Below are 115343 nucleotides of genomic sequence, written 5' to 3' on the forward strand. Positions count from 1 at the left end.
CACAATATCCGTCGATGTCGTGATTATCGGCGCCGGGCCCGTGGGCTTGACGCTCGCGGCCGACCTCGCCAGACGAAACATCGAGGTTCGCATCGTCGATCGCGGATCCGGGCCCAGCCTCGCTTCCAAAGCTAAGACCATTCAGCCCCGGGCACTGGAGATCCTTGACGATCTCGGTGCGGTCGGTGATGTGCTTCGGATCGGCGTTATCGATCTTCCTATGAGATTCCATGACCCCTCGGGTGCAGTAGTCGACAAGCCGGCCATGTCTGTCAGGGCTAATGATGCGTTCTCGACTCCGTATCCTGATCCGATCTGGATTGCCCAGTTCGACGTCGACGCCGCACTCCGCCATCGTCTTGCCGATTTCGGGAAGCGTGTCGAATTCGGCACGGAAGCAACCTTCGTGAGCCAGGACGCCGACGGAGCCTTGGTGCATCTGAGCACCGCGGGCAATGTTGAAGAGGTGCGGACGCGCTTTGTCGTCGCGGCAGACGGGGGCAAGAGCAGCATCCGTAAGCAAATCGGCTTACCTCTTGAAGGTGTGACCTACGAGAACCAGCGCTGGTACCTTGGCGACGTTACCGTCCCGGGCTTGGACCGTGATGTCATGCACATATGGACCTCCGCTCAGGGCATGGTGGGGCTTACCCCGTTGCCCGGAACGAACCTGTGGCAATTCCAGAGTCCGATCCGCCCGGGCGAAGAGCCAGTTAAGCCGTCACTGGCGTCATATCAGGCGTTGTTCGACTCCCGGGTTGGGCACGGAAGAGTCACCCTGACCAGCGCAACCTGGCTGTCTACCTACCGTGTCAACGTCCGTATGGTCGAGTACTACCGCAGCGGCCGGGCGTTCCTGGCGGGAGACGCAGCTCACGTCCACTCGCCAGCCGGCGGGCAGGGCATGAACACTGGAATTCAGGACGCATACAACCTTGGCTGGAAACTCGCCGCCGTCTTGGGCGGCGCTGCCGACGAAATTCTCGATACCTACGGAGCCGAGCGCATCCCGGTCGCCCGTGCCGTCCTCGAGGATTCCACCCGGAAAATGCAAAAGACCCTGGGCGCGGTGACGGAGTCCGCCGAAAAGGGCCTTTCCCCGGCGCTCGGCAGCATCGCAGACGACGTCACTACAGGGCTCCCCATCGGATACCCCGGCAGCACCCTGACTATTCCCCTGCAGAAAGGAATGCGGGCTCCAGTCATGCCCGGGGACCGCGCACCCGACGTTCCTGGCCTGCAGGGCCGAGCCTTCGCGGGAAGTCTGTTTGATCTGCTTCGTGGCACCCACTGGACACTCCTTGCCTTCACCGACAGTGCGGATGTTCTCGGAGCCCACGACTCGGAGTTGGTTCATGTGCACACCATCGGGGCGGCGCTGATTGACACGGAAGGTAACGCCAAGCGCATTTATGGCCCTGCTGAGGATGAGATGATTCTGATTCGTCCCGACGGCTACGTTGCGGCCCGTCTGCCGATTGGGGAACGCGCGACCCTGCTCGAGTATCTCGCTCGATTTTCCTGAGCCTAGATGCTGTTACCTGCATGCCGCAGGATCTGCTGGAGGAGGCGATCCCGGACTATTTTGCGGTAAAAGAGCCAAGGAGCCGGGTTATCACGCGATGTAAAACGAGCGAGGCATGTTCTCCGCCCTCAAGATTTCAAACAGTCGATCGAGTCTGGGGTGGCATGGCAGGCTTGTTGCCGATGCACACCGAACCGTTGAATCCGGGGGTGGCTGGGCATTGTCATGCGCATCAGGGCGTGACTGCGTCATGAAACTATACAAACAGGTGGAGGGCATTGACGCCGGGCTACTTACGGTTAGGCACAGGAGATCTACTTCCGGCGAGGGGCATAAATGACCATCCCGTCACACCACGCCCCACGATTCCGCCCCACCCGGCGGCACAGCGTACCCTTGCACTGTGAAAACCTTCGAAGACCTCTTTGCCGAGCTGAGCCGGAAAGTTCAGGACCGCCCCGCCGGGTCACGCACCGTGGCCGAATTCGAGTCGGGCGTGCATGGCATCGGTAAGAAGGTTGTTGAGGAGGCCGCCGAAGTGTGGATGGCCGCCGAATACGAATCCGATGCCGAATGCGCCGAAGAAATCTCCCAGCTGCTCTACCACCTCCAGGTCCTGATGCTGGCCAAAGGCCTGACCCTGCAGGACGTCTACAAGCATCTCTAGCCGCGCGCTGACTTTCAGCGTGTGGCCCGCCGGTCGAACCTTTTCCCAAACGAACTTCCAGCGAAAGATGCTCCCATGCTCCGTGTAGCCGTACCCAACAAGGGTGCCCTGTCCGAATCCGCCTCCGCCATGCTCAACGAGGCGGGCTACCGCCAGCGCCGCGACACCCGCGAACTGGTCATGGTGGACCCCGACAACGAGGTCGAGTTCTTCTTCCTCCGCCCCCGCGACATCGCCGTCTACGTGGGTGCCGGAACGCTCGACGTCGGCATCACCGGCCGCGACCTGTTCCTCGACGCGCAGGTGGACGCCGAAGAACTGCTGAGCCTCGGCTTCGGCGCCTCCACGTTCCGCTTCGCCGGTCCGGTGGGAGACTTCTCCTCCATCGACCAGCTCGACGGCAAGCGTCTGGCCACCAGCTACGACGGCCTGCTGCGTTCCTACCTGTTCGAACGCGGCATCAACGCCTCCGTGGTCCGGCTCGACGGCGCCGTGGAATCCTCCGTGCGCCTCGGCGTCGCGGACGCGATTGCCGACGTCGTCGAAACCGGCACCACCCTGCGCGCAGCCGGAATGGAAATCTTCGGCGAACCGATCCTGAAGTCCGAGGCCGTGCTCATCGGCCGCCCCGGTGCCAACCCGGCCGGCGTCGACGTGCTCATCCGTCGCCTGCGCGGCGTGCTGGTGGCACGCCAGTACGTGATGATGGACTACGACATCCGCAAGGACCTCGTGGAGCAGGCCGCCGCCCTGACCCCGGGCCTGGAATCGCCCACCGTCTCCCCGCTGCAGAACAGCGACTGGGTAGCCGTACGCTCCATGATCAAGAAGTCCGAAACCAACCGGATCATGGACGAGCTCTACGACATCGGCGCCCGCGCCATCCTGGTCAGCAGCATCCACGCCTGCCGGATCTAGGGAAGGGACATGCCATGAGTGTTGCCATCCGTGTGATCCCGTGCCTGGACGTCGACGCCGGCCGCGTGGTCAAGGGGATCAACTTCGAGGGCCTGCGCGACGCCGGCGACCCGGTGGAACTCGCGCACCGGTACGACCGTGCCGGTGCCGACGAGCTGACCTTCCTGGACGTCACTGCGTCCTCGGGCAACCGCGACACCACGTTCGACGTCGTGGCCCGCACCGCCGAAGAGGTCTTCATTCCGCTGACCGTCGGCGGGGGAGTGCGTACCATCGCGGACGTGGACCGGCTGCTGCGCTACGGTGCGGACAAGGCCTCCATCAACACCGCCGCCGTCGCCCGCCCGGACGTGATCGACGAAATCACCCGGCACTTCGGTTCGCAGGTGCTGACCCTTTCCGTGGACGCCCGGCGCACGCCCGACGGCGCCACGCCGTCGGGCTTCGAGGTCACCACCCACGGCGGGCGCACCGGCACCGGAATCGATGCCGTGGCCTGGGCCAAGGAAGCCGCCGATCGCGGCGTGGGGGAGATCCTGCTGAACTCCATCGACGCCGACGGCACCCGGGAGGGCTTCGACATCGAGATGATTCGGGCCGTCCGCGCCGCCGTGGACGTTCCGCTGATTGCCTCCGGCGGGGCCGGCAAGCCGGAGCACTTCCCGGCCGCCGTGATTGCCGGGGCCGACGCCGTGCTGGCTGCCTCGGTGTTCCACTTCGGTCCGGATGACGCGATTCATCAGGTGAAGCAGGCCATCCGCGACGCCGGGTTCGAGGTCCGGTAGCTTTCGCCGCTACGAAACTATGCCGCACCCGGCGGGTGGTTTAGCGCGGGGAGCACGACGGAGTCGATGACCGAGACGAAAAAGTCCCGGTCAACCTGTTGGCGGGAGTTCAACCGCTGCGTGCTGAGAGCCGGAATGACCTCCGCCAGGATGGGGATAGCGGCGGCCCGATCGGCGGGAACGTCCCCTCTTTCCAGAGCGCGGTACAACAACCGCAGATACACCTCGATATAAGGTTCCGTGACCTCGGCGAGAACCAGGGCCGCGATCTTCTTCGACCTCCGTGAAGCGGAGGCGAGGCCAGTGAAGATTGCCAGCCGCCGGTCCGGACCCCCGAGCCACGAAGAATTGACCACTGCAAGTAAATCCGCTCTCAGGCTTCCCAAATCCGGTAGTAGATCCGACTCAGGGGGGCGGCCAACGGTGCGGACCACTGCCAAGACAAGGTCCTCTTTGGACATCCATCTCCGGTACAGGGTGGATTTCGGTTTACCAGAACGCAGGGAAACTTCATCCAATGTGACACGTTCATAATCCCGCTCGGAGAGAAGGTCGAGTGTGGCTGCCAGTATCAACGCATCGGTTGCGTGGTCGTACGGCCGTCCCTTCCGCTGACGGATCGTTCCGGACTGGTCCGCGGAAGCTGCTTCATAGGTGCTCATTCCCAGCAGCATATGCTCTGTGCAATTACGCTACTAGGCAGTATCGTATGTGTGACTGGGATATGGACAAGTGGTGGTCAATAAGGAGCAACGATGGAAATCCAAGATGCGGTTGTGGTCATTACCGGAGCGTCGTCAGGCATTGGCGCTGCGACAGCGCGTGCGGCATCACGGGCCGGAGCACGTTTGGTTCTAGCCGCACGCCGTGAAGGTCGCATCAGGGAGCTTGCCGATGAATTGGGCGGGGCAAGCGTTGCTGTCGGCTGTGACGTGACGGACCGCGAACAGATCGACCTGCTGGTGCAGACTGCGCTGGATCGGTTCGGACGGATTGACGTCCTCGTGAACAATGCTGGTCAGGGCATTCAGGCCAGAACGGAGTCGATCGAACTCGAAGACTTCCGGGCGGTACTGGAACTAAACCTCATAGCGCCACTGGCGTTAATGCAGGCTGTGCTGCCGATTATGCGACGTCGGCATGTTGGCAGGATCATCAACATCAGTTCAGGTACAACCTTCGCCGATGAACGGGGGACGGCCGGGTATGTTGCTTCCAAAATTGCCCTTGAGCGGCTGTCCGCTGTTGCCCGCAATGAACTCGACGGCACGGGGATTACCGTCTCTACGCTGATACCGTTCGCGACCCGCACCGAGTTCCTTACGTCGATCCGCGCAGGCCGCGCTGAGGCCGAGGCAATGACCGCCGGAGTCGAATTCGACGTTCCGGAAAACGTCGCCGACGCGATTCTTCAACTGGTCAAGAGCGGCGAAGCCCGAATGGACCTGGTGCCCGCATCTTATGGGGGGACACGCTGAGAAATGCGGGGATGCGTGCTCCGGGACGGGCGGCCCGCACTGGCGGTCCGAAGGGGCACAAGCCCCTAGGGGAACTAGGCGCGGGCCTGAACTAAGTTATCTCGCACATACTGAGTGGCTGCTTGCGAGTCTTGTGGCTTTCGCAGAAGGCAATTCTTTGGTGGCGCGAACCCCAGTCACAGCTTTGACGCCACGAATACCTGGGACGGCCCCGTGACCGTGGCCTCCACGGGCTCCCCCGCGTACAGAATCTTCGCTTCGGGTTCGATGTCCGCCGTGACCTCGTCCACCCTGATGCCCGCGGGCTTTATCGCGGCCAGCACTACGCTGAATGGACCCAAGCGGACGGGCTTGGGGTCATCGCCTACTACTACCCGCCGCAGGTCCATGTCCTCGCCCCAGAGTGGAATGCGCTGCTCGCCCTCGCTGGACTCGAGCACGGGAAGGGGAGAAGGCTGCGGCTGTCCTGCGCCCGTCAGGAGCTGCAGTTCGCAGAGGTCCACGTACCCGTTGGCCAGGCCGGCCTGCAGCGCATTGTCGGAAGTGCCCGTCACCAGCACTGCCTGGCCGGACAGATAGGTATGCAGGCACCCCGGGGGTATCACTGCTGCCTGCCCGGGATCCAGCTCGATCAGCTGCATGCAGATCGCCAGCAGGATGCCGCGGTCGTGGGGGAAAAGCTGCTGCAGCCGGAGTACTACGGCGACCGCCTGGGCCGCCGGCCCCTCGGCGTGCTGGCCCCGGTCCACGGCGTCGGCTGTTTCCCGCAGTGCAGCTGCGGTTTCGGAGGGCGTCATGCGGAGCACGGAATGGATAGCAGTCTCATGGCGGAAGGAAAGATAGGAGCGCAGCCAGGGCAGTTCCAGCCCGCAAGCGATGGCCTGAAGCTCTTCCGGGCTCCGTTCCCCGGCAAGCACGCGCAGGTGCGTGAGCGCCACGGCGACCTCACACTTCGGGTTGCGGTCCTTGTAGTTGCGGTTCCCGGCACCCAGCGGCACCCCCGGGCCTGTTCCCGGATGAAACCCGCCAGTGCCTGCTCCCAGTGCGGGTGCAGCATGATCGGCGGCGGAACATCGGCGCCCAGAACCCAGAGGCGGAAGGGAAACGGCGAGCCCGTACCGGCCTCCGGGTGGGGGACTGCGACCGGCCGGTCCGCGGCAAACCGCTCCAGCGTTTGGCGGTAGGTCGCGGGATCCCAGTCAATGAGCAGGCCGCGCGAGGACAGCGGCAAAAGGCGGCGAGCGGGTGCTACGGACCGTGAGTAGGAAGAATCAGTACGCACGAGGGTCACTTACATCACCAGGATGGGAGAAAGACGGACCTATTGGAACCGGAGGGCCTGCCGGGCACACCACCGGTTCATTTAATTGTAGGCCTTCCCGCCGAGGAGCTCGTGCGGTCCCGGCGGGAAGGCTCTCCGTGCTTGTAGCCGAGCTGGCACCCATCTCCAGGCAGGAATGACAGCTCCTAGGCCCTCGCCTGGACGAGGTTGGCGAAGGGGAGTCTGCCGTACACACGGACAAACTCCGCCTGGCAGTCCGCGAGGGTGGTGTTGAGTTCTTCGGGCGGCAGTTCCTTCCAGGCCACCAGAAGATCCTCTGCATCGGCCAGCTGCCAGATCAGCCGGCCGTCCCAGTGCCCCGGCGGCTTTCCCCTGCCGAAGTCCACGAATTCGGAGATCTGCCGGCGCAGACCGCGGTTGCCCTGGCTGCCGGCGCCGGCCTTGCCGAGAAACAGCACGTCCGCATCCGCCACCCACTCGGCGGCGAGCTCCTCCCGCGACAGGGTCGGCTTCTTCTTTTTGAACACCCCGGCCGTGCTTTCCTTGAGGAACCGCAGTTCGAACCCCTCGGGCCGCAGCACGGCGAAAATGCCCTGACGCTGCGGGATCCGGTTGATGTCCAGGCCGTCGATGGGCCGGAATCCGGTGAACCCGTTGGCCTTGAGTGATTTCTTGTTCAGAGTGATTTCCTGTTCAACGGGTTCGGGTTCCTTGAGGTGAAGTGGGGGGCGTCAGCCGGCAGAAGGAGATACTGCGCCCACCAATGATATCCGGCGTCCCGGCGGTCGCAGTCGGTAACTTTACCGTTCTCAGGCCACAATGGTCCGTGTCACTCCACGAAGGGATAAGCGTGCGCTCCACCGCCGGACCGGGCCTGCTGTTTGTGCTGGTCTGCGCCATGGGCGCCGGCCCGATGATGAACTACGGGCTCTCCGCCACAAGCACGCTGATCATGGCGGACCTGGGGATCAGCGAAGCGCAGTTCGGGGTACTGGCGGCCACCTGCTTCGCCGGAGCTGCGGTGTCCTCCATGTGGCTGGGCCGGTTGAGCGACCGGATCAGCGCCCGGTCCCAGCTGCTGATCATCTTCGGCGGCACCGGGCTGGCGCTCGGTTTCGCGGCCCTGTCCGGCAACTACCTGTGGTTGCTGGCCGCCGTCCTGCTTTCCGGCCCGGCGCAGGCCATCTCCAACCCAACGACGAACCGGATCATCATCCACGCGGTGGAACCCGGCAAACGGCCCGGCTGGATGGGCGTCAAGCAGTCCGGGGTGCAGGCGAGCCAGCTCTTCTCCAGCCTCTTTTTCCCGGCGGCGGCCCTGGTCGCCGGATGGCGCGGGGCCGCCGTCGGAGCCGTTCTGGTCCTGTTCCTGCTGCTGGCCTACGCCTGGTTTAGGCTTCCGCCCGAACCGCGCCGGGTCTCAACGACGGCACCCCGGCAACCCGCGGACCGGAAATTCCCCGCATCGGTCTGGCTGCTGGCGGCGTTCGCCCTGTTTTCCGGTGCGGGCATGCAGGCCACCAACGTGTACCTGCCGCTGTTTGCGCAGCGCGAGATCGGCTTTTCGCTCCTGATGGGCGGCGTCACCGCGGCGGTGGCCGGCGTCGTCGGGGTGACCTCCCGGGTGCTCTGGGGGCGGCGGATGGCCGACGGCGTGCGCGCCTCCACCCTGCTGCTGATCCTGGCCGCCGGCGCGGTCTGCGGCGCAACCCTGCTCCTCGCCGCAGGACAGACCGGCGCGCCGCTGTTGCTCTGGGTCGGCGTCGTCTTCCACGGCGCCTCCGTGCTCGGCGTGAACGTAGTGGTGATGGCCGGCGTGCTCCGCGAAGTGCCCCCGGAGCGGGTGGGGGCGGCGTCGGGAGCGGTGTCGCTGGGCATGTACACCGGATTCGCACTGGGTCCGCTGGGCATGGGCCTGCTGCTCCAGTTCTCCGGCGGCTTCCTCTCCGGGTGGCTGTCCATCTGTGCCGCCTACCTGATCTGCGCCGGCATCGGCCTGGCGTACCGGCGGCTGGGCTCGAAACCGAAGCGGCCCGACGCCGTCGTCCGCTTCCAGCGGAAATAAACGACGCCGGATCGGACTTATGCCTTAAGTGCCCTTTGGCACTGTTCCCCCACAGCTTGGAGAAATATGACTACCGCACGCGCTTACGCAGCCACATCCGCCACCGATCCGCTGGTCCCCACCACGATCGAACGCCGCGAGGTCGGCCCGCATGACGTCCTCATCGACATCGCCTACGCCGGTGTCTGCCACTCGGACATCCACACCGTCCGCGGCGAATGGGGACCCATCGCGTACCCGCAGGTTGTTGGGCACGAAATCGTCGGCACTGTAGCCGAGGTGGGTGCAGAGGTCACGACGCATAAGGTCGGCGACCGCGTGGGCGTGGGCTGCATGGTCAACTCCTGCCGCGAGTGTGAAAACTGCAAGGCCGGTATGGAGAACTACTGCCTCAACGGCAACGTCGGCACGTACGCCAGCAAGGACGTTGACGGAACCATCACCCAGGGCGGCTACGCCACCTCTGTAGTGGTCAACGATGACTTCGTGCTTCGTGTCCCGGAGAGCATCTCGTATGAAGCAGCAGCCCCGCTGCTCTGCGCCGGCATCACCACCTACTCGCCCCTGGCACACTGGAACGCCGGACCCGGCAAGCGCGTCGCCGTCGTCGGCATGGGCGGCCTCGGCCACATGGCCGTGAAGATCGCCGTCGCCATGGGCGCCGACGTGACCGTCCTGTCCCAGACGCTGAGCAAGCAGGATGACGGATTGCGTTTCGGTGCGAAGGACTACTACGCGACCAGCGATGAGAGCACGTTCGAGAAGCTGCAGAACACGTTCGACCTGATCATCAACACGGTCAGCGCCCCGATCGACCTGCAGCAGTACCTCTCGCTGCTGCGCCTGGACGGCACCATGGTCAGCGTGGGTGCTCCGCCCGAACCTCTGCCGATCTCCGTCTTCAACCTGATGGGCCAGCGTCGCTCCTACGCAGCCTCGAACATCGGCGGTATCGGCGAGACCCAGGAAATGCTGGACTTCTGCGCCGAGCACGGCATTGCCCCCGAGGTTGAACTGATCGACGCCAAGGACATCAACACCGCCTACGAGCGTGTGCTGAAGTCGGACGTGCGGTACCGCTTCGTTATTGACGCGGCAACCATCTAGTCCGTTCGTGACCGCAGGAGCGCCCCGCCGTTTGGCGGGGCGTTCCTGCGTTAAGGCCGTCCCCGATACGTACGTCACCACCGCGTCGTCCGGGTTCGCGTGCAGAACGAACATCCCGGCGCCTATGATCTCCGCGCTAATGTTCTCGAAGTAGCGCTGGGCATAACGGTCGTCGACGCCGGTGGTTCCCTCGCCGCTCTCGTCCTGCATCACCCGCTCCCGGAACGTCCGCGTGGCAGCGTAGGCGGCAGTGAACCGCACCCAGTAGTGTTCTTCTGGTGAATGAGGAAGCGGAAAAACTTGCAGGCGGAAACGCTTCCGGCAGTGTGGTTCGTGTTGGGGATACGGTACGCAAACCGTGGCTGCAAAACTCCGCCACTGTCCAGGAGTACCTGAAGGCTCTAGGCATCGCTGGCGTTGATGTTCCCAAACCCCTGGGCAAGGATCACGCTGGGCGGCAGGTCACCGAGTACGTTGAGGGCATCTCTGCGATGAACCGGTTGCCCCTGGGACAAGATGACCTCGTGCGGGTCGGACGTTTGATTCGCCGGATTCACGATGCCAGCGAAGGATTTGAACTCCCGGATACGACCGGATGGAACGTTTTGCTTCCAGCGGAGAATCCGAACCTGATGTGCCATAACGACTTGGCTCCCTGGAACCTCGTTATGGGTGAACGATGGGTGTTCATAGATTGGGACGCGGCGGGTCCGAGCACGCGCCTCTGGGACCTCGCATATGCAGCGCAGTCCTTTGGCATGCTCGTTGAAGGCCAACCGGTTCCAGAGGCAGCTGCCAGGCTCCGCGCTGTTGTCGACGGTTATGGGGCTGACGAGATCCTACGGGAAGCGTTGCCCGAGGCCCTGGGAAAGAGGACGGCGGCGATGCACGAGTTGCTGAAGTCCTCACATGAAACCGGATTCCAGCCCTGGGCCGACATGTACGTCAACGGACACGGCGCGCACTGGCACTCTGCGGCTGACTATGTCGTACGCAACCAGGACGCGTGGAAACAGGCCCTGGCCTAGATTGCGGCTGGCCGGCGAACATTGGATTGAACGTGGTGCTGTAAAGGTGCAGCTCAGGATCCGCAGCGACAACAGCCCGGTTATCAGGTTCTATGAGCAGCTCGGATACGAGCTCTCGGCCGTTCACGTGAGGGCTAAGTGGCTCAACGCAGATGAATACGCAAACACAGGCTTAACTGCCCTCTGAAGGATCCTCACTTGCGAAGACCGCGGCTGCAGCGCCTGCGAAATAGGCACATGCGCCGGACGCGGGCATCAGTGCGTGCGCTCGACGGTGGCCCCACCTCTTTGCCGCCACCCGGATCTTGTTTTCTAGATAATGACAAAAGCCCCATATAGGATGCCGAGCGACAACGCCGTCACGTTATAGGAGGCACCATGCTCGCGGAGTCCGATTTTGCCTACGTCAGTGCTTCCGAACTCGCAAGACGCGTCCGGGAGCGAGAGGTGACCTCGACCGAGCTCATCGATGTGTGCATCAACCGTATAGAGAAGCGCAATCCGAGTATCAATGCCTTTGTGTACAAGGGTTTCGATGATGCGAGGGAAGCCGCCCGGGAAGCGGATAAGGCAGTATTAGCCGGTGCCGAACTGGGTGCACTTCACGGCGTGCCTACCGCCATCAAAGACCTGTTTGACTTCAAGCCTGGTTGGCCTGCGACGTTTGGAGGGGTACGTGCGTTAAAGGACTTCACGCTGGACACCTACTGCCTATTCGCAGAACGGGTGGAGACCGCGGGAGCAGTCATCGTGGGTAAAACGAACTCCCCGGTCATGGGTTACCGCGGCACCTGCGACAACCCGCTGTTTGGTGCCACATGTAACCCCTTCGACACTTCCAGAAACACAGGTGGGTCTTCCGGCGGTAGCGCGGCTGCGGTGGCTGACGGGTTGTTGCCGTTCGCTGAGGGAACGGACGGCGGAGGGTCCATACGTATTCCCGCCGCCTGGTGCGGGCTTTACGGCTACAAGGCGTCCTTCGGCAGGGTCCCCTCGGTGGTGCGACCCAATGGCTTTGGCAGCACCATGCCGTTCCTGTTCGAAGGTCCACTCACCCGCAATGTTGAGGATGCTGCTCTCGTCCTTAACGCCATCTCCGGCCATGACCCGCGCGACGTCTTCAGTCTCGATGATGGTCCGCACGACTTCACGACCGATGTGGGCAGAGATATCACAGGGATGAGGATCGCTTACAGCCCTGACCTTGGGGTTTTCCCCGTCGACCGTCGAATCCGGGAGGCCATCGACCAGGCGGTACAGGTTTTCCGCGACGCCGGAGCGATAGTGGAGGAAATCGATTTCCATATGCCATACGAACAGCAACAGCTCAGCGATCTGTGGTGCAGGCAGATCATGCTGGTCAACATTGACACCTTCGAGAACTTCAAGCGCAACGGTCTCGACCTCCTGGCTAATCACCGCGAGGACTTCCCCGAGGGTTACCTGCGCTGGGTCGACCATGTGTATGGGATGTCGACGGCCGAGGTCAACGAGGACTATGTGATGCGCACGGCCGTCTACGACGCGGTGCAGACGGTCTATACAGACTTCGACCTCCTAGTCACTCCGACCCTTAGCGCGATGCCGGTTCTAAACGCGAAAGATCCGGGGACCACAGTCGGCCCCGCCGAAGTGGAAGGCATAGAGGTCGATCCGTACATCGGTTGGTGTCCCACCTATGTCACCAACTACACCGGACATCCGGCGGCTTCGATTCCCGCAGGCCTGATAGACGGTCTCCCGGTGGGGATGCAAATCCAGGGCCGTCGATACGGTGACGGTGATGTCTTGGCCGCCAGCGGGGCATACGAAAAACTACGGCCCTGGTCCCACATCTACGACACCTGCCGTTCCCGCAACCTGTGAACCGTAGAAAGAAATGGCCCGGTCTTTTTAGCGGTTAGTGACCGACCATGGAACCCGACGGGAGGCCCAGCTACCACTTCTCCTGGCTGAACGGCCCCGCCGCCGGATCCTACGGCTTCGCTGTGAGCCGACTTGGTGCGGGGTCAGAGTCCGCCCCTGCCGAGCCGACGCTGCAGATGACTCATGAGCAATTGATCTCTGAAGTTCAAGGGTTCATCACGGCGTTCTGCGAGCCGGGAAGAATCGGAGGGCAGGACTTCCCGAACCACGCCCCGGCTCAGCTTCGAAACAAGAACGTCTCATAAGTCGGTCCTTCAGCGCGACGTGCTGCCACCGCTTCGCCTCAGGGACCGTCGCCATGTCGCTGCCGGCACTGAGAGTTTGCACATGCCCCGCCCGTGGCACAACGTACTGTGCGGACAGCAAGGTCAAAGCGGCAGGCCTCATCGGGAGGAAATCGTGATCAAGCGGGGGAAACGTCGTTTCAACTGGCTACTTGCTGCCATTGCGACCTCGATTGCAGGCGTTGTGGCGATGTTCTGGCGGTCGGGAACCTGTACTGATTTTGTTGCCGTGGCGGGTGAATGCAGTCGTGGGCCGTCGCCGTCCACCATCATCTTGGCGGTACTCCTTTGGGTCCTGGCGGTCTGGCTTCTATACGTATGGTGGAGCGACGATCGGCGAGCATGAGACCGGGCCATGGAAAGTTGGGAGTGCCAAACGAGCCGGTTACGTGTCCGGTCAGGGATCCGCTTATAGGGCTGGAGTCGCGGGCCTTACTGAGGGATTGAACGCATCTGAGGACGTTCCCCAGTCCAGTACCTTTCGTGGTCTTGTGTTGATCCTGTCTGCTATCTCACTGAGGTCCTGCGGGCTGAACTGACGAAGGTCACCGTTCTTGGGCAGATATTGGCGTAGGAGCCTGTGCTCTGGTGACCAGTCCTGCCCCAGCTTGAAGGCCACCATGATGAGCAGCATATGGTTCACATCCAGGCGCTGCGGCTTTGGCCGCTTCGCCAGCAACACCGCGCGCTGATCGGCGCTCACAGCACGGTAGTTCTCACGCCCGCCATTGCGGCGAATCTCCCTCGACACCGTTGAGGCCGCACGCCCCAAGCTTTCCGCGATGACGGCGGCTGAGTGGCCGGCGGCGATACCCCGGGATATTTCCTCTCTGTCAGCCATCGACAGGTGCCTGTCACTGCGCTTCGATGCCGGCAACCGGATACCACCGGACTGCAGCAGGAAGCTCCTTACTCGTTGAGTATTCGTACCCAGGTTCCTGGCGATCGACCGTAGAGAGTCTCCACGTCGCCAGTGTTTCCATAGCTGATCCTGCTGCTCAGCAGTAAACCCATAATCACGCACCATTCCCATCACTTTCATATCCGATCACGGGCGGTGCGTTGACCGGTTGAGACCACCACCGTTTCCGTGCACACGATCTATTCGCGGTGCGTGTTCCAAACATCCTGTCATTTTCCCTACTCGCCTGCACGACTGGCCGCCTGTTCTCGCAGTTGTGCGGACGAGTGCTGAGCACTGGTTTTTCCGCACTCCTCTGCACTAACGTCGTTGTTGCTTACTACTCCTCTGCACACCAAGGGAGGTAGCGGAGTGGGTGAAGAATCTACATACGTTCGTGAGCCGGGCACGTTGACCATGCCAGATGCTCTGTGGGACCGAATGAAGTCAATGTCGGCGGTGATCACGCCCTTGGCAGCGCAAGCGGTTGTCGGCAGGGCGGCAGTTGATGCAGCCGCACTGGCGTTGGGCATATCGCAACGCCAGGTCTACGTGCTGATCAAACGTCATCGCGCCGGGTCTGGGTTGCTGACGGATTTGGCCCCGGGCCGCTCCTCTGGAGGGAAAGGAACCGCGCGTCTGTTGGACGAGGTCGAAGACCTCGTCCAACAGATCGTGCGGAAGCAGTTCCTGACTCGGCAGAAGCGGACCTTGGCAGCGGTGTATCGCGACATCGCTGCAGCGTGCCGCGAACGACAGCTCCCTGTCCCGGCCCGGAACACGGTCGAGCGGCGAATCCGGACGCTGGATCCAGTTGAGGTAGGCCGGCGCAGGGGTGGTGCGAATGCGGTACGGCCGTTGCAGTCAGCTGGGGACGAGGTGCCGGCGGTCGCCACAGTTTTGGAACAGGTGCAGGTCGATCACACGGTCATTGACGTCATCGTCGTGGACGAACGGGAGCGCCAGCCGATCGGCCGCCCTTATCTGACTGTCGCGATCGATGTCTACAGCCGATGCATTATTGGCATGGTCGTGACTCTGGAGGCTCCCTCGGCAGTGTCGGTCGGGCTGTGCCTGGCGCATGCCAGCACTGACAAAAGGCCATGGCTTGAGAGTTTGGCTATTGAGGCGCAGTGGCCCATGAGCGGGAAGCCGAGGCAGCTGCACTTGGATAACGCCAGCGAATTCAAGAGCGAGGCGCTCCGGCGCGGATGCGAGCAACACGGTATCGAGCTGGCCTACCGCCCGCCGGGCCGGCCTCACTATGGCGGGATCGTGGAACGGGTGATTGGCGCCGCGATGCAGCAAATCCATGAACTCCCCGGAACCACCTTTTCCAATCCCGTTGAACGGGGCCGGTATGACTCGGACCGGAAGGCGGCGCTGACGCTGCGAGAGCTGGAGAAATGGATGACCCTCGCCATGACCAGCTACCACGGCACCATCCACAGGACCTTGGCGCAGACTCCCACCGGTCGGTGGGCAGAAGGAGTGGCGGACCAGGGGCTGCCGGCGGTTGCCTCGAACCCGACAGCGTTCCTGGTTGACTTCCTTCCTGTCGTGCGCCGCACCCTGACGCGGACGGGATTCGTCATCGACCATGTCCACTATTTCTCGAATGCGCTGAAGCCGTGGATCAGCCGGCGCGACAGGCTTGGACCGTTTCTGATCCGTCGGGACCCCCGGGACATCAGCCGAATCTGGGTGCTGGAACCAGAGGGGGTTCATTATGTGGAGGTTCCTTACCGGACGATGGCGAACCCGTCTGTGAGCCTATGGGAGCACAGGCATGCCTTGGCGCGGCTACACGAGCGAGGCGTAGCGCAAGTGGATGAGGCGGCGTTGTTCCGCACGATCGAGCAGATGCGAGAGATCGCGACTACTGCGTCGAAAACAACCAGGCGCATGCGACGCGACGCCGAGCGCCGCAATGTAGCGACGACGCGGCGCGCTGGGATACCAGCCCCTTCACTCCCGCGGGAAGCCCCTGCTGATCAGGCACCGGACACGGTCTCGGACGCGGCCAGAGTGGCGCGATTCGATCAGATCGAGCAGTGGTGACCATGCCCGAGTACGAGGCACCCGAGTTGTCCCACCTGCACCCGAGCATGCGGGACGCGGCCCGTTTGCCTGCGAACGAACGGGTTGAACTGATCCGGGCCGACCGGTGGATCGGCTACCCACGCGCAGTGGAGGCGGTGGCCCGCCTGGAGACCCTGCTGTGCTGGCCGGACAAACAGCGAATGCCGAACCTGTTGGTGATCGGGCCGACGAACAACGGCAAGTCGATGATCGTGGAAAAGTTTCGCCGGGGGCACCTGCCTGTGACCGAGGCAAACCGGGAAAACACTCCGGTGTTGTGCGTGCAGATGCCGTCCGAGCCGTCCGTGTTGCGCTTCTACATCGCGCTCCTGGCAGCGCTGGGTGCGCCTCTTCAGCCACGCCGGCGTCTGGCTGACGTGGAGCAGATCTCGCTGAAGCTGCTGCGTTCAACGGGAGTGCGGATGCTTGTCATCGACGAGCTGCACAATGTCCTCGCCGGGCAGGGCAACAGCCGCCGGGAGTTCCTCAACCTCCTGCGATTCCTGGGCAACGAGCTGCGCATGCCGATCATCGGCGTCGGAACACGGGAAGCGTATCTTGCGGTCAGATCCGATGATCAGTTGGAGAACAGGTTCGAACCCATCGTCCTTCCCCTGTGGAATATGGGTGAGGACACCTTGTCGTTGTTGGCCAGCTTCGCCGTAGCCCTGCCGCTGCAGCGCCCCTCGGACATCGCCACCTCCGATATGGCGCAGTATTTGCTAACCCGAAGCGAGGGAACCATTGGCGAACTCACCCGCCTCTTGACGACCGCGGCGATCGCCGCCGTTGAAAGCGGGGAAGAACGCATCAATCGCCGCACCCTGGCCATGGCCGACTATGCAGGACCCGCCGAACGGCGGCGCTTGTTCGAACGCGAACTAATGTGAGACCGCCGGAACGCTGGCCCCTGCACCCGGCTCCAGTGGAAATGGAATCGTTGTCTTCTTGGCTGCGGCGGATTGCCTCTAGCTATGACATGCACTCCTACGAGCTCCTCGAACACGGACTTGGCCAAAGGGAACTGAGCGACCCCGAGCTGGATCTGAACCCGCCGACGGATCTGCTTGAAGAGCTCGCCAAGCGCACCGGTCTTGATCAACACCGCGTGAATGCTATGACCATGGCCGGATGGGTGCCATGGCTCGTTGACAGCCTCAGCCCTGCGCCCGGCGCTTACGAAACCTATGTGCACCAGCTCTCCGTGCTCCTGCCACCGAAGCGGCGCAATATCTACGCCCCGCAGAAGTGGGTGCCATGGCTGTCGGTCACCGGGGCACGGCGGGGATGCCCGGACTGCCTGGCATCAAGCCCGGCGATACTGCTCTTCTGGCAATTGCCGCTCATGGCCAGCTGCCTGGCACACGGGCGCCGGCTCGAAACCTACGAAGGACACCCTACTGATTTCAATCTGTGGGCAACTCCCGCCCATGACCAGCGGCCGCTGCCGGAGTCGCTGTCCCTCATGGACAGGCGCACGTGGCAGGCGATAACCACTGGCTCCGTGGACCTGCCCCGATATCCGGTTCACGCCGGCATCTGGTTCCGGCTGCTGCGGACCATCCTGGACGAACTCACCACAGCCCAGGGACGATATGGGCGGCAACTGGACGACGTGAGTCGTGTCTGGGAACACTGCGGTCACCCGTTCAGGGCCGGCCTGTATTCGTGGCAGCCGTTCGAGACCCTCCACTGGCCCGTCCAGCAGCAGCTGCTCGAAGCGGCCGCCGCCGCGATGGAACTGATTGAAGCCGGCGCACTGACCGCGCTGGGAACCACCGCGTACCTCCTGCGCCCGGAACCGAACCCCCGGATCAGCGACGGAACCCCGCGTGGACCACTGACAGCAACCGCTCAGGAGAAGCGGACCCTCGATGAGCTCTGGAAGCAGGCAACGGATGCACTGGAAGTCTGCATCGCAGCAGCCAAAGTAGACCCAGTCGTCGCGCAGCCGCTCTACGATTTCGCACGGTATGGATGCCGGAGTGAAGAATCCGTGCGCAGTCTCCGGCAAACCTTCGCCGAGCTTCAGATACCCCTGGACTTCTTGTCACAAACAGAGAATCAGTAGCCCTTTGCATAACTTAGAATAAATAACGCGTTAAGTGACATATTTCGATTCCGGGCTGATCTGGAATCAGACTGTCACTTAAACGAACGTATAAATGATGAGGGGTTACGGCTGTGCTCGTTGGATATATGCGCGTCTCAAAGACGGACGGGTCACAGACCACGGACCTGCAGCGCGACGCACTCCTGGCCGCCGGCGTCGGTGCCGACTCCCTCTACGACGAACGTGCCTCCGGGAAGAGGGACGACAGACCCGAGCTGGCTGCCTGCCTCAAGGCCTTGCGCCACGGCGACACCCTCATGGTCTGGAAACTGGACCGGCTCGGCCGGGACCTGCGCCACCTGGTCAACATCGTCCACGACCTCACCGAACGAGGCATCGGGCACAAAGTCCTCACCGGCCAGGGTGCGGCCATCGACACCACCACCGCTTCCGGGAAGCTTGTCTTCGGGATCTTCGCCGCCCTGGCCGAATTTGAACGCGAGCTCATCTCCGAACGCACCCTGGCCGGGCTCGCCTCCGCCCGGGCCCGCGGCCGGAACGGCGGACGCCCCTACAAGATGACCCCGGCGAAACTCAGGCTCGCCATGGCGTCCATGGGCAAACCAGGAACCAGGGTCAGCGACCTCTGCGCCGAACTTGGCGTCACCCGCCAAACCCTCTACCGCCACGTCTCACCCACCGGGGAACTGCGCCCCGACGGTGAAAAGCTCCTCTCACGGTAGTGCGTCCGTTTGTCGCACGCACACTGGGTAGTTTCTCAGGCAGGTCATACGGGAATCATCCGGAGCCGTCATGACACGGGTCTCCTAAATCAGCAGGAAGGCCACGGGGACGGCCGGTAGGCGACCGGCTTGCGGGTGCCACCTGGCCGTCACCATCATTATCAGTAATGAGCCTTCACGACCGAGGTCGCTAGGTCGGGCCTAACACGTTGGCCGGGTGCATCGATATATCGTCGACATATGGCTCCTCGTTCAAAATGGTGGCACATACTGCAGGCTTCGAAAGCGGAGGCGCGACTTGCCGTTGATCTGTACAACCGATCGGGAAACGAGCGACAGCTCGAGGCTTTCATCGTTCATATGAATCTCGCATGGACAAAGCTTCTGCAGGCGCGCGTCGAGGCTACTGGCGGGGATCTCATCGAGCGAGATTGGCGAGGATGGCGAAAAAAACACCCCGAGGGCGGATACCTCTTCAAAGCACTTCGTACTTTGCTGGCAGAGCTTTTCGTTCCCAACGATCCACGACTGAGTAATATCACTTTCTTCATGGGCCTGCGCAATCAGATCGAACATCGCCACGAAGCTCGCATCGCCGCACTGGTTGCCGGCCGGACACAGGCTCTTCTCATTAACTACGAGAAGACGCTGGTCGAATGGTTCGGGCAGAGCGAGGCTCTAGGGTCGGAGCTGCGCTTCCCACTTTTCGTATCGACCATCACTGAGGATGCGGTCGGCGCACTCAAAAAGATACGAGCACAGATACCGCGTGGCGTACTGGATTGGGTACAAGATTTTGATGCCAGCCTCGAAGCAGGGCTGAGCGCCGATCAGCAGTATGACTTCAGCATCTACATGGTGCCGCACAAGGGGCCGAAGACAGAGGCAGATGCCTCGATGACCTTCGTCCGAGATGAAGATTTGACCGACGAACAGCGTGCGCTGCTTGACCAGGTACAGACGATCATCCGAAACAAGCATGTTCCTGTGGAGGATCTAAACGGCTTGAAGGCTGGCGAAGTAGTTGAACAGGTTGATGCCCGGCTAGACGTTTCTTTCAACATGCATATGCACACCCAGGCCTGGAGATTCTATAAGGTCCGCCCAAGCAACAGTGCCACCAACAAGACTGAAACTAAACCCGACTTCTGCTACTACAACGCAACCTTTGAACAGTACATCTACAAACCGGCATGGGTTGAATATTTGGTTCGCCACCTCGCCGACCCCGACACCTTCGCGGCAGTACGTGCGTGGCCCAACCAGCCCGCTACAGAGACACCACTGCCAACGCTCTAACACTGCAAAGCTGTAACCGCTGATGGATCCTGTTTCGGGACTGGTGATCGGGGAACAGGATGTGCTGCTGAAAGACTTTCCGGGCACTCCCGCCGGACCCATCTTAAGCTGGACCTCTATCAGGACTTCCGTGGTGGACTCGGCGCCCTCAGCGCAGCGGTCGGTGAGCACGCGCTAGGTGACGTTCAAGGGGCCCGGGGTGACCGCACCCCGGGCCCATAGTCCAATCGGAATCATGATCCGATGAGTTTGGCCGACTGTCTTACGCCGGTTCGACGGACTCGTTCCTACGTCCTGGGATGAGCAGGGACACGATCACCGAGGCGATGGCTGCAGCGGCGCACATGATAAACAGCACCCGGAATCCGGTGAGCGAAGGGAGCGCGGCGGAACCGAGGGCGATGGTGAAGGAGGCCAAGATGGTCCCTCCGACCGCGCTGGCGATGGAGCTTCCGAGGGACCGTAGCAGCGAGTTGATACTGTTCGCCGAGGCGAGTTCTTCTCGGGGTGAGTAGGTATTGATGAGGCTCGGCATCGCGGCGTACCCGATTCCTGTTCCAATGCCAACGATGGTCGTGCCGATGATCACTTGAGTTAGGGAGCCGGTGAGGAATATCCGCAGGATCCAGCCCAGAGCGATAACGCCGGCACCGACAGCAAGGGTTTGGTGTGCTCCGATGACGGATACCATCTTCGCTGCGACCGGTGATAGCAGCAGCATGCACAGACCACTCGGGAGCATTGCGAGCCCGGCGACAAGCATCGATGACCCGAATCCGTAGCCGGACTCGATGGGCGCCTGGACGTAGGAGGAAGTGCCGATGAGGGATGCGAAGAGCGCGAATCCAAACAGAAGCGAGGCTATGTTCGTCAGCAGGATCGGGCGCCTGCGCAGCGCGGCGAGGTCCACGAGCGGATCGGCGGATCTGGTCTGCCACCAACCGAAGCACGCAAACAGGATCAAGGAAAGGACGAAGAGCCCGATGACCAGGAATGATCCCCATCCCCACGTCCGGCCTTGCGCCAGTGGCAGGAGCAGCGAGACCAGTGCGAGGCTGAGCAGTAATGCGCCGAGGAAGTCGATGCGGCCGCCGGTGCGGCTCGGTGATTCAGGAACTAGGAGAAGAACCCCGAAGAAGGCGATGATTCCTGCGGCCGCAGTGATCCAGAACAGGATGTGAAAGTCCGAACTCTGCGCGACGAGGCCCGCCAATGGCAGGCCGAGCGCGCCGCCAACACCGAGCATGGCGCTGATCAGTGCTATTGCTGATCCTGCGCGTTCCCGGGGAAGAAGTGTGCTCAACAAGCTGATACCAAGGGGAATCGCGGCGAGAGACACCCCCTGTACAGCCCTCCCGATGATGAGCAGGGCGATGTTTGAGGTGACAGCTGTCAGGATTGACCCGCCGACCAGGGTGCCGAGGGCGACCAGCAACATGAGGCGTTTGCCGAACATATCGCCCAACTTGCCGACGAACGGCACAGCAATCGCGCCAACCAGCAAGGTTGACGTCAGCAACCACTGGGTCGACTCGGCCGATGTTCCCAGTTCAGCCGGCAGTACCGGCAGCACCGGAACAAGGATGGACTGCGAGAGCGAGACAGCCAGGGCGCCCAACGCCACGAAGAACAGCCAGACCCGCCCCCTTCCGATCGACACCGGAGGTGCTGAGTCGCTCGAAGTGTCAGTAGTTTGCACGTTCATGCGGTGAGGACTCCTAGAAACTTTGGCTAAATAAAAGCAACACTGTTGCTATAGATGATCCCCCAGTGTTCCATCATGCCGAGTAACACGTCAACACTGTTGTCTTTGTTATATTTAGGAGATGAAACCTCGCTCTCCCAACGCTGCCGGCCTGGCCACGCGCGCCAACATCGCGGCCGTCGCCAAGCGGCTCTTCGAGAAGGATGGTTTCAGTGGGGTCTCGGTTCGGGCGATCGCGGCCGAGGCGGGAGTCGAAGCGTCATCTGTTATTCGACTGTTCGGGTCCAAGGAGGAACTGTTCGTTCAGGTCACCGTGTTCGATACCCATCTCGAAGCCGTTATTGACGTCCCACAGGATCAGATCGGCCAGCGTCTGGCCGCCTATGTCCTTGCTCCGGAAAGCACGCGGATGCGTGCTGCATTCGCTGCCCTCGTCCGCGCATCTGACCACGAGAATGTGAGGCAAGCACTCCGGGATGCCATGCGGGCTTCGTTCGTGAGTCATCTGGCGCCCCGCATTCCGTTACCCGATGCTTACTTAAGAGCAGAGCTCGTTTCCGCTGCTCTCAGCGGCCTCATGCATGCAGGAGCCATCGCGGCCGACCCGGTGCTGGCATCAGCGGACCCGCTTGAGGTAACCGCAATTTACGGGCACGCGATCCAATCCATCATTGACGGCCACGCACCCTCCCGGGCTGACGAACCTACTAGTGCAAACTGACCATAACGAACCAGTTCTCCCATAAGCCCGCGGCGCCCAGCACGTATACGAAGGTGACTGAGCATACGCCGAGGTCGAAAGAGCTCGCGGTGAGTGACCGGTTGTGGACATGCTCGTCTTCGTGCTGGACGTGACCACGGATTAACTCTGGCCTATATAAGTCTCCCCCGGATCTGACGAGATGTGACGCGGAAAAGGATCCCTCGATGGGGCGTCAGCGGCTTCTTCAACGGTCTGGCATTGGCGCTGGAATGTGGTCGGCAGCCCATGAGGTCCTACAATCGGCAGAATGAATGCTCGCCCCCTTACAAAAGACCAGTACGACAGCGCTATTTCCTTGTGGACGACTACGGGTCTCACACGCCCGTGGAACGATCCAATGGACGACCTCCTCCGTGCGATGAACGGTCCGACATCCACGGTCCTTGGGTACTCACTGGACGGAGACTTGGTCGCCACCGCGATGGTAGGGCACGACGGGCACCGAGGCTGGGTCTATTACCTCGCGGTCGCCCCAGACAGGCAGAAATCCGGATTGGGGTGCTTGATGATGGAGGCCTGTGAACAATGGTTGATTGAACGCGGTGCAGTAAAAGTGCAGCTCATGATCCGCAGCGACAACAGCCCGGTTATCGGGTTCTATGACCAGCTCGGATACGAGCTCTCAGACGTTCAGGTTAGGGCTAAGTGGCTCAAGGTAGATGATCACGCCCACACGAGTTCAGCTGCCCTCTGAAGGATCCTAAAAGAACATAAATCACCAAGGGTATGGTCGGTGGTATGAACCATGCTGTCCGTTCTGCGACCATAAGCGATCTTCCCCAAGCGGCCCGCACACTTGCTCTTGCATTCGATCCCTACCCCTGGACCCGGTGGTCTATCCCGGCGAATCATTACGAGGCGCGTCTAGAGGAACTGCAGTCCCTCTATTTGAAGCATGCTCTGGACCACGGACTCGTCTTAGTCGACGAGGAGGTACAAGGGGTAGGGGCTTTCCTTCCGCCTGGTGCCCCTGAGCCTGGCGAGGACACACAGGAACGCATTGCGGAATTGCTGGGCGACCGGCTGGAGAGCGTCATGGGCCTGCAGCTTCCTAGTCTCCCCACTGGCGCTTGGACCCTAGCGACACTCGGCGTACACCCCGGAAGCGCAGGGAAAGGCCTTGGGTCCGCGATCATCTCCGAGGGCCTTCGTCAAATTCGTGGTCCTGGTTCGGTAGGGCTGGAGACTTCTGACGAACGGAACGTGCAGCTATATGAACGCCATGGATTCGCCACGACCGCGGCTACACACATTCCAGGTGGACCCTCCGTCTATTCGATGCGCCGCCATCTCCCTTCCCCTGCAAGAAGGTAGGTAGGGAACGGTTCCACGGGAGCAGTGCTGCGGAATATTCGGGAGGGGCCCCCGGGCTCGTTACGCCCGGGCTAACTATGTTCATGCCCAGTCCGGTGTGGTGCACGAAACGATCCCCAACGGGCGGGCTGTGCAGACGACTTTGGACATTCTGTGCAGTCGACTTCGAAAACTGACACATCCGCCAGGTTCCGTGGATGGGGTGTGCACAGAAGAATGCACGAAACCGGCGTGCACATATCGTCCTACCCATGAGTTTCGTTCACGGGTGGATGAACCAAGTTGCATTGCGGGAAAGGGGTAGTAATTACGCCGGGAATCTCCTTCCGCTGAAAATTTTTACCCTTGTTGAATGCGTGGGGCGTTGGTAGGGTCACCACCGTCGGTCCACTGGTGATTCTGGTTCCGGTGGATAAGTTTCAATTACGGGGGAATTCTTATGTCACGTGTGTTGTCTACCGAGCAGGCAAAAACCGCAATCGGCCAGGTCCAATCCATCATCAACGGCGGTTTCACGGACCAGATCTCCGCGCTCGATGCGCAGGGCAAGGTTTTGTCGGACCCGAACGTCTGGGATGGTCCGCTGGCATCGCAGTTCCGCGGGTCTGTGTGGCCGGAAACCAAAGCCGCACTGGATAAGGCCAAGGAAGAACTCGAGCAGCTGCGTACCCAGCTCGAGCAGATTTCGCAGAACATCTTCTCTGCAGGCGGCGGCGCCTAAGCGCCTTGCCGGTCCTCTACCTGCAATGGCTCGGGTAGCCGCACCCCTGCAGCGGGCGGCTACCCGGCCCTCGAACCCTTATCTTGACCGCCACGAGTTTTTCGGCCGGTCTCCGGGTTTCTCTTCTTAACAGTCTTTTCTGCCGTTTTGTGCCTCGGTGTTATGTCCCGGTGCAGGACAGCAGCGTCTTCGTTGATCTTTTCCGGCTTTGTTTAGTGGGGGGCATTAAGCATGTCTGATTCTGAAACTTTTGTTGAGGTGCCGTTGCTGCCGGATGACTCCCGGGGACGGTTTGTCTATTCCGTGGCCGAGGGGCTGAAATCCGCCTTTGAACATGCTGCCTCCCGCCTCGACGGCCAGGCCGGATCCCGGGCCTCTTACGTGTCCACAGGCAAGCAGGAGTTCAACGGGCACTTCGCCAACAAGTTCCAGGAGAACGCCGCCGTCGCGGCCGCCGACGCGGGGAATCTGGCCGAGGCGCTGCGGACAGTGGCCAAGTACGCGGGGCAGATGATCGACGCCGGCCACGACGAAGATGACCGCCGCCGGGAAAACAATGAGTGGGTCTACCGGCACAACAACCGCACCATGTTGGAAGAGATCGGGGACTGGATCTGGGGAGAGGGAAAGCGTCCGAACGAAGACCGCGGTCCGGCGCCGACGTTTGAACCGGCGACGGCGGTCAGCGGGGACAGGGACACACCACCGCCCGGCAGCAGCGGACATGGCGGCGGAACGTCCTCGGCGCGGCCGGTAAACCTTCGTTCCTTCGCGGCTGGATCCCGTGGTCTGGACGGGGAGCTGACCACTGTTCCGGGCACCTTGGAAGGGCATTTGTCCTCGTTCGCGTCTCTGTGTACCTGGGGGACTATTGAGGCATCCGGGGTGATGCGGGCCTACCACGATTATCTGGCAGCCAATGAGAATGATGCGCGCTGGGCGGTTACCGTCGCAGATGCCTTCGCGGCCGCCGGCGGGGACTCTAACGTCTCCACGGTGTCAGACGCTGCCCTGGCCGCAGCGTTGGCCGCCGCCGGGGTGGATGAGACCCGTGACGCACTCAAGATTGATCCGCCCACCGCCGCGGGAGCGATTCCCACCACCGGTTACGCCAATGACCCGGTGAATACGGCCACGGGTAACTTCATCGAACCGGAAACGGACCTGGGCTTCGCGGGAACAGCGTCGAATCTGGTGCTTTCCCGGATGTACAACTCGTTGGCCTCAGGTCTGGAAACCCCGGGTGTGTTCGGCCCGGGCTGGGCCTCGGTCCTGGACCAGCACCTGGTGCTCTCGGACGAGGGCGTCCGCTGGGTCCTGGCCGACGGACGCGCCGTGGACTTCCCTCGCGACGGCGAGTCCTGGGGCCGGGCGGTGGGGGAGAATTACTGGCTGACCAGCGAGCCCGCCGCCGCACCCGCATTCACCGAACTGGCCTCCGTACCCGAAGGCAGTACCGATCTGCTCGTGGTCCGGGACAACCAAGGCTCCTGGTGGGCCTACACCCTGGCCGGAGCCTGGCTCGGGACCGGGTCCGGTCCCGGCCGGACAGTGTCCGTGCACCGGGAAAACACCGACGACGACGGCACCGGCCAGGTGACCCGCCTCTCCCACGTGCGCGGCCGGTTCCTGGACATCGACTACGTGGATGGCCTCGCCGCCGTGGTGCGGGCCTCCGACGGACGCCGGGTGGAATACGGGTACGACGACGGCCGGCTGGTCTCGGTGACCACCGAAACGGGAACGCGGTCCTACCGCTGGAACGACGCCGGCCTGGTCGATGCCGTGTACTCCGCCGCCGGGGTGCTGGAAGCGGAGAACACCTACGACGAGCACGGCAGGGTGGTCCTGCAGGTCACCCAGCACGGCCGCCGGACCCGGTTCGCCTACCTTCCCGGCCGGGTCACCGTTGTCTCGGATGAGGACGGCACCCGCTCCAACTCCTGGATCGCGGACTCGAAGGGCCGTCTGGTCGGCGTGCTGGATTCCCACGACCACCGCCAGTCCATGGCCTACGACAAACACGGCAACCTGGTCTCGCTCACCGAACGCGATGGATCGGTCACGGTCCATGCCTACGACGAACGCGGCCGCCGTATCCGGACCGTCACCCCCGAGGGGGCGGACCTGACCTACGGCTGGGACGAACAGGACCGCATCACCACCCTGGTGACCGAATCCGGTTCCGTCGTCGCGTATGAGTACAGTGATGAGCTCACCCGGGACCCGTCGGCCGTGGTCGATCCGCTGGGCGGGCGCACCGAACTGTCCTGGCAGAACGGGCTCCTGACCCGCGTCACCGACCCCGCCGGGGTGACCGTCGACTTCGACTACGACGGGTCCGGGGATCTGGTCGCCACCCGGAACGCGCTTGGGGACACCGCGCGGATTGTGCGCGATGCCGCCGGCCGGCCCGCCGCTGCCATCAGCCCGTCAGGGGCCGAAACCCGCTTCACCTACAACACTGCCGGCCTGCTCACCCGGCGCGAGGAAGCCGACGGGGCCATTTGGTCCTTTGAGTACGACGCCGCCGGGCGGCTCACCGCATCGGTTGCGCCCGACGGCGGCCGGACCCGGCTGGAATATGCCGCCAACGGGGAACCGGTCCGGAGGATTGACCCGCTGGGCAGGGCCACCGAGCGGATCTTCGACGACCTGGGTAACGTCACCGCGGCAGTGCTCCCCGACGGCGCCCGCTGGGGCTTCAGCCACGACACCCTCTCCCGCCTGACCGGCATCACCGATCCGGCCGGCCACGATTGGATCCGCGAATACGACAAAATCGGCAACCTTACCGCCGTCGTTGACCCGACCGGGGTCCGGTCGGAGGCCGCTATGGACCGCGGGGCGGGCACCGCCACCGTGTCGGACGCGTTCTCCTCCGCAACCTACAGTTTCGACGAATACGGCCGCCCGGTCCGGGCAGAAGCGGCAGACGGGTCCGCGGAACTGACCACCTACGACGCGGCCGGCAACCCGGTTGAGCTCATTGACGGCGAAGGTGGACTGACCCGTCTGGAACGGGATGTGTCCGGGAAGATCATCTCGGTGACCGCCCCTTCGGGCGCGGTGACCCGGTACGAGTACGACCTCTGCGGACGTCCCTGGAAAACGATCGACCCATTGGGTGCTGTCACCGAGCTGGCTTACAACGCCGACCAGCGCGTTACCACCCGGATCCTGCCGACCGGTGAAACCGAGACTTTTGACTACGACGCGGCCGGCCGTTTGGTCCTTCGTATCAGCCCCGGCAACGGGACCGCCCGGTACGGGTACGACAAGGTTGGCCGGCTGAGTTTCTCCCAGGACTCCTGGTACGGCACGCGGCGGTTCATGTACAACGTAGCCGGAGAACTGGTCGAAACGGTCAACGGTGTGGGCGGGCGGACCCGGTTCGAGTATGACGTCCGCGGCCGGTTGATCCGGATCACCGATCCACTCGGCGGAGTCACCACCCGCACCTACACGGAAACTGACAGGGTTGATTCGGTCACTGACCCGCTGGGCCGGGTCACCACCGCAACCTACGATCCGGCGGGCCGGCAGCTTTCACAGACGGATCCTGATGGAAACACCACCACCTGGACCTTTGATGCGGCAGGCCGGGAGAAGAGCACCTCCTATAACGGGAAGCTGCTCTCCTCGGTGGATCGCGACCGGCAGAACCGCCGCGTAGTCATCACCGATTTCACCGGGGATGACGGACTGGCCGTTGAACATGAACTCGGCTTCAACCGCCGTAACCAGCTGATTTCCCGCACCCGCGGCGCTCAGGGGATGTCCTGGGAATACGACGCGGACGGCAACCGCACCGGGTTCACCGATGCCGGCGGAACCACTACAACATATGCCCGGGACGCCGCGGGCCGGGTCACGGCCGTGCACAACCCAGGACTGGGGGAAGCGCAGTTCAGGCATGACGCGTCAGGTCGGCTGACTGCCGTCACCGCGGGCGATCTGGTCCAGGAATGGGGATATCGGAACGGGTACCTGGCCGAACACTCCCGCACCAACGGCGCAACCGGCGACGGTCCGGATATCACCCTGATCGGCCGGGACGGGGATGGGCGGATCACCGGCCTGACCCGCGCGGGCACCGTGACTCGGTACGGGTACGACGGCGCCGGGCAGATGATCGCGGCTGCGACCACGATTTTGAATGCGTCGGATGCTGCTGCGACCGTCCGGGCGCAGGTCTCGGAGTGGGAGTACGACGCCGGCGGCCGGTTGGTCCGTGAACACACCCCGGCTGGGCCCCGCGCTTATGCCTATGACGCGGCGGGACAGCTGGTCTCCGTCATGGAGGCGGACGGGTCCCGGACGGAGTACGTCTATGACGGTCTCGGACGGCGGTCTCGGCTGATCTCCGCCGACGGGTCGTGGACCGAATACGCCTGGGGTGAGACCGGGTACCTGCAGGGCACGGTCGAGCGGACTCCCGACGGGACGGAGACTTCCCGGCATAGCTTGTGGGTGGACGCTCTGGGCGAGCTGGCGTCCGTGGACGGGTGTCCGGTGTGGTGGGACACCGCAAGTCCGATCCCCACGCTGGCCGGCGTCGGGGACGAGCAGGTGTTGTCCCTGCCCGGCGGTGTCACTGGTATCGGTGAGGCCTGGATAGCTCCGGGGTGGCGTGCTGCACGCCCCACTGATGAAACCGATCCGTGGGCAGTACTGGGGGCGTCGGTCATCCCGGAACCCGGCGCGGTATCCGGGGCGTCGGGTGGATTGCCGACCGGGATCGGCCTGACCGGTAACGGCGGCCTGGACGTTGCGGGCCTGGAGTGGATGGGAGCCCGGGCGTATGACCCGGCCGCCCGGGGTTTCCTCTCCACCGACCCGTTGTCACCGGTCCTGGGGGCGGGCTGGGACGGCAACCCCTACGCGTATGCGGGGAATAACCCGCTGAACGCCAGCGACCCAACCGGGCTGCGTCCGCTGACGGACGAGGAATTGAAGGCATACGACGCGGCCCACCGCGGCGCGTTGGCTGCCGCCGGTGATTGGTTTGCGGATAACTGGGAATACGTTGTCGGCGGTGTGGCGATTGTTGGTGGTATCGCGTTGCTGTTCGTGCCCGGCGGCCAGGGCATCGGTGTATCGCTGATCTTGTTCGGTGCCGACGTGGTGGTCCAGAAGGCCACCACGGGCGAGGTGGACTGGCTTCTGGCCGGCCTGAACCTGGTGGGTTTCGGTGTAGGCGCGATTGCAGCCAGAGTCTTCCGCAACCCCCTGGTGCGCGAGGTCGTGGAAGACACGGTCGAATGGGCGGTTACGGAGCTCGGAGAGCAAATTTTTGGACCGGATCCAAAAGCTGTTTCGAATCCCTCGCCAACAGGAAAGCTAGGCGACCTTGAACCCGTTCCGGACGGGGTGGTTTACCTCCGGACGGACGAGACCGGCGGCATGAAGCCTTACGTGGGGCAGTCGAAGAGCTTGGAACGGTTCGAGGCGCGACAAGACGAACACCAGGATGCACATCCTTCCGCCGATTTTAACTTCGATATAATTGGCCGTGCGGACCCTGGTTTGGAGTTGGATCGCTTGGAGGAATACCACATCAGAGATCTGGGTGGTCCCACAAATAAGAGCAATCCAGATGGGCTTCTTTCTAATAAGCGGCACCAAATGAGCGACAGAAGATACGAAGATTCAGGAGGAGCCCCATGGTCAAGAATCGAAGAGTTCGAGCGCCGAAAGGCGGCGACATTTTCACGATTCCGTTAGATGATGACCGAGTTGCGCTGGGGCAAGTTATCTCCCCTCTTCACGCCGCGTATTACATAGTCGTATTCGAATGCACTCTGCTGGCAAATGAAATTCCATTACGAATCCCTGAGGTACTGCGATCCAGGCCCTTCCTTGCAGGACTGACCTTTGCCGCGCTCATTCGTCATGGGCACTGGAAAGTTGTGGAGAATAGGCCCGTGGACAGTAAGAAGTTTCTGCCGGCATATAAGACCGGGGTTGACGAATTAGGAAACGTGATGGTCGAGGACTTCAAGGGGGAAGTGTGGCGACCCGCCACCGCACTGGAGGGAGAACTAATACCCTTCAGAGAAATGACCTCACCGATCCGCTTCGAAAAGGCTATGAAAGCCCACATAGGTTTGGAGCCTTGGAGCGAATCATATGAACGCATTCGGGTCGGAGACGTGATCACCAGTGCGAGCCTTTTTGGCGATTAGAGAAACCTAAGCCGAGGGAATGTAGCCGACGACGTCTCGGCAGGGGCCCCTCATGGCGCAAGCTCCATGTCTGACCCAGCCGCATCGTGTCTGTCGGAAAGGACTAATGATGCGAGCTATCAGCAGGGGGTGATCCGCAGTGAGTAAGCAAGAGTGGCCATCTTTGAATGACGGCGACGTCTTCAAGATCCCTCTGGTCGACGGCAGGGCCAGGTTGTTTCCACGTACGTGTCTGGCACCTATTACATACTGATTTTCGATTTCATTGCAGCGGAGGAAGAGGTGCCGACCCTGGTCTCTGAGGCGCTCGAGTCTGAGCCTCTCTTCGCTGGACTCACCTTTGATGGATTGTTTCGCCCTGGGCGATGGCAGGTACTCGAAAACAGGCCGGTAGACGGTCGGAAGTTCCTTCCGGCATACATACTCGGGGGCCACATCCCGTCACGGTGCATGGTCGTGGACTTCTGGGGAAACCGGAGGCGCCCTGCCACGGATGTGGAGAGGGAGATGCTTCCTCATCGAAAGACACGCAAGCCCGCAATTTTTGACAGCGCTATCCGGGCTCACGCTGGGTTGGAGCCCTGGGCGGAGTACTACGATGGCCTCCGGCCAGGGGATATCGTCACCAGCGCGGAGCTCTTCGGCGATTGAAAATCGGGGCCAGGCGATTCGGCCTAGGATGCGTCGGGACAGGATACGGGCTGGCGCGTGCCGGTGACATGCCTGCTCCAGACACAGCGTCCGAGCTCAGGCCCGTCCCGGCCCACCTATAATTCCCTTATGGCATATCCGCGCCCCGAGGGTGGCATCTATAAGCAACTGTCCGTCCCGCACCAGTATGGAGCCGTTCTGTGAGCGGCGGGCTCGTCGCCCTGCTGGACGATGTCGCCGCGCTGGCACGCATAGCAGCCGCCTCGGTGGATGACATCGCCGCAGGAGCTGCGAAAGCAGGAGCCAAGGCCGCCGGCGTCGTCATCGATGATGCCGCCGTGACGCCCCAGTACGTCTCCGGCGCCGACCCGTCACGTGAACTCCCGATGATCAAGAAGATCTTCTGGGGCTCGCTTCGGAACAAGCTGCTGTTCATCCTGCCGGCCCTGCTGCTGATCAGCGCCTTCATCCCGGGCGTGATCCCCTTCATTCTCATGCTGGGCGGCACGTACCTCTGCTACGAAGGTGCAGAGAAGGTCTGGCACAAGTTCTTCGGCCACCACGAGGACAAGGAGGCACCGGCGGTAGAGCGGGGGCCCGACGCCGAGTCCAAGGTGGTCAAGGGAGCCATCACCACCGACTTCATCCTCTCCTGCGAGATCATGGTTATCTCCATGAACGAGGTGGGCGACGCGTCCATCTGGGTGCGGGCGATCATCCTCGTCATTGTGGCCATTGCGATCACGATCCTTGTCTATGGTGCCGTTGGGCTGATCGTCAAAATGGATGACATCGGCCTGCACCTGACCAAAAAGGATTCAGCCGGCTCCAAGCGCCTCGGCGGGCTCCTGGTTCGCGGCATGCCCGCAGTGCTGGCGGCCATCACCTTTGTCGGAACCATCGCCATGCTCTGGGTAGGCGGCCACATCATGCTGGTGGGCGTCTCCGACCTCGGCTGGCACGCCCCCTATGACCTGGTCCATGCCCTGGAACACCCCGTGGCAGGACTGGCAGTGGTGGGCGGATTCCTCGGCTGGCTGGTCAACACGCTCTGCTCGGCAGTGGTCGGACTCGCCTGGGGGCTGGTGATCATGGCCGTTCTGCACCCGCTGATGAAGGTCCTGCCGTTCGGCAAGAAGGACGGACATGAGGACGGCGACGCGAGGGCAGCAGCAGCCGGGCACGGCAAGGGGAAACCCGACGCCGACCCCGCCGGCTAACCCTTACCCCGATCCCGGGGGCGGCACCCTTTGCTAAGGGTGCCGCCCCTTTTGCGTACCTAGAGGTCCTGCGGCCCGGGGAGCAGCTGGGGCAGTGTCAGGACCGTCCCCTGCGCCGGAAAGTGACGTGGGTGGTGCCGCTAGGTGCCGCTTCCGCCGTGACCTGACAGTCCGCCTCCAAGCCCCGCAGGTCATCCCACAGCCGGACGCCGCGGCCGAGGATGATAGGTGCAATCCCGACGTGGAGGTCGTCCACCAGGCCGGCCCGAAGGAAGTCGCGCACCGTTGCCGCGCCTCCGCCGACCCTTACGTCTTCGCCGGCAGATGCCGCGGCTGCAGTATCAAGCGCTTCCTCCGGCGTTGCGCTGAGGAAGTGGAAGGTGGTGCCGCCTGCCATCTCCAGGGTGTGGCGGGGCGTATGCGTCAGCACAAAAACCGGTGCATGGAAGGGCGGATCCTCGCCCCACCAGCCGCGCCAGTCGGCGTCGTCAGGGTTTGCGTGCAGACCGAACATGCCGGCGCCCATGATTTCCGCACCGATGTCCTCGAAATAGCGGGCGGCATAGCGGTCATCGACGCCGGTGGTTCCCTCACCGCTTTCGTCGTGCAGCACCCGTTCCCGGAAAGTGCGCGTCGCGGCATACGCGGCGGTCAGACGCGCCCAGTCGTGGCCGAACGGATTGTCCGGAGTCTTGTCGGTCGTCGTGGCGAAGCCATCGAGTGAGATATTGAGGTCGACGCGGACACGGCTCATGGCTGGGCTCCCTGCGTGTCGGACGCCCCGCGGCGCCCTTCCAGTTATAGCTAGAACCTACAACCCGATGTCGGCGCTCTCCAGCAGCGCGACGGCGTCCGGCTGGCCTTCGTACATGACCAGCGCGTGCCCGGTACGGCCGTGCGCGTGCAGCAGCAGCTCGCAGGGTTCGCCCACAATCGCTACCGACACGGGAGCACGCTTGGCCACGTGCCGGGGACCGTCCGGGCGGACCAGCACAATGCCCAGGTCCACCCCCCGGTACAGGATGGCAGCGCGCTTGATCAGCTCGGCCCACAGGGCATCGGAATAATCGGAATCCAGCGCACGCGGCGCCCAGCGGTCCGAAGCACGCCGAATGTCCTCGGTGTGCACGAAGTACTCGCTGAGGTTGGCGCTGTTGTCCACGGATTTCAGGTGCATGGGGGAGAGGCGGGGCGGGCCGGCGCGAAAGGCGCGGACCAGCTTGGCATAACTCTCCGTAGTGGACGCCTTCTGCGCCGTTTCCGCCAGCGCCTTGTCGGTGCGGGAGGCAAGTGGCTTGATAAACGTGCCCAGGGCAGCGCTCATACGGTGCTCGCGCAGGTACAGATGAGCTGCGAGCTCCTTCGTCTGCCACCCCTCGCAAAGCGTGGGTGCATTGGGCCCGGCTGCAAGCAGCGTCTCGGCCAGGACTTCACGGGACGGGTCAACAAAATGCATCACTGCTGAAACTAGCATGGAACCCCCGCTTCCGCCGGAGTTGCGGACCCAAACCGACCTCGAAGGCGGCGATTTATCCCCGGGCAGTAGAATCGGAACCGATGCTTCCTCAACCTTCCCCCTCGAATCCGCAGGCTTCCCTCGATCCGGAGCTCGCCGCGTCCTTAAAGCGCGACGACGCCGGGCTGGTGGCTGCCGTCATCCAGCAGTACGACACGAACCAGGTCCTGATGCTTGGCTGGATGGATGACGAAGCACTGCACCGCACCCTGACCTCGGGACGGGTGACCTTCTGGTCCCGCTCCCGGCAGGAGTATTGGCGCAAGGGGGACACCTCCGGGCATGTGCAGTGGGTGAAGTCCGTGGCCCTGGACTGCGACGGCGATGCCCTGCTGGTCCGCGTTGACCAGGTAGGCGCCGCCTGCCACACCGGCACCCGCACCTGCTTCGACGGCCGCGAGCTGCCCGCCGTCGTCGGCGCCGCCTGACCACCCGCTCCACCCATCACGCAGGGAAGACGTAGGAATAACACCATGCAGGAACTAGGAGTCATCCGCCCCACCCTGGACGAATTCCGGGCCCTGGCCGCAGAACGCCGGGTGGTTCCCGTGCGCCTGACCGTCCTGGCGGACGCGCACACCCCCATCGGCATCTACCGCAAGCTCACCGACGGCGAGGCCGGCACCTTCCTGATGGAATCCGCCGCGTCCGGCGGCGTCTGGTCCCGGTATTCCTTTATCGGCGCCCGCTCCCGCGCCACCCTGACCACGCTGGACGGGCAGGCACACTGGCTCGGCGAGCCCCCCGCAGGCGTGCCCGTCGACGGCAGCCCTGTCGAGGCACTGGCCCGCACGGTGGACCTGCTGGCCACCGAACGGTTCGACGAGCTGCCCCCGTTCACCTCCGGCATGGTCGGCTTTGTCGGCTGGGAGAGCGTGCGGCACTGGGAGAAGCTCCCTTCCCCGCCGGTCGATGACCTGGACCTGCCCGAAATCGCGATGAACCTGGTCTCGGACATGGCCATCCACGACAACAGCAACGGCACCGTCACCTTGGTGGCCAACGCCATCAATTTCGACGGCTCCGACGACCGCGTGGACGAGGCCTGGCACGACGCCGTGGCCCGCGTCCGTTCAATGCTCGGCCGGCTCGCTGCCCCCACACCGCAGCCCGTCTCCGTGCTCGCGCCGGGAACCGCCGTCGGCGTCGCCGCCAACGTGAAGGAAAGCTGGCCCAAGCCCGAATACACGCGCGCCGTCCAGCGCGGCAAGCAGGCGATTGTCGACGGCGAGGTCTTCCAGGTGGTCATCTCGCGCCGCTTCGAGGCCGAGTGCCGGGCCGAGGCACTGGATGTCTACCGGATCCTGCGCACCACCAACCCCAGCCCGTACATGTACCTCTTCAACTTCGAGGACGCCCACGGGAACCCGTTCAACGTGGTGGGCTCCTCGCCGGAAGCCCTGGTCACGGTAACCGGCCGGGACGTCATCACCCACCCGATCGCCGGCTCCCGGCCCCGCGGCAAGACTTCCGAACTGGACCGGGCGCTGGCCGAGGAACTGCTGGAAGATGAGAAGGAACGGGCCGAACACCTGATGCTGGTGGACCTGGCCCGCAACGACTTGTCCAAGGTCTGCCGCCCCGGCAGCATCGACGTCACCCAGTTCATGGAGGTGGAGCGGTTCAGCCACATCATGCACCTGGTCTCCACCGTCGTCGGTCGCCTCGCTGACGCGTCCACGGCCTACGACGTGCTCGCCGCGACCTTCCCGGCCGGAACCCTCTCCGGCGCTCCGAAGCCGCGCGCCCTGCGCCTCCTCGACGAAGTGGAACCGCACCGCCGCGGCATTTACGGCGGCGTGGTGGGCTACCTCGACTTCGCCGGAGACATGGACATGGCCATCGCCATCCGCTCCGCGCTGCTGCGCGACGGCAAGGCGTATGTACAGGCCGGCGGCGGAATCGTGAACGACTCGGACCTCGACGCCGAAGCGCAGGAAACCGTCAACAAGGCGGCCGCTCCGCTGCGGGCCGCCCTCCTCGCCGGATCGTTGGAGACCGTTGCTGCGCCTCCCACCGGCACCACCAAGCAGGAAGCAGACAAGTGAGCACCACCACCCCACGCTGGCAGCGCAAGGGCACCGTCATCATGACGACCGTCCTGCTGGCGGCCCTCGCCTTCGGCACCACCACGCGCACCTGGCTGAACGTCACCCTACCGGCCACGAATGTCGTCACGCCCGACGTCACCGTCTCGGGCAGCGACGCAGCCACCGCCGTCACCGCGTTTGCCGTGGTGGGTGTGGCCGCCGCCCTGGCCGCGGCCATTGCCGGCCGGATTGCCCGCTGGATCATCGGCGCCATCATCGTGGTGTCCGGCGTAGGAGTGGCCGTTGCCAGCTCGCGGATCATCGCCGACCCCCTGCAGGGTGCCTCCGGCGCCATCGGCAAAGCCATCGGAGTCAGCTCAGCCGAAGGCACGCAGGCGGAATTGACGGTGATGCCCTACGCGGCACTGGCGATCGGCATCCTCATTGCCCTCGCCGGCATGTGGCTTGCCCTCGCCGGACGCCACTGGACGACGTCGCGCCGTTACGCTCCCGCTGCAGGGCACGGGGCCGGCACCGCCGCAGCCGCCACGGATACCGACGGCAACGCCGCGGAGTCGGAGCCGCGAGGCTCCAAGGACGCCGAGGCTGGCCCGCCGGCCGACGAAATCGACAGCTGGGACCGGCTCACGCGCGGCGAGGACCCGACCGACACCAAATAGCTTTCCCGCACAGGCCACCACATTGCGCCGGACACCGGCTCAATGTGTGAAAGGGTTTCCGCCCAGTAATGGCAGAATGGAAACCGGATTCGTTAACGAGGAGATTCATCATGAGCACAAACGCCACAGACCAGCACCTGCGACCGGGCCAGGAAGACGAAGGCAAGAGCCACGCCAGCATCCACGATGAAACCATCGGGCACGGCAACACCCCCGCCGCCTGGACCTGCGTCCTCATCATGATCGTCGGCGCCGCTGTATCCTCCGTTGCCTACATCATGGCCAGCTACGTCGGCTTCTTCGCCGGCATCGGCGTCATGCTGGTCGGCCTGCTGGTCGGCTTCATCATGCGCAAGGCAGGCTACGGCGTCAACGGATCGAAGCTGAAGAACAGCAGCCACTGAGTGAGCGTTCTCGATGACATCATTGCCGGCGTTCGGGAAGACCTTTCCGAACGCCGGCAAAGTGTCCCGCTCGAGCAGGTCCAAGGGCTGGCACGGCAGGCACCGGCTGCGCTGGACGCCTACGCGGCCCTGGGCGGAACCGCCGAACCCCGGACCGCGCTGCGGGTCATCGCCGAGGTCAAACGCAGCAGCCCCTCCAAGGGTGAGCTCGCGGACATTGCGGACCCTGCTTCCCTGGCCGCAGCCTATGAGCGCGGGGGAGCCGCCGTCATCAGCGTGCTCACCGAACAGCGCCGGTTCAAAGGTTCCCTCGAGGACCTGGACGCCGTCCGCGCCGCCGTCGGCATTCCGGTGCTCCGCAAGGATTTCACCGTCGATGAGTACCAGATCTGGGAAGCCCGCGCCCACGGCGCGGACCTGATCCTGCTCATTGTTGCGGCGCTGGAGGACGAACAGCTGCGCCGCTTCCTGGACCTCACGCACGAGCTGGGCATGAACGCGCTCGTCGAGACCCACACCGCAGAAGAAGTCCGCCGGGCCCTCTCCCTGGGGGCACGGATCATCGGCATCAATGTGCGCAACCTCAAGACCCTGGACGTTGACCGTTCGGTGTTCGCCGCCCTCGCCGGCAGCATTCCCGCCGGCCCGGTGGTCATAGCCGAATCCGGTGTCCGCGACGCCGCCGACGTCGAGCACTACGCCGCCAACGGAGCCAACGCCGTGCTGGTGGGCGAAGCCCTCGTAAAGCACGCGTCTCCGGCGGAAACCATCGGCGAATTCACCGCAGCCGGTGCCAAGGCCCTGGCCGCGCGTGCCCGGTTCCGCGGTGAAAGCTGACCCCTAGCACCAACCCCCTGTCCGGGCTGGCAAGGCCCGGGCCCAAGCATGACAGGACACAGAGCCCATGATCGGGAAGTCGGAACAGGCCCAGGCAGCAGGTGCTGCCGCGGAAACCGGAAGCGGAAGCGTCACGGAGGCTTTCCTGAACGGGGGAGTGTCCTCCCTGCGCCACGCCTCCGGTCCGTACTTCGGCGAGTACGGCGGCCGATGGATGCCCGAATCCCTGATCGCGGCGCTGGATGAACTGGAAGAAACCTTCGAAAAGGCCAAAGCCGATCCGGAGTTCACCGCCCAGGTCGCGGACCTGAACCGGAACTACTCCGGCCGCCCGTCCCTGCTCACCGAAGCCAAGCGCTTCTCGGAGCACGCCGGCGGAGTCCGGATCTTCCTCAAGCGCGAAGACCTCAACCACACCGGATCGCACAAGATCAACAATGTGCTGGGCCAGGCCCTGCTGGCCAAACGGATGGGCAAGACCCGCGTCATCGCCGAAACCGGCGCCGGCCAGCACGGCGTGGCCAGCGCCACAGCTGCCGCCCTGCTCGGCCTGGAATGCGTGGTCTACATGGGTGCGGAAGACACCCGCCGACAGGCCCTGAACGTGGCACGGATGGAACTCCTGGGCGCAAAGGTCATTCCGGTGACCAACGGCTCCCGGACCCTCAAGGACGCCATCAACGAGGCACTGCGGGACTGGGTGGCCAACGTGGACACCACCCACTACCTGCTCGGCACGGCCGCCGGTGCGCATCCCTTCCCGGCGATGGTCCGCTACTTCCACGAGGTCATCGGCGAAGAAGCCCGCGCCCAGATGCTGGAGCAGGCCGGCCGGCTCCCGGACGCCGTCTGCGCCTGCATCGGCGGCGGCTCCAACGCCATCGGCATCTTCCACGGCTTCCTGGATGATCCCGAAGTGAAGATCTACGGCTTCGAGGCAGGCGGCGACGGCGTCGAAACCGGCCGCCACGCCGCCACCATCACCCTCGGCCGCCCCGGTGTGCTGCACGGCGCCCGGTCCTACCTGATGCAGGACGACGACGGCCAGACGGTTGAATCGCACTCCATTTCCGCAGGCCTGGACTATCCCGGCGTCGGACCCGAACACGCCTACCTGGCCGACATCGGGCGGGTCAGCTACGAACCGATCACCGACGCCGAGGCCATGGACGCCTTCCAGCTGCTCTGCCGCACCGAGGGCATCATCCCCGCCATCGAATCGGCCCACGCCCTGGCGGGCGCCATCAAGGTGGGCCGGCGGCTCGCCGCGGAGGCCGGCTCCGACGGAGATGTTTCGGAGAAGATTGTCCTGGTCAACCTGTCCGGACGCGGGGACAAGGACGTGGCCACCGCCGCCGAATGGTTCAACCTGCTGGACGAGCGCTCAGCCGAGGCAGAGATCGGCAAGGAAGGGGAACAGCTGTGAGCACCGAGGTTCTGCAGAGCAAGTCAGCGGCCGCGATTGACCGGGCCGCCGCCGCCGGCCGTGCCGCGCTCATCGGCTACCTGCCGGCCGGGTTCCCGACCGTGGAAGCCACGATCGCCGCAGGCATCGCCCTGGCGGAGAACGGTGCGGACCTGATCGAAATCGGCATCCCGTACTCCGACCCGGTGATGGACGGCCACGTCATCCAGGCCGCCACCACGCGGGCGCTGGCGGACGGCTTCCGCGTGGCGCAGGTGTTCGACGTGGTTGCCGGCATCACCGCAGCCACCGACGCCGCCGTGCTCGTGATGACCTACTGGAATCCCGTGGTCCGGATGGGCGTGGACGAGTTCTCCCGGCGCCTGGCCGAAGCCGGGGGAGCCGGGCTGATCACCCCGGACCTGGTCCCGGATGAAGCCTCCGAATGGCTGGAGGCCTCGGACAAGTACGGCCTGGACCGGGTCTTCCTGGTGGCCCCGTCCTCCACCGAAGCACGCATGAAGAGCACCGTGGCGGCCAGCCGCGGCTTCGTCTACGCGGTCTCGATCATGGGTGTCACCGGCGCCCGCGACAGTGTCAGCGACGCCGCCCAGAGTGTCGTCAGCGCTGCCCGCAGGGCCGGCGCGGAACGCGTCTGCGTCGGACTGGGTGTCTCCCGAGCCGAACATGTGCGCGAAATCGGCGCCTATGCCGACGGCGTCATTGTGGGCACCGCCCTGGTGGCCGCCCTGCGCGACGGCGGTACGGACGCCGTCGCCACCCTCGCCCGTGAGCTCAGTACCGGAACCCCGAAGGCCAGCAAATGAACCCGCTTCCCGTGTACGCCAGCATCCCCAGCCCGCCTGCGGAGTTCAGCAGCTTCTCGCTGGGGCCGCTGACCATCCACGCGTACGCGCTGTGCATCCTGGCCGGAATCATGCTGGGCCTCTGGCTGACCGCCCGCCGCTGGAAGGCCCGCGGATTGCACCCGGACGCCGTCTGGGACATCTCCATCTGGGCCATCCCGTTCGGCATCATCGGCGGACGGCTCTACCATGTGTTCTCCTCACCGGATGCGTACTTCGGCCCGGACGGTGACCTGGCCCTTATTCCGCAGATCTGGCGCGGCGGCCTGGGCATCTGGGGCGCCGTGGCGCTGGGCGCCGTCGGTGCCTGGATCGGCTGCCGGCGTGCGGGCATCAAGCTCTCCACCTTTGCCGACGCCGCCGCGCCGGGCCTGCTGCTGGCCCAGGCCGTGGGCCGCTGGGGCAACTGGTTCAACCAGGAGCTTTTCGGCTCTGAAACGGACCTGCCGTGGGCACTGGAAATCGACGCCGACAACGCCAACTTCCCCGCCGACGCCGTTCCCGGCACCACCTTCCACCCCACGTTCCTGTATGAGTCGCTGTGGAACCTGGCCGGCGTCGCCCTGCTGCTCCTGCTGGACCGCCGGTTCCGGCTCCGCGGCGGGCGCCTGTTCTGGATCTACGCCGCCTTCTACACCGCCGGACGGCTCTGGATTGAACTGCTGCGCATTGACGACGCCGAAATGATTACGCTGCTCGGCGTCACACAACGCCTCAATGTGTGGACCAGTCTGCTGATCCTGGCCTTCTCCGTCGCGATGTTCATTTACCTGACTTTGAAGGCCCGCAAGGGCCGTGAGGGCTCCTTGTACCTTCCGGGCCGCGAACCTGCGGAGGAAAACGGTATTCCGGCCGCGGATAACAAGAACGAAACAGAAGCCGGGAAAGCGCAATCGGCGTCAAATGAACGCCCGGTGCGTGCTAATCTCGCAGAGACAAAAACCGAGGAGTCCCTTCCTCGCCGGCCCGAAGAAAACGGGCCTTCTGCCTGAGTCCAGGGTTACCCTCCCGGTGCTGCAGGCGGAGCCACAGAGACGTGGCGCCTACACGCTGCAGCACCGGGGCACCCCTTCCGGAAAGCGGCGGTTGCCGGCACCCGAATTCCTCGTAAAACCGGATCTGTTTCCGGGTTTACGAGGGTGAAGTGAGCCGTAAAATCAATCAATGCCGCGGAGCGCCCCTCGGGGATCCCGCTGGGGCCAGCGTTGTCCCCTCCCAACGCTCTACAAGGGGGAAGGACTCACTTCTTATGGCTGATTCCCTGTCTGCATACCCGAACACTGTCGTGTCGCCCTTCACCCGCTTTGCCGCGCTTCCGGATGACGCGGGCCTGTACCGCGCAGAGAATGAGAAGGACGCGTGCGGCCTGGCCGTGATTGCCACCCTGCGCGGTGAACCCACGCACGCGATTGTCGACGCCGCCCTTGCCGCCCTGCGCAACCTGGAACACCGCGGTGCCGTGGGCGCCGATGAAGGCACCGGCGACGGCGCGGGCCTCCTGACCCAGGTCCCGGATGAATTCTTCCGCGCAGTCGCGGACTTCGAACTTCCTGCAGCCGGAGGCTACGCCGTCGGCACCGCCTTCCTGCCCACCGAGGACCGCGAGCAGCAGACCGCCCGCGCCGGCGTCGAGATGATTGCTGCCAGTGAGGGCCTGCGCGTGCTGGGCTGGCGCGAGGTGCCCGTGGTCGCGGAACTTGTAGGGGCGATGGCCCGGGCCTGCATGCCGCACTTCGAACAGGTGTTCCTGGCCCCCGAGGAGGGGACCGGCACCTCGGACCTGGACGCGCGTGCCTTCCGCGTGCGGAAGCGCTCACAGAACAAGTTCGGGGTGTACTTCCCCTCGCTGTCCTCCCGCACCATGGTCTACAAGGGCATGGTGACCACCGCACAGCTGGAACCGTTCTTCCCGGACCTGTCCGACCCGCGGTTCAAGACCCGGCTGGGCATTGTCCACTCCCGCTTCTCCACCAACACGTTCCCGTCCTGGCCGCTGGCCCAGCCGTTCCGTGCCATCGCGCACAACGGCGAGATCAACACGGTCAAGGGCAACCGGAACTGGATGCGCGCCCGGCAGTCGCAGATGAAGAACCCGCTGCTGGGCCAGACCCCGGAAGAACTCTTCCCCATCTGCACCCCCGGCGCCTCCGACTCCGCGTCCTTCGACGAGGTTGCCGAGCTGCTGATGCTCTCCGGCCGGCCCATCACGCACGCGATCATGATGATGATCCCGGAGGCCTGGGAAAACCACGCCACCATGGACCCGGCGCGGCGGGCGTTCTACCAGTACCACTCCATGCTGATGGAGCCGTGGGACGGCCCCGCCGCCGTGTCCTTCACCGACGGGGTGCAGGTGGGAGCGGTGCTGGACCGCAACGGACTGCGTCCCGCCCGCTACTGGGTGACCGACGACGGCCTAGTGGTCCTGGCCTCCGAGGTGGGCGTGGTGGACATTGATCCCGCCAGGGTGGTCCGCAAGGGCCGCGTTTCTCCGGGCAAGATGTTCCTGGTGGACACCAACGAGGGCCGGCTGATCGAAGATGAAGAGATCAAGGCCGAGGTTGCCGCCGCAAACCCGTGGGCCGAGTGGGTGAAGGAAAACCAGGTCCGCCTGGAGGAACTGCCCGAGCGTGAGCACGTGCTGCACACCAAGGCCTCGATCAACCGCCGGCAGCGGACGTTCGGCTACACCCAGGAGGAACTGCGGATCCTGCTGGGCCCGATGGCGCGCACCGGCGCCGAACCGCTGGGCGCCATGGGATCGGACACCCCCATCGCGGTTCTTTCCAAGCGCCCGCGGCTGCTCTTCGACTACTTTGTGCAGTCCTTCGCACAGGTCACGAATCCGCCGCTGGACTCCATCCGCGAGGAACTGGTCACCTCCCTGCAGGCCTCCATCGGCCCCAACGGCAACCTCCTGTCCCTGAAGCAGGTGAAAACCAGCCAGGTGGCGCTGAAGTTCCCGGTGATCAATAACGACGAACTGGCCAAGATCGCCAACCTCACCGACGACGACGGCGACCGCATCGCCCTGAAGGTCCGCGGGCTCTACCGTCCGGAGGGCGGCGAAGCCGAACTGCGGGCGAGGATCAGCGAGATCTGCGAAAAGGTCTCCGGGGCGGTGAACCGCGGGGTGCAGTACATTGTCCTCTCGGACCGCGACTCCAACGCCCAGTGGGCGCCCATCCCGTCCCTGCTGCTGCTCTCCGCGGTGCACAACCACCTGCTCAAGAGCGCCAACCGGACCAAGATTTCCCTGCTGGTGGAAGCCGGCGACGTCCGCGAGGTGCACCACGTGGCTGCGCTGATCGGCTACGGCGCCTCGGCCGTGAACCCGTACCTGGCCATGGAAAGCTGCGAGGACCTGGTCCGCAACGGAGACATCACCGGTGTCACCGGCGAAGAGGCCGTGGCCAACCTGATCAAGGGCCTCGGCAAGGGCGTCCTGAAGATCATGTCCAAAATGGGCATCTCCACCGTGGCGTCCTACTGCGGCGCGCAGACCTTCGAAGCGATCGGCCTGGGCCAGGAGCTGGTGGACGAATTCTTCCACGGCACCCAGACCCAGCTCGGCGGCGTCGGCCTGGACATCATCGCTGCCGAAGCACGCGCCCGGCATGCCGAGGCGTACCCGAGCGACGGCGTGGAGGAACCCCACCGCGCCCTGGACAACGGCGGCGAATACCAGTGGCGCCGGGAAGGGCCCCCGCACCTGTTCAACCCCGAAACCGTGTTCCGGCTCCAGCATGCCACCAGGGAACGCCGCTACGACGTGTTCAAGGCGTACACCAACGGCGTCAACGACCAGTCGAAGAACCTCATGACGCTGCGCGGCCTGCTGGACTTCCGCACCGGGGACCGGACCCCCGTGCCGCTGGACGAAGTGGAACCGGTTTCCAGCATCGTGAAGCGCTTCTCCACCGGCGCCATGAGCTACGGCTCCATCTCCCAGGAAGCCCACGAAACGCTGGCCATTGCGATGAACCGGCTGGGCGGCAAGTCCAACACCGGTGAGGGCGGCGAAGATCCGGAACGCCTGCTGGACCCCGAGCGCAACTCGGCGATCAAGCAGGTGGCGTCCGGCCGCTTCGGCGTCACCAGCCTGTACCTGACCAACGCGCAGGACATCCAGATCAAGATGGCCCAGGGCGCCAAGCCCGGCGAGGGCGGCCAGCTGATGGCCCAGAAGGTCTACCCCTGGGTGGCCCGCACCCGCCACTCCACCCCCGGCGTCGGGCTGATTTCCCCGCCGCCGCACCACGACATCTACTCCATCGAAGACCTCGCCCAGCTGATCTACGACCTCAAGCGCTCGAATCCGAGCGCCCGGGTACACGTGAAGCTGGTGTCCGAGGCCGGAATCGGCACCGTGGCGGCCGGCGTGACCAAGGCAAAGGCCGACGTCGTGCTGGTCTCCGGGCACGACGGCGGCACGGGCGCTTCGCCGCTGAACTCGCTCAAGCACGCCGGGGCACCCTGGGAGCTCGGGCTGGCCGAAACCCAGCAGACCCTGATGCTCAACGGCCTGCGGGACCGCGTGGTGGTCCAGGTGGACGGACAGCTCAAGACCGGCCGCGACGTCGTCATGGCGGCGCTGCTGGGCGGCGAGGAATTCGGTTTCGCCACGGCACCGCTGGTGGTTTCCGGCTGCGTGATGATGCGGGTCTGCCATCTGGACACCTGTCCGGTGGGCGTGGCCACGCAGAACCCGGAGCTGCGCAAGCGGTTCACCGGCAAACCCGAATTCGTGGTGAACTTCTTCGAATTCATTGCCGAGGAGATCCGCGAGATCCTCGCCGAACTCGGGTTCCGGAGCCTGGAGGAGGCCATCGGGCACACCGAGCTGCTGGACACACAGGCTGCCATCGACCATTGGAAGGCCGACGGGCTGGACCTGGAACCGATCCTGCGGGGCCCGGAAGTCGATCCGGGCGCGCCGCTGCGCAACCTGGTCCGGCAGAACCACGAACTGGATCTGCACTTCGATAACAAGCTCATCGAGATGAGCGCCGACGCGCTGCAGAACCGGGCGCCGGTGCGGATTGCGCTGGACGTGGTGAACACCGACCGGTCCGTCGGCACCATGCTCGGACACACGGTCACGAAGACCTTCGGCGTGGACACGCTCGCCCCGGACACCATCGACGTCACCCTCACCGGGCAGGCCGGCCAGTCGCTCGGCGCGTTCCTGCCGGCCGGCATCACCCTGCGCCTGTTCGGGGACTCGAACGACTACGTGGGCAAGGGCCTCTCCGGCGGACGGATCATTGTCCGCCCGGACCGCGGCAACGTCTTCGCCGCCGAACAGAACGTCATTGCCGGCAACGTGATCGGGTATGGGGCCACCAGCGGGGAGATGTTCCTCAGCGGCCAGGTGGGCGAACGCTTCCTGGTCCGCAACTCCGGGGCCACCGCCGTCGTCGAAGGCATCGGCGACCACGGCTGCGAATACATGACCGGAGGGCAGACCCTGATCCTGGGACCCACCGGCCGCAACTTCGGCGCCGGCATGTCCGGCGGCACCGCCTTCGTAGTGGACCTGGACCCGGCCAACGTCAACAAGGAGTCGCTGGAGCGGGGCGAGCTGCGGCTGGAAGCTCCGGACGCCGAAGACATTGACATTATCCGCGGGCTGTTGATCCGGCACCACGAGGAGACCGGTTCCGACCTGGCCCAGAAAATGCTGGAAAGCTTCGGGGACACTGTGTCCCGTATGACCAAGGTGCTGCCGAGGGATTACGCAGCAGTACTCGGCGCCCGCGCCTCCGCTGCCGAAGCGGGACTGGATCCCGACGGCGCCGAGGCCTGGAACAAGATTTTGGAGGTTACCGGTGGCTGATCCACGCGGATTCTTGAAGGTACGCGATCGCGAAACACAGCCGCGGCGCCCGGTCAGCGTGCGCATCATGGACTACAAGGAAGTCTATGAAGCGCAGGAGAAGGGCGTGCTACAGGCACAGGCCGGACGCTGCATGGACTGCGGCATCCCGTTTTGCCACCAGGGCTGCCCGCTGGGCAACCTCATTCCGGAGTGGAATGACCTGATGTGGCGGGACAAAGGTGCCGAGGCGATTGAACGGCTGCACGCCACGAACAATTTCCCGGAGTTCACCGGCCGGCTCTGCCCGGCACCCTGCGAGGCCTCCTGCGTGCTGGGTATCAACCAGCCGCCGGTCACCATCAAGCAGGTGGAAGTCTCCATCATCGACGAAGCCTGGGGCGAGGGCTGGGTCACCCCGTACCCGCCGGAGCGGCTGACCGACCGGACCATCGCCGTCGTCGGCTCCGGCCCCGCCGGGCTGGCCGCGGCCCAGCAGCTCACCCGTGCCGGACACACCGTGGCCGTGTACGAACGCGATGACCGGATCGGCGGGCTGCTGCGGTACGGCATCCCGGATTTCAAGATGGAAAAAATCCAGGTGGACCGCCGTTTGGAGCAGATGCGTGCCGAAGGCACCCGCTTCCGCACCGGCGTCGAAGTGGGCAAGGACATCAGCTGGGAACAGCTGCGCCGCCGCTATGATGCCGTAGTGATCGCGACCGGCGCCACCGTGCCCCGCGACCTGCCGATCCCCGGCCGGGACCTGTCCGGCGTGCATTTCGCCATGGACTACCTGGTGCAGTCCAACAAGGCCGTTGCCGGGGACACCGTGAAGAACCAGATCAGCGCCGAAGGCAAGCACGTGGTGATCCTCGGCGGAGGCGACACCGGTGCCGACTGCCTCGGCACCGCGCACCGCCAGCAGGCCGCGTCGGTAACCACCCTGGCGATCGGCCAGCAGCCGCCCTCCGAGCGGGCCGCGCACCAGCCCTGGCCGATGTACCCCACCCTGTTCGAGATGGCCAGCGCCCACGAGGAAGGCGGAGAACGCACCTACCTGGCGTCCACCGTGGAATTCGTGGGGGAGAACGGAAAGCTCACGGGTGTGAAGGTTGCGGAAACCGATTTCGTGGACGGCAGGCGGCTCCCGAAGGCCGGCACCGAACGGATCATCCCGGCGGACCTGGTGTTCCTGTCCCTGGGGTTCACCGGTCCCGAGCCCGCCGGGCTTGCCGAGCAGGTCTCCGCGGAATTCGACGACCGCGGCAACGTGGTCCGCGACGGCTACTACATGACCGGCACGCCCGGCGTTTTCGCGGCCGGTGACGCCGGACGCGGGCAGTCCCTGATCGTGTGGGCCATTGCCGAGGGCCGTGCTGCTGCGGCCGCCGTGGACCAGTGGCTGATGGGCTCCACCCGCCTGCCTGCACCCGTGGCGCCCACGGACCGGGCCATCACGGTGCTATAGGCAGCAAGCGTTCCGGAACCCGGTAGCGGCATCCTCGATGCAGAGCCCGGCGGCCCGTTGGCCGCCGGGCTCTGCTGTGCCCAAAACCCCTTTCCCTCCTCGGTACTTAGTGTTACTGTCTAGCGGTAGTCAGTAACGCTGAGTAGAGAGGGGCAGGCCATGGGCAAACAGATGACGGAAATGCTCAAGGGCACCCTCGAAGGAATCATCCTGGGCATCCTCGCCGTGGCTCCGGCCTACGGGTACGACATCACGGCTCGGCTGCGCGAGCAGGGATTCACCGACATTGCCGAGGGGACCGTGTACGCACTGCTGCTCCGCATCGAGAAGCGCGGACTCGTCGACGTCGAGAAGGTTCCCTCCGAAAAGGGCCCGCCTCGGAAGGTCTACACCTTGAACGCCGCGGGCACGGAGTACCTCGACGAGTTCTGGGGCACCTGGAGCTTCCTCGCATCCCGGATTGAACACCTCCAACAGCACGTCCACAACACGCATGAAGGAGAGAAGCCATGACCGCCAAATGGATAGAACTGGTCACGGGACCGCTGGAGGACAAAAAGCGCTGGCGCCGGTTCAAGCGACGGAAGGAACAGCTGCCCACCGGCTACCGGACAGCGATGGACGGCCTCGAACGCTACTTCATGTACTCCGGCCCCATCGCCAAGGGCGACGTGTACGTCCAGATGCTCGAAGACCTCGCGGACCTCCTTGAAGGTGCCGCCGTCAACGGCACCCCCATCCGCAGCGTTGTCGGAGAGGATCCGGTGGAGTTCGCCGAGGCCTTCATCGCCAACTACTCCGACGGCCAGTGGATCAACAGGGAACGCAGGCGCCTCATCGAAACCATCGACCGGTCCGTCAAAGAGACCTAGCTACCGGAAACGGAGAAACCCATGCGTACCAATCCGTCCGTGGAACCCGCCATCCGGGTCCAGGGCATCGAGAAATCGTTTGGGGAGCTGCAGGTGCTCCGCGGCGTCGACTTTGAAGTGGGCGCCGGCAGTATCTTCGCGCTGCTGGGCTCCAACGGCGCGGGCAAGACAACACTGGTGCGGATCCTGTCCACGCTGCTGAGGGCCGACGCCGGCACGGCCGCGGTGGACGGGGTGGACGTTGCCGCCGCCCCGGCGGAGGTACGCCGGTCGATCAGCCTTACCGGCCAGTTCGCTGCGATCGATGAAGTGCTGACCGGCCGCGAGAACCTGGTCCTCACAGCAAAACTCCGGCACCAGGCGGATCCGGGTGCGGTGGCGGATGACATGCTGGCCCGGTTTTCCCTTGCAGAATCGGGGAGCCGCAGGGCTGGAACCTACTCGGGCGGGATGCGCCGCCGGCTCGACATCGCCATGAGCCTTGTCGGGGAGCCGAAGATCATCTTCCTCGACGAGCCCACGGCGGGCCTGGATCCGCAGGCGCGCAACGAGGTGTGGCAGACAGTCCGGGAGTTCGCCGAGTCGGGAACAACGGTGCTGCTGACCACCCAGTACCTCGAGGAAGCGGAGCAGCTGGCGGACCGGATCGGGATCCTGCACCGGGGCGTCATCATCCGCAACGGGACCCTCGCCGAACTGCAGCAGCTCCTGCCGCCGGTCAGGTATGTCACCAAACCGCCTTCCCTCGAGGAGGTGTTCCTGGCGCTCATCGGTGATACCGGCGAGGGCGCCGCACCACGGGACAGCCGTCCTCCGGCACCGCAGAAAGAGGAAAACCGATGACCACCCAAACGTTCCATGACACGGCCGCCCTCACCGGCCGCTCCCTGCGCCACGTCCTCCGCAGCCCGGACACGATTATGACGACGGCGGTCACCCCGGTCGCGCTGATGCTGTTGTTCGTCTACGTGTTGGGCGGCGCGGTCAGCACCGGATCAGGGGAGCCGTATATCAACTACACCCTGCCCGGCATCCTGCTGATCACCGTCGCCTCCGGTGTTGCCTACACCGCCTACCGGCTCTTCATGGATCGACAGGGCGGGATCTTCGAACGGTTCCAGTCGATGCCGATTGCACGGTCCGGTGTGCTGTGGGCACACGTCCTCACCTCCGTGTCCGCGAACCTGGTCTCGCTCGCGCTGGTCATCGGTGTGGCCCTGATCGCCGGGTTCCGCAGCAGTGCGTCGCCTCTTGCCTGGCTCGCCGTCGCCGGCATCCTCACCCTGTTCACGCTTGCCCTGACCTGGCTTGCCGTGATTGCCGGACTGGGTGCGAAAACCGTGGAAGGGGCAAGTGCGTTCAGCTACCCGCTGATCTTCCTGCCGTTCATCAGCTCGGCGTTTGTACCCACCAGCACCATGCCCGGACCGGTGGCCTGGTTTGCCGAGAACCAGCCCGTGACCTCCGTGGTGAATACCCTGCGGGCATTGCTTGCCCAGGAACCCGTCGGCAGGGATTTCGTCACGGCGCTTCTTTGGCTGGTAGGCATACTCGGCGCCGCCTACGCCGTCGCCGCTGCCCTCTACCGGCGCGGGGCGAACTAAACCGCGCCGACCCTGGTTTACAGTTCCTGGTACTGGGCTTCACCTTCCAGGGCACTAGGGGGAGGCCGCCCGGCTGATGCACCACGGTTGCCGGCAACGACGCCGGCCGCCCCCGCCTAGAAGGAGTTCCTGCAATGTCCGTCGACGTCACCCTTGGCACCCGTCCGCCCGTACCGTCACCGTTGTCCCCCCAGGCCCTGGGTCCGGTCCGCCTGCGGAACCGCATTATCAAAGCCGCAACTTCCGAGGGCAGGTCGCCCGACGGGCTGGTCACCCAGGACCTCATCGACTTCCACGTCGGGTTTGCCCGCGGGGGCGTGGGCATGACCACCGTGGCCTACTGCTCGGTGGCGCAGGAAGGGCGCAGCGCCCCGGGGCAGATCATCATGTCCGCTGAAGCCGTGCCGGGACTGCTGCGGCTGACCGAGGCCGTCCATGCCGAAGGTGCCGCTATTTCCGCGCAGCTGGGCCACGCCGGCGTCGTCGCCAGCCGAGCGGTTACCGGCGTTTCCGCCCTGTCACCCAGTACCTTCATGAACCCGACGTCGTTCCAGGTCTGCCGGGAGATCACCCGCGGGCAGATGCGCGACGTCGTCGGGCAGTTCCGGGACGCGGCACTCATCGCGGCCGAGTCGGGGTTCGACGCAGTCGAACTCCATTTCGGCCATCTCTACCTTCCCAGCTCCTTCATGAGTCCGTGGATCAACAAGCGTAAGGATGAATACGGGGGCAGCATCGGGAACCGCACCCGCTTCGCACGGGAGATTGCGCAGGCAGTGAAGCAAGCGGTCGGCGACCGCATAGCCGTCATTGCAAAAATGAGCATGGACGACGGCATAAAGGGAAGCATCTGGCTGGATGAATCCCTGCAATCGGCCCAGCTGCTGGACTCTGACGCGGTCCTGGATGCCATTGAGCTGACCATGGGCTCGTCCGTGAAGCGGCAGATGTTCCTCTTCCGCGGAGACGTGCCGGTGGATGGCATGGCAGCCGTCATGAAGGAGCCGTTCAAGACCGGTGTGAAGGTGCTGGGCAAGAAAATCCTGGGGGAGTACCCCTACTACGATCTCTATATGCTGGAGGCCGCCCGCCAGTTCCGTCCCGTGGTGAAGAACGCAAAGCTCATCCTGCTCGGCGGGGTGAACAATATGGAGCATCTGAACACCGCCATGGCGGAGGGGTTCGAGTTTGCCGCGATGGGCCGGGCCTTGCTGCGCGAGCCGGACCTGATCAACCGGCTGGCTGAGGATTCCGCCAAGCCCGGCCTATGCATCCACTGCAACAAGTGCATGTTCACCGTGTACGGGAAAACCCACTGCGTGCTCGCCGAGGCGGTCCCGTCCGCGTAGGGCCCGTGCCGCGGCCGGAGATGCCGTGCACAGATTCCCATCCCTGCGTCACCCGGGCGAAGCCGAGCAGCCGCAAAACCCGGGGTTTCCCTGCTTTCTGGGAATCTGTGCAGGCCATCCCCCTACCGGCGGCGGTAAAGAAGTGCTTGGCTGAGTCTCCCGGGGCGGTTCTGCAGGGACCGACGGCCTGTTTCCATGCGCAAAATGCCAAGGGAGACTAGGCTAGAAGTATGAGACGCGCAAAGATTGTTGCCACATTTGGACCAGCGATCGCCAGCTATGAAAATACCGTAGCGGTTCTTCGCGCGGGCGTGAACGTCGCCCGTATGAATATGAGCCACGGCGACCACTCCGTACACAACGCCACGTATGAGAACGTGCGCAAGGCCTCCGCAGAGCTGGGAATGCCCGTGGGCATCTTCGCGGACCTCCAGGGCCCCAAGATCCGGCTCGGCCGGTTCACCGAGGAACCCCACTTCCTGAACGTGGGCGATACTTTCACCATCACCACCGACGATATTCCCGGCACCAAGGAAATCTGCTCCACCACCTACAAGGGCCTGCCCGGCGACGTGAAGGTGGGCGACTTCCTGCTGATCGACGACGGCAAGGTCAAGCTGCGTGCCGTGGACGTGACCGGCAACAACGTGGTCACCCAGGTGGTAGTCCCCGGCAAGGTGTCCAACAACAAGGGCATCAACCTGCCGGGCGTCGCCGTCAACGTTCCGGCCCTGAGCGACAAGGATGAGGACGACCTGCGCTGGGCCCTGAACCGCGGCGTCGACATGGTTGCCCTGTCCTTCGTGCGCAACGCCGGAGACATTTCCCGCGTACACGAGATCATGGACGAGGAAGGCCGCCGCGTGCCGGTCATCGCCAAGATCGAGAAGCCGCAGGCCGTGGAGAACCTCGAAGAAATCATCGACGCCTTCGACTCCATCATGGTTGCCCGCGGTGACCTCGGCGTCGAACTGCCGCTCGAAGAGGTCCCGATCGTGCAGAAGAACGCCATTGAGCTGGCACGCCGCTGGGCCAAGCCCGTGATCGTGGCCACCCAGGTGCTCGAGTCCATGATCGACAACCCCCGCCCGACCCGCGCCGAAGCCTCGGACTGCGCCAACGCAGTGCTCGACGGCGCGGATGCAGTGATGCTCTCCGGCGAGACCTCGGTGGGAAGCTACGCCATCGAAACCGTCGAAACCATGGCCCGCATCATCGAGTCCACCGAACAGCACGGCCTGAACCGTGTTCCGCCGCTGGGCTCCAAGCCGCGGACCCGCGGCGGCGCCATCACCCGCGCAGCCGTCGAGATCTCGGATCAGCTGGATGCGAAGTACATCTGTACCTTCACCCAGTCCGGCGACTCCGCCCGCCGCCTGTCCCGCCTGCGCCCCTCCAAGCCGGTGTTCGCCTTCACCCCCGTGGAGGAGACCTACCGCTACATGACCCTGTTCTGGGGCGTCGCACCCATGCTCGTCGAGTTCGCCGAGCACACCGACCAGATGACTGCCCAGGTGGACCGCACCCTGCTCGAAGAGGGCCTGGTCGAAGACAACGACCTGGTCGTCATTGCGGCCGGTTCGCCTCCCGGACAGGCCGGCTCCACCAACAGCATCAAGGTGCACCGCGTGGGCGATATTACCGACGCAGGCCAGCGTGCCGAAGGTCAGGAGCGGGTCAAGGAAAAGGTCGGCCCGTGGCCGGTCAAGGAAAGCAAGAAGGGCCAGGCCAAGGCCATCTAGGTTCCGGTTTTCCCGATACCGACAGGAAAGGTCCCGTCCGATTGGACGGGACCTTTCCTGTTGGACGTTAACCGGGGTGTTTAGTTGACCTGGTTGATGATTGTCTCGGCAACTTCGCGCATGCTCAGGCGGCGGTCCATGGAGGTTTTCTGGATCCAGCGGAAAGCTTCCGGCTCGGTCAGCCCCATCTTGGTGGTCAGCAGCGACTTGGCGCGCTCCACCAGCTTCCGCGTGGCGAACTGCTCCTTCAGGTCGGTAACTTCTTCCTCCAGCGCCTTGATCTCCTCATGGCGGGACAGGGCGATCTCGAGGGCCGGAATCAGGTCCGCCGGGGTAAAGGGCTTGACCACGTACGCCATGGCGCCGGCTTCGCGGGCACGCTCCACCAGTTCCTTCTGGCTGAAGGCGGTCAGCAACACCACGGGGGCGATGCGGGCCTTGACGATCTGCTCGGCCGCGGTGATGCCGTCCATGAGGGGCATCTTCACATCCATCAGCACCAGGTCCGGCTGCAGTTCCTTAGCGAGCTGGACGGCCTTTTCTCCGTTGTCCGCCTCGCCGACGACGTCGTAGCCCTCACCGGTGAGGATCTCGACAATGTCCAGGCGGATCAAGGTCTCGTCCTCGGCGACGAGTACACGGCGGGCCGGGCCGTTGGAAGCGTTGGAGGGCGCGGCGTTGGATGACTCGACGGGCGCGGACTCGGGGGACTCAGACACAGATGCTCCTCAGATACGGTCTCTCCTGCCGGCAAACCGACAGTTCACACATTCAGCGTATCCGCATGTACAGTTGTTTTGCGCCCAACACGGTAAGTACTCGTACTTCGTGACGCAGGGCACGCCCGAATGGCGGAATTGGCAGACGCGCTGCACTCAAAATGCAGTATCGAAAGGTGTGTGGGTTCGAGTCCCACTTCGGGCACCGCTGCGATGGGCCGGGACTTCTTTGAGTCGCGGCAACACCCCGGTCTTCGGACCGGGGTGTTTTTCTTTTTGCGGATATTCCTTGCATAAACGCACGTATAGAGGTACCCGGTCTTCCGAAACCTGTTTTCCGGGAACTAGCTTGATGGCAGTTGCTGCAGGACCGCCCAGGCGCCTGGCAACCGTTGGATGGTGGGAGGGTTCCATGGGCACTGCATCCGTTGTCCGAGCGGCATCCCTGAGCACGGTTCTCCTCGTGCTCTCCGCGTGCGGTTTCCTGTCACCGGGCGGAGAGGAGGAGCCGGATCCTCCTCCCGAGCCGCAGGAGGCGCCGCGTGTGCCCGGGGACTCGGGCCCTTCCGGCACCGTCTCTTCACCTCCGACGGCAGCACCGGACCCCGCTTCCTGGGCGGAAACGTACGAACAGGTGAAGTCCGGCGTGGTTTTCATCCGGAGCGAGACCTGCGACGGCGCCTACTCGGGCACCGGTTTCCTCCTTGATGACGACATCGTCATGACAGCGGCGCACGTGGTTGCCGGTGCCACCTCCCTCGAAGTGTCGATAAGGGAGGAAACGACCACGGCATCCATCATCGGCAGCAACCCGGCCCAGGACCTGGCCCTGCTGCAGATCGACAACCGCCTGGACGGCCACCTGTTCGAATTCAGCGAGACGCAGCCGGCGGTCGGCGAGGAAGTTGCCGCGCTGGGCTATCCGCTCGACGCGCCGTTGACGTTCACCTCCGGCAAGGTCAGCGTCGTGGACCGCACGGTCACCGTGGGGGATTACAGCATCGCCAATATCACCCAAACCGACACTGCCATCAACCCCGGTAACAGCGGCGGCCCGTTGCTGACCATGGACGGGAAAGTGGCCGGGGTGGTGGTAGCCAAACGTGCCTGGGTGAACGACACGTTCGACTACAGTGCGGAAGGCACGAGCTGGGCCGTATCCGGGGAACGCGCGGCAATGGCGGCGGAACGGTGGCAGGTGCAGCCGGAGCCCGTGTCCTGGCCGGTGTGCCTGAACGCCGGGTCCCCTTCCGGCAGCTTTACGGACGTGGATGTCTACATCGAGTCCACCCATCCGCTGGCTGACGAGGCCGGGGATGTGCTGAGCCGGCATGGACTGGGCATTAATACCTCGGACTATGCCACCGCCTATGGACTGCTGACCCCGGAACTCCAAGCGGAGATGGGCACGGTGACGCAATGGAGCGAGGGACTCAAAACCACGCTGTGGCAGGAGGTCACCATTACGGACGTCAGGGCCGCCGGCGCGGAGCTGGTGGCCGACGTGGACCTTCGCACTACCCAGAATGAAGACGATGGTCCCGAGGGCGGACAAACCTGCTCTGACTGGCAGTTGGAATACACCCTGGAGATGCACGGCGGGGACTGGCTGATTGCCAAATCGTCCCGGCCGGAGGGGCCGCCCACCGCTTGCTGACTACACGTACCGGTCGAAGGCATCCAAGAGCCGCTTCACGGAACCGCCCAGGTTCCAGTCCTTCGCGAGGCGCTTCAGTTCGGTGCGGTCCGTTCCGGTGACCGCGTGCAGTTCGGCCCCGGCCTTGGCCGGCGAGGGTACGTCCAGATCGCGCACAACCTTCACCACCTTCGGCGCGACGGCCAGGTAATCCGCGGCCCCGGCCAGCCGAGACCGCACAGGTCCCGCCAACCCGCTGTCCGGATCCGCGGCGGCGGCCAGCAGGGAGTCCAGGGTGCCGTACTCGGCCAGCAGCGACGACGCCGTCTTCTCGCCGATCCCGGACACGCCGGGCAGGCCGTCGGAGGCGTCGCCGCGCAGGGTCGCGTAGTCGGCGTACTGTTCCGGCAGCACCCGATACTTCGCCACCACCGAAGCTTCCGTCATGACGTCCAGGTTTTTCATGCCGCGGGCGGTGTAGATCACCCGGACGCCGGCGTCGTCGTTGATCAGCTGGAACAGATCCCGGTCCCCGGTCACCACGTCCACGGGCATGGACGCCGTGGAGGCGTAGGTGCCGATCACGTCGTCGGCCTCGTGGTGCGCGGCGCCGACGACGGCGATGCCCGCCAGTTCCAGCGTCCGTCGGATCATCGGAATCTGGGCTTCCAGAGGATCGGGAACGGTTTCGACGTCGGGGTTTCCGCTTACTTCCTCCGCCACCCGGTGGGCCTTGTAGGTCGGGAGGAGGTCCACCCGCCACTGCGGCCGCCAGTCATCATCCCAGCAGGCGATGAGGTGCGTGGCTTCGTAGTCGGCGGTGAGCCGGGCGATCATCTCCAGCAGGCCGCGCACCGCGTTCACCGGCGTCCCGTCGGACCGGCGGATGGTGTCCGGGACGCCGTAGAAGGCCCGGAAGTACAGCGAGGCGGTGTCAAGAAGCATCAGGCGCTGGGTCATAGGGCCGATCCTTGCACGGAACCGGCAGTCGTGCAGCGGCGGCCGGCCGACGCTCCGGTTACGCTGAAGCTTCGCCCGTCCTACTGAGGAGTCAACTGCCATGACCGACCGGTTCCGCGTTGTGCCTGCAAGTTACCTCCTGTTTCAGCGCGGCGGCCGGGTGCTGCTGCAGCTGCGGCAGGGAACAGGCTACCTGGACGGCTACTGGGCCACCGCGGCGGCCGGGCATGTGGAAGCAGGGGAGTCTGCGCTGCAGGCGGCCGTGCGGGAAGCGCGGGAGGAACTGGGGATCGAGGTGGCACCCGACGCCGTCGTACCCCTGACCGCCATGCACCGGAGCAACGGCGGCGGCCAGGCCGTGGACGAGCGCGTGGACTTCTTTTTCCTGTGCAGTGCATGGCTGGGAGAACCGCGGATCATGGAACCGGAAAAGGCGGCCGGGCTGGAATGGTTCTCCCTCGATGACCTGCCTGACGCCGTCGTACCGCATGAAAGGTACGTTTTTGACCGGCTCCGTGCGGGCCTGCCTCCCATAGTCGCCTTCGGTTTCGCGGAAACCGCCACCGTGGACGGGATGCAGCCGTGATCAGTAGTGCAGGGATCCTGCTGTACCGGCAGGCTCCGGAGGGGGTGGAGGTCTGGATCGGGCACATGGGCGGACCGTTCTGGGCGCGCAAGGAGCAGCACGCCTGGTCAATTCCCAAGGGGGAGTACCTGCCGCCGGAAGAACCCCTGGCAGCTGCACTGCGGGAGTTTGCCGAGGAGATGGGAACTCCGGCCCCCTCGGCGGAGTATGTGCTGCTGGGCAGCTTCCGGCAGTCGTCGCAGAAAACCATCACGGTATTTACGGCCGAGGCGGAGTTTGCGCCGGAACGGATTGCCAGCAACACCTTCCTGCTGGAATGGCCGAGGGGTTCGGGCAGGATGCGGGAGTATCCGGAGATCGACCGGGCCGGCTGGTTTCCGGAGTCCGTGGCACGGACGAAGCTCGTCAAGGGGCAGACCCAGGTGCTGGATGCGCTGCGCCGCGTGCTGGCGGAGGCTGGGAGCTAGCCTGCGGGTCTTAGCCGCGCGGCCTGGTGCCCGGTGTACAGATAACGTGCTTATCCGGTGCTGCGGAGTGCCCGGTGTACAGATGACGGGCTTATCCGGTGCTCTTAGCCCCGTCATCTGTACAGCGACGGGGCTAAGCGCACCCGTCTGCAGTTTGTAGCACACAGAGTCCCACGCTCCCTGACTGATGAGCAGGGAGTGACCCTTCCGCCACAGGAGTACCAAAGGGCGGGAAGCCGCGACAGCGTCGGCACGGGTATCGGCCATCCTGACGCAGCCGGGCGCTTTGCTATATCCGCGGGCCCGCCCGACGGCTACCCTCGAACGGTAGGACGGATCCCGACTCAGGCTCAGCTGGGAGGCATTTCCATGCCCGCACATACGCTGGATTCCGATTCCGCCTCCCAGGGGCACAAACAGGGCAGGCACCGGTACTGGTCCCCCCGGTTCTGGCTTCTTCCGCTGCTGGTGCTTCTGTTGCTGGGCGGGGCCGGCACGGCCCTCTATATCGGCGGACTCGGCAGCCCGGGGGACCACCTGAAGCACTTTCCGCTGGCCGTGGTCAACGAGGACAGGGGCGCGACGCCGGCCGGCGGCGGCAGCCCGGAGAACCTTGGGCAGAACATCACGGAGCAGATGCAGCAGGGCTTCGACCGAAACGATGAGATCGACCTGCGCGTCCTGTCCTGGGACGACGCCCAGGACCAGCTGCGCAAGGGGCAGATCCATGCCGCCGTCGTTATCCCGGAATCCTTCTCTGCGGACGCCCTGGGACTGGTGAGGGGCGCGTTGACCGATTCGGACGTGACGCGGCCGTCCGTCACCGTTTACACGAACCCGCTGGCCGGACCCCTGGCCAGCAGCCTGGCGACCTCCGCCATCGACCCGGCACTGGCCCGGGCCAATACCAGTCTGGGGGAGCAGCTCACGCAGGCGGCACAGGAAGCGCAGGCCGCGGCGCAGGCCGAGCAGCAGCGCGAGCTCACGGAACTCGGGCTGCCGGCGCAGGTGCAGCAGCAGGTGGCACCGACGGTGGACGGGACCTCCGCAGACCTGCTGCAGGCTCCCATCTCGGTCACCACCACCGCCTATGAAACCCCGCCGGAAGGTTCCGCCCTGGGCATGGGGGCGTTCTTCTACTCCGTGCTGCTGATGGTGGTGGGTGTCAGCGGTTCCGTGGCCATCCACTTCCTGGTCGATTCCCGGCTCGGGGTGGCGCCGGTCGAGATGGGACCGCGGTTTTCGCTGGGGCCCAGGGTGCAGCCGGCACGCTGGAAAACGTACCTGCTTAAGTGGGGCATCGTTGTCCTTAGCGCCCTGCCGACCGCAGGGCTGATGATGTGGGTCGCCTCCGCCGTCGGCATGCCCATCCCGCACGGCGGCTGGTTCTTCCTGACGACATGGCTGTCCATTGTCACGGTCTCTGCGGTGACCACTGCGCTGATCACCCTGCTCGGCAGCATCGGCATGGTGCTCTCACTGATCTACGTGGTCTTCATGGGCCTGCCTGCCGCCAGCGGCGTGGTTCCCCTGGAGGCGCTGCCCGGGTTCTTCACTTTCATTGCCCGGGGGGAACCGCTCTACCAGATGACCATGGCGAACCGCGCGGTCCTGTATTTCGACGCCGATGCCGACGCCGGGCTGCAGAGCGGAATCATCGGCATGCTGATTCTGATCCTCATAGCCGTGGCAGTGGCGATGGTCTTTTCCGCCGTCTATGACCGGGCTTTCGGCCGCCGCGGTCTCGGACAGACGACGGCATCGAACGCCTGAACGGCGGGACCTGGAAGCCTTCTCTGCCAGCCGGGGCCGATATGCTGGATAGGCAGGAATAAGCACCACCAAAGGAGGTTCTCCCATGCGGGCATGGCAGTTCAACGGAACCAATAAGCCGCTCGAACTCAACGAAGTCCCCGAACCGCACGCCGGGCCCGGACAGGTGGTGGTGGACGTCAAGGCGGCAGGGATCTGCCACTCCGACGTCACCGCGCTTGATGACCCGGGATGGATGCCGCTCTTCTTCCAGCTCCCGCGCACCATGGGCCACGAGAACGCAGGCGTGATCACTGAAGTGGGCGAGGGCATGGAGCACTGGAAGGTCGGAGACCGGGTTGGCCTCGCGCCCGTCATGAGCGACGGCGACGCCCTTGGCTACGGTAAGTGGGACGGCGGGTTCGGGCCCAAGCTGCTGGCCACCGATGACAACCTCGTAAAGCTTCCGGACGAGGTGCCCTTCGACCTCGCTGCGATGGCCACCGACGCCGGCCTGACCGCCTACCACGCGATCATGACGGTCGGGGGAGCGAAGCAGGGCATGAAAGTGGGCGTGATCGGCCTCGGCGGGCTCGGGTACATCGGTGCCCGTGTGGCCGCTTTGTCCGGCGCCGAGGTCTACGGGGCGGAAATCAACGCCGAAACCCGCGCTCTTGCCGATGAGATCGGCCTGGCCGGCGTGGCGGAGTCCATCACGGAATTCAAGGACAAGGGCCTTGACCTGATTGTGGACTACGCAGGGTTCGGCACTACCACCTCCGCCGCCATCGAGACCCTGGCCGAGTTCGGCACCTTGGTCCAGGTGGGAATGGGCCGCCTGGAAGCGACGGTCAACACCTATCCGATCATCATCAACCAGCTCACGATCAAGGGCTCCAAGTCAGGTACCAAGGAAGACCTGGAGGCACTGTATGAGCTGATGCGTTCGGGCAAGCTGAACCCGCCGATGAACCACATTCGGCAGGAGGAAATCCCGGAGGCGATCGACAAGCTGCGCACCGGCGGCGTCGTCGGACGCTTTATCGCCATGTACTAGGAAACCGGTACAGCCGGACCGGCCCGGCCCGCAGGTGCGCGCGTCCGCCCTGCGGGCCGAACCGCGTCCGGGGCCCTGGCTACAGGAGGTACACCGAGGACGGCTGGGCAATAAAGTCGCCGGCGTGGGTCACCGGCGCGGCCAGCATGCCAGCGGCTGCGTCGATGAGGAAGTAGCCCACCCCGGTCCAGTTGGGTTCCTCGACTCCGTCCTGGAGGCGGGCCTCGTATTCAGCGCAGACCCCGAGGACCATGCTCCCGAGGATCGAGGACCGCCCGTACAGGACCGACGGATCCAGCTCGCCCACCGCGGCATGGGTCCGCCGCACCAGCTCTTCCATATCGGCGGCGGCCCGGATGGACCCGCTGAGCAGCTCATGCATCGACGGAACGGCGCGGATCTGGTGGACGAAGCGTGCCCGCCAGCTTGGCACCGGCAGGGAAGCGAGATGGTCGACCCAGGGAAGGATCATGCAGCCCAGCAGGTCCCTGAGCCCGGCGCCGTCCCGCAGGTCGGCAACCCGCTCGGCACGGCGCCGGCGGGTGTCCTCATGATGGCGGTTTATCAGCGCCTCCAGCAGTTCATCCCGGCCGCCGAAGTGGTAGGCGACGGCGGAATGGTTGGCTGTGCCCGCATGTTCCGCGATGCGACGGTTGGACACGGCGTCAATGCCGTAGCCGGCAAACAGCTCTTCCGCCGCGTCGAGCAGGGTTTCGCGTGCCTTCACGCCGTGTTGTCCCATGCGGTGCTTCCTCGCGTTGGCTGGAGATCTGGTGGATTACCGATTTTACGCCACATGGCGTAATTTTGACGAGTCGGTCCTTCAGGGCCCGCATCGGCACTGCGCCGACGCGCATCTCGCACCCATCCACCGATAACTTCAGCTACAGGAGCACGTCTTTGACCAGCATTTCCCCGACCTCCCCAGGTTCTCCGCCGGACACGGATCCCGCAGGAGGCGTTCCGGACCCGGAGGCGGACGACCAGGCCGAAGCCAAAGCGCTCAAGCGTGCAAAGGCGGAGAAGATCGGGCGCTACGTCGCCATGTTCCTGATGCCGCTCATCATGGTGTCCATGCTTGTCGGCGGTTACCTGGCGGCAATGCACGCGCCGGCGCCGAACAACATGCCCATTGCCGTCAGCGGCACGGCGCAGGAGGCCGACCGCTTCGCCGGTGCCCTCGAGGCAGCGGACCCGGACGCCGTGGATGTCCGCGTGGTCGCCTCGTCCGACGAAGCGCGCCAGCTCGTTCTTGACCGCGAAGTATCCGGCGCCGTGTCCCTGGGCGACGGTGCCGCCACCATCTACACGGCAGGCGGAGCCGGGGCGTCCCAGTCCAGCACGGTCAACGCCCTGCTGGCTCCGCAGATCCTCGAAACGGGACGTGTCCTGGAGACCGAGGACCTGGCACCGCTGCCGGAAAACGACATGGCCGGTCTGGGTGCCATGTTCATGACCACGGCCCTGATCCTCGCCGGCTACATGCCCCTGAGCCTGGTCCTGTCCAACTCTCCGGAGCTGCTGCGTTTCCGCCGCTTCGTACCGCTCCTGGCGGGATGGTCGGCGCTCATTGCCGCCCTCGTCTGGACCGTTGTCAGCCCCATCCTTGGGGTGGTCGAAGGGCATGCGGCAGCCGTGCTGGGCATCAGCTGGCTCGCGGTCTTCTCTATCGGCAGCGTCCAGCTGTTCCTGACCCGCATCTTCGGCCCCATGGCCGTCATTGTGGGCATGCTGTTCCTGATGGTGCTGGGCGTCCCCGCCTCCAACATGAGCATGTCCGTGTACACCCTGCCGGGCATCTACGAGTCCCTGCACGGCTTCCTGCCTGCAGCGGCCACCGGTGAAGCCCTCCGTTCCGTCCTGTTCTTCGGCGGAGACGGTGCGGCCCGGCACCTGATGGTGCTTGTGATCGGTGCCGCGGCGGGCCTGCTGCTGACCCTGGCCGTCGATGCACGCAAGCGGCGCCGCAACCCGAACGCCGCCCCGCCGGCCATCAACGTCGCCTCACTGCACGGCGGACCCCGCCCCAAGCGCCGCCGCTGGCGCTACACCACCCTGGCCTTCTTCCCGCTGGCGATGGTGTCCATGATGCTCTCGATGATGCTCGGGGCCATGTACCAGCCGACCCCGCGGGACATGCCCGTCGCTGTCGTCGGCGCCACCACGGAACAGGCCGAACAGGCCGTTGCCGGACTCGACGAAAACATGTCCGGACTCTTCGACCTCACGGCACTGGATTCCGCCGACGAAGCCCGCGGCCAGGTGCAGGACCGGACGGTCGTGGCCGCCTACGTCCTGCCCTCCGCCGAGAATCCCGGCGCCACGCTGCTTACCAACCAGGCCGGCGGAATGAGCCAGCAGCAGGTGGTCGAGTCCGTCTTCGGGCAGGTCGCCGCCGGGCAGCAGATGGAACTGACACGCGAGGACGTGGCCCCGCTCCGGGACTTCGATTCCATGGGCATGGCCACCATGTATATCGCCATGGGCTGGATCATGGCCGGCTTCATGATCATCGTGGTAGGTTCGACGGCGGCTCCCGCCAGCCGGCCGCTGCGTAAGCTCATTCCGATCGTGGCCGCCTGGGCCGTCGGAATGTCCGCCTTCCTCTGGGTGATCGCCGACGTCTTCGTAGGCGCCATCGACGGGCACTTCCTGCCGCTCTGGGGCGCCGGCGCCGTGGCGATCTTCTGTGTCGCCATGTTCACGGCGGTGTTCGAACGGCTCATCGGGATGCTGGCCATCCTTCCGGCCATCGGCATCCTGATGTTCCTCGGCGTGCCGGCATCAGGCGCCGCAATGTCCATCTACATGGAACCGGAAATCTTCCGCTTCCTGCACGACGTCCTGCCGATGCCCGCTGCGGTGGAATCCATCCGTTCGATCCTGTACTTCGGTTCGGACACGGTCGGAGCCCACCTGCTGACGCTGGGCATCTGGGGTGCGGTTTCCCTTGCCGTGGTAGCGGTCATCGACCACTTCAAGCCGGCGCGCACCGAGGCATACCCGGTGGACGGCGATGCCGCTGCCGTACAGGAAAAGGAAACGGTCTCCGCCTGACCTGCCGCAGGGAAACCGCCGTGGGCCGCTGCAGTGCGGCGGCCCGCGGCGGTTTTTTCGTGCCGCCTTCCGCCTTCCAAGGATTCCCGCCGTGCAGCGCTCCACGGTACCCGCGGAAATTTCCCTTGACCGCCCGTATGTGAACGGTCACAATGCTGGCAGGGCATGGTGCCCGCGCAGCGATGAGGGTGCGTTTTCCTGGCTGCGGTTGAGTTCCAGGAGGCAGCAGTGTTTCGGAAATCCCTTATGACAGGTCTGGCTGTATCAGCACTCGCGCTCTCCGCCTGCGGCGGGGGAGGCGGCTCCGATGCCGGGGGCGGCGGGGAGGACGGCATCACCATGGGCTTTGCCCAGGTGGGTGCGGAGAGCGGCTGGCGGACGGCGAATACCAAGGACGTGCAGGAAGCGGCGGAGGCCGCCGGCGTTGACCTGAAATTCACCGACGCCCAGCAAAAGCAGGAAAACCAGATCAAGGCCATCCGCTCCTACATCCAGCAGCAGGTGGACGTTATCGCCTTCTCCCCGGTGGTCGAATCCGGTTGGGACACCGTCCTGAAGGAGGCCAAGGACGCCGACATCCCCGTGATCCTGACCGACCGGGCCATCGATTCCGCAGACACGTCCCTCTACACCACCTTCCTGGGGTCGGACTTCGTGAAAGAAGGCCAGACAGCCGGTGAATGGCTCGTGCAGGAAAGTGCGGCCACCGAAGGTCCCGTGAATATCGTGGAACTGCAGGGAACCACCGGTGCCGCACCTGCCCTCGATCGGAAGGAGGGCTTCGAAACGGCCATCGCCGCCGATCCGGACCTGAAGATCGTGGAGTCGCAGACCGGGGACTTTACCCGCAGCGGCGGCAAGCAGGTCATGGAAGCCTTCCTGAAGAACTCGCCGGACATTGACGTGGTCTACGCCCATAACGACGACATGGGGCTGGGTGCCATCGAGGCAATCGAGGCTGCCGGCATGGTCCCGGGCGAAGACATCAAGATCATTACGGTGGATGCGGTCAAGGACGGCATGACCGCCCTGGCCGATGGGAAGATCAACTTTATTGTCGAGTGCAATCCGCTGCTGGGCGAACAGCTGATGGACCTCGCCGAGAAGGTGGTCAACGGCGAAGACGTGCCTGACCGCGTAGTGGTTGAAGAGACGGCCTTCACCTCCGAGCAGGCGAAGGCAGCCCTGCCGAGCCGCAAGTACTGACCCATGGAAGAGACCTCTCCCGTGGTGGAAATGCGCGGGATCACCGTGGCATTCCCCGGGGTCAAGGCTCTCGACGGCGTGGACTTCCGCCTCTTTCCCGGCGAAGTCCACGCCCTCATGGGTGAAAACGGGGCCGGGAAATCGACCCTGATCAAGGCCCTCACGGGGGTGTACCGGACGGACGGCGGTTCCATTGCCGTTGCCGGCGTGCCCCGGGAGTTCGCCACGCCGTCCGCAGCACAGGAAGCAGGAATCAGCACCGTTTACCAGGAGGTGAACCTGTGTCCGAACCTGAGCGTCGAAGAGAACATCCTGCTGGGGCGTGAACCCCGGAGATTCGGACGCATCTCGTGGAAGGAGGTCCGGAGGACAGCCCGTGACGTGCTGGCACAGCTGCAACTCGGACATATCGATCCCGGGTCCGTGCTGTCCACCCACTCCATTGCCGTCCAGCAGCTGGTGGCGATTGCCCGTGCCGTCCAGGTCGAGTCAAAGGTCCTGGTGCTCGACGAACCCACCTCCAGCCTGGACGCGGACGAGGTGCAGCAGCTCTTCGGCGTGGTCCGGTCACTGCGGGACAGCGGTGTGGCCGTGCTGTTCGTTTCGCACTTCCTGGAGCAGGTCTACGAGCTCTCCGACCGGATGACGGTGCTCCGGAACGGCAGGCTGCTGGGGGAGTACCGGACGGCTGAGCTGCCCCGCATGGAACTGATTAAGAAGATGATCGGCAAGGACCTGGAAGTCCTGGAGGAACTCGACCGCGAAGACTCCCGGACGCCGGCCGCTGAGGTGGACAGCGTGCCCGTGCTGCAGGCGGAAAACCTGGGCCGGAAGGGGTCGGTGGAGAAGATCACGGTCTCGATCGGGCCGGGACAGATCCTCGGCCTCGCCGGCCTGCTCGGGTCCGGGCGCACGGAAACGGCACGGCTGCTTTTCGGTGCGGACCGGGCAGACCTGGGGACGCTCCGGATCCGCGGGGCGGAGCGGTCGCTTCGCGGCCCCCGCGCGGCCATTGAACAAGGCATCGGTTTTTCCTCGGAGAACCGCAAGGAAGAAGGACTGGTGGGGGATCTGTCCGTCAAGGACAACATGGTCCTTGCCATGCAGGCGCAGCAAGGATGGCTGAAGAGAATACCCCGCCAGCAGCAGGACCAGCTGGCGGAAAAGTTCATCCAGGCGCTGGACATCCGGCCTGCGAACAAGGACGCGCTGATCCGGGACCTGAGCGGCGGCAACCAGCAAAAGGTGCTCCTGGCCCGCTGGCTGATCACCAACCCGGCGCTGCTCATTCTCGACGAGCCCACCCGGGGCATCGATATCGGAGCCAAGACCCAGATCCAGATGCACATCAGTCAGCTGGCTGACCAGGGCATGTCCATTGTCTTCATTTCCGCGGAACTTGAGGAAGTGCTGCGCCTCAGCGACCGGATTGCCGTGCTCAAAGACCGCGAGATGGTTGCCGACCTGCCGAACCAGGGAGTCAGTATGGAGGACGTCATGACGATTATTGCCGGGACAAGCGAATGACCGGGGTGCTGCGGCACCGGCTGATGTGGCCGGTCCTCGCCCTGGTCCTGCTGCTGCTGCTCAACCAGGGCTACCGCAGCGACTTCCTCGTGGTCCGCGTTCAGGACGGCCACCTGTACGGCAGCCTCATCGACATCCTGCGCAACGGCGCACCCACCCTCCTGATCGCCCTTGGCATGACACTCGTCATTGCGTCCCGGGGAATCGATCTCTCGGTGGGGGCGGTGGTGGCCATTGCAGGCGCCGTGTCCTGCACCTACATTTACACCTCGGACAACCCGGGCTCCTTCTCTACGGCGGCAACCGCCGTCGCCCTCGCGGTGGCGGCCGGGCTGGTGCTGGGCGCCTGGAACGGGCTGCTGGTCTCCGTGGTCGGCATCCAGCCCATCATTGCCACGCTGGTGCTGATGACGGCCGGCCGCGGCCTGGCCCAGCTCGTGACCGACGGGCAGATCATCTCGGTGTCCAACGAGTCCTTCCACGCGATCGGAGCCGGGTTCTTCCTCACCCTGCCCATTTCCATCCTGATTGCCGCCATCGCGTTTGCCGGTGCGGCGCTGCTCACCCGGCGGACGGCACTGGGAACGCTGATCGAATCCGTCGGCATCAATCCCGTGGCCAGCCGGCTCGCCGGACTCAGCGCACGCCGGATCCTGTGGATCGTGTACATCTTCAGCGGCTTCTGCGCAGCCGTGGCCGGTCTGATGATCAGCTCGAACGTCACTGCGGCGGACGCGAACAACGCCGGGCTCTTCATCGAGATGGACGCGATCCTCGCCGTCGTCATCGGAGGCACTTCGCTGGCCGGTGGACGGTACAGCCTGGTCGGCACCCTGATCGGCGCCCTCATCATCCAGACCCTCACCACCACCGTCTACACGCTGGGTATTCCGCCCGAGGTGACGCTGGTCTTCAAGGCGCTCGTGGTTCTCCTGGTGTGCCTGCTTCAATCCCCGAAAGCGCGGACGCTGCTGCGGCAACGCAGGCGCCCGGTGCCCGCACGTCCCGAAACCAAGGCGGCGCTCTGATGTCAGTCCTCACCAGTCCCTCCGCTCCTGCCACCCGGCAACGGATCAGCCGGCTGCAGGGCAAGGCCAAATACGCGCCCACCGCGGCAACCGTCGTACTGTTCCTGGCGATGTTCGCAGCGGGATCCGTGATGTATCCGGGCTTTCTTTCCGGCCAGGTGTTCCTGAACCTCCTGATCGATAACACCTTCCTCATCGTGCTGGCGGTCGGGATGACCTTTGTCATCCTGACCGGCGGGATCGACCTGTCGGTGGGGTCCGTCGTCGCGCTGTCGATGATGATTGCGGCCGCGCTGCTGGAGGCCGGGTGGAACCCCTTCGCCGTGATCGGCCTCGTACTGGTGACCGGGGCCCTCTTCGGATTGGCGATGGGCCTGGTGATCCAGGTGTTCGAAATCCAGCCGTTTATCGTCACCCTGGCGGGACTGTTCCTGGCCCGCGGGCTTTGCTACGTCATCAGCCTCGACGCGATCACGGTCACCGATCCGTTCTTTACCTCCATGGCGCAGGCGCGGATCCGGCTTCCCGGCGACATGTTCGTCTCACCCGGCGTCATCATTGCCCTGCTGTTTGTTGCCGCTGCGTTCTACGTGCTTCACCAGACGCGCTTCGGCAGGACGGTCTACGCGATTGGCGGGGGAGAATCCTCAGCCAAGCTGATGGGCCTGGCGGTGCCGCGGACCAAGGTGCTGGTGTACACGGTCAGCGGGTTCTGTTCCGCCACGGCCGGCATCCTCTTTTCCTTCTACAGCCTGTCCGGTTACAGCCTCGCCGCCCAGGGGATGGAACTGGACGCAATTGCCGCGGTGGTGGTCGGGGGGACCCTCCTGACCGGCGGTTACGGGTATGTTATCGGCTCGCTTGCCGGGGTGCTGGTCCTGGGCATTGTCCAGACGTTCATCTCCTACCAGGGGACCCTGAGTTCTTGGTGGACACGGATTGTGATCGGCGCCCTCCTGCTGCTGTTCATCCTGCTGCAGAAAGTTTTCTCCCGGAAAACACGGCTTACGTAGCTTTCACCGCAGCTTCTTCTGCGGGCTCGGGGAGCGGTTCAAAGACACGGCTGGTGCGTGAGAAGCGGATGTAGGCAATACAGGCGATTTCGAGGGCGCCGCCGATCAGCAGCACGGATTGTGCGGCACTGAGCTGGTCCATGCCGGCCGCTGCCAGGGCATCGACGAGCAGCCCGCCCAGCAGGATCGCCGCCGGGAAGAGGCCCTGCCCCAGGAGGCGCCGGCAGCCGAAGACGATGCCTTGGATCTGCACCGGAGTCCGTTCCTGCCACAGCGCCGACAGCCCGGCGTTGGTGGCCTGGACCATGGCGTTGCGGAGGAACATTCCCGGAATGACCAGCCAGAGAGTCGGGGCCAGCACCACCAGGGCCCGTCCGAACAGCGAGCCCAGGAACGTGGAGCCGCAGACCAGGTTGGCACGGGAGATCGAGGTTCCGAATCTGGCGATGAGGGCGGCACCTGCCACCAATCCCAGGGCGCCGGCCATGTTGCTGGCCGAAAGATTCCACTCCGGGGACCCGGTGCCCGGTAAGGAGAGCACAAAAACAATGACCACCGGCACGCAAAGCCCGCCGGCGAAGTTATACACGGCAAAGGCGAGTTGGAGGCGCAGCAAATCACGGCGCTCACTGAGGAACCGGAACCCCGCCCTGACATTGCCGCCGAAATGCTGCACCTTGTGTTCCCGGGCTTCCTCCGCGGGCCAGGCGAGCAGCAGCACCAGGCCCGCACCGGCGAGGCTCAATACTGCATCCGCAAGGAAAACCGCCACGGGAATCTCCAGCGAATACAGGACTGCGCCCAGCAGCGGACCGGCCAGTACCGGCGCCGAATCAATGAGCCCCAGCAGTCCGTTGACCTTGGTGAGGTTCTTTTCCGTCCGCAGCACGCGGACCGACGCCTGCAGGGTCAGGGCCAGGGCCGTGGAACAGAGAGCCGTGACAAAAACAAAAACCAGCATGAGTGCCATGTTGGAGGTGACGGTGGTCGCCCAGGCCATGGCCGCCATGGCACCGGCGTTGGCTGTATTGACGGCGCAGATGGCGGCGCGGCGGGAAAAGAGGTCCGTCACCCCGCCGATCAGCGGGGCCAGATACACTGCGGCCGCGGCTCCAAGGAACGTGGAAACGGCGAGGACGGCAGCACTGGCGGACATTTCAAAGAGCACCAGGGAAACAGCCAGCGAAGAAGCGGAACCGATAAGTGCCAAAATGGCCTGGATTGTCCAAAGAGCGGATAAGGTGGAGCTGTTTTTCCGGGCGTCGCTGATGATGGTCCTTCCGGCGCAATGGAACGGGAAACGCAAACGGCCGCCTCAATTTATCGTTCGGTCCTACCGGAAACAAGGGCTACGCCGGTGCCGGTTTGGTGCCTGCGAGGCAGCTGCGGTTCCCGCGGAACGTACGCATCGGGCCTCCCGGAGGCGCCGGTGCTATGGGAAAGTGAAAGGGGAGGGAAAAACTATGCCGCGCCAGCACATCACCGCGCACATCGCCCTCCTCGGAAGCGTGTGCCTGGGCCTGCAGGCTTACCTCTTTTACCTCGACCAGCCGGTGTCTGCCGGCACGGCACCGTCGGGACAGGATTTCGATTCCCCGGGAAGCGTGTCCGTGGTGGTGAACAAGGAGCGGCCGCTTCAGGACCCTGCCTACGTGCCCGCGGAACTGGCCGACGTCGGCGGTGTCACCCTGCGACCGGAGGCTGCCGACGCGTTCGCGCAGATGGCCGCCGAGGCCGCCGGGGCCGGAGTTGTCATCACTCCGGTGAGCGGCTTTCGTACCGCGCAGGACCAGGGTGCGCTCCACGCCGAATACACCGGGCGCTATGGATCCGCCTTTGCCGACTCGGTGTCGGCCCTGCCGGGCTACAGCGAGCACCAGACCGGGCTGGCAGTGGATATCGGTGCTGCCGACGGGACCTGTTCGCTGCAGGCATGCTTCGAAGGCACCGGTGCCGGGGCTTGGGCAGCGGCCAATGCGCACCGGTACGGCTTCGTCATCCGATACCCCGCAGGCGCCGAGGCGGTCACCGGCTACGCCTATGAACCCTGGCACCTGCGGTATCTGGGACCGGCCGCGGCCGCGGCGATCCATGGGGCCGGCATCACGCTCGAAGAATACGCCGGACTCTACGATCCTCCGGGGAAGCCGCCGGCGCCGTCACGGCAGACACCGGAACCCCTGCCCTAAGTTCCTTTCCCTCACCGGTCACAAACCCTGATCCACCGGTGTCCTATGTGCAGCCGGCACGGAAGCCGGAGGCAACGTCAGGGACAGGGAGCGGATCATGGGCACCACAGCACTCATTCTGGGTGGAGGATACGCAGGGGTTATGGCGGCGAACCGGCTGGCTGCCAGCGGGAGGCCGGGACTCGACGTCGTGCTGGTAGCTCCGGACGCCAGGTTCGTGGAGCGCATCCGGCTGCACGAATACACGGCTGGAACGCGTGCGGACCCGACCGTTGCCTTCGATGCTGTCCTGCACCCGGCGGTCCGCCGGATCCGGGACCGGGCGGTGCGGATCCGGGCGGACATGCGGACCGTCCACCTGGCCGGGGGCAGCATCCTCGCCTATGACTATCTGGTGTACGCCGTCGGCTCGGGCGCTGCGGCGGCGCCCAGCGGTGCCGTGCGGATGGAACATCTGGAGGGAGCCTCCGCAGCACGCACGATGCTGGCGGCGCTGCCCGCCGGTGCCCGCGTCGCCGTGGTGGGCGGCGGGCTGACTGCCGTGGAGACGGCTTCGGAAACCGCCCGTAACCACGGACGGCTGCAGGTGTGCCTGCACAGCGCAGGCCCCCTGGTTCCGCGGCTGCGCGTGCAGACGCGCCGGGCTGTCGAGAAAAGCCTGCACCGTGCCGGTGTGGAACTGCATACCGGGGCGCCAGTGCCTACCGACGGGGACGTGCGCACCGCCCTGGCTGCCGACGTCGTTCTCTGGTGTGCCGGCTTCGGAGTGCCCGCGCTGGCCGGAGCAAGTGGACTTCCGGTGAACGGTGACGGACGGCTTCTGCTCGACCCGACCCTGCGGGTACGGGGTCACGAACGGCTCTTCGGTGCCGGTGATGCAGCCGTGATCGGCGAACCGTTCTACGACTACCTGCGGATGTGCTGCGCTGCCGCGCTGCCATGGGCGCAGATGCGGCGGCCAATATCCTGCGCGCCCTCGACGGCAGGGCGGGAGTGCGGCACGACAGTGGATTCCGGGGCGTGTGCATTAGTCTGGGCCGCAGTGACGGGGCGGTCCAGTTCCTGTCTGCCGACGATTCCCCGACCCGCTTCCACCTGCACGGCAGGACCGCTGCGGTGCAGAAGGAGATCATCTGCCGGATGACGCTGCGGTGGATCCGCGGTGAAGTGAAGCGAAGCGGAGCATACACATGGCCGACAGGTCCACAGGCGGGCAAGGGGACGGCGGTGCGCGGGGCGGCAGGGGACGGGACGACGGCGGTGCCCGCAGCGAAGGCGACGGCGCCGGATCCCGCCCCGCTGACCCGGAGCACGGCAGCGCCGCGCCGCACCGCGACGCCGAATTCCTGAAGCACCGGGGAATGGTGTTCACCATCGCCTACGACATCCTCGGGACCGTTGCCGATGCCGAAGACGTGGTGCAGGAAACCTATCTGCGGTGGCGGCCGGTAACGGAAGAGGTGGACAACCCTCGGGCGTACCTGGCCCGCATCGCCTCCCGCCAGGCGCTGAATTCCCTCCGCACCGTGTCGCGGCGGCGGGAGGACTATCCGGGCGAGTGGCTGCCCGAACCGCTTCTCACCGGACCGGTGCGGCCGGCAGCGGATCCTGAGGCGGCTGCCCTCACAGCCGTTGAGGTGTCCACGGCAATGCTGGTCCTGCTGCAGACCCTCAGCGGTCCGGAGCGTGCCGCGTTCATCCTGCACGAGGTTTTCGACTTCGGGTATCCGGAGATTGCAGCGTCCCTGGAGATGGCCGAGCCCGCCGTGCGGCAGACGATCCACCGGGCACGGACCAGGCTCAGGGCGGGAACACCACGCCGCGTGCCGGACACCGGCGAGCACCGTGCCGCCGTCGAACGCTTCCTGACTGCCGCCATGACCGGGCAGGTCCAGTCCCTGCTGGACGTGCTGGCTCCGGATGTGGTCCTGGTGTCCGACGGCGGCGGCAAGGCCAGTGCCGCGCTGCGCCCGGTCCATGGTCCCGAGAAGGTGGCCCGGCTGATGATCGGGCTGGCGGAGAAGTACGGCGAAGGCTCCGTCCCCGAGTTCATCGAGCTGAACGGGCTGCCCGCGGTGGCCTTCCGTGAAGACGGGGCGGTGACTACCGTGTTCCAGCTGGAACTGGTCGACGGCCGGGTCCAGGCGGTGTACGCGATGCGCAATCCGGACAAGCTGGCGAGGCTGCAGGGCTAGATTCCGCAGCCCCCGCGGCTAAGGTGGAACGGTGTTGCCGCCATGCCGGCACCGTATCGAAGAAAGCAGGCTTTTGTGTCTTCCAAGACCATTGTGATCACTGGTGCCAGCGACGGAATCGGGGCAGCAGCCGCGCGCCAGCTGGCGAAAAACGGCCACCGGGTAGTGGTGGTGGGACGGTCACGGGAAAAGACCGTTGCCGTCGCCGAGGACACCGGCGGCCAGTATTTCCTTGCCGACTTCGCAGACCTGGACAGCGTTCGGAACCTGGCCTCGGAACTGCTTCAGCGTTACCCGCACATCGACGTCCTGGCTAACAACGCGGGTGCGGTTTTCGGCAACGATCGCCAGGTCACCACGGACGGACACGAGATGACCTTCCAAGTGAACTACCTGGCACCGTTTCTGCTGACACAGCTGCTGACCGACAGGCTGATCGAATCCAAGGGGACGGTAATCAACACGTCCAGCATGGCCAACCGGTTCGGCAGGGTGGATTTGGAGGATCTGGAGAACGAGGACGGCTACAACCCCACCAAGGCGTACGGAACCTCGAAGCTCGAACAAATCCTGTTCACCGAAGAGTTCGACCGCCGCTACCGCTCGCACGGTGCGACCTCCACTGCGTTCCACCCCGGAGTCATCGGGTCCAGCTTCTCCAGCGCCGAGGGCTCGGCAATGCGTGCTGTCTACCAGTCTCCGCTGCTGCGCAGGTTGCTTCCGACGCCGGAAAAGGGGGCCCGGACGCTGATCTTCCTCGCCGAGGGAACTCCCGGCAGCGACTATCCCACCGGCAAGTACTTTGCGCGCAGCAAGGTTGCCCGTCCCAACAAGCAGGCTTCCGATGCCGCGCTCGCTCTGGGCCTATGGAACCGTTCCGTTGCCATGCTCGCCGGCTGATAGATCGCTTCGCCGGAAGCCCCGGAGCCGCCTGCTAGGCTTCCTCAGGATTACCCGGGGGGAGCAGGGGCATGAAGAAGATTACGGCAGCAGGACTGTTGGTGTTGGGGATCGCGCTCGCGGGCTGCGGTGGCGGAGGGCACGACGGCGGGCATGAGGGTGCCGGTGCCGGTGCGGCTGCTGGTGCCGGTGCTGGAGCTGGTGCGCAGGACGAGGGCTGCACGGGCGGTTTTGAGGGCTGGTGGAACTCCGTGCCGGCTAACGGCGATACGAGCGGCCTGCCGGAGGAAACCGTGACGGTCGATACCGCTACGGGCAGGACCATTGACGCTTTCAACCGCGCCCGGAATGACGCCGGTGAGGTTACGGAGATCTCCGACGTTAGCTACGATCCCGTCCGTGACGATACCTGGCCTGCCGATTCGGCTGTGGTTATCGATACGGCGACCGGCAAGGTGATCGAGGCTATTCCAGTAGAGCCGGGTACGCAGTTCTGCGGATAGGTGCACGGACAGGTGAATGGACGACGGCGGGGTGCCCTGGGTATTGATACCGTCGGCGGCCTGAAGCTTGGGAGGCATACCGTCCGTTGGCCGCGATTGCCTTGAGGTAGGAGCGGGGTTGCCCGGTCGGGCGTGCCGGGTTCGGTAGTTGCGTTTGGGGTAAGCAATTCCGGAGAAAACTCGGGTATTTTTGGTGTCTTCAAGTGGTCCGTTTGGGCCGGATTTCGGCCCAAAAATGTCAGTGCTGGATGAAATCCTTAGGTATGGATCAGCTCGGGAACACCGAACGGATAACCGAAGAGCAGGACAGCAGCCAAGGCCAGCCGGGGGAGTCGGCCGGTAAGGCGGAGACGGCCCACACTCTGGCTGTGTACCGGGCCGTCCCATGTGATCCTTCCGAGTCCGCCGGAGATGGAACTACACCGGAGTCAGGGGCAGGGGCAGAGGTATTCCCGGACGGTTTTACCGGGGTGCTGGCCCTGCAGAACCTGGAAGCCTTCGACGAACACACCACCGGTGATGCCCTCGCCCGGGTGGCGCATCTGATCCGGTGGGCCCAGGCCCAGCAAGTGAGGCTGATGCACCGGATGGAGGAACTCTTCCTCGAGAGCGTCCAGACCGAGGACGGTACGGTACTCACCGTGGACCCGGGCATGGCCTTCAGTCTGGCGTCCTGTGAATGCGCGACCATCCTGAACGTTCCGCAGACCACCGCGCAGGGAATGATGTCCGAAGCCGGCAGGCTCTGTGACACGCACACCGCCACCCTGGCCCGCCTCGAAGAAGGACAGCTGAGCTACGGCCATGCGCAGGTGGTGCTGGACCAGACCCAGAACCTTCCCGCCGAGGTGCTGCCCGGGTTCGAGGCTGACCTGCTCACGGCTGCTGCGGGGAAGACCCGGGGCCAGTTCTCTGCCAAGGCCCGGCATCTGCGGGAGAACCGGTACCCGGAGACCGTCCCGGAACGGCATTCGAGTGCTTTCGAGAAGCGCCGGGTGGTCCTGGACCGGGATGAGGACGGGATGTCCTGGCTGGCTGCCCACCTCCGGGCGGCCGAAGCACAGCAGATCTATACGGCCTTGAGTACTGCTGCCCAGGGTGAGCAAGCCGACGGGGACCCGCGGACCCGGGACCAGCTGCGCGCGGACATCCTGACCCAGCTGCTGATGGGCGGCCTCGGATCGCATGGGGCGGGTGGAACCGGCAGTACGGCCAGAAGGACCGGAACTGGGAGCGGCCGGACCGGGACAGGGCCCGAAGGAGATAGCCGAGACCGAGGGCGCCGGAACAGTGGAACGGGCGGAACGGGCGGAACCGGAGAACCAGAAGAGCACGGCGGACCCGGTGGGCCCGGCGGTGACCCTGATCGTGAGGATGGCCTCGGTGTCCTGCCGCGGGCTGAGATTATGGTCCTGATCAACGCCGAGACTCTCTTCGGCGCGGACGAGCAGCCCGCAGAACTGCACGGCTACGGACCCATCAGTGCAGAGGCAGCACGGCGTCTGGCCCGTAACGCCCTCCACTGGACCGGACTGGCCCGGGACCCGGACACCGGAGAAATCCTCGGTGTCGGTCGGCGGCGGAAAGTTCCGGCAGGATTGGCCCGCTGGCTGCGCGCGAGGGACGGAACCTGTCGGTTCCCCGGCTGCCGGGTCAGCACCGCACTCTCGGAAATCGACCACACCACCGACTGGGCCAAAGGCGGTCCTACGGAGCACGGAAACCTTGAACACCTGTGCCGAAGGCACCACCGGTTCAAGACCCTTGGCTACTGGAAAGCCTGCCAACCCGAGCCGGGGGTGATCGAGTGGACCTCACCTACCGGACGGACCTACCGCACTGAACCGTTCCTGGAGCTGGTAGCCCACGGGCGGTGCAGCCAACCCCGGACACGGTCGAGGCAGGGGATGAAGCAAGGAGTGAAGCGGCCGTCGAAGCCAGGGCCGAAGCTACGGTCGAAGCCAGGCCCGAAGCGGCGACAGGAGCCGGAGACGAAGCAATGGGCGAAGTCAGGGACCACAACACAACCGAAACCACCTACGACGCCCGACCGCCGTTCTGATCCGATGGAGGTGACCAGCATCCTCAAGCAAACCGCACCGTGTCAGTTCGGTGAGTTCGGTGAGTTCGGTGAGTTTCGGTGAGTTCAGTCCCCTCAGCACGGTCAGTTCGGTGAGTCCCGCCGCAGGACGAAAAAGAACGGCGCCGCATGGCCGCGCAGGTCCATGGCCCCAAGTACGGTTCCGGCATCGACACGGCGGAAAACGTCCATGACCGGAAGGGCGTCATAGATCATCGTGGCTGAGGACACTCCCCGGTACTCCGTCATTCGTGCCCGAGCTCCAACACGCCGGGTCCTGGTCAACCGCAGGGCTGGACGGATCCGCCGCAGCAGCTCCGGATTGCGGAGCAAGGAGGCGAAGCGCAGCACTGAAGGAAGCGGAACGAGTGCCGGATTGATGTTGAAGACACCGCCGTCGCCCATGGAAAAGACCAATGGGAATACCTCGTCGGCACCGTCGAACCGTTTCCCGTACCACCCCAGCGGTTCCAGGAGGCCGTCCAGCCTATGTCCTGTGGGTACTTCGGAGCCCCGCCAGGAACCGTACAACTCCTGGACCTGCACCGCAGGCAGGGAATCAAAGAACGCCAAAGCCGTCGCAGCATCGGTACCGGCCTGCATCTGTTCCAGTCGGAGAGCGGGTTCCCTGTCCATGTGGCTGCCTCCTTGGTCGGGTGTGCAGGAAGGATACGTGCAGGAAGGATACAAGGATTAGCTGGCTGCCAACCTACGGGCGGAATTCTCGTCCAGGATCAGGTCCGTCACCAGACCGGCACGCAGGGCACCAAGCAGGCTGGTCGTCTTGGTTTCCCCGGCGACAACGCAGATCCTGCGGGGGACCTGCTTCAGTGTGGACAGGTCGGGACCGGTACTGCGGCGGTTGAGCTTGATCCCGTCCCAGGTGCCGTCAGCCCGGTAGAACATGGTGGCGACGTCGCCTACTACGCCCTCGGACATGAGTTCCTGCACGTCTTCCTCGTCAAGGTAAGCACCGTTATAGACATGGCTGGGCACCCCCGCCTCCATGGACCCGACCCCGAAAATGGCCGTGTTCATGCGAGCCTGCAGGTCCAGCACCCGACGGACCGGACGTTCGCGCCACATGGCTTCCTTGGTCTCGGCATGATCGAAAAAGGCCGGAACCGGAAACTGGACCACCCGGGCGCCGTAGGCGTGGCCAAAGCGCTGCAGGATTTCGCTGGCGTATGTGATGCCTGAGGTGCGGAAATTTCCGGCCCCGTTCATCTGCACAATCGTGCTGTCATGGGTGTTCTTGATCGGCAGATGCTGGCTCACGGCCGTCAACGTCGAACCCCAGGCAACACCGATGATCGCATCCGAATCAATGAGCGGACTGATCAGGTGGGCTGCCTGCACGGCGACGCGCTGAAGGGCCTGCGCGGGGGAGACGGTCTCGGCTACGGGGACCACATGTGCCTGAATGCCGAAGCGGGACGCAATCTCCTGTTCGAGCGCCGGTGCCCGGTCCGAGGGGTTGCGGATCTCGATGCGGACCAGCCCGGTGCTGCGCGCGTAGGAGAGCAGGCGCGACACCGTGGAGCGGGAAATCCGCAGCTCACGCGCTATCGCCTCCATGGTCAGGCTCTGCAGGTAGTACATCTGCGCAGCCCTCAGTGCATCCCGGTCACGGCTCTCCTTCTCGGAGGCCGCCGGTCCTGCACCGGCAGGGTCCGCGGACCTGCCACTGACACCAATGTTCATTTGCTGTCCATCGACACTGCTGCGTACTCCATGAATCCATTATCGCAGGGTGCACGTATGTGCATTGGTTGGGTCCTGAAGGGTCAGGGCTTCGACGATTGACTAGATATGGCAATGCAGCCACAGAAGCGTTTGGAGAGATACGTGGACAATTCCGTGAACCCCAGCAAGGCAAAGACCGCCGCCCGGACCCGTCCGGTGGTACAGCAGCTGAAGGACCGGCCCAAGGCCTCGGTGCTGATCATCGGCGGCGGCATCAACGGCGTCGGCACCTTCCGGGACCTGTCCCTGCAGGGCGTGGATGTAGCCCTCGTGGAGCGCGGGGATTACTGCCAGGGCGCCTCGGGTGCGTCCTCCCACATGATCCACGGCGGCATCCGCTACCTGGAGAACGGCGAGTTCCGCCTCGTGCACGAATCCGTCGTTGAGCGTAACGCCCTGCTCCGCCTGGCCCCGCACTACGTCAAGCCGCTGCAGACCACCATTCCCATCACCACTACCTTCGCCGGCATCACCGCCGCACCGATGCGCTTCCTGACGCACAAGCCGGGCAAGCCGCACGAGCGAGGCGCCGTCCTGATCAAGGCCGGCCTGATGATGTATGACTTCTTCTCCCGCGGCGGCCGCGTGGCACCCAAGCACAACTTCGTCGGCAAGAAGAAGTCCCTGCAGGAACTGCCGAAGCTGCGTCCGGACGTAAAGTACACGGCAACGTACTTTGACGCCTCGGTGCACAACCCCGAACGCCTCACCCTTGACGTGCTGCGCGACGGCCTCGAGGCCAACCCGCAGTCCCGCGCCAGCAACTACGTCAGTGCCGTCGGCACCACCGACGCCGGCACCGTGCTGCGCGACGAGGTCACCGGCGAAGAGTTCGTCTTCGAAGCAGACGTTGTCATCAACGCCACCGGCGCCTGGGTCGACGAGACCAACGACGCCTTCGGCAAGCGCACCAGCTTCATGGGCGGCACCAAGGGCTCGCACATCGTCCTGGACCACCCGGAACTGCTGGAAGCCTGCGCCGGCCGCGAAATGTTCTTCGAGCACACCGACGGCCGCATCGTCCTGATCTACCCGATGGGCGACCGCGTCCTGGTGGGCACCACGGACATTGACGCCGACATCCGCGAGGCATCGGTCTGCACGGACGAAGAGATCGAGTACTTCTTCGAACTCATCGCCCATGTCTTCCCGACCGTCGACGTACGCCGCGACCACATTGTCTACACCTTCTCCGGTGTCCGCCCGCTGCCGAAGCACGACGACACGCAGCCCGGCTTCGTGTCCCGCGACTACCGCGTGGAGAAGCGCACGGACAACCGCGGCGGCAGGAACGTCACGAGCCTGTCCCTGGTCGGCGGCAAGTGGACCACCTTCCGTGCCCTGTCCGAGACGCTGGCAACCGAGGCAATGACTGCTCTGGGCATGCCGCGGAAGACGACGACGGCGGAACTGCAGATCGGCGGCGGAAAGGACTTCCCGCGCACCGAGGCCGAGGAACGCCTGTGGGTCAACCGCATGGCCTCTGACGTGGCCGACCGGGACCGCGTCCGTGTCCTGCTGACGCGTTACGGTACCCGCGCCGTGGACGTCATGGACTTCCTGTCCCAGGGCGGCGACCAGCTGCTGGCTTCCACCAACGAGCTCAGCACCCGCGAACTGACCTACATGGTGGAAAACGAGCAGATCACCCAGCTCGCCGACATCCTGATCCGCCGCACCTCGCTGGCCTTCCGCGGCCTGGTGTCCGAGGCCATGCTCAACGAGCTGGCTGAGCTGCTGGCCCCGCAGCTGGGCTGGGACGACGCCGAGACGCACCGCCAGGTGGAGTTTGCCCGCGATCTGCTGGTCACCATGCACGGCATGAAGATCCCGGCGCTGGCTTCCTAACGTTCCGGTCTTAGCAAACAACCGGTCTTAGCAAACGACCGGTCTTGGCAAACGACAGAGGGCGGACACTCCACGGTGTCCGCCCTCTGTTGTAGTTAAGGCCCGTAAACCTAGTTAAGCCCCGTAACGCCCGCTCACCCCGCCGACCGCCGCGTGAACGGCAGCACCAGCCGGGACGGGTGCGCGGCATCCCGGTAGATCTTGTGCGTCACCGGACGACCCACGGGCAAATGGAAGGAGTCTGGCGGCAGCAGCGCATTGTGCTCATCCGCCAGCGGTTCGTCGTTGGAGAGCTCTACCGTCATCCGGTGCCCGGGCAGGAACGTCACCGCAAACGGGTAGAGCCGCACTACGTACTCCTCGATCGTCCCCGGATCCACGGGAACGGACCGGGTATGCGGGTGGTACGGGTTGCCCTCGGTGGTCCGGTCGTCGAGTTCACGGTGGGACGCCTTCAGGTAGCCGGTCGTCACCAGCTGCCGCTTTCCGTTCGGAGCGTTGTCCCACAGCCGGAGGATGAAGTTCGTGTCCTCCTGGTCGATCTCGGCAAAGATGTGGGCCGCGCCGGTCCCGATCAGCTGGGTGGGCTCCTCGAACACATCAGTGCTCCAGTCCAGGATCTCCACCTTGTCGGTCACCGTCAGCGGCGCCTGGTAGAAACCGTCCGGAGCTGCATACTCAGGGCCCATCGGTTCCGGCTCCGTCGAGAGCTTCCGCCGGGGGCGCAGGTAAAGCGGCCGGTAGTCCACGTCCTTGGGCGGCCAGGAGCTGCCAGTAACCGTTTCGCGGGAACCTTCAACAAACACGCTGACTTCCGGCTCATCCATCACGCCGTTGTCGATGCCCTTGATCCAGTAGTCGTACCACCGGAACATTTTGTCGTGTTCCTCGATGAACGGGCGCGACTGCATGGGCGGGTAGGAGCCGATCTCCAGCTTCTTCGGTCCCTTCAATGCCTCGAACAGCTCGATGGTCCCGTCCATGGTCCAGCCACGGCCCTGGTCGATCTGCAGGTACACCGGGATGTCGATATTGGGTGCCAAGGTGATGGGATTGCGTTCCTCGTACCAGTCGCCGTCGAGCTCGTTCATCACAATGTCGAACCACGCTTCATGGTGCTTGGGGTAGTTCAGCACGTGCACGAGGTTCGGCCACGCCGCCACATCCGGGTCGGCCAGCCGTGCCGCCACAAGCTTCTGCAGTTCGCCGGACGGATAGGTCTCGAGCATCCGGGACTTGGTGTTGTCCGTGAAGGCCCAGCCGGAGTCCCCGCCGCGGCCTTCGCGGGCTGCGCGCGGCATGAACCACATGACGCCGCCGTGGTAGGTGGTTTCGTAAAAGTCGTAGTGTCCGCCGGAGACGAAAATGGCCTTCAGATGCGGGGGCCGTTCGGCAGCGGCCAGGACCTGCATGGAACCGAAGTATGAAATGCCGACCATGCCCACGTTGCCGTCGCACCAGGGCTGTTCGGCAACCCATTCAATGAAGTCGTAGGCGTCCTGGCCCAGGGACACTCCGCCGGCGTTGTAGTTGCCGATGTGCTCGCCGCCGGAGGCTCCGGAGCCGCGCAGGTCCCCGATCACGTGCGCGTAGTCTTCCTTGACGATGCGGGCAATGTCGCCTGCCTCGATGCAGCCGTCCCACATTGGGCTGGGCCTGCGCTGCGGGGGCAGCGTCAGGGCCAGCGCCTGCAGTTCCTTGCCGTAGGGGCTCAGCGCGACCAGCGCCGGCCGCGGCTTGTCCTCGGTGCCGGAGTAGACGTCGGCAGCCAACTCGACGCCGTCGCGCATCGGCACGCGCAGATCCTTGGTGACCGCGATCGCCTGCCCGCCGGCATCGATTGTGGTGTTAGTAGCCATGAGTGCGTAGCTCCTCTGCTAAGCGTTGCCGAAGCGGGTGCGGTACCCGTGCAGCGTGGTGAAGAAAGGGGAGGGATCCAGCGTGGGATCGCCCTGGTAGTCGAGTTCCCCGGCCACCCGTGCGAACGGGGAGTACACCGAATCGGTTTCCTCGAGACCGTCCTGCAGATAGCCGCCGACGACGCCGCGGATCCGGGCCTCAATGTCCAGGCTTTCCTGGAGCGCCTCGTGTGCCTGGCGGTGGTCGAGTTCGACGCCGTAGGCCTCGCCGTCGCTCCGGCGGTAGGGGTGGCCGAGGTAAAGGCGTTCCGGACGGACGACGTCGCGCAGGTACTCCAGGCTGGAACGGTAGGCATCGGGGTCCTCGTAGCCGGGGAACCGGTTGGCTGCCCCGTGGATCTGGACGGCGTCGCCGACAAAAGCGGCGCCGTCCAGTTCATAGGCAACGGACCCGGGGGTGTGGCCCGGAACGTGGTGCACGGAGACGGTGACTTCCCCGCCGAGGGAGAGCTTCTCACCGCCGCGCACCAGCACGGACGGTTCCATTTCCCCCGATACGACCGCCTGTACCGACCGGGCCTGCGCCGCGGCGCCGTCGGGAGCGTTCAGGTACCTGCTGCGCCCGTTCACGTACTCCTCCACATGGGCTTGGCGGGAACGCAGCAGGTGGGCGTCGGCTTCATGGATGACAACCTTCGCCTTCCCGCCGGTCAGTTCCCACAGGGCCCCTGCCCCGCCGAGGTGGTCGATGTGGCCGTGGGTCAGCAGGATCCAGCGGACCTCGTCGATGCTCCGCCCCAGCTGCTCCAGTGCGGGGACCATCCCTTCCGCGGGAGAGGAACCGATGCCGGTGTCAATGATCGCCGGTTCCGGGGCGTCGATGAAGTAGCTGTAGAGGCCAAAGCGGCCCCAGGGGGAGACCAGCGGGTGCACCGTGGCTTTGCTCATGGGTGCCTCCCTCAGGCGGGGCGGTCGGACGGGGAGCCGTTCAGGAACTCGCCGGCTTCCCGGAAGGCCTGGTAGAACTCCGGCAGCCAGGAGAAGTTGGCGACGAAGCCGTGGTTGGCTCCCGCGTAACGGTGGACGGTGGCGTCCACTCCGGCGGCCGTGAGCCGCTGGCCGTACAGTTCGCCCTCATCGCGCAGCGGATCGTGTTCGGCCGTGAGGATGAGTGCCTTCGGCAGGCCGCTGAGGTCTTCGCGTTTGATGGGGGAGACGAGAGGGTCCGACGGGTCGGCGCCGTTGTCGAGGTAGAAGGCGTTGAAGGGCTTCAGCCCGGCGGTTTCCAGGCCGTACCCTTCGGCATTCTCCCGCAGCGAGCCGTAGCGGTCGACGTCGAAATCCAGGTCCAGCGACGGATAGAACAGGATCTGGTGCGTAATGCCGGTGAAGCCGTCCTCGCGTGCCATGGCGGTGACCGCCGCGGCGAAGTTCCCGCCGGAGCTGTCACCGGCCACGGCAAGGGTGCCGCCGTTCCAGTCCAGGGCCTGCCCCTGGCCGGCTGCCCAACGGACAACGGCATAGCTGTCCGCAAGTCCGGCGGGGAAAGCGGCTTCCGGTGCCAGCCGGTAGCCGACCGAGATGACCTTATGGCCTGTTTCCCTGGCCAGGGAGCGTGCCACGTGGTCGTGCGTGTCCAGGCTGCCCAGGAAGAACGCCCCGCCGTGGAAGTACACGATCAGGCCGTAGGACTCGGCCTCGGCCGGAGTGTAGATGCGCACCGGAATCTCGCCGGCGTCGGTGGAGGCAACGGTGTCCTCCACGGCGTGTACCGGGATCCGGTCCTCGAGCGGCGGTACCTGTGCGGCCTCGCCGACGCGCATGGCGGCCGGGTTCAGCGGCGAACCGTCCGGGGCGGGAATGCTGCTCAGTACCTTGGCGATTTCGGGGTGGATGGTCATGGGGGTGTCCTTGCTGTGTTGCGTCAGTGGGGAAGCTGGAGGGAAGTGCCGGGTTACTTCGCCGGGGTCTGCTCGGGGAAGGCCGTTTCCACAGATCCCGGGTTCCAGCCAAGGCGGGACAGGCGCTGCAGCTCGTCGGTTACCGGCTTTCGGATGCCCTGGTACAGGGCCAGTGCCTCTTTCACGGTGTCGGCCTGCAGCAGGGCGTCGGCGAGTCCACCAGCGTCCTGGATGGCCGAGTTTGCGCCCTGTCCCTGGTGGTGCAGCATGGCGTGCGCGGAGTCGCCCAGCAGTGCGACGCTGTCGGTGTGCCAGTTGTCCACCGGATCGATATCGAACACGGACCGGCTGGTGACCTGGCTGATATCCAGGTTCCGGGCAATGTCCACAATGCGTTCGTCGAAACCCTCGAGAAGGGAGACGAGGTAGTCATTGGTGATCACCGGCGCCCAGGATCCGTCGTCGGAACGGGTGGTGATGTCATAGGACAGCTGGTTGCGGTGGCGTAGCGGAAGGTTGTAGGCAATGGTGCCGTTGTCGCCCATGTAGAAGCGGGGGTTATCGTCCTCGACCCCCAGCCCGAAGGCTTCGTCCGCGGAGATGACGGCCCGGTAGGCGTGCTCCCCGGCAAAGATCGGCTCATGGTCGGAGAACAGTTCCTTGCGGACCAGTGAACGGATGCCGTCGGCGCCGATCACCAGGTCAGCGGTGACAGTGGTGCCGTTTTCAAACGTCAGGGACGCCGTCTCGCCGTCGTCCTTGATGGCGGTGAGCTTGTGCCCGATGTGCACCATCTCGGCGGGCAGGACGCCCAGGAGCGCGTCAATGAAGTCCCCCCGGTGGATGATGCGGGTGTGGTTGGGCACCTCGAAGTCATTGAGCTGGGGCCAGACCTCCTGTGCATAGACGCGCCGGCCGTCGGCGCTGAGGATTTCCAGGTAGTCGCTCGGAGAGCTCACAGCGGCGATCTCCTCGAAAATGCCCCAACGGCGGAACAGTTCAACCGTGATCGGTCGCAGGCCGATGCCGGCTCCGACCTGGCCCAGTGCCGGGGCCTGCTCGTAGACGTGGACGTTCGCGGCGCCGATGTTCCGCAGGGCGATGGCTGCGGCAGCTCCGCCGTAGCCGCCGCCGACAATGGCAATTTTCAGGTCTTTGAGTTCGGAAATCTGCATGGTGGTTTCGCTTTCTTGTATCCGGCGCGCCGATGCGCCGGGATATGGCGGAGGGGAGGTCAGGAGGAAATGGAGAGGAATCCGGCGGGGTTGTCGACAAAGAGCGTCTGGAGGGCGGCATCATCCATGCCGGCACTGCGCAGGTCGGGGATCAGGTCCTCGAAGATGTAGTTGACCGTGTGGCCCTTCACCCCGGGCCAGCCCAGGGGGCTGCAGTTGGCGTCGGCGGAAACCAGGAGCTGGTCCAGGTGCCCCTTTTCCACCAGGGACATAAAGTGGTCCAGCCGCTCCTTGCGGGGGCGGGCCCAGAAGGGCGGATCCGGAAGTTCGGTTTCGTAGCCGAAGGTGTCGAAGCCAATCCGGCCGCCCTGGCCCATGATCCATTCGCTGGGGGTGTTCTGCGCGTTCAGGCCGTCGTCGGCGTGCCCGAACAAGACGCGGTCCAGCGGCAGGGACTCTTCGGCGAAAATGTCGATGGCGGGCTGGGGGTCGATGGCCAGGTGGGTGAGGATCGGGACGCCGGTGGCTGCGGAGGCGCGGGCTGCGGCACGGTAGATGCGCTTGTCCAGCTCGGTCATGCGTCCGCCGCGGCTCACGCCCACCTTGATGACGCCGGCCTTGCTGCCAGTGGTGCCGATGCCGACGGTGATTTCGGAGATAAAGACTTCAGCCAGGTACTCCACGCTGGCCCGGGCGAAGTGCGGAAGCGCCGTATCTCCGCCTACGAAGCCGGTGCAGGCCACAATATGGACACCGGTCTTGGCGGAAAGGGATTTGTAGTAATCGACGTCGCGGCCGTTGCAGATGCCGGTGGCATCCACGAACGTTCCGCCGCCGTAGTCATGGAACTGCCGCAGCTTCGGCACCGTTTCCGCATACCGTTGCTCCGGGGTCTTCCACCAGGTGGAGTCCAGCTCGCTGCCCGGCATGCCGTAGCCGATGTGTTCGTGGACTGCCACGATGCCCAGCTCTTCAGCCGGAATAGTGCCCAGTACTGTATTTACCTTTGCCAACACCTACACCTCAAAAATAGAAACTCTTATGGTTTGTTCGCAGCCTCGAAGGGCTAGTGCACGGACAACAGGGACTGCGGATTGCCGGTCAGGAGCCGCTGTGCATCCTCGTCGCCGAGGCCGCTGGCCCGAAGCAGCGGCATGAACGTGGACAGGACGTAGCTGTACGGCATGTCGTAATCGGGCTGGCCCTTGGCCACGCCTAGTGCGTTGACGGAGAGGATGATCCGGTCCGCGTGGCCCGCCTGCACCAGTTCCATCACCAGCGCCGCGCGGGACTCATCGTCCAGGAAGGTCCCGTCTGCCGAACCGACGTGGTCAATGCCGACAAACGCGCCGCGGCCGGCCACCTCGAGGGCGGCACCCGCGGCGTCCCTGCGGTCCAGTCCGCCAACCAGCACGCGCTCCGCCGGAAGGCCTTCCGCCAGGACCAGGTCCAGTTCACGGACCGCGTCCGCGCCGAAGCGGATCGATACCGGGATGCCGGTCGCCAGGGAACTTCGTGCGGCGCCGCGGAACAGGCTTTCCTCCGTGGGGGTGATGCCGGTGCGGGCGGCGGCCGTGGTGACCAAGCCCGCGGCTCCGCGGCGTTCCACCCGGGGGACCACCATCCCGTCGGCAACCTCCTTCGAGAAGAGGTCAGCGAACCTGTCCGCGGGCCAGGGCGTGGGCGGGTTGGTCTGGGGAGTAAGGAAGTATCCGCCGAGCATTTCCTCCGGACCCATGCCGGTGGAGGCAATGATGTGCACGCCGGTTGCCCGTGACAGGGCTTCATACAGTGGAAGGTCCCGGCCGTGGAACATGCCCGTGCTGTCGACAACGGTCCCGCCGCCGTGTTCCTTGAAATCCGTGAGTTTTGCGGCAAGGATGTCGAAGATTTCGGCCCGGTCAATGCTGATATCCGGCGCATGCTCCGCGCCGGGCACTACGGAGAGCAGCGATTCGTGAACCGCGGCGACCCCCAGCTCTGTAATGGGTACGGGACCCAGGACGGTGTTGGCCATGGCTCCGGAGGCAGCCCCGGGGTGATGGGCGGCGGCGCCGGAGGATGTGGACGCGGCGTCGGCGCCTGCGAAGTGGCTCACTTGCCTCTCCTTTGAAGCTAGGGATTCCGCGTGAGCGATGTCACTCGGAGTTGATGTGAAGTGGCCAGCTTTCCACTTTGCTTTACACGCTGTCAAGTATTTTGCCCCGGTGTTGAAGTGCACCACTCTGCCCGCCAGGCGGACATCTGTGATTCTTGACACACTGTAAACCTTATGGTCACACTGTCTGAGAAATGCCGGCACCGACCCGCGGATGCCAGCGCGCAGCCACCGGCTCCATCGCAGACCACCCATCTACCGACAGGAGAGTGTCGTGAGGACACCACCCGCCGAATCCACTATTGACCTCTGGGACGATGACGTCCTTACCGATCCGTTTCCCGCGTATTCGGCCCTGCGCGAGCAGGCCGGGGTGGTGTACCTGCCCGCGAACAACGTCTACGTCCTGACAAGGTATGACCTGATCCGCGATGCGCTTGCAGATCCGGAAACCTTTTCCTCCACGTCCATAGGCTTCAATCCGATGGTGAACGAGGCGCTCGAAGGCACCTCGCTGGCTTCGGACCCCCCGCTGCACACCCAGCTGAGGGCCACGCTCTCGCAGAACCTCACGCCCCGGGCTCTGCGCGGCCTGAAAGTAGTCATTGACGAAAAGGCGGACAAGCTGGTGGCCGAGCTGGCCGCCACCGGAAGCTTCGAAGCCGTGGATTCCCTGGCCCGCGCCTTCCCCCTGGAAATCGTTGCCGATCTGATCGGTTTCAACGGACAGGTAAAGGACAACATGCTTCGCTGGGGACAGGCCGCCATGCAGGTGCTGGGACCGCTGAACCAGCGCACACAGGAGAGCTTTCCCATTGCCGGCGAGCTGTACGAATGGTGCTCTTCGGTGACTGCCGAAGACCTGACACCCGGTTCGATAGGCCGCGGCATCTTCGATGCGGAATCCCGCGGGGACATTCCCAAGGGGTACGCCGGAAATATCATCCACCAGTACCTCGGCGCCGGCGTGGATACGACCATCGCCTCCATCGGCAACATTGTGGCCCTCTTTGGCCGGAACCCGGAGCAGTTCGCCCTCGTGCGGGAGAATCCGGACCTGGTGCCGTCGGCCTTTGCCGAAGTGCTCCGCTACTGGCCTCCCATCCACGTCTGGGGGCGGCGGGCAACGCGGGACGTCGACGTCGACGGCGTAACTCTTCCTGAGGGCGCGCAGGTCGGCATTCTCTTCGGAGCGGGCAACCGCGACCCGCGGCACTATGACACCCCGGATTCCTTTGACGTGACCCGTAACCCGGTGGACCACCTGTCCTTCGGGTATGGACCCCACGGCTGTGCAGGGCAGGGGCTGGCCCGGTTGGAAGGACACGCCATCGTTGCTGCCCTGGCCCGCCGGGCGGAGGTCCTGACAGTGGACTCGGAGGCACGGATTCCGAGCAACATGACCCGCAGCCTGGAAAAACTGCAGGTAAGAATCGAGGAGGCAGCATGAAAATCGAACTGGACCGACCACGCTGTGAAGGCCACGGACTCTGCGAAGAGGTGGCCCCGGAACTGATGCACCTGGATGACGACGGTGAACTCGTCATCGATGTGCCCGAAGTGGACGAGGGAGATGCGGGAACGGCGCGGGCCGCGGTCCGGATCTGTCCCGTAGCGGCACTGCGGCTGGCCTCGTGAGCATGCGCCGCATCGTCGTCGTCGGCAACGGTATTGCCGGACTGACGGCCTGCGATTCCCTTCGCTCGGCGGGGTATGACGGCGAGCTGACGGTAGTGGGTGCCGAAGTGCACAGTCCCTACAGCCGTCCGGCGCTGTCGAAGGCACTGCTGCACGGTGAGGGCGGCAGCACTGCCCACGAGTTGGCGGACCCTACGCATGGAGCCACCGAATTGAGAGGTGTCAGGGCGGCGGGCCTGGATCCGGAGATGCAGGTTGTCCGGCTGGCAGGGGGAGGAACACTGCCGTACGACGGGCTGGTGATCGCGTCCGGATCCCGGGCACGGCGGCTTACCCCGGAGGCCGAGGCAGGTATGCCCGCGCAGGAACTGACCCTGCGCACCCTGGAAGACGCCGTTGCCCTCAAAGAGCGCATAGCCACCCGTCCGTCGGTCCTGGTGATCGGCGGCGGCGCGCTTGGCATGGAAGTGGCGTCAGGGTGCCTGCAAGCCGGCTGCCAGGTCACCCTCGTCTCTGACGGTCCGCCGCTTATGCGCCAGCTCGGCTCCTACCTGTCGGGGATTTTTTCTGCCGCGGCAACCCGCCGGGGCCTGCGGTTTGCCCCCGGCGGCAAGGCAACGGTTGTGTCGACGGGCACCGGGACACGTGTAGTGCTGGCAGACGGCACGGTCCTGGAAGCGGAACTCGTGGTGACGGCCATAGGCGACGTGCCGAACACGGACTGGCTGGTCGGATCCGGGCTCCTGTCTGCCGACGGCATGCTGCACGCCGATTCACGGGGGCGGGTACGGTCGAATGTCGTTGCCGCAGGTGATGTTGCCTGCTTCCCCACGCGCCGGGGTATGGCAAGGATCCCGCTCTGGACCAGCGCCATTGACCAGGCAAAAACCGCCGCCCTGGGGTTGCTCCGCGGCGATGATTCCCCTGAACTCGATTTCGAACCGTATTTCTGGACGGAAGGATTTGGCGTGTCCCTCAAATCGGTCGGATTCACACCCCTGTCCGGGCTGCCGGAGTACTGCGAAGCAGGCGCCGGGGAACACTCACAGCTCCTGCGATGGGCTCATCCGGACGGCTCCGGGACATCCGTAGCGGTCAACTACCGTATCCCGATCCCCAAGCTGCGGCGCCTTGCCCGCACCGGCCCCGGTGCACCCCGGCTTCAGGCGCCGGCGGTGCTTTGACCGCTGTTAGGGTGGAGCCATGTCCTCGCTCCGTGAAGCCCAGAAACAACTGACGAGGGACCGCATTGTCGACTGCGCCCTGGAGCTTTTTACGACCAAGGGATACGCGGCAACAACTATCGACGAAATTGCCGGAGCCGCCGGGACTACCCGCGTGACGTTCTACGCCTACTACCCGTCGCGTACCGATCTCATGAAGGACTTCATGGGCCGCGTCAACGCGGTCCTGGAGCGTGCTACCGGGCCGGACAGCACGTCCACTGCCGCGGACCTCATTGATGTGGTCCGTGACGGCGAGTTGTCCGGGATCCTGGCCTGGCTTGAATCAAGGGCCGCTCTGTGGCCGGTGTTCCGGCCTTATCTTGATGTCCTGGACGAAGCGGCGGTCGCAGATCCTGAAATCCGTAAAATCATGGATGCATGGCACGAGGAGGTCATCTCCGACATCGTGACCGGAATGCAGCTGGCCGGACGCTACACCGAAGAGACCCGCCATATCCGCGGAACGCTTGCCTTCACGCAGCTGGATTACGTCGCAACCCTGTGGACGCGCCGGAAGTTCGAACCGAACCGGGAGCACGCCCTCGAGGTGCTCGCCGACAGCTGGCACCACCTGCTCTGTGGGGGAGCCTAGAGTTCCGTGGTCGCCGTCGCGTAATCCAGCCGAGGCAGCCGCGGGTGGCGCGGCTCGTCGGCAGGAACGCCGATGTTGACGACGAGGAAGGACTGCAGGTTTCGGCCTGCATGCAGGTCGGCGTCCAGCCCCGCGGCGTCGAAACCGCCCATCGGTCCCGCGGCCATGCCCAGTGCACGTACTGCCAGGAGGAAGTATCCGGCCTGCAGATGCGCATTGTCATTGCCCATCACGGCGCTCAGTTCCGGGTTGGCGGCGAAGACTGCACCGTGCTGCGGAGCCGGCGGGAAAACAGTGGGGAAGTGCTGAGGCCACGTGCGGTCGAAGCTCAGGACTGCAACCATTGGCGCCGCAGCAGTCTTGGCCTTGTTGCCTTCTGCCATGTGCTGCACCAGCCGTTGCCGAGCCGCGGCAGAACGCACCCAGGTGATCCGCAGCGGCTGGATGTTCATCGCCGTCGGGCCCATCTTGGTCAAGTCGTAGATGGATTGAAGTTGCTCGTCCGTGACAGTATCCGTAGTGAATTCCGAGACCGTGCGTGCGTCACGGAAGAGGAGGCCGAGGGCTGCGGCATCGATGGCGGGGATGGACTCCAGAGTGCCGTCGTTCATACGCAGCACACCTCCTTGGGGTAACGGTTCGTGTCTCCAGACACTTGACGCTTCAAGTAAACCCGAAGGTATGCGGAACGGGGGCAGCGCCGGTAGTGATGTCGCTCACACCCATGCGTGCCGGGCAGCAGGAAACGGCACGTCCCGCAGGACATGCCGTTCGGTAACGGACCCGACGCCTAGGCGACGGCGGTGGACGGACGCCACACGGCGTCCAGTTTCTCCCCGGCCTCCCCTTCAGAGAGCCCGAGCGACAGGGAGATCTCCGTCAGCAGCGGCCGCCGGGCATGCCGGAGCATTTCGCGTTCCGCCTGCGAGAGACCGCGGTCCACCTCGCGCAGCATGAGGTTGCGGACCACGGCGGCAATCACCATCGGGTCGCCGGTGGCCAGCTTCTCGGTGTTGTCTTTGTAGCGGCGGGACCACTGTGGGTCCTCTTCGTCGGCGGGTGCGCGAAGGATGCCAAATAACGTGTCGAGCCCGGTGCGGTCCAGGACCGGACGGAGGCCGACGTGGTCCACCTGGTCCACGGGCACCCAGACCATCAGGTGGGAGGACTGGACTTCCAGGACAATGCAGTCCTTCTGCATGCGGGGATGTGTTTGGAACGAGCTGACGACGGCGGGACCATGATGGGGATGGACCAGAACCTGGCCTTTGGAAAAGGGCAACTGCTACCTCCAAGGACGTGGAAGGGCAGGGGCGGTGACGAGACTCTTAACATTTTACCGCGTCCCGGCCAAGGCAGAATGGAGAGGTGACTTCTCCGTCCTCCACGCACCCGACCGACCCGCCCTTCGACATCGCAAGCATCGGTAACGGTTTGGTTTTTGCCGAGTCGGTACCGCACCTTGCCGCGGTTCTCGGCGGTCCAGCAGGCGGCGGTTCGGCGAGGGGTGGTACGGCAGGCGGCGGCACCGCCGTCGTGCAGGCCCCGCCGGGAACCGGAAAGACCACCTTGGTCCCGCCGCTCGTGGCAAACGTCCTCGCCGCAGGAGGAACGCCTCCGCGGGTGGTGGTCACCCAGCCGCGCCGCGTGGCCGTCCGCTCGGCTGCCCGCAGGCTGGCAGCGCTGGACGGCACCGCCCTTGGGGAACGGATCGGCTACACGGTCCGGGGTGAGAGCCGCACCGGTGACCGGACCCTGGTGGAATTCGTGACCCCGGGCATCCTGCTCCGCCGCCTCCTGGCGGACCCGGGACTGGAAGGAACATCCGCAGTCATTCTGGACGAGGTCCACGAACGCGGATTGGAAACAGACCTGCTGCTGGGCATGCTGACCGAAGTCCGCCAGCTGCGCGAAGACCTGGTCCTGGTGGCGATGTCCGCCACCCTGGACGCACCGCGATTCGCCGAGCTGATCGGAGGGCCCGACCGCGGCGGGCCGGCTCCCGTGATCGGCTGCCCGTCAGCGCTTCATTCGTTGACAACCGTGTGGGCACCCCCGCCGGTGCCGCGGTTCGACGATCGCGGTGTGACCCGGGGATTCCTGGACCATGTCGCGGACACGGCCCTGGCAGCACAGTCGCGTGCCGTTGCAGCCGACCCGGACATAGATGCCCTGGTGTTTGTTCCCGGCGCGCGCGAGGTGTCCGCCGTTGCAGCCCGGCTGCGTTCGCGGATTCCGGCCGGAACGGAAGTACTGGAGCTGCACGGGCAGATCGGCCCGGCGGAGCAGGACCGGGCAGTTTCCGGCCGCGCCCCGGGCGAGCCCTCCCGGATCATTGTGTCCACGTCGCTGGCCGAATCCTCTCTGACGGTCCCCGGTGTTCGGCTGGTGATCGACTCAGGGCTGGCCCGCGAACCCCGCCGGGACGCCATGCGGGGAATGTCCGGACTGGTCACCGTCTCGTGTTCCCGTGCCTCCGCGGAACAGCGGGCGGGCCGCGCCGCCCGCCAGGGACCGGGGACGGTGGTGCGCTGCTACGACGACAGGGCATACGGCGCCGCCCCGGCACACCAGACGCCGGAAATAGCCGTGGCCGACCTCACCTCGGCAGCGTTGGTGCTGGCCTGCTGGGGTGCTCCGGCCGGGGAGGGGCTGTCCCTGCCGGATGCGCCGCCGCCGGCGGCCATGGCGGCGGCCGTCGAGGTACTGCGCGGGCTCGGCGCCGTGGACGGCAAAGGACTGGCGACGGCGCGGGGCAAGACGCTTGCGCGCGTCCCCGCGGACCCGCGGTTGGCCCGGGCCCTCCTGGACGGCGCAGGGGCAGTGGGCGCCCGGACCGCAGCCGAGGTGGTTGCCGTCCTCTCGGGCGACACCCGCGCCCCGGGTGCGGACCTTGCCCGGCAGCTCACCGGACTGCGGAACGGACGCGATCCGAGGGAGCGCCGCTGGTCCTCCGACGCCAGGCGGCTCGAGCAGCTGGCCCGCCGGGAGGCGGTACGGCCTTCGTCCCCGAAGGTTCCGGAAACGGACGCCCTCGGGTATGTCATTGCCCTGGCGTTCCCGGACCGCATTGCACGGCGGGTTCCCGGATCCGGCCCCGAGCGTTATCTGCTCGCCTCGGGAACCCGAGCCGGACTGCCGTCGGGCAGCCCGCTGACCGGAGCGGACTGGCTGGCCGTTGCCGAAGTCACCCGGGCGGAGGGCCGCGATGCCGCCGGCACCGGTGCCGTAATCCGCGCCGCAGCACCGCTGGGCCTGGCGACGGCGGAGGCTGCCGCCGAACATCTCCTGACAAACACCGTGGAGGCGGAGTTCGCCTCCGGCCGGGTGTCCGCCAGACGGGAACGCCGGCTGGGCGCCATCCTGCTTGGCTCCACCCCGGTGCGTCCCTCCGACGAGGAGGCGCGTGCCGCCGTCGCCCGCGCCCTGACGGCTCAGGGCCTGGAACTGATCGGCTTCTCCGCAGCAGCCGATGCCCTGCGCCGCCGCCTGGCCCTGCTCCACAGGGAACTGGGGGAACCGTGGCCGGATGTCAGTGAGACGGCCCTGCTGGGCAGGCTCTCGGAGTGGCTCGGTCCTGAACTGGACGCACTGGCCCGCGGGGCCTCCGCCGGAAGTATCGACCTCACCGATCCGCTGCGGCGGCTGCTGCCCTGGCCGGAGGCATCCCGGCTGGGCAGTCTTGCCCCGGAGCGGCTCGAGGTGCCCAGCGGCTCCCGGGTCCGCATTGACTACCCGCCGGCGGACGACGACGGCGGCCGGCCCGTGGTTGCGGTCAAGCTCCAGGAGTGCTTTGGCTGGGCGGAAACGCCCCGGCTGGTGGATGGCAGGGTGCCGGTGCTGTTCCATCTATTGTCGCCGGCCGGCCGGCCCCTGGCTGTTACCGATGACCTGGCGTCTTTCTGGTCCGGCACCTACGCGCAGGTCCGGGCGGAAATGCGCGGGCGGTACCCCAAGCACCCGTGGCCCGAAGATCCGTGGTCCGCGAAGGCCACTGCCCGGACGAAGGCCCGCATGTAGCTGTCCAGGTGCAACCCTTCGGTGGGAGGACGGTCACACGGAAAGCTGCGGGGCGCCGTCGTACATGCGTTCTAGGCTGGAACTGCGGCCATTTGGTTCTACCGCCGCAGTGAGAGGTCTGTTTCACCTGTGCAGCACGTTGTCCGTACTTTCCTCACCGTTCCCTCCGGGCGCGGCCACCGGGTACCTGCCGTTCGGGTGGCGCTGGGCGTGTTCGTGCCGCTGCTGGTCCTGATCCTGCTTGGACGCACCGACCTGACCATGTGTGCCGTCTTCGGCTCGTTGACCGGGGTCTTCGGCCGCGCGGAGGTGCACTGGCGGAGGCTGCAGCACCAGTCGATGTCGGGATTCCTGATGGTGCTGACGGTGGTGGCCGGGGTCTTCCTGTCACTCTCCGCCGCGCAACCCTGGACGGTTGTCGCCGCGGGAACAGCGGTGGCCGGCGTGACTGCCATGGCCGCCGGCTACTTCAGGGTCCGGCCGGCCGGCCCTTTTACCTATATCTTTGCGTTTACCAGCACGGCTGCGGCTCCCTTCCAGGGACATCTGTGGGAAGCGGCGCTGACCGTGCTGGGCAGTGCGCTGTTGGCCGTCGCACTGGGGTTCGCCGGGCGGTTCCATGCCCGGCTGCATACGCCGCGGGGCCTGCCGCCCTATGTGCCGCCGTCGTGGGGGAGGATCCTGCGCCACTCCGGCCGGTACGTGCTGGCAGTCGCCGCCGCCGGCTCCGTGTCGGCGGGACTGGGGCTCGGACACGGTTACTGGGCAATGCTTGGAGCCTGCGCCCCCATCGCCGCCGCGGATGCTGCAAAGGCGATGGTGCGTGCCGTCCACTTTGTCCTGGGCACCTACGCCGGTGTGCTGGTCTCGGCGGCGCTTCTCCAGATTGCGTGGTCCCCGGTCCAGCTCGCGGTGCTGCTGGCCCTGCTGCAGTTGGGCGGAGAGATTTACGTGGTGCGCCACTACGGCCTTGCCATGGTGTTCCTGACACCGGTGGCGCTGCTGATGACAGGCTTCATGGCCAGCCAACCGGTGCTGGAGCTGGCGGTGGACCGGGCCGTGGACATAACCATCGGGGTGCTGGCCGCAGTGGCGGTCATAGCCGCCACTACCGATGCCGGGAGGCGACGGGCGGTCAGCTCCTCGATGCGATGAAGAGCTGGGCGGACCCCTGGACCGTTGCCACGGTCGGCTCGCCAAGGTAGAGCATGCTGGCGCCCTGCTCGAGATTGGTGCTCACATCACCTACCGTGATCCGGGCATCACCCAGGGCGGCAAGCACCACGGTGAAACGTTCCAGGGGGACAGACGCGGCCGCGTCGTCGACCACAACCCGGCGCAGGCCCAGATCCTCGCTCCACAGCGGAATGCTTTCCTGGAACTCGTCCACGCGCACAACCGGCAAAGGCGCCGGGCCGGGTTGCCCGGCCGCCAGTATCTGCTGCAGCTCGGCAACGTCCACGTATCCCTTGGTCAGCCCCGCCTTCAGGGCATTTTCCGAAATGCTCATGACCACCATGGCCTGCCCGGACAGATACGTATGGAGACAGCCGGCAGGGGTAACCATGGCCTGTCCGGGTTCCAACTCGATGAGGTTCATGCAGACGGCAAGCAGGATCCCGCGGTCGCCGGGGAAAAGCTGTTCCAACCGCCGCACCACCGCAACCGTTTGGGCGGCCAATCCGTCCGGCTCCGTGGCTGCCGCGGCAGCGGTGCTCGTTTCCCGGAGCGCCCGCGCCACCTCGGACGAGTTCATGCGAAGGACGGCATGCGCGGGTGTCTCATGGTGGAAAGTCAGCACGGTCCGGAGCCAGGGCAGGTCGAGTTCGGCCGATATGGCGCGCAGTTCCTCCGGGCTGCGCAGTCCGGACAGGACCCGCAGCCGGGTCAGGGCAACAACCACCTCGAACTTGGCGTACCGGTCCTTATAGTTCCGGTTACCGGCACTCAGCGGCACCCCCCGGGTCTGTTCCCGTACGTAGCCGGCCAGCGCCTGGTCCGGCTGTGGGTGCAGCAGGATCGGCGGCGGAATGTCTGCGTCCCGGACATGCATCCGGAACGGCACCGGGCGGGCGGGCAACGCATCCGGGCCGGAAAACTTCTCCGGATGCGCGGCCATGAGCCGTTCCAGGGCTCCGGGCAGATCGTCGGGATCCCAGGTGATGACGGCGCCGGTTGCCGCCGCAGCCTCCTGCCGGTCCGGATATCCGTGTGCCGGAGCAGCAGGAAGATCAGCAGCCGCCGAGGCGGAACCTCGGACTTCCGTGACCCGGCCGTAAATGGCAGTCATGGGAGCAGCGCCTCCTTCCGGAGGTCAGAAGGGATCAATGCTGCAAGGTGGGAGGAGGCTGGCTTCAACTCGGTTCACCAAGGTTCTGCGCTTTATCGCTGACGGCCGCCGGAGCGGATTCCAGGGACGCATGAAAAGATTTCCGTTCGATTTTACCGGTTTTCGGGTGCGGCGCGAAGCTTCAGCGGCGTTCGCTTTCCCATGATTTCAGCCACCCAGGAAAGTGTCCCCGGCCACCTCGGGCAGGCGGGACGTGCCGCGCCGGGGGGAGCAGAAATCTCCGGCCCTCGATGCACTCAATGCAATAATTAACGAAATACTTACGAATCGAAGAAGTAGGTGCGGACATGGAATACCCGGCACAATCGGTCCCCGGCAAGCTTTGCGCGGACGGTTGAGGCCGTGGATTTCCTGATACTCCTCGTCTTACTGCTGTTCGGGACCGTACTGGCCGCCGGTGTGGGTGAACGCATCCGGTTGCCGTATCCCGTGCTGATGCTCGTTTTCTCCGCCCTGATCGCGTTCCTGCCGATCATCCCGGAAGTGCACATCAACCCGGAGCTGATCCTTCCCCTGTTCCTGCCGCCGCTGCTGTTCGCCGCGGCGCAGCGCAGCTCCTGGTCCGTCTTCCGGCTGCGCTGGCGCTCACTGGTGCTGCTGGCCGTGGCTTTGGTGGCCGTCACTGTGGCTGTGGTGGCCGGTGTTTCCTGGGCCATGGTGCCGGCCCTTGGCCTGCCCGCCGCCATTGCCCTGGGAGCCATTGTTGCCCCGCCCGATCCGGTGGCCGTGGAAGCTGTCGCCGGGAAGGTCCGGATGCCCCGGCGGCTCATCACCGTCCTGCAGACCGAGGGCCTGTTCAACGACGCCATCGCCATTGTCATTTTCCAGGCAGCCGTGGCGGCGAGTACCAGCGGGGGACACGTGGGGTGGGACGTGGTGCCGGACTTCCTCATCGCAGCTGCCGGCGCGGTGCTGCTGGGCCTGGCCATGGCCTGGGTGGTGGGCAGCGTCAACCGGTTCGTACCGAACCTGGTGGCGCGCTCGGCATCCACGCTTGTTGCCCCCTTCGCGGTGTATCTGCTTGCCGAAGAGGTGCACTTCTCCGGGGTCGTCGCCGTCGTCGTTACCGCCCTGGAGCTGGGCCGGCGTGCCCGCCCGCAGGACTCCGAGGAACGCCTGACCCGCACGGCCTTCTGGGACGTGGTGGAGCTGCTGACCACGGGAGCCGCGTTCGGCCTGGTGGGCATCGAGATGCGCTACATCATCGAGGACGAGGGTGCGCAGCTGCTGACGTTCATCCCCGGCATCCTGGCCGTCTGTGCCGCGGTGCTGCTGGTCCGGTTCCTCTGGATGATGGCTATCTACCGGATGGGAGGCACGGAAAAGAACCATGTGCCGGGTTCGCTGAAGGAGGTCCTTGTCCTGTCCTGGTGCGGCATGCGCGGACTGGCGACCCTTGCCCTTGCCCTGGCCCTGCCGGGCACCACGCTGGCGGGGGAGCCGCTGCCGGGACGCAACTTCGTGGTGGCCTGCGCCTGCGCTGTGTTGGTGGTCACCCTGGTGATCCCCGGATTGACCCTTCCGTGGCTGATGCGCGTCCTGAAGCTGCCCAACGACTCGAAAGAAGCGGACCGGATGGAACGCGAACTCGCGCTCCGGGCCGAGCGGGTGGCCGTGGAGACGATGAAGCGGTCGGCTGCCATCGCGCAGCTGCCGCCGGACCGCCGGGCGGCACTGGCCAAGCGGATGGCCTCCCTGCACTCCATGCTGGAGAGTGACGAAGAGGACGAATCGCAGAAGATGCTGGACCGGAAGGCGACCCTGGAGATCATGGACGCGGTCCAGCGCGAGGCCCTGGACGCGGCGCGGCGGGAAGTCCTCGATGCCCGCCGGCAGCGCGGCATGGATCCGGAGGCCGTGGACCGGGTGCTGCGCCGCCTGGATCTGCGCACCGTCACCATGGACCGACCGGAACGGCACTAGACTTCCTCGACATGGGCAAGAACGTGGAATCCTGGCCGCATCTCGGTGTCGCCTGGCTGGTGCAGTCCGCCGCGGCCGCCGTGCTGGCCGTCGCCGTCGTCGTGCTGCAGCTCTGGATCTTTCCCGAAACCGTCCAGGCGGTGGTGCTGCTGGCCCTGATCCTGGCGTCGGCGGTCATGCTGCTGGTGTCCGCCCCGCTTTTCTTCGACTGGATCCGAGGCCGGTTCCGGCGCAGCTGGGTGGTGCTGGTTCTCTCTGCTGCCGCCGCCATCGCGGGCGGGTGCGCGATGGTGGTGCTTTTCGTGCTGGGGTTTGGACTGCTGGTCACCGGGTTCTGACGTTCGGCGGCTTTCTGCGGTGGGCGAATATCGGGAACACTTGATCCTTCAACCACGTAGGATGGCAGGCCGGGCCCGTTGAAGTGCCGTCCGTCCCCGCGCCCCTGCGTATCCGCTGCGGCGCACCCACGCACCATGAATAGGATTTTTCCTCCTTGAGTACCGACCCCTCCGCACCACCTGTCTCCGCCGGGTCCTCCCCGCGCGCCGCGACGGCCCCCCAGGACAAGCTCGATCCCCGGACCAAGACCGTCATCGGCCTGCTGCTCGTGTCCTCCTTCGTGGTCATCCTGAACGAAACGATCATGAGCGTGGCGCTGCCCCGGCTCATGGCCGACCTCGAGATCACTGCCGGCACCGCCCAGTGGCTCACCACCGGCTTCATGCTCACCATGGCCGTGGTCATTCCCGCCACCGGCTTCCTGCTGCAGCGCTTCACCATGCGCGGCCTGTTCCTGACGGCTATGTCCCTGTTCAGCGCGGGAACCCTGCTGGCCGCGCTGGCGCCGGGTTTCGGCACCCTGCTGGGCGGCCGCATCATCCAGGCCGGCGGTACGGCCATCATGCTGCCGCTGCTCATGACCACCGTGCTGAATGCCGTTCCGGCGCACCGGCGCGGCCAGATGATGGGCACCATTTCCATCGTCATCGCAGTCGCTCCGGCCATCGGCCCCACGGTCTCCGGCATCATCCTCAACGCGCTGGACTGGCGCTGGATGTTCTGGCTCGTCCTTCCCATCGCCCTGCTGTCGCTGGGCCTGGGCGCAATGAAGGTGCAGAACCTGACCGAGACCAAGCGCGTGCCGCTGGACGCGTTTTCCATTGTGCTCTCCACCTTTGCCTTCGGCGGGCTGATCTTCGGCCTCAGCAGCATCGGCGAAGCGGCCCAGGGCAAGGAACTGATGCCGCTGTGGATCCCGCTCACTGTCGGTGCGCTGGCCATGGCCGGATTCATCCTGCGCCAGCTGGTGCTCCAGCGCTCCGACCGGGCGCTGATGGACCTGCGCACCTTCACCAGCAGGCCCTTCGTGGTGGCCATCATCATGGTCCTGGTGTCCATGATGGCGTTGTTCGGCTGCCTGATCATCCTGCCGCTGTACCTGCAGAACGTCCTCGGTCTGGACACGCTCCACACCGGTCTCCTGCTGCTGCCCGGCGGTGTGATCCAGGCGATCATCTCACCGATTGTCGGCCGCCTGTTTGACCGGGTGGGTCCCCGCCCGCTGGTGGTTCCCGGTGCAGTGGTGCTCAGCGCAGCGCTGTGGGGGATGACCCTGCTGTCCGAGGACAGCCCGGTCGGCCTCGTTATCGGCCTGCACTGCCTGCTGAACGTGGGCCTGGGCTTCATCTTCACCCCGCTCTTCACCTCCGCGCTGGGTTCGCTGGACAAGTCCCTGTACTCCCACGGCAGCGCCATCATCAACACGCTGCAGCAGCTTGCCGGTGCCGCCGGCACGGCTGTCTTCATCACGCTGATGACCACCGGTACGACGTCGGCCCTGGCAGACGGCGCGTCTGCGGTCTCTGCAGCCGCGTCGGGTGTGCACACGGCGTTCTTCTGGGGCGCAGTGGTCTCCCTTGTCGCGCTGGCGGCGTCGTTCTTCGTGCGCCGGCCCACCAACGAGCTGCCCGAAGGCACGGTCATCCACTAAGGATGTTCCCAAGCGACAGGGACTTCCGTGCCCTGTCGCGGCCGCCGTCGGCCGTCGCTTTGCGGCCCGACGGCGGCCGGCCTCCCGCCCGTTCCGGGGCCCCGACGGAGGCCGCACCTGACCCTTGACCCGGGGTGAGACGCAAGTCATACTAACTGAACGATTAGTTAGTAGCCGCTGCGTCAGGAGCCCCATGACCGTTACCCAGTCCGCGCGTCCCGCCTTCGATCCCACGGCATTGGACGGCATCGATGCCGACCTGTACCTCCTCGACGAGCTCCTGGACGACGAGGCCCGCGACGTACGGGACCGCGTCCGGGCGTTCGTTGACAACGATCTGCTGCCGGTCATCAACGACTACTGGGAGCGGGCAGAGGTCCCGTACGAGCTGGTGCCCAAGCTGGCCGCACTGAACATTGCCGGCGGCACCATCAAGGGGTACGGCTGCCCGGGGATGAGCCGGATGGCCGCCTCCACCGCCGCCGCGGAGCTCGCCCGGGGCGACGGCTCGATCAACACGTTCTTCGGCGTCCACTCCGGCCTGGCCATGGGCAGCATCGACATGCTCGGCAGCGAGGAACAGAAACAGCGCTGGCTGCCCGCCATGGCAAGGTTCGAGAAGATCGGGGCGTTTGCCCTGACGGAGCCCCTGCACGGGTCCGACTCCGTATCGCTGGAAACCACCGCCCGCCGCGACGGCGACTTTTACGTCCTGAACGGCAACAAGCGCTGGATCGGCAACGCCAGCTTCGCAGACATCGTGATCATTTATGCCCGCGACGAGGCCGACGGTGCGGTCAAGGCGTTCGTCATGGAGAAGGACGCCGACGGCAACCACCCGGCCGGCTACCACGCGGACGTGATCACCGGAAAGATGGGCAAACGCGCGGTGCTGCAGCCGAACATCGTCATCGAGGACCTGCGCATTCCCGCAGGGAACCGGCTGGAGAACTGCAACTCCTTCAAGGACGTCAACAAGGTGCTGGCCGCCACCCGCGGGGGAGTCGCGTGGGAAGCCCTGGGGCACGCCGTGGCTGCCTACGAGATTGCCGTGGCCTATGCCAAGGACCGGGTGCAGTTCGGCCGGCCCATTGCCGGGTTCCAGCTGGTGCAGAACAAGCTGGCCAACATGCTGGCCCAGGTCACCGCAATCAAGCTGACGTGTTTCCGCCTCAACGAGCTCGGCGACCAGGGCAAGATGACCGGGCCCATGGCCTCCATGGCCAAGATGTTCGCCGCCCGGCAGGGCCGCTGGGTCTGCTCCGAGGCGCGCGACATCATGGGCGGCAACGGCCTGCTGCTGGAAAACCACGTGGCCCGGCACCTGACCGACATGGAGGTGGTGTTCACCTACGAGGGCACTGACACCATGCAGTCACTGATCCTGGGCCGGCACATCACCGGCCTGTCGGCGTTCGCCTAGGCCCGATCCGGGAAGGCCGGCCCAGGCCGGCGCCCGTCAGCGGACCCGCAGCCCGAGCACCTCGCCGGTGGCCGGGGCTGCGGGATCCATGGCCTCCGGCCACCGGGCGGTCATCATGAACAGCAGGCCGCCGTCGCCGCCCCCGGTGGCGCAGGAGAAGCACCCCTGCTTAAGCATCACGGTCTCCACCACCGCTCCGCCGGCACGGACCCGGACGCAGCGTTCGCCGGGAACCTCCGCGAACCAGATCCCTCCGGTGCCGTCCCAACAGATGCCGTCCGGTGCGCTGCCCGAAACTCCGGCCCATTCCCCGGCGCGGGCAAGACTCCCGTCGGCGAGGACGGTGAAGGACGTCAGGCAGCCGGCGTTGGATTCGGCTACCACCAACGTCCCGCCGTCGTCGGACACCAGCATGCCGTTGGGGAACGCGAGGCCGTCCGCGACGCGTTCCACCGAACCATCCGGCCGGATGAGCGCAATCAGCCCGGAGGCCTGCGGGGCATCCGAATAGTCCCGGCCCAGGCCGTTGACGTAGATGTTCCCGGAAGGATGCACGGCGATCTCGTTCCAGGGGTGGTCCGACAGTCCAGCCAGGTCCGCATGCGGGACCAGTCCGGCATGCGGTACCTCCACCAAGACCGTTCCGTCCGTTCCGGAGACTACGGCCATCCGGCCGTCCGGCAGCCAGTCGAAGCTGATGGGAAACGAGGGGACCGCCGTTACCCGCCGTACGTTTCCGGCCGGATCCAGCGCCGAGATGGTCCCGGCCATCCAGTCCGCGAACCAGAATTCGCCTGCATGCCAGCGGGCCGATTCGCCCATGCCGATCCCGGAGACCAGCGTCACGGGTTCCGTCATGCCGAACCTCCCTTTCCGGGGACCAGGCTTCCAGTATGCCGCGCACGCCGGAGCGGACAACAGTCTCCCGGACTATGGGGCGGTCAAGATGACGCCGCACCCAGCATCCGCAGCGCCAGTCGGCTGTGGTGTTCACCGATGTCCGCTGCACTCAGCCGGCCCTGACCGCGGTACCAGCGGGCCACGTCCACGCACAGGGACAGCAGGGCCAGGACGGTCAGGCCCGTGTCCTCGACGTCGAACGCCCCCTCCCGGCGCCCGCGGTCCACGACGGCGCGGAACTCCGCATCCACGGACCGCCGGATTTCCAGGACCTCGGCCCGGTGCTCTTCCGTCAGGGCAGCGAGCTCGAAATTCACCACGCTGGACTTGGTGCGGTTGGCTGCCTGCCACGCGGCGAAATCGCGCACCATGGTCCGGATCTGCTCTACCGGGTCCGTACTCGAGGACACCCCGCTGCGCACCAGCTCCAGGGTGCGTTCGTGTCCCACCCGGGAAATGCTGTACAGCAGCTCTTCCTTTGAGCGGTGATGCACATAGACCGCGCCAGGCGTGACACCCGCGGCCGTAGCGATGTCCCGGGTGGTGGTGCCGTGGAACCCCTTGGCCGCGAAGGCTTCCGTGGCGGAATCCAGCAGCCGCTGGCCCGTGCCGGTTGCAGGCACCTGTACCTCCGATACGTTGCCGAATGAGCGTTCAGTGACCAGAGTAACAGCGGAGCATCACGCTTCGGTCAGCCCAGGCGGGACCGGACAATCCCGCTTACTTCCTTGCCGTCGAAACGGCCTGCCACCTTGGCGGTGACCGGCTTCATCACCAGCCCCATCTGGCGCATGGTGGGTTCTTCTCCGTTGGCGCGCAGTTCCGCGATAACCTCGTCCACGATCGTTTCGACGTCGGCCCGGGAGAGGGGAGCGGGCAGGTAGGTTTCGATGACCTCCGCCTCGGCCGTCTCAGCCGCAGCACGGTCGGCTTCCCCGGCCTCGCTGTAGATCCGCGCGGTGTCGCGGCGTTTGGCGGCTTCCTTCTGCAGCAGCGCCACGACCTGGACGTCGTCGAGCTCCACCGGCGTCTTGCCCGATTTTTCCCGGGTGGTGATTTCACCCAGTACGTTGCGCACGGTGGTCAGGGCGGTCCGGTTCCCCGATTTCATGTGCGTCTTCATGTCGGCCTGCAGTTGCTCTTTCATCGTGCCCATGGTCCTTCTCCTTCAGCGATGTCGTATGTCCCTTCTCATCGTCCCCCATCCGAGGCAGCGTTCGCGCGGCGGTGCGGGGGCGACGTCGGCGTTCGCCGCTGCGGCCCCGCTCACAGCGTCCGGAATCACAGCGCAAATGGCCCTCCGTTGTCTTGAGCGATTCAAAACAACTGATAGGGTTTTTCGTATGCAGGAAGCGGCGGACACAGCACAAACCCTGGCCGGACACATCCGGTCAGCGGGGCTGAAATCCACGTCACAGCGCGTTGCCGTCCTGGCGACGCTGCAGCAGGCACCGCACTCCAGTGCGGAACGTGTCCTGGCCTGCGTCCGGACGGAGCTGCCGGGTATTTCCGCCCAGGCCGTCTACGGCATCCTGTCCGCCTTCACTGAAGCCGGACTGGCCCGGCGGATTGAACCTGCGGGATCACCGGCACTGTATGAGTCCAGGGTGGGGGACAACCACCACCATCTGGTCTGCATCCGCTGCGGAGCCATTAGGGACGTCGACTGCGTGATCGGACAGGCACCGTGCCTGACCCCCGCCGACGACTCCGGCTTTACCGTCCTGGCCGCCGAAGTAACCTTCAGCGGTATCTGCAGCACCTGCGCACAGCAGGCGGAAACCTCCGCCGGCTAGAACGCGCATTACCGCCATTAACCACGGCGGGCACTATTCAACGACGACACCTACCGGGCTCAACGCTGCCCAAAACCCGTCGCCGTGGTGGCCCGAGTCTCACCCCAAGCGTCAACTGAGGAGACACCATGACCGCCCTGATGAACCGACCCACTCGCCCGGCTGAATGCACCGCACCCGACGGCCGCACTGCGGCTGCCCCGGCCGCCCGGCCCCGCCGCCTGGGTGCCTACACCACCAGCTATGACCGTCCGCAGGGAGCCCCCCGTCCCACCGGAAGCTACGTTTCCACGGGCCGCCGCGCAGCCACCCGGCCGCGGAACCTGGGAAGCTACGTCGATACCTCCACGTACCGCAACCGCCGCCCCGAGGGCACCTACACCCTGTGCGGCTAGCGGCACAGCCGTCCGCTGCGGGTCCCGGATTTCCCGGGGTACCCCGCGTCGGCGGGCCCGGGTCCCCGGCGGTAGGATGAATGGTCGTTGTCCCGCGGGGCGAGGAAAACCAACCCCTTTGAGAGGACACCATGAGCCTGATCCGGCTACAGGACGTCGATACGTCCTTCGAGAACAAGCAGGTCCTGCGTGAAGCATTCCTGCGGCTGGACCCCAAGGACCGCATCGGGCTTATCGGGCGGAACGGCTCCGGCAAGTCCACCATCCTGAAGCTGATCCTGGACCAGGTCCAGCCGGATTCAGGCACGGTCACCGTGGAGCCGGGCGTGAAGATCGGCTACTTCTCACAGTTTTCCGAACTGGACGGACAGGCCAGCATTGCCGAGGTCCTGGATGCCGTCTTCACCGGGATCAAGGACGTCGAAGCCGAGCTGGCCGGAATCGACGAAGCCCTTGCTTCCGATCCCGCAGACAAGGAAATGGACCGGCTGATCCGCCGCCAGTCCGAGCTGTTCGAAACCATGGACCGTCTCGACGGCTGGGACTATCCCCGCCGCATCGACACCGTGCTCACCACCCTCGGTTTCACCGACGCGCACCGCATCTGCCCCATCGACGCACTGTCGGGCGGCTGGCGCAACCGTGCGGCCCTGGCCAAGATCCTGCTGGAGCAGCCCGACGTGCTCCTGCTGGACGAGCCCACCAACTACCTGGACGTGGCCGGCGTCGAATGGCTCGAGGGCTGGTTCCGCGACTTCCGGGGAGCGGCCATCATCGTCTCGCACGACCGGAAGTTCCTGGACGCCGTCGTCACCCGCATCGTCGAGGTGGAGAACTTCCACCTGCACGAATACCCGGGCAACTTTGCCGAGTACGTGGTGCAGAAGCAGTTCCGGCTGAAGAACCTCCAGGCCCAGTTCGTGCATGAGGCGGAACTGCTGGCCTTTGAAGCCGAAGGCATCGCGGACCGCCGTGAGGCCGCCAAGGCCGGCGGGCGGCTCAGCACCCAGCTGGCCCGCATCAAGAAATCCCGCGCGCCGCGGCCGGTGGATGAAATCATCACCGGCATCTACGACGGCCTGCACGTCAAGGACGTCCTGGGGCGCGTGCGCGGCGTGTCCAAGTCCTACGGCGAGAAACTGCTCTTTGAGGACCTCAGCTTCGAGGTGAACAAGGGCGACCGGATCGCCGTCACGGGAACCAACGGCAGCGGCAAGACCACACTGCTGCGGGTGCTCACCGGCGAGGAACAGCCCGACGCCGGCGACGTCGCCTGGCCCAAGGGGCCGGCCATGGTCTCCTACAACCAGATGCTCGCCGAGCTCGACGACGCCGACACCGTCACCCACGCGGTGAACGCACTGCCCGGATCCCTCGCCTTCAGCGCGACGAAAAAGTCCGTCAACCGCTTCCTGACCATGTTCCAGTTCTCCGAGGCGGACCTGACCTCCAAGATCGGGAACCTCTCCGGCGGCCAGCGGGCCCGCGTTGCCATGGCCCAGTGCCTGCTCTCCGGTGCGCCCGTGCTGCTGCTGGACGAGCCCACCAACCACCTGGACATGTCCAGCACCCAGGTGATGGAACGCGCCCTGCTGCATTTCCCCGGCGCCGTCATCGTGGTCAGCCACGACCGGTTCTTCACCGAGAAAATCGCCACCCGGTGGCTCGTCTTCGGTGCCGGCGGCGCCCGGCCCGGGCAGGTGGAAATCCGCGAGGCGTAGCGGCCGGGGCCGCCAGTTCGGCGCGCCACCTGTCGAGGCGCCCGATGCGCCGGTAATGTCGGGGCGTGTTTGACGGACCCAGCCTCGTGTTCTTCGCCGCCGGCCTCGCAGTCTTCCTTGCCGCCGTGCTGCCCAAGCTGCTCCGCGATGTTCCGGTGTCGATGCCGATGGTCTTCCTCGGCGCGGGCATCCTGGCATTCAGCCTCCTTAAGGACCTGCCGGACCCGGATCCGGTGCGCTACGGAGAATTCACCACGCACCTGACCGAAGTGTGCGTGATCATTTCCCTCATGGGCGCCGGCCTGGCACTGGACCGGCCGGTCGGGTGGCGGCGGTGGTCCACCACCTGGCGGATGCTGGGCATCGCCATGCCGCTGAGCCTGCTGGGCCTGACCCTGCTGAACCTGTGGGTCCTCGGTATCGGCCTGGCGGCAGCCGTCCTCCTGGCCGCGGCGCTGGCTCCGACCGATCCGGTCCTGGCCTCGGAGGTACAGGTCGGCGAACCGGCCGACGACGAGGACGAGGACTCGGAGGGCGAAGCCGAGGACGAGGTCCGCTTCGGGCTGACCTCCGAAGCGGGCCTGAATGACGGCCTGGCCTTCCCCTTCGTGTACCTCGCCATCGCCATGAGCCTGGTGGGGACGGCGCCCTCGGACTGGTTCCCGCACTGGATTGCTGTGGACGTTCTCTGGCGGGTCGGGATGGGCGTCCTCCTGGGCTTCCTGGTCGGCAAGCTGCTGAGCCGGCTGTTCTTCTCCGCCCGGTTGGAGAACATCCGGCTGTCCAACCACTCGGAGGGCTTCGTGGCCCTGGCCGCTACCTTCCTGGCCTACGGCATTACCGAGATGCTGGACGGCTACGGTTTTGTCGCCGTCTTCGTCTGCGCCGTCACCATCCGGGCTGCCGAACGGACGCACGGCTACCACCGGGTGCTGCACAGCTACGTGGAGCAGCTGGAACGGCTGTTCACCGTGGTGCTGCTGCTCCTGCTCGGCGGTGCCATTGCCCGCGGGCTGCTGGCCGGGATCGGCTGGCGGGAAGCGGCGGTGGCCGCGGCGTTCCTGCTCGTGGTGCGTCCGCTCGCGGGTTGGCTGGGCCTGCTGGGCGGGCGGCCCGGCCCCCGCGAACGCCGGGCTATCGCCTTCTTCGGCGTGCGTGGCATCGGCTCGCTGTATTACCTCGGGTACGCACTGGGGAAGGGACACTTCGAGGGTGCCGAGCAGCTCTGGGGACTGGTCGGCCTGGTGGTGGCCTCCTCCATCGTGCTGCACGGAATCACGGCGGCACCGGTGATGAACCGGATCGACCGCATCCGCCGGAAGGCCGCACTGGAGCGTTTCGGCGAGGAACGGCCGGATACTGCGGTCTAGCTCTCCGCCTCCTCCGGTGCCCTGTCCGCTCCGCGGGCGCCCTGCTACTTTGGTGCCATGGATGCGCAGGTACGCCGCACCTCTGACCCCTGGCCCGCCGGACCAAGGGTTACCCCGCCGGTCCTGATGGCCCAGACCTGGGCCGCAGCCGTATTCCTGCACTGGCGCATCGACCCATCCCTGGCGGCACCCTACATGCCGCCCGGCGTCGAACCCGATGTGTTCTCCGGGTCCACATGGGTGGGACTCATCGGTTTTCGGGCCCCTACGACGCACGTGGCAAGGGTTCCGGTGCCGTTTTTCGGCTCCTTCACTGAAATCAACGTGCGCCTGTACTCACGGGGCCGGGACGGCAGCCGCGGTGTGCTGTTCCTGAGCCTCGATGCCTCCCGGCTGGTGCCGGTTCTGGCAGCCCGCTCGCTGGGCATCCCCTATGTGTGGTCCCGCTGCCGCCCCCGGCGTTCCGGCTGGGGCCTGGGGTACGACGTCGAACGCTTCGGCAGGCAGGCCCGTTCATCCTTCGCGGTGGTACCGGATTTCGCCCGGCAGGCAGACGACGACCTGTCCATCCTGCTCACGGCGCGTTTCGGGCTGCACGCGCTCATTGGCGGCAGGACCGTATTCATACCCAACTCGCACCGGCCGTGGCCGCTGCATCCGGCCCGCCTCACCCGCTTTTACGACGAGCTGGTGCCGGCGGCGGGGCTTCCGGTCGAAGGGCCGCCGGACACGGTGCATTACTCTCCGGGGGTGCGTACGGTGTTCGGCCGCCCGCGGAGGGTGGCCTGAGCCAGGTCCCGGCGCAGGCCCCGTTCACCCCGGCGCATCAGCAGCGAGTGGGCGGCTGCGAAGACCGGCCGTGCAACAGGGGTGAGGGCACGCATCCAGAGCCGGGTCGGCCGGACCCGCCAGTCGATCTCCATCCGGGTCTGCGCCGGCGTGCCCGCGGCACGGGAGAAGACCGGCACCAGCCGGATCCGGCCGGTGCCGGCCAGGTCCCCGCCGGCGTCGAACTCAATGGTCCGGGGCCGCGAGGCAGAGGTCGGATGGATGGTGACGGATAAGCGGTAGCCCAGGGAGGCGCGGAACTGCAGATGGGCGGTAGTGGCCAGCAGCCGTGCCACCGGGTCCTCAATGGACGGATCGGTGGCAAGTTCCCGGAGCGTGCAGCCCGGCCACCAGCGGGGCCAGCTCATGTCCGGGCCGGCGACGGTCTCCCAGACTGCATCCGGGGTCGCATCGAGCAGCCAGCTGGAGGGAAGAATATAGAGACCGGGCATCCCCTCAGCATGCCATTGGCGGCGGTCCGGTACCGAACCCGTGTCGGGACCGGTGCACCGGTCCCGACACGGTGACGCTTACCCGGCCCGCGGATAAGCCCGTGGGCGCGGCTCAGCGCTGATAGGCCCGGGGCAGGTCAAACCCCCGCTCGGCCATCACTGTCCGCAACCGGGTGGGGTAGTCGGTGATGATCCCGTCCACGCCCAGGTCAATGAGGCGGTGCATGTCCGCCACCTCGTTGACCGTCCAGGGGATGACCGTCAGGCCGAGTTCGTGGGCTTCGGCCACCATCTCCGGCGTGACACTGGTGTAGATCGGGGAGAGCACGTCGTAGCCCTGGGCGTGGGCGGCAAGGACAACGTTCCCGCCGAAGTCATCGATGTCGATTCCGCCCAGCTGCGGTGCTGCGCCCGGCTGTCCCACACCGAGGTCTTCCGGCGTGCTCGCCAGGGCCACCCGGGTCAGTTCAGGGGCGATCCGCTCCAATAGGTTCAGGGTGGACCAGTCGAAGGACTGGATGGTGGTCCGGCGCTCGCGGTTCGCATCGCGGACCACGTCCACCACTGCCTCGGTGAGGGCGACGCTGCGCGGCCCGCCGGCCTGGCCGTCCTCGACTTTGGTCTCGACGTTGAACCTGATCTTGCGTGCGTCGTACTCCCGGGCAAGCCGGTACACGTCACTGAGCTCGGCTATCCGGTTGCCCTCCGCCACATCCTGCTCCGGGTAGCCCGGCAGCTGCTGGAAACCGCAGTCCAGGGTCTGGAGCTGCACCAGGCTCAGTTCCGCCACGGGGTCGCCCACGTAGGGGTATTCCGGGTCCCCGGCGGTGGCCGGGGCCGTATCGGCGCACTTGGTATCCAGGATCAGGTCGTCATGCCAGACGATCACCCGCCCGTCCTCGGTCAGGTGCGTGTCCAGCTCCAGCGTGGTGACGCCCAGTTCCAGTGCGGCCGAAAAAGCAGCGAGGGATTCCTCGGTGTGTTCGCCGCGTCCGCCCCGGTGTGCCTGGAGGTCAAAGTCCCGATCGGTACCCGAGCGCATCACGGAAACCATGACATCGAAGATCCGGGTGTTCTCGTAGACTCCGGTCAGCATTTCCGCCCCCGGGCCCATGGCGGTCAGCGGGACGTCGTCGCCCGTGTGGCCGCCGGTGGTCCAGTCAATCCGGTACTGCTGGTCCGAGCCGGCGACGTCGAACGGCCCTTCCTGCACCGGACTGTCCGGGTTGGTGTCGTCCCCGAGGGGTTCGATGGTCATGCCGCCGGTCTGGTGGTCGCCCACCGTGATCAGCAGGGTGTTCCCGTCCTGTTGGGCGAACTCCTTGGCCAGGGCCACCGACTTGTCGAATTCGATGCCGGACTCGATGGTCAGCGCCCCGTTGTTGACGTGGCTCATCGAGTCGATGCCTTCTTCTTCGACCATGAGGAAGAATCCGTTGTCATCCTGGTTGCTGTTCAGGACCTCAATGGCTTTCCCGGTCATTTCGGTCAGCGGAACCGTGGGGTCGTAGACCTCTTCGACGTCGTCTCCGTATTGGAACATTTCCTCGTTGGCGAAGAGTCCGAGCAGCATGTCTCCCTGCGCTGCCTGCAGTCCGGGCAGGTCCCAGACATATTCGTATCCCTGTTCCTGCGCCTCTTCCACCAGGTTCCCCTCGGTGCCGGCGCTCTCCTCGGATTCGTCCTCTGCCGGATTGTCCGGAAGCCGGCCCGGGTTGCCTGCGGGGTACCAGTAGTCCTCGCCGCCGCCCAGGATGACTTCCGGGTGGGAGCTGCGCAGGAACTGGGCGGCGATGGCGCTCTGCTCATCCCGGTCCAGCACATGGGAGCCGAAGGCTGCGGGTGTGGCGTCAGTGACCTGTGCGGTGGTGACCAGTCCGGAGGACTTGCCGAGCCGCTCGGCGACTTCCAGTGCAGTCGTGACCGGCTGTTGCTGCAGATCGACGCCGATAGCTCCGTTGTAGGTCTTCACTCCGGTGGCCATTGCTGTGGCAGCAGCGGCGGAGTCGGTGACGAACGTGCCGGGGTCTGCGGAGTTGGTGTGGACGCGTCCCACTTCGGGGAGCGTGTCCATGGCCAGTTCCCCCGTGAGCCCTACCGAGGCCAGCCGGATGGCGTCCCGCTGTGCGGTGCCCATGCCGTCGCCGACCATCAGGATCACGTTGACGGCGTCGTCGTTCCCGTGCCCGCCGCCGTCGGTGGGTGTCGGACTTGGCGTTGGCGTTGGCGTGGGTGCCGGTGGCGTCGTCGTCGGCGGGGCCGACGGGGACGCGCTGGGTGTTGGCGTGGGGGTCTCCGTGGGTCCGGGATAATCCGTGGGATATCCGGTTCCGCCAATGACGCCCGGAAGTCCGGACCCTACGCCGCATCCCGCCAGGATGCAGATACTCAATATCGCCGTCGATAGTGTTGTGGCCGTCTTCTTCATGTCGAATCCCCTGCGAGTGCTTAGCGATGGTTCCCCCTGACGCGTGCCAGACTCAGCGCACGCCAGAGGGGAGTCAACCGCAGGGGTCGATAAAGGTCCGCCGGCTCCGGGGGTTACTCGAACGGTGTCGGATCTCCGGTGCCGCGCCGGACGATTTCGGGGGAGTCTCCGGAGAAGTCGATGACGGTTGTGGGTTCGGGGCCGCAGAAGCCCGAATCAATGACGGCGTCCACCTGGTGGTCCAGGCGTTCCTTGATTTCCCATCCCTGCGTCATTGGATCCTCATCGCCGGGCAGCAGCAGGGTGCTGGAGAGCAGCGGTTCGCCCAGGCCCTCCAGGATCGACTGCACCACGGTATTGTCCGGGATGCGCACGCCTACTGTCCGTTTCTTGGGGTGGAGCAGCCACTTGGGGACTTCCTTCACCGCGGGGAGGATGAACGTATAGCTGCCGGGTGTGGCGGCCTTGATGCTGCGGAACACGGAGTTGTCCAGCTGGACGAACTGTCCCAGCTGGGCAAAGTCCCGGCAGACCAGGGTGAAGTGGTGCTTGTCATCCAGCTGGCGGATCCTGCGGATCCGTTCCAGCCCCTCGCGGTTGCCCAGCTGTACGCCCAAGGCGTAGCAGGAGTCGGTGGGGTAGGCGATCAGCCCTCCTGACTCGAGCAGGTTCACAATCTGGCTGATGGCCCTGGGCTGCGGATTTTCGGGGTGTACATCAAAGTATCTGGCCATCCCCACAGCCTACCGGTGGACATCGTCGGCCGGGACTGGGGGACCTGGGCGGGACTGATGGAACTGACTGCACTTGATGAGATTGATGACCGGCGAGCGCCGTTACCCTAGGCAGCCCGGATCAGGTCCGCAACCGCCCTTTCGGCGGGTGAGAATTCCGGCTCGGTCGGCGCCCCGATCAGCGGGGGCGGCGCTGTGGAACGGTACTGGTGCCCGGTGGGCGTGGAGGTCTCTACGGTGTGGCCGGCACTGGGCCATCCCGAAGGTTTGACTACCTTGGCCGACCAGCCCGGCGCTTCCTTGGCATAGTTGCACGCCTCGCAGAGTCCCTGTCCGTTCTCGACCGTGGTGGGACCTCCGTTGCTGTAGCGCAGGACATGGTCGAAGTGCCGGATCGGGGCGCCGCACCACGGCATCCGGCAGGTAGCGTCCCGTGCGGCGATGAACCGGGCCAAGGATGTGGGGAACAATCGGGTCCGGGCATCCATAGCAACCAGCTCGCCGGTCTCCGGAGCGGTGTAGAGCCTGCGGATGAAGATCCGGCCATCCTTGGCAGGTCCCGCACGCCCGCCGGTTTCTCGGGTCTTGCCGTTTTCCTCGGTCTTACCGTTCTCTCGGCGCTCACCGTCCACCCGGCTGTGGAGGTTCTTACGCTCACCGTCCGCCACCTGGCTGCAGGCGTCCTTACGCTCACCGCCCTGCGCTCGCCTGCGAGCGCTCCTGCCCCCACCACCGGCCCCACCGCTGCCCCCACCACTGGCCCCGTCCCGATTGCAGACCAGATCCCGGGCCCATTGGGCAGGGACGGGACCGTATCCGGGGACGAACGCCGGGTCGGACTCTCCTTCGAGCAGGGCTCGATCGGTCATGACCAGCTGGACTTCCACGTCCATGGAGTCCACCTGCGTCTGGCCGGTAATCCGGCCGACAAGTGTGTCCGCCATGATCTGTCCACGGGTGCGACCGTCCCCTGCAGCGGACAGGCGGTCGGCCTCGCGCGACAATGCCGCATACACGCCCACACCCTGGGCCACCGGGAGGAGTCCCGTCAGATACGTCATGGTGTCTGGAGCCGGACGGCAGGAAACGAAACGTTCGGAGGCGGCCTTGGCGGCCCGGTTTACTGCAGCCTGGGGGTCCAACCGGTAAGCGGCACTCCTGGCACGGGATATCAGCTGCCGGTCTCCCAGGGTTTCCAGCAGCTCCGGATCCCCGGCAATTTCCTGGTCGACCCGTTGCCGGTCTTCGAGACTCAGGCACGCGGTCTCCCGCACAAGCAGGGTCGCCCGCCATTCGCTGATCCTTCCGTGGCTCAAGGCGTCAAGAGTGCAGGGCATCTCCCGAGTCAGTGCCTTGGCGAAGCCCAGCAGACGCCCGCCGCGATTCGCAGATTCCCTTCTGGCCAGGGCAATCTGCGAGCTGACCCCCAGCCCTTGTTTTTCCCGCGGTACTCCCTGCACCGCCTGTTTCCGGCGCTGGGAAATATCAAACGCTGCGGATGCCCGGGCCTGCGCCGCAGCAGCGGCGGCCTTCAGCTCTTCAAGGGCACGGATCCTGTCGATGAGGTCTGCATCTGGCCCCAGGTCCGCCTCGCTTTCCTCGGTCAGCACCTTCACCCAGGCGTTGACCGACGCGCTGCTGACACAGGAAGGCTCAGCTTCCAGGTGGCGCTCCCGCGGGGAATATTCGAACATGTGTTCGAGTCTATTCGCCGGAGTGAGGAGAAGGAAGGAGGAAAGTACCTGAAGTACTACCTGTCTTTTGAGGGCCGGAGGAAGCGGTTCCAGGGGCTGTCCGCAGCGGTCCCGCGCTCGCAGGCCCTCCCCGGAGCGCCGGCTACATCACCGACCGCCGGCAATCATCCCCGAAGCGACCGCCGGATCCGGCGTACCGAATGCGCCGCGGTCTTCAATCGTGCCCCCGAGTAGGGGATGCCGCCGCGCAGCCGCCACTGCAGGGCAAGCCAGACGCACACGGCACGTTCGGCCAGCCACAACGGTGCCCACAGGGCCGACGTCGGGCCCCACACAAAACGGCCGCCGGCCCGCCTGCGCCCGTACTCCGCCGCTGCCGCAGCGAAAGCGGCAAGTGCCGCCAGCCGCAGGGGGCGACGGGCACCCCAGCACAACACCGGCAGCAGGGAGAGTTCGGCGGCCAGCCGCAGCGGCTGCGCGAAATCGTCGTAGGCCTGGCGCACCCGCTGTCGAAAGAAATGGACCGTGGACGAAGGCAGCCGGGCAATAAAGAGGTCGTCGGCACGCAGTTGCACCCCGCCGACTGCCCGGACGGTGCGCAGAAGTTCGAGGTTTTCAAATAACACGTCCCCGCTGTAGCCGCCAGCGCGGCGAAGGACCGCTGTCCGCACCGCCAGCGTTCCCGGGTAATCGGCACCGAAGGCCCGGTTCAGGAGGGTCCGGCCGGTATCCCACCTGGCGTGCCAGGGCAGGGGAGAGGCCGAGGAAAAATAGTTCTGTGGACGCACGACGTCGGCCTCCTCCAGGAGCCCGCAGATCCGTTCCAGCTGCTGCGGCGTGTAACGCACGTCGTCGTCGGCAATGATGAGCCGCTCCGTCTCGGCCAGGTCGACTCCGGTGAGGACGCCATCGACTTTGCCGTTGCTGCACTCGGGGTGTTTCGGCCGGCAGTGGAGCACCCCGGCCGGGAAGGCCCGCTGGAGCCGGGAGTACACCTCGTCACCGGAGCCGTCCACCACCAGGACCCTGAGGTGCGTGCTGAGCATCTCCAGATACTCCACC

The 115343-nt window shown here is 65.3% G+C and carries 99 protein-coding genes and 1 tRNA gene (2 of these 100 only partly in view); 70 read left to right on the forward strand and 30 right to left on the reverse strand.

The features are described from left to right. From AC5RT8_RS01390 to hisF, 4 genes are all read left to right on the forward strand, one after another. Positions 1-1525, forward strand: partial view of an FAD-dependent oxidoreductase gene (locus AC5RT8_RS01390; RefSeq protein ID WP_494093911.1) — the 3' portion only. Its footprint begins 5 nt before the window's first position; 1525 of the gene's 1530 nt are visible here — the last part of the coding sequence; its start codon lies off the left edge, out of view; its stop codon occupies positions 1523-1525. 403 nt (positions 1526-1928) lie between these two features. Further along, entirely contained in the window at positions 1929-2192 is a 264-nt protein-coding gene (locus AC5RT8_RS01395; protein WP_146362223.1) for a phosphoribosyl-ATP diphosphatase, read from the forward strand. 75 nt (positions 2193-2267) lie between these two features. Beyond that, positions 2268-3110 (forward strand): ATP phosphoribosyltransferase, encoded by an 843-nt coding sequence (hisG, locus tag AC5RT8_RS01400; RefSeq protein WP_494093912.1) that lies wholly within the window; start codon positions 2268-2270, stop codon positions 3108-3110. Between the two features lie 14 nt (positions 3111-3124). After that, positions 3125-3895 (forward strand): imidazole glycerol phosphate synthase subunit HisF, encoded by a 771-nt coding sequence (gene hisF / locus AC5RT8_RS01405; RefSeq protein WP_494093913.1) that lies wholly within the window; start codon positions 3125-3127, stop codon positions 3893-3895. Positions 3896-3912: 17 nt separating this feature from the next. Here hisF and AC5RT8_RS01410 read toward each other — a convergent pair whose 3' ends face one another. Further along, entirely contained in the window at positions 3913-4557 is a 645-nt protein-coding gene (locus tag AC5RT8_RS01410; RefSeq protein ID WP_494093914.1) for a TetR/AcrR family transcriptional regulator, read from the reverse strand. Positions 4558-4650: 93 nt separating this feature from the next. Between AC5RT8_RS01410 and AC5RT8_RS01415 the strand changes: the two genes are divergently transcribed. Beyond that, entirely contained in the window at positions 4651-5373 is a 723-nt protein-coding gene (locus AC5RT8_RS01415) for an SDR family oxidoreductase (RefSeq protein ID WP_494093915.1), read from the forward strand. Between the two features lie 176 nt (positions 5374-5549). Here AC5RT8_RS01415 and AC5RT8_RS01420 read toward each other — a convergent pair whose 3' ends face one another. Continuing rightward, positions 5550-6371: a cupin domain-containing protein gene (locus tag AC5RT8_RS01420; RefSeq protein ID WP_494093916.1), complete on the reverse strand. Its 822-nt coding sequence runs from the start codon at positions 6369-6371 to the stop codon at positions 5550-5552. A 469-nt stretch (positions 6372-6840) separates the two neighbouring features. Further along, the gene (locus AC5RT8_RS01425) at positions 6841-7341 is read right to left on the reverse strand and encodes a hypothetical protein (RefSeq protein WP_494094512.1); all 501 of its coding nucleotides are present in this window, start codon (positions 7339-7341) and stop codon (positions 6841-6843) included. Between the two features lie 140 nt (positions 7342-7481). On the opposite strand from AC5RT8_RS01425, the gene AC5RT8_RS01430 reads away from it, so the two are divergent. The 4 genes from AC5RT8_RS01430 to AC5RT8_RS01445 all read left to right on the forward strand — a co-directional run bounded on the left by AC5RT8_RS01430 (position 7482) and on the right by AC5RT8_RS01445 (position 12721). Then, entirely contained in the window at positions 7482-8720 is a 1239-nt protein-coding gene (locus tag AC5RT8_RS01430; RefSeq protein ID WP_494093917.1) for an MFS transporter, read from the forward strand. Positions 8721-8786: 66 nt separating this feature from the next. After that, positions 8787-9827 carry an NAD(P)-dependent alcohol dehydrogenase gene (locus AC5RT8_RS01435; RefSeq protein WP_494093918.1) on the forward strand — a complete coding sequence of 347 codons (1041 nt, stop codon included), beginning with the start codon at positions 8787-8789 and terminating at the stop codon, positions 9825-9827. 278 nt (positions 9828-10105) lie between these two features. Then, positions 10106-10855, forward strand: a complete 750-nt coding sequence (locus AC5RT8_RS01440) for a phosphotransferase (protein ID WP_494093919.1) — start codon at positions 10106-10108, stop codon at positions 10853-10855. A 378-nt stretch (positions 10856-11233) separates the two neighbouring features. Continuing rightward, on the forward strand, positions 11234-12721 hold the full coding sequence (locus AC5RT8_RS01445) for an amidase (protein WP_494093920.1): 1488 nt from the start codon (positions 11234-11236) through the stop codon (positions 12719-12721). A 753-nt stretch (positions 12722-13474) separates the two neighbouring features. Here the strand turns inward: AC5RT8_RS01445 and AC5RT8_RS01450 are convergent. Then, the gene (locus AC5RT8_RS01450; protein WP_494093921.1) at positions 13475-14092 is read right to left on the reverse strand and encodes a transposase; all 618 of its coding nucleotides are present in this window, start codon (positions 14090-14092) and stop codon (positions 13475-13477) included. A gap of 246 nt (positions 14093-14338) precedes the next feature. Between AC5RT8_RS01450 and AC5RT8_RS01455 the strand changes: the two genes are divergently transcribed. From AC5RT8_RS01455 to AC5RT8_RS01475, 5 genes are all read left to right on the forward strand, one after another. Then, complete coding sequence (locus AC5RT8_RS01455) at positions 14339-16027, forward strand: TnsB C-terminal domain-containing protein (RefSeq protein ID WP_494093922.1); 1689 nt, start codon at positions 14339-14341, stop codon at positions 16025-16027. A gap of 2 nt (positions 16028-16029) precedes the next feature. Further along, the gene (locus AC5RT8_RS01460; RefSeq protein WP_494093923.1) at positions 16030-16938 is read left to right on the forward strand and encodes a TniB family NTP-binding protein; all 909 of its coding nucleotides are present in this window, start codon (positions 16030-16032) and stop codon (positions 16936-16938) included. Then, complete coding sequence (locus AC5RT8_RS01465; RefSeq protein ID WP_494093924.1) at positions 16935-18119, forward strand: TniQ family protein; 1185 nt, start codon at positions 16935-16937, stop codon at positions 18117-18119. The genes AC5RT8_RS01460 and AC5RT8_RS01465 overlap by 4 nt, the downstream gene beginning before the upstream one ends. Positions 18120-18232: 113 nt before the next feature. Continuing rightward, complete coding sequence (locus tag AC5RT8_RS01470) at positions 18233-18844, forward strand: recombinase family protein (RefSeq protein ID WP_494093925.1); 612 nt, start codon at positions 18233-18235, stop codon at positions 18842-18844. 240 nt (positions 18845-19084) lie between these two features. Next, complete coding sequence (locus AC5RT8_RS01475) at positions 19085-20143, forward strand: DUF3644 domain-containing protein (protein ID WP_494093926.1); 1059 nt, start codon at positions 19085-19087, stop codon at positions 20141-20143. Between the two features lie 262 nt (positions 20144-20405). On the opposite strand, the gene AC5RT8_RS01480 is transcribed toward AC5RT8_RS01475, so the two are convergent. Continuing rightward, positions 20406-21848, reverse strand: coding sequence for an MFS transporter (locus AC5RT8_RS01480; protein ID WP_494093927.1), 1443 nt, complete (start codon positions 21846-21848; stop codon positions 20406-20408). A gap of 121 nt (positions 21849-21969) precedes the next feature. On the opposite strand from AC5RT8_RS01480, the gene AC5RT8_RS01485 reads away from it, so the two are divergent. The 7 genes from AC5RT8_RS01485 to AC5RT8_RS01515 all read left to right on the forward strand — a co-directional run bounded on the left by AC5RT8_RS01485 (position 21970) and on the right by AC5RT8_RS01515 (position 32705). Next, positions 21970-22569 (forward strand): TetR/AcrR family transcriptional regulator, encoded by a 600-nt coding sequence (locus AC5RT8_RS01485; protein WP_494093928.1) that lies wholly within the window; start codon positions 21970-21972, stop codon positions 22567-22569. 289 nt (positions 22570-22858) lie between these two features. Next, positions 22859-23305 carry a GNAT family acetyltransferase gene (locus tag AC5RT8_RS01490; RefSeq protein WP_494093929.1) on the forward strand — a complete coding sequence of 149 codons (447 nt, stop codon included), beginning with the start codon at positions 22859-22861 and terminating at the stop codon, positions 23303-23305. Between the two features lie 44 nt (positions 23306-23349). After that, on the forward strand, positions 23350-23925 hold the full coding sequence (locus AC5RT8_RS01495; RefSeq protein WP_494093930.1) for a GNAT family N-acetyltransferase: 576 nt from the start codon (positions 23350-23352) through the stop codon (positions 23923-23925). A gap of 439 nt (positions 23926-24364) precedes the next feature. Beyond that, on the forward strand, positions 24365-24646 hold the full coding sequence (locus AC5RT8_RS01500; protein ID WP_494093931.1) for a pyrophosphorylase: 282 nt from the start codon (positions 24365-24367) through the stop codon (positions 24644-24646). A 231-nt stretch (positions 24647-24877) separates the two neighbouring features. Then, positions 24878-30373 carry a DUF6531 domain-containing protein gene (locus AC5RT8_RS01505; protein ID WP_494093932.1) on the forward strand — a complete coding sequence of 1832 codons (5496 nt, stop codon included), beginning with the start codon at positions 24878-24880 and terminating at the stop codon, positions 30371-30373. Continuing rightward, on the forward strand, positions 30313-30834 hold the full coding sequence (locus AC5RT8_RS01510) for an Imm26 family immunity protein (RefSeq protein WP_494093933.1): 522 nt from the start codon (positions 30313-30315) through the stop codon (positions 30832-30834). Before AC5RT8_RS01505 ends, AC5RT8_RS01510 begins: the two co-directional genes overlap by 61 nt. An 851-nt stretch (positions 30835-31685) precedes the next feature. Further along, the gene (locus AC5RT8_RS01515) at positions 31686-32705 is read left to right on the forward strand and encodes a DUF808 domain-containing protein (protein WP_494093934.1); all 1020 of its coding nucleotides are present in this window, start codon (positions 31686-31688) and stop codon (positions 32703-32705) included. A gap of 97 nt (positions 32706-32802) precedes the next feature. On the opposite strand, the gene AC5RT8_RS01520 is transcribed toward AC5RT8_RS01515, so the two are convergent. After that, the gene (locus tag AC5RT8_RS01520) at positions 32803-33459 is read right to left on the reverse strand and encodes a dihydrofolate reductase family protein (protein ID WP_494093935.1); all 657 of its coding nucleotides are present in this window, start codon (positions 33457-33459) and stop codon (positions 32803-32805) included. 57 nt (positions 33460-33516) lie between these two features. Continuing rightward, a complete protein-coding gene (locus AC5RT8_RS01525; RefSeq protein WP_494094513.1) occupies positions 33517-34161 on the reverse strand; it encodes a TIGR03085 family metal-binding protein in 645 nt (214 codons plus the stop codon). A 101-nt stretch (positions 34162-34262) separates the two neighbouring features. Here AC5RT8_RS01525 and hisI point away from each other — a divergent pair, with 101 nt between their 5' ends. The 16 genes from hisI (at position 34263) to pyk (ending at position 53299) form a co-directional block, all read left to right on the forward strand. Beyond that, entirely contained in the window at positions 34263-34649 is a 387-nt protein-coding gene (hisI, locus tag AC5RT8_RS01530; protein ID WP_494093936.1) for a phosphoribosyl-AMP cyclohydrolase, read from the forward strand. 45 nt (positions 34650-34694) lie between these two features. Continuing rightward, positions 34695-36269 carry an anthranilate synthase component I gene (locus tag AC5RT8_RS01535; RefSeq protein ID WP_494093937.1) on the forward strand — a complete coding sequence of 525 codons (1575 nt, stop codon included), beginning with the start codon at positions 34695-34697 and terminating at the stop codon, positions 36267-36269. Continuing rightward, complete coding sequence (locus AC5RT8_RS01540; RefSeq protein ID WP_494093938.1) at positions 36266-36931, forward strand: Trp biosynthesis-associated membrane protein; 666 nt, start codon at positions 36266-36268, stop codon at positions 36929-36931. Before AC5RT8_RS01535 ends, AC5RT8_RS01540 begins: the two co-directional genes overlap by 4 nt. A gap of 110 nt (positions 36932-37041) precedes the next feature. Beyond that, on the forward strand, positions 37042-37335 hold the full coding sequence (locus AC5RT8_RS01545) for an HGxxPAAW family protein (protein WP_494093939.1): 294 nt from the start codon (positions 37042-37044) through the stop codon (positions 37333-37335). Continuing rightward, the gene (gene trpC, locus AC5RT8_RS01550; RefSeq protein WP_494093940.1) at positions 37336-38172 is read left to right on the forward strand and encodes an indole-3-glycerol phosphate synthase TrpC; all 837 of its coding nucleotides are present in this window, start codon (positions 37336-37338) and stop codon (positions 38170-38172) included. It begins immediately after the preceding gene. A 67-nt stretch (positions 38173-38239) separates the two neighbouring features. Next, the gene (gene trpB, locus AC5RT8_RS01555) at positions 38240-39598 is read left to right on the forward strand and encodes a tryptophan synthase subunit beta (protein ID WP_494093941.1); all 1359 of its coding nucleotides are present in this window, start codon (positions 38240-38242) and stop codon (positions 39596-39598) included. Then, positions 39595-40404: a tryptophan synthase subunit alpha gene (trpA, locus tag AC5RT8_RS01560; protein WP_494093942.1), complete on the forward strand. Its 810-nt coding sequence runs from the start codon at positions 39595-39597 to the stop codon at positions 40402-40404. The genes trpB and trpA overlap by 4 nt, the downstream gene beginning before the upstream one ends. After that, positions 40401-41435: a prolipoprotein diacylglyceryl transferase gene (lgt, locus tag AC5RT8_RS01565; protein ID WP_494093943.1), complete on the forward strand. Its 1035-nt coding sequence runs from the start codon at positions 40401-40403 to the stop codon at positions 41433-41435. The genes trpA and lgt overlap by 4 nt, the downstream gene beginning before the upstream one ends. A gap of 257 nt (positions 41436-41692) precedes the next feature. Continuing rightward, the gene (gene gltB, locus AC5RT8_RS01570) at positions 41693-46282 is read left to right on the forward strand and encodes a glutamate synthase large subunit (RefSeq protein ID WP_494093944.1); all 4590 of its coding nucleotides are present in this window, start codon (positions 41693-41695) and stop codon (positions 46280-46282) included. Next, a complete protein-coding gene (locus tag AC5RT8_RS01575) occupies positions 46275-47732 on the forward strand; it encodes a glutamate synthase subunit beta (RefSeq protein WP_494093945.1) in 1458 nt (485 codons plus the stop codon). The genes gltB and AC5RT8_RS01575 overlap by 8 nt, the downstream gene beginning before the upstream one ends. Positions 47733-47891: 159 nt before the next feature. Then, positions 47892-48245, forward strand: coding sequence for a PadR family transcriptional regulator (locus AC5RT8_RS01580; protein WP_494093946.1), 354 nt, complete (start codon positions 47892-47894; stop codon positions 48243-48245). Beyond that, positions 48242-48604: a DUF1048 domain-containing protein gene (locus AC5RT8_RS01585; protein ID WP_494093947.1), complete on the forward strand. Its 363-nt coding sequence runs from the start codon at positions 48242-48244 to the stop codon at positions 48602-48604. Before AC5RT8_RS01580 ends, AC5RT8_RS01585 begins: the two co-directional genes overlap by 4 nt. A 21-nt stretch (positions 48605-48625) precedes the next feature. Further along, positions 48626-49447 carry an ABC transporter ATP-binding protein gene (locus AC5RT8_RS01590; protein WP_494093948.1) on the forward strand — a complete coding sequence of 274 codons (822 nt, stop codon included), beginning with the start codon at positions 48626-48628 and terminating at the stop codon, positions 49445-49447. Further along, the gene (locus AC5RT8_RS01595) at positions 49444-50208 is read left to right on the forward strand and encodes an ABC transporter permease (RefSeq protein ID WP_494093949.1); all 765 of its coding nucleotides are present in this window, start codon (positions 49444-49446) and stop codon (positions 50206-50208) included. The genes AC5RT8_RS01590 and AC5RT8_RS01595 overlap by 4 nt, the downstream gene beginning before the upstream one ends. Before the next feature lie 134 nt (positions 50209-50342). Then, positions 50343-51557, forward strand: coding sequence for an NADH:flavin oxidoreductase (locus tag AC5RT8_RS01600; protein WP_494093950.1), 1215 nt, complete (start codon positions 50343-50345; stop codon positions 51555-51557). A 230-nt stretch (positions 51558-51787) separates the two neighbouring features. After that, positions 51788-53299, forward strand: a complete 1512-nt coding sequence (gene pyk, locus AC5RT8_RS01605; RefSeq protein WP_494093951.1) for a pyruvate kinase — start codon at positions 51788-51790, stop codon at positions 53297-53299. 80 nt (positions 53300-53379) lie between these two features. Here pyk and AC5RT8_RS01610 read toward each other — a convergent pair whose 3' ends face one another. Further along, a complete protein-coding gene (locus AC5RT8_RS01610; RefSeq protein WP_494093952.1) occupies positions 53380-54018 on the reverse strand; it encodes an ANTAR domain-containing response regulator in 639 nt (212 codons plus the stop codon). Between the two features lie 123 nt (positions 54019-54141). Here AC5RT8_RS01610 and AC5RT8_RS01615 point away from each other — a divergent pair. Both AC5RT8_RS01615 and AC5RT8_RS01620 read left to right on the forward strand, forming a co-directional pair. Then, positions 54142-54223: transfer RNA gene (locus AC5RT8_RS01615), tRNA-Leu, on the forward strand. A gap of 207 nt (positions 54224-54430) precedes the next feature. After that, entirely contained in the window at positions 54431-55675 is a 1245-nt protein-coding gene (locus AC5RT8_RS01620) for a S1C family serine protease (RefSeq protein ID WP_494093953.1), read from the forward strand. Here AC5RT8_RS01620 and AC5RT8_RS01625 read toward each other — a convergent pair whose 3' ends face one another. Further along, complete coding sequence (locus tag AC5RT8_RS01625; RefSeq protein ID WP_494093954.1) at positions 55676-56614, reverse strand: 5'-3' exonuclease; 939 nt, start codon at positions 56612-56614, stop codon at positions 55676-55678. A 100-nt stretch (positions 56615-56714) separates the two neighbouring features. Between AC5RT8_RS01625 and AC5RT8_RS01630 the strand changes: the two genes are divergently transcribed. The 4 genes from AC5RT8_RS01630 to AC5RT8_RS01645 all read left to right on the forward strand — a co-directional run bounded on the left by AC5RT8_RS01630 (position 56715) and on the right by AC5RT8_RS01645 (position 60476). Beyond that, positions 56715-57200 carry an NUDIX hydrolase gene (locus AC5RT8_RS01630; RefSeq protein ID WP_494093955.1) on the forward strand — a complete coding sequence of 162 codons (486 nt, stop codon included), beginning with the start codon at positions 56715-56717 and terminating at the stop codon, positions 57198-57200. Continuing rightward, a complete protein-coding gene (locus AC5RT8_RS01635; protein WP_494093956.1) occupies positions 57197-57667 on the forward strand; it encodes an NUDIX hydrolase in 471 nt (156 codons plus the stop codon). The genes AC5RT8_RS01630 and AC5RT8_RS01635 overlap by 4 nt, the downstream gene beginning before the upstream one ends. Before the next feature lie 369 nt (positions 57668-58036). Then, positions 58037-59440, forward strand: a complete 1404-nt coding sequence (locus AC5RT8_RS01640) for a YhgE/Pip domain-containing protein (protein ID WP_494093957.1) — start codon at positions 58037-58039, stop codon at positions 59438-59440. Positions 59441-59525: 85 nt separating this feature from the next. Continuing rightward, on the forward strand, positions 59526-60476 hold the full coding sequence (locus AC5RT8_RS01645) for a zinc-binding dehydrogenase (RefSeq protein ID WP_494093958.1): 951 nt from the start codon (positions 59526-59528) through the stop codon (positions 60474-60476). A 79-nt stretch (positions 60477-60555) separates the two neighbouring features. On the opposite strand, the gene AC5RT8_RS01650 is transcribed toward AC5RT8_RS01645, so the two are convergent. Next, the gene (locus AC5RT8_RS01650; protein ID WP_494093959.1) at positions 60556-61218 is read right to left on the reverse strand and encodes a TetR/AcrR family transcriptional regulator; all 663 of its coding nucleotides are present in this window, start codon (positions 61216-61218) and stop codon (positions 60556-60558) included. 158 nt (positions 61219-61376) lie between these two features. On the opposite strand from AC5RT8_RS01650, the gene AC5RT8_RS01655 reads away from it, so the two are divergent. The 5 genes from AC5RT8_RS01655 (at position 61377) to yjfF (ending at position 68307) form a co-directional block, all read left to right on the forward strand. Further along, positions 61377-63533 (forward strand): ABC transporter permease, encoded by a 2157-nt coding sequence (locus tag AC5RT8_RS01655; RefSeq protein WP_494093960.1) that lies wholly within the window; start codon positions 61377-61379, stop codon positions 63531-63533. A gap of 246 nt (positions 63534-63779) precedes the next feature. Continuing rightward, positions 63780-64739: an ABC transporter substrate-binding protein gene (locus tag AC5RT8_RS01660; RefSeq protein WP_494093961.1), complete on the forward strand. Its 960-nt coding sequence runs from the start codon at positions 63780-63782 to the stop codon at positions 64737-64739. A 3-nt stretch (positions 64740-64742) separates the two neighbouring features. Further along, positions 64743-66266 (forward strand): sugar ABC transporter ATP-binding protein, encoded by a 1524-nt coding sequence (locus tag AC5RT8_RS01665; protein WP_494093962.1) that lies wholly within the window; start codon positions 64743-64745, stop codon positions 66264-66266. Beyond that, positions 66263-67294: an ABC transporter permease gene (locus tag AC5RT8_RS01670; RefSeq protein ID WP_494093963.1), complete on the forward strand. Its 1032-nt coding sequence runs from the start codon at positions 66263-66265 to the stop codon at positions 67292-67294. The genes AC5RT8_RS01665 and AC5RT8_RS01670 overlap by 4 nt, the downstream gene beginning before the upstream one ends. Then, positions 67294-68307, forward strand: a complete 1014-nt coding sequence (yjfF, locus tag AC5RT8_RS01675) for a galactofuranose ABC transporter, permease protein YjfF (protein WP_494093964.1) — start codon at positions 67294-67296, stop codon at positions 68305-68307. The genes AC5RT8_RS01670 and yjfF overlap by 1 nt, the downstream gene beginning before the upstream one ends. On the opposite strand, the gene AC5RT8_RS01680 is transcribed toward yjfF, so the two are convergent. Then, on the reverse strand, positions 68300-69613 hold the full coding sequence (locus tag AC5RT8_RS01680; RefSeq protein ID WP_494093965.1) for an MFS transporter: 1314 nt from the start codon (positions 69611-69613) through the stop codon (positions 68300-68302). The two genes, yjfF and AC5RT8_RS01680, sit on opposite strands and share 8 nt — an antisense overlap. Before the next feature lie 157 nt (positions 69614-69770). Between AC5RT8_RS01680 and AC5RT8_RS01685 the strand changes: the two genes are divergently transcribed. The 6 genes from AC5RT8_RS01685 (at position 69771) to AC5RT8_RS01710 (ending at position 76238) form a co-directional block, all read left to right on the forward strand. Further along, entirely contained in the window at positions 69771-70496 is a 726-nt protein-coding gene (locus AC5RT8_RS01685) for a M15 family metallopeptidase (protein ID WP_494093966.1), read from the forward strand. 97 nt (positions 70497-70593) lie between these two features. Continuing rightward, positions 70594-71640, forward strand: a complete 1047-nt coding sequence (locus AC5RT8_RS01690; RefSeq protein ID WP_494093967.1) for an NAD(P)/FAD-dependent oxidoreductase — start codon at positions 70594-70596, stop codon at positions 71638-71640. A gap of 46 nt (positions 71641-71686) precedes the next feature. Further along, positions 71687-72691 carry an RNA polymerase sigma factor SigJ gene (sigJ, locus tag AC5RT8_RS01695; RefSeq protein WP_494093968.1) on the forward strand — a complete coding sequence of 335 codons (1005 nt, stop codon included), beginning with the start codon at positions 71687-71689 and terminating at the stop codon, positions 72689-72691. Positions 72692-72766: 75 nt separating this feature from the next. Continuing rightward, positions 72767-73591, forward strand: coding sequence for an SDR family NAD(P)-dependent oxidoreductase (locus AC5RT8_RS01700; protein ID WP_494093969.1), 825 nt, complete (start codon positions 72767-72769; stop codon positions 73589-73591). Positions 73592-73662: 71 nt separating this feature from the next. Then, entirely contained in the window at positions 73663-74094 is a 432-nt protein-coding gene (locus tag AC5RT8_RS01705; protein WP_494093970.1) for a hypothetical protein, read from the forward strand. Positions 74095-74357: 263 nt separating this feature from the next. Then, the gene (locus tag AC5RT8_RS01710) at positions 74358-76238 is read left to right on the forward strand and encodes an HNH endonuclease signature motif containing protein (RefSeq protein WP_494093971.1); all 1881 of its coding nucleotides are present in this window, start codon (positions 74358-74360) and stop codon (positions 76236-76238) included. A gap of 20 nt (positions 76239-76258) precedes the next feature. On the opposite strand, the gene AC5RT8_RS01715 is transcribed toward AC5RT8_RS01710, so the two are convergent. Together AC5RT8_RS01715 and AC5RT8_RS01720 are read right to left on the reverse strand one after the other, a co-directional pair. Next, complete coding sequence (locus tag AC5RT8_RS01715) at positions 76259-76810, reverse strand: DUF4334 domain-containing protein (protein WP_494093972.1); 552 nt, start codon at positions 76808-76810, stop codon at positions 76259-76261. A 57-nt stretch (positions 76811-76867) separates the two neighbouring features. After that, positions 76868-77776 (reverse strand): sugar-binding transcriptional regulator, encoded by a 909-nt coding sequence (locus tag AC5RT8_RS01720; RefSeq protein WP_494094514.1) that lies wholly within the window; start codon positions 77774-77776, stop codon positions 76868-76870. A gap of 216 nt (positions 77777-77992) precedes the next feature. On the opposite strand from AC5RT8_RS01720, the gene AC5RT8_RS01725 reads away from it, so the two are divergent. After that, positions 77993-79768, forward strand: a complete 1776-nt coding sequence (locus AC5RT8_RS01725; RefSeq protein ID WP_494093973.1) for a glycerol-3-phosphate dehydrogenase/oxidase — start codon at positions 77993-77995, stop codon at positions 79766-79768. A gap of 134 nt (positions 79769-79902) precedes the next feature. Here AC5RT8_RS01725 and AC5RT8_RS01730 read toward each other — a convergent pair whose 3' ends face one another. From AC5RT8_RS01730 to AC5RT8_RS01755, 6 genes are read right to left on the reverse strand one after another with little or no spacing between them, the layout of a single operon-like run. Continuing rightward, positions 79903-81627, reverse strand: coding sequence for a CocE/NonD family hydrolase (locus tag AC5RT8_RS01730; protein ID WP_494093974.1), 1725 nt, complete (start codon positions 81625-81627; stop codon positions 79903-79905). A gap of 18 nt (positions 81628-81645) precedes the next feature. Further along, entirely contained in the window at positions 81646-82575 is a 930-nt protein-coding gene (locus AC5RT8_RS01735; RefSeq protein ID WP_494093975.1) for an MBL fold metallo-hydrolase, read from the reverse strand. An 11-nt stretch (positions 82576-82586) separates the two neighbouring features. After that, on the reverse strand, positions 82587-83528 hold the full coding sequence (locus tag AC5RT8_RS01740) for an alpha/beta hydrolase (protein ID WP_494093976.1): 942 nt from the start codon (positions 83526-83528) through the stop codon (positions 82587-82589). Positions 83529-83581: 53 nt separating this feature from the next. Next, on the reverse strand, positions 83582-84703 hold the full coding sequence (locus AC5RT8_RS01745) for an FAD-dependent oxidoreductase (protein ID WP_494093977.1): 1122 nt from the start codon (positions 84701-84703) through the stop codon (positions 83582-83584). Between the two features lie 59 nt (positions 84704-84762). Next, positions 84763-85716 (reverse strand): phosphotriesterase family protein, encoded by a 954-nt coding sequence (locus tag AC5RT8_RS01750; RefSeq protein WP_494093978.1) that lies wholly within the window; start codon positions 85714-85716, stop codon positions 84763-84765. A gap of 53 nt (positions 85717-85769) precedes the next feature. Next, the gene (locus AC5RT8_RS01755) at positions 85770-86801 is read right to left on the reverse strand and encodes a phosphotriesterase family protein (protein ID WP_494093979.1); all 1032 of its coding nucleotides are present in this window, start codon (positions 86799-86801) and stop codon (positions 85770-85772) included. Between the two features lie 274 nt (positions 86802-87075). On the opposite strand from AC5RT8_RS01755, the gene AC5RT8_RS01760 reads away from it, so the two are divergent. The 4 genes from AC5RT8_RS01760 to AC5RT8_RS01775 are packed head-to-tail and all read left to right on the forward strand — an operon-like array spanning position 87076 to position 90257. Further along, positions 87076-88251, forward strand: coding sequence for a cytochrome P450 (locus AC5RT8_RS01760; protein WP_494093980.1), 1176 nt, complete (start codon positions 87076-87078; stop codon positions 88249-88251). Beyond that, the gene (locus AC5RT8_RS01765) at positions 88248-88439 is read left to right on the forward strand and encodes a ferredoxin (RefSeq protein ID WP_494093981.1); all 192 of its coding nucleotides are present in this window, start codon (positions 88248-88250) and stop codon (positions 88437-88439) included. Before AC5RT8_RS01760 ends, AC5RT8_RS01765 begins: the two co-directional genes overlap by 4 nt. Before the next feature lie 2 nt (positions 88440-88441). Then, positions 88442-89623, forward strand: coding sequence for an NAD(P)/FAD-dependent oxidoreductase (locus AC5RT8_RS01770; RefSeq protein ID WP_494093982.1), 1182 nt, complete (start codon positions 88442-88444; stop codon positions 89621-89623). A gap of 19 nt (positions 89624-89642) precedes the next feature. After that, positions 89643-90257 (forward strand): TetR/AcrR family transcriptional regulator, encoded by a 615-nt coding sequence (locus AC5RT8_RS01775; protein ID WP_494093983.1) that lies wholly within the window; start codon positions 89643-89645, stop codon positions 90255-90257. Here the strand turns inward: AC5RT8_RS01775 and AC5RT8_RS01780 are convergent. Beyond that, a complete protein-coding gene (locus tag AC5RT8_RS01780; RefSeq protein WP_494093984.1) occupies positions 90254-90868 on the reverse strand; it encodes a malonic semialdehyde reductase in 615 nt (204 codons plus the stop codon). The genes AC5RT8_RS01775 and AC5RT8_RS01780 overlap by 4 nt on opposite strands. 179 nt (positions 90869-91047) lie before the next feature. Then, positions 91048-91539, reverse strand: coding sequence for a CarD family transcriptional regulator (locus tag AC5RT8_RS01785; RefSeq protein ID WP_494093985.1), 492 nt, complete (start codon positions 91537-91539; stop codon positions 91048-91050). An 86-nt stretch (positions 91540-91625) separates the two neighbouring features. Here AC5RT8_RS01785 and hrpB point away from each other — a divergent pair, with 86 nt between their 5' ends. Continuing rightward, positions 91626-94277 carry an ATP-dependent helicase HrpB gene (hrpB, locus tag AC5RT8_RS01790; protein ID WP_494093986.1) on the forward strand — a complete coding sequence of 884 codons (2652 nt, stop codon included), beginning with the start codon at positions 91626-91628 and terminating at the stop codon, positions 94275-94277. 129 nt (positions 94278-94406) lie between these two features. Beyond that, positions 94407-95432, forward strand: coding sequence for an FUSC family protein (locus AC5RT8_RS01795; protein ID WP_494093987.1), 1026 nt, complete (start codon positions 94407-94409; stop codon positions 95430-95432). On the opposite strand, the gene AC5RT8_RS01800 is transcribed toward AC5RT8_RS01795, so the two are convergent. Further along, positions 95413-96567 carry a cupin domain-containing protein gene (locus tag AC5RT8_RS01800; protein ID WP_494093988.1) on the reverse strand — a complete coding sequence of 385 codons (1155 nt, stop codon included), beginning with the start codon at positions 96565-96567 and terminating at the stop codon, positions 95413-95415. The two genes, AC5RT8_RS01795 and AC5RT8_RS01800, sit on opposite strands and share 20 nt — an antisense overlap. Positions 96568-96969: 402 nt before the next feature. Between AC5RT8_RS01800 and AC5RT8_RS01805 the strand changes: the two genes are divergently transcribed. The 4 genes from AC5RT8_RS01805 (at position 96970) to AC5RT8_RS01820 (ending at position 101963) form a co-directional block, all read left to right on the forward strand. Next, the gene (locus AC5RT8_RS01805; RefSeq protein WP_494093989.1) at positions 96970-98550 is read left to right on the forward strand and encodes a Na+/H+ antiporter; all 1581 of its coding nucleotides are present in this window, start codon (positions 96970-96972) and stop codon (positions 98548-98550) included. An 11-nt stretch (positions 98551-98561) separates the two neighbouring features. Beyond that, positions 98562-98888 carry a hypothetical protein gene (locus AC5RT8_RS01810; protein WP_494093990.1) on the forward strand — a complete coding sequence of 109 codons (327 nt, stop codon included), beginning with the start codon at positions 98562-98564 and terminating at the stop codon, positions 98886-98888. Between the two features lie 155 nt (positions 98889-99043). Further along, entirely contained in the window at positions 99044-100540 is a 1497-nt protein-coding gene (locus AC5RT8_RS01815; RefSeq protein ID WP_494093991.1) for an MDR family MFS transporter, read from the forward strand. Between the two features lie 193 nt (positions 100541-100733). After that, positions 100734-101963, forward strand: a complete 1230-nt coding sequence (locus AC5RT8_RS01820; RefSeq protein ID WP_494093992.1) for an acyl-CoA dehydrogenase family protein — start codon at positions 100734-100736, stop codon at positions 101961-101963. 36 nt (positions 101964-101999) lie between these two features. Here AC5RT8_RS01820 and AC5RT8_RS01825 read toward each other — a convergent pair whose 3' ends face one another. The 3 genes from AC5RT8_RS01825 to AC5RT8_RS01835 form a co-directional block, all read right to left on the reverse strand. After that, on the reverse strand, positions 102000-102821 hold the full coding sequence (locus AC5RT8_RS01825; RefSeq protein WP_494093993.1) for an SMP-30/gluconolactonase/LRE family protein: 822 nt from the start codon (positions 102819-102821) through the stop codon (positions 102000-102002). An 83-nt stretch (positions 102822-102904) separates the two neighbouring features. Continuing rightward, positions 102905-103486 (reverse strand): TetR/AcrR family transcriptional regulator, encoded by a 582-nt coding sequence (locus AC5RT8_RS01830; RefSeq protein ID WP_494093994.1) that lies wholly within the window; start codon positions 103484-103486, stop codon positions 102905-102907. A gap of 68 nt (positions 103487-103554) precedes the next feature. Further along, on the reverse strand, positions 103555-104019 hold the full coding sequence (locus tag AC5RT8_RS01835) for a GatB/YqeY domain-containing protein (RefSeq protein WP_494093995.1): 465 nt from the start codon (positions 104017-104019) through the stop codon (positions 103555-103557). A gap of 187 nt (positions 104020-104206) precedes the next feature. Between AC5RT8_RS01835 and AC5RT8_RS01840 the strand changes: the two genes are divergently transcribed. The 5 genes from AC5RT8_RS01840 to AC5RT8_RS01860 all read left to right on the forward strand — a co-directional run bounded on the left by AC5RT8_RS01840 (position 104207) and on the right by AC5RT8_RS01860 (position 108934). After that, complete coding sequence (locus tag AC5RT8_RS01840) at positions 104207-104659, forward strand: Fur family transcriptional regulator (RefSeq protein WP_494093996.1); 453 nt, start codon at positions 104207-104209, stop codon at positions 104657-104659. A gap of 128 nt (positions 104660-104787) precedes the next feature. Next, positions 104788-105054, forward strand: coding sequence for a hypothetical protein (locus AC5RT8_RS01845; RefSeq protein ID WP_494093997.1), 267 nt, complete (start codon positions 104788-104790; stop codon positions 105052-105054). Positions 105055-105185: 131 nt separating this feature from the next. Beyond that, on the forward strand, positions 105186-106775 hold the full coding sequence (locus AC5RT8_RS01850; RefSeq protein ID WP_494093998.1) for an ABC-F family ATP-binding cassette domain-containing protein: 1590 nt from the start codon (positions 105186-105188) through the stop codon (positions 106773-106775). A 65-nt stretch (positions 106776-106840) separates the two neighbouring features. Then, a complete protein-coding gene (locus AC5RT8_RS01855; protein ID WP_494093999.1) occupies positions 106841-108145 on the forward strand; it encodes a cation:proton antiporter in 1305 nt (434 codons plus the stop codon). Between the two features lie 57 nt (positions 108146-108202). After that, positions 108203-108934, forward strand: coding sequence for a YqjF family protein (locus AC5RT8_RS01860; protein WP_494094000.1), 732 nt, complete (start codon positions 108203-108205; stop codon positions 108932-108934). On the opposite strand, the gene AC5RT8_RS01865 is transcribed toward AC5RT8_RS01860, so the two are convergent. The 5 genes from AC5RT8_RS01865 to AC5RT8_RS01885 form a co-directional block, all read right to left on the reverse strand. After that, positions 108883-109425: an SRPBCC family protein gene (locus AC5RT8_RS01865; protein WP_494094001.1), complete on the reverse strand. Its 543-nt coding sequence runs from the start codon at positions 109423-109425 to the stop codon at positions 108883-108885. The genes AC5RT8_RS01860 and AC5RT8_RS01865 overlap by 52 nt on opposite strands. Before the next feature lie 112 nt (positions 109426-109537). Further along, entirely contained in the window at positions 109538-111853 is a 2316-nt protein-coding gene (locus AC5RT8_RS01870) for an alkaline phosphatase (RefSeq protein ID WP_494094002.1), read from the reverse strand. A gap of 113 nt (positions 111854-111966) precedes the next feature. Then, a complete protein-coding gene (locus AC5RT8_RS01875; RefSeq protein ID WP_494094003.1) occupies positions 111967-112587 on the reverse strand; it encodes an L-threonylcarbamoyladenylate synthase in 621 nt (206 codons plus the stop codon). Positions 112588-112694: 107 nt separating this feature from the next. Further along, the gene (locus AC5RT8_RS01880; protein WP_494094004.1) at positions 112695-114281 is read right to left on the reverse strand and encodes an HNH endonuclease; all 1587 of its coding nucleotides are present in this window, start codon (positions 114279-114281) and stop codon (positions 112695-112697) included. Positions 114282-114445: 164 nt separating this feature from the next. Next, positions 114446-115343, reverse strand: partial view of a glycosyltransferase family 2 protein gene (locus AC5RT8_RS01885; protein ID WP_494094005.1) — the 3' portion only. Its footprint extends 113 nt past the window's final position; 898 of the gene's 1011 nt are visible here — the last part of the coding sequence; its start codon lies off the right edge, out of view — the gene reads right to left on this strand; the stop codon is at positions 114446-114448.

The sequence above is a fragment of the Arthrobacter sp. Ms25 genome (genome assembly GCF_059090365.1).

What these genes read in the sequence shown, in the direction of transcription:
- AC5RT8_RS01485 (WP_494093928.1), top strand. Translation starts at nt 21,970, where the DNA reads ATGAAACCTCGCTCTCCCAACGCTGCCGGCCTGGCCACGCGCGCCAAC.
- AC5RT8_RS01670 (WP_494093963.1), top strand. Translation starts at nt 66,263, where the DNA reads ATGACCGGGGTGCTGCGGCACCGGCTGATGTGGCCGGTCCTCGCCCTG.
- AC5RT8_RS01505 (WP_494093932.1), top strand. Translation starts at nt 24,878, where the DNA reads ATGTCTGATTCTGAAACTTTTGTTGAGGTGCCGTTGCTGCCGGATGAC.
- AC5RT8_RS01640 (WP_494093957.1), top strand. Translation starts at nt 58,037, where the DNA reads ATGCCCGCACATACGCTGGATTCCGATTCCGCCTCCCAGGGGCACAAA.
- AC5RT8_RS01730 (WP_494093974.1), bottom strand. Translation starts at nt 81,627, where the DNA reads ATGGCTACTAACACCACAATCGATGCCGGCGGGCAGGCGATCGCGGTC.
- AC5RT8_RS01850 (WP_494093998.1), top strand. Translation starts at nt 105,186, where the DNA reads ATGAGCCTGATCCGGCTACAGGACGTCGATACGTCCTTCGAGAACAAG.
- AC5RT8_RS01590 (WP_494093948.1), top strand. Translation starts at nt 48,626, where the DNA reads ATGCGTACCAATCCGTCCGTGGAACCCGCCATCCGGGTCCAGGGCATC.
- AC5RT8_RS01820 (WP_494093992.1), top strand. Translation starts at nt 100,734, where the DNA reads ATGACCGTTACCCAGTCCGCGCGTCCCGCCTTCGATCCCACGGCATTG.
- AC5RT8_RS01415 (WP_494093915.1), top strand. Translation starts at nt 4,651, where the DNA reads ATGGAAATCCAAGATGCGGTTGTGGTCATTACCGGAGCGTCGTCAGGC.
- AC5RT8_RS01625 (WP_494093954.1), bottom strand. Translation starts at nt 56,614, where the DNA reads ATGACCCAGCGCCTGATGCTTCTTGACACCGCCTCGCTGTACTTCCGG.
- AC5RT8_RS01685 (WP_494093966.1), top strand. Translation starts at nt 69,771, where the DNA reads ATGCCGCGCCAGCACATCACCGCGCACATCGCCCTCCTCGGAAGCGTG.
- AC5RT8_RS01740 (WP_494093976.1), bottom strand. Translation starts at nt 83,528, where the DNA reads ATGACCATCCACCCCGAAATCGCCAAGGTACTGAGCAGCATTCCCGCC.
- AC5RT8_RS01720 (WP_494094514.1), bottom strand. Translation starts at nt 77,776, where the DNA reads ATGTACTACCTGCAGAGCCTGACCATGGAGGCGATAGCGCGTGAGCTG.
- AC5RT8_RS01705 (WP_494093970.1), top strand. Translation starts at nt 73,663, where the DNA reads ATGAAGAAGATTACGGCAGCAGGACTGTTGGTGTTGGGGATCGCGCTC.
- AC5RT8_RS01600 (WP_494093950.1), top strand. Translation starts at nt 50,343, where the DNA reads ATGTCCGTCGACGTCACCCTTGGCACCCGTCCGCCCGTACCGTCACCG.
- lgt (WP_494093943.1), top strand. Translation starts at nt 40,401, where the DNA reads ATGAACCCGCTTCCCGTGTACGCCAGCATCCCCAGCCCGCCTGCGGAG.
- AC5RT8_RS01435 (WP_494093918.1), top strand. Translation starts at nt 8,787, where the DNA reads ATGACTACCGCACGCGCTTACGCAGCCACATCCGCCACCGATCCGCTG.
- AC5RT8_RS01840 (WP_494093996.1), top strand. Translation starts at nt 104,207, where the DNA reads ATGCAGGAAGCGGCGGACACAGCACAAACCCTGGCCGGACACATCCGG.
- AC5RT8_RS01835 (WP_494093995.1), bottom strand. Translation starts at nt 104,019, where the DNA reads ATGGGCACGATGAAAGAGCAACTGCAGGCCGACATGAAGACGCACATG.
- AC5RT8_RS01845 (WP_494093997.1), top strand. Translation starts at nt 104,788, where the DNA reads ATGACCGCCCTGATGAACCGACCCACTCGCCCGGCTGAATGCACCGCA.
- AC5RT8_RS01745 (WP_494093977.1), bottom strand. Translation starts at nt 84,703, where the DNA reads ATGCAGATTTCCGAACTCAAAGACCTGAAAATTGCCATTGTCGGCGGC.
- AC5RT8_RS01660 (WP_494093961.1), top strand. Translation starts at nt 63,780, where the DNA reads ATGACAGGTCTGGCTGTATCAGCACTCGCGCTCTCCGCCTGCGGCGGG.
- AC5RT8_RS01870 (WP_494094002.1), bottom strand. Translation starts at nt 111,853, where the DNA reads ATGAAGAAGACGGCCACAACACTATCGACGGCGATATTGAGTATCTGC.
- AC5RT8_RS01525 (WP_494094513.1), bottom strand. Translation starts at nt 34,161, where the DNA reads ATGCATTTTGTTGACCCGTCCCGTGAAGTCCTGGCCGAGACGCTGCTT.
- AC5RT8_RS01510 (WP_494093933.1), top strand. Translation starts at nt 30,313, where the DNA reads ATGGTCAAGAATCGAAGAGTTCGAGCGCCGAAAGGCGGCGACATTTTC.
- AC5RT8_RS01665 (WP_494093962.1), top strand. Translation starts at nt 64,743, where the DNA reads ATGGAAGAGACCTCTCCCGTGGTGGAAATGCGCGGGATCACCGTGGCA.
- pyk (WP_494093951.1), top strand. Translation starts at nt 51,788, where the DNA reads ATGAGACGCGCAAAGATTGTTGCCACATTTGGACCAGCGATCGCCAGC.
- AC5RT8_RS01865 (WP_494094001.1), bottom strand. Translation starts at nt 109,425, where the DNA reads ATGCCCGGTCTCTATATTCTTCCCTCCAGCTGGCTGCTCGATGCGACC.
- AC5RT8_RS01500 (WP_494093931.1), top strand. Translation starts at nt 24,365, where the DNA reads ATGTCACGTGTGTTGTCTACCGAGCAGGCAAAAACCGCAATCGGCCAG.
- AC5RT8_RS01650 (WP_494093959.1), bottom strand. Translation starts at nt 61,218, where the DNA reads ATGGGACAACACGGCGTGAAGGCACGCGAAACCCTGCTCGACGCGGCG.
- yjfF (WP_494093964.1), top strand. Translation starts at nt 67,294, where the DNA reads ATGTCAGTCCTCACCAGTCCCTCCGCTCCTGCCACCCGGCAACGGATC.
- AC5RT8_RS01825 (WP_494093993.1), bottom strand. Translation starts at nt 102,821, where the DNA reads ATGACGGAACCCGTGACGCTGGTCTCCGGGATCGGCATGGGCGAATCG.
- AC5RT8_RS01450 (WP_494093921.1), bottom strand. Translation starts at nt 14,092, where the DNA reads ATGGTGCGTGATTATGGGTTTACTGCTGAGCAGCAGGATCAGCTATGG.
- AC5RT8_RS01535 (WP_494093937.1), top strand. Translation starts at nt 34,695, where the DNA reads ATGCAGGAACTAGGAGTCATCCGCCCCACCCTGGACGAATTCCGGGCC.
- AC5RT8_RS01690 (WP_494093967.1), top strand. Translation starts at nt 70,594, where the DNA reads ATGGGCACCACAGCACTCATTCTGGGTGGAGGATACGCAGGGGTTATG.
- AC5RT8_RS01545 (WP_494093939.1), top strand. Translation starts at nt 37,042, where the DNA reads ATGAGCACAAACGCCACAGACCAGCACCTGCGACCGGGCCAGGAAGAC.
- hisI (WP_494093936.1), top strand. Translation starts at nt 34,263, where the DNA reads ATGCTTCCTCAACCTTCCCCCTCGAATCCGCAGGCTTCCCTCGATCCG.
- trpB (WP_494093941.1), top strand. Translation starts at nt 38,240, where the DNA reads ATGATCGGGAAGTCGGAACAGGCCCAGGCAGCAGGTGCTGCCGCGGAA.
- AC5RT8_RS01585 (WP_494093947.1), top strand. Translation starts at nt 48,242, where the DNA reads ATGACCGCCAAATGGATAGAACTGGTCACGGGACCGCTGGAGGACAAA.
- AC5RT8_RS01770 (WP_494093982.1), top strand. Translation starts at nt 88,442, where the DNA reads ATGCGCCGCATCGTCGTCGTCGGCAACGGTATTGCCGGACTGACGGCC.
- AC5RT8_RS01800 (WP_494093988.1), bottom strand. Translation starts at nt 96,567, where the DNA reads ATGACTGCCATTTACGGCCGGGTCACGGAAGTCCGAGGTTCCGCCTCG.
- hisG (WP_494093912.1), top strand. Translation starts at nt 2,268, where the DNA reads ATGCTCCGTGTAGCCGTACCCAACAAGGGTGCCCTGTCCGAATCCGCC.
- AC5RT8_RS01475 (WP_494093926.1), top strand. Translation starts at nt 19,085, where the DNA reads ATGGCTCCTCGTTCAAAATGGTGGCACATACTGCAGGCTTCGAAAGCG.
- AC5RT8_RS01710 (WP_494093971.1), top strand. Translation starts at nt 74,358, where the DNA reads ATGGATCAGCTCGGGAACACCGAACGGATAACCGAAGAGCAGGACAGC.
- AC5RT8_RS01775 (WP_494093983.1), top strand. Translation starts at nt 89,643, where the DNA reads ATGTCCTCGCTCCGTGAAGCCCAGAAACAACTGACGAGGGACCGCATT.
- AC5RT8_RS01490 (WP_494093929.1), top strand. Translation starts at nt 22,859, where the DNA reads ATGAATGCTCGCCCCCTTACAAAAGACCAGTACGACAGCGCTATTTCC.
- AC5RT8_RS01495 (WP_494093930.1), top strand. Translation starts at nt 23,350, where the DNA reads ATGAACCATGCTGTCCGTTCTGCGACCATAAGCGATCTTCCCCAAGCG.
- AC5RT8_RS01630 (WP_494093955.1), top strand. Translation starts at nt 56,715, where the DNA reads ATGACCGACCGGTTCCGCGTTGTGCCTGCAAGTTACCTCCTGTTTCAG.
- AC5RT8_RS01645 (WP_494093958.1), top strand. Translation starts at nt 59,526, where the DNA reads ATGCGGGCATGGCAGTTCAACGGAACCAATAAGCCGCTCGAACTCAAC.
- AC5RT8_RS01410 (WP_494093914.1), bottom strand. Translation starts at nt 4,557, where the DNA reads ATGAGCACCTATGAAGCAGCTTCCGCGGACCAGTCCGGAACGATCCGT.
- AC5RT8_RS01765 (WP_494093981.1), top strand. Translation starts at nt 88,248, where the DNA reads ATGAAAATCGAACTGGACCGACCACGCTGTGAAGGCCACGGACTCTGC.
- gltB (WP_494093944.1), top strand. Translation starts at nt 41,693, where the DNA reads ATGGCTGATTCCCTGTCTGCATACCCGAACACTGTCGTGTCGCCCTTC.
- AC5RT8_RS01445 (WP_494093920.1), top strand. Translation starts at nt 11,234, where the DNA reads ATGCTCGCGGAGTCCGATTTTGCCTACGTCAGTGCTTCCGAACTCGCA.
- hisF (WP_494093913.1), top strand. Translation starts at nt 3,125, where the DNA reads ATGAGTGTTGCCATCCGTGTGATCCCGTGCCTGGACGTCGACGCCGGC.
- AC5RT8_RS01735 (WP_494093975.1), bottom strand. Translation starts at nt 82,575, where the DNA reads ATGAGCAAAGCCACGGTGCACCCGCTGGTCTCCCCCTGGGGCCGCTTT.
- AC5RT8_RS01780 (WP_494093984.1), bottom strand. Translation starts at nt 90,868, where the DNA reads ATGAACGACGGCACTCTGGAGTCCATCCCCGCCATCGATGCCGCAGCC.
- AC5RT8_RS01620 (WP_494093953.1), top strand. Translation starts at nt 54,431, where the DNA reads ATGGGCACTGCATCCGTTGTCCGAGCGGCATCCCTGAGCACGGTTCTC.
- AC5RT8_RS01580 (WP_494093946.1), top strand. Translation starts at nt 47,892, where the DNA reads ATGGGCAAACAGATGACGGAAATGCTCAAGGGCACCCTCGAAGGAATC.
- AC5RT8_RS01810 (WP_494093990.1), top strand. Translation starts at nt 98,562, where the DNA reads ATGGGCAAGAACGTGGAATCCTGGCCGCATCTCGGTGTCGCCTGGCTG.
- AC5RT8_RS01880 (WP_494094004.1), bottom strand. Translation starts at nt 114,281, where the DNA reads ATGTTCGAATATTCCCCGCGGGAGCGCCACCTGGAAGCTGAGCCTTCC.
- AC5RT8_RS01480 (WP_494093927.1), bottom strand. Translation starts at nt 21,848, where the DNA reads ATGAACGTGCAAACTACTGACACTTCGAGCGACTCAGCACCTCCGGTG.
- AC5RT8_RS01520 (WP_494093935.1), bottom strand. Translation starts at nt 33,459, where the DNA reads ATGAGCCGTGTCCGCGTCGACCTCAATATCTCACTCGATGGCTTCGCC.
- AC5RT8_RS01595 (WP_494093949.1), top strand. Translation starts at nt 49,444, where the DNA reads ATGACCACCCAAACGTTCCATGACACGGCCGCCCTCACCGGCCGCTCC.
- AC5RT8_RS01725 (WP_494093973.1), top strand. Translation starts at nt 77,993, where the DNA reads ATGCAGCCACAGAAGCGTTTGGAGAGATACGTGGACAATTCCGTGAAC.
- AC5RT8_RS01460 (WP_494093923.1), top strand. Translation starts at nt 16,030, where the DNA reads ATGCCCGAGTACGAGGCACCCGAGTTGTCCCACCTGCACCCGAGCATG.
- sigJ (WP_494093968.1), top strand. Translation starts at nt 71,687, where the DNA reads ATGGCCGACAGGTCCACAGGCGGGCAAGGGGACGGCGGTGCGCGGGGC.
- AC5RT8_RS01860 (WP_494094000.1), top strand. Translation starts at nt 108,203, where the DNA reads ATGGATGCGCAGGTACGCCGCACCTCTGACCCCTGGCCCGCCGGACCA.
- AC5RT8_RS01875 (WP_494094003.1), bottom strand. Translation starts at nt 112,587, where the DNA reads ATGGCCAGATACTTTGATGTACACCCCGAAAATCCGCAGCCCAGGGCC.
- AC5RT8_RS01715 (WP_494093972.1), bottom strand. Translation starts at nt 76,810, where the DNA reads ATGGACAGGGAACCCGCTCTCCGACTGGAACAGATGCAGGCCGGTACC.